Below are 113,684 nucleotides of genomic sequence, written 5' to 3'. Positions count from 1 at the left end.
GAAGGCGCGTCGCACATGGCCGAAGGCTTCACGCGTGCGGCCCCGGGCAACATCGGCGTGTGCATCGGCACGTCGGGCCCCGCCGGCACCGACATGATCACCGGCCTCTACTCCGCGTCGGCCGACTCGATTCCGATCCTCGCGATCACCGGCCAGGCGCCGCGCGCGCGTCTCTACAAGGAAGACTTCCAGGCCGTCGACATCGAATCGATCGCAAAGCCCGTCACCAAGTGGGCCGTCACCGTGCGCGAACCGGCGCTGGTGCCGCGCGTGTTCCAGCAGGCATTCCACCTGATGCGCTCGGGCCGCCCGGGCCCGGTACTGGTCGACCTGCCGATCGACGTGCAGCTCGCCGAAATCGAGTTCGACATCGACACCTATGAACCGCTGCCGGTCTACAAGCCCGCGGCCACCCGCGCGCAGATCGAGAAGGCGCTCGCAATGCTCAACGACGCGGACAAGCCGCTGATCGTGTCGGGCGGCGGCGTGCTCAATGCGGCGGCCGAAGACCTGCTCGTGCAGTTCGCGGAAACGGTCGGCGTGCCGGTGATCCCGACGCTGATGTCGTGGGGCGCGATTCCGGACGACCACCCGCTGATGGCCGGCATGGTCGGCCTGCAGACGTCGCACCGCTACGGCAACGCGACGCTGCTCGCGTCCGACTTCGTGCTCGGCATCGGCAACCGCTGGGCGAACCGTCACACGGGCAGCGTCGAGGTCTATACGAAGGGCCGCAAGTTCGTGCACGTCGACATCGAGCCGACGCAGATCGGCCGCGTGTTCGGCCCGGATCTCGGCATCGTGTCGGACGCGAAAGCCGCACTCGAACTGTTCGTCGCGGTCGCGCAGGAATGGAAGGCCGCCGGCAAGCTGAAGGACCGCAGCGCATGGGTCGCCGACTGCCAGGCACGCAAGCGCACGCTGCAGCGCAAGACGCACTTCGACAACGTGCCGGTCAAGCCGCAGCGCGTGTACGAAGAGATGAACAAGGTGTTCGGCCGCGATACCTGCTACGTCAGCACGATCGGCCTGTCGCAGATCGCCGCCGCGCAGTTCCTGCACGTGTTCAAGGCACGCAACTGGATCAACTGCGGCCAGGCGGGCCCGCTCGGCTGGACGATCCCCGCCGCGCTCGGCGTGCGTGCGGCCGACCCGAGCCGCCCGATCGTCGCGCTGTCCGGCGACTACGACTTCCAGTTCATGATCGAGGAACTCGCAGCCGGCGCGCAATTCAAGCTGCCGTACGTGCACGTCGTCGTGAACAACTCGTACCTCGGCCTGATCCGCCAGGCACAGCGTGCGTTCGACATGGACTACTGCGTGCAGCTCGCGTTCGACAACGTGAATGCGCCGGAGCTGAACGGCTATGGCGTCGACCACGTGGCCGTCGCGGAGGGCCTCGGCTGCAAGGCGCTGCGCGTGTTCAAGCCGGAGGAGATCGAGCCGGCGCTGCGCCAGGCGCAAACGCTCGCGGAAGAATTCAGCGTGCCGGTGGTCGTCGAAGTGATCCTCGAGCGCGTGACGAACATCTCGATGGGTACCGAAATCGACGCGATCAACGAATTCGAGGATCTCGCCGAAAAGGCCGAGCACGCACCGACCGCGATCTCGATGCTCGACTGAACCGCACGCCATTTTTGACTGACCGACCGAAGAGGCTTAGCTCATGCCGAAGTTTGCTGCAAACCTGACCATGCTGTTCAACGAAGTGCCGTTCCTCGACCGCTTCAAGGCGGCCGCCGATGCGGGCTTCGACGCCGTCGAGTTCCTGTTCCCGTACCCGTACGCGAAAGAGGAACTCGCCGAGCGGCTCGAGACGCATCGCCTGCGCCTCGTGCTGCACAACCTGCCCGCCGGCAACTGGGACCAGGGCGAGCGCGGCATCGCGTGCCTGCCCGATCGCGTCGGCGAGTTCCAGGAAGGTGTCGGCCGCGCGATCGAGTACGCGAAGGCGCTGAAGGTGCCGCAGCTGAACTGCCTCGTCGGGATTCCGTCGGCGAGCACGGCGCGCGACAAGACGTTCGTCACGATCGTCGACAACCTGCGCTTTGCCGCCGACGCGCTGAAGCGCGAAGGCATCCGCCTGCTCGTCGAGCCGTGCAACAGCTTCGACATCCCGGGTTTCGCGCTGAACCGCTCGTCGGAAGGGCTCGACGTGATCCGCGCGGTCGGCTCGGACAACCTGTTCCTGCAGTACGACATCTATCACATGCAGCGCATGGAAGGCGAACTGGCCGCGACGATCGAACGCAACCTCGCGTCGATCGGCCACGTCCAGCTCGCGGACAACCCGGGCCGCAACGAGCCGGGCACGGGCGAGATCAACTACGCATTCCTGTTCGCGCTGCTCGACCGGCTCGGCTATGCCGGCTACGTCGGCTGCGAATACAAGCCCCGCACCACCACGACGGAAGGCCTCAGCTGGCTGCACAGCGTCGCCGGCTGCGCACCGGGCTCGGCGCGTCGCGCCGCCTGAGATCCGCCCTTTCCGCATACGCCCCTATAGGAGACTTTCACATGGCAACCATCGGTTTCATCGGCCTCGGCATCATGGGCGCGCATATGGCGCGCAACCTGCTCAAGGGTGACCACCAGCTCGTCGTGAACGGCGCGTTCCCGATTCCCGACGACCTGCGCACGAGCGCGAAGGTCGTCGCGAACTCGACCGAAGTCGCACGGAACGCGGACATCATCATCTCGATGGTGCCGGATACGCCGGACGTGCGTAACGTGCTGTTCGCCGACGACGGCGTCGCGAAGGGCCTGACGGCCGGCAAGCTCGTGATCGACATGAGCTCGATCTCGCCGCTCGACACGCAGGAATTCGCGAAGCAGATCAACGCGCTCGGTTGCGACTACCTCGACGCGCCGGTGTCCGGCGGCGAAGTCGGCGCCCGCGAAGCGACGCTGACGATCATGGTCGGCGGCCCGGAGGCGGCATTCGAGCGCGCGAAGCCGCTGTTCGAGAAGATGGGCAAGAACATCACGCTCGTCGGCGACAACGGCGCGGGCCAGACCTGCAAGGTCGCGAACCAGATCATCGTCGCGCTGAACATCGAAGCCGTCGGCGAAGCGCTGTTGTTCGCCGCACGCTCGGGCGCGGATCCGGAGCGCGTGCGACAGGCGCTGATGGGCGGCTTCGCCGCGTCGCGCATCCTCGAAGTGCACGGCGCGCGGATGACGAAGCGCACGTTCGATCCGGGCTTCCGCATCGAGCTGCACCAGAAGGACCTGAACCTCGCGCTCGACGGCGCACGCAAGCTCGGCCTCGCCCTGCCGCATACGGCGAGCGCGCAGCAGTTGTTCAGCGTGTGCGCATCGCACGGCGGCAAGGCATGGGATCACTCGGCACTCGTGCGTGCGCTCGAGATCATGTCGAACTTCGAGATCGAGAAGACGGCGGGCTGACCGCATGCCGCCTGGCGCGGCTTCGTTCGGATGATGCAGTAACGCACGGTCCGTCGCGATGACGGACACGCGAATGACACACGCGACCGGCACGACCGGTCGCATCGATGCGCGAGACACGCGCGCATCACGGTGGGGCGCCCCGCCCTGCACTGCCGACGGCATGCGGGACGGGGCGAAAAACGCCGCTCTGGGCTGAGAGCGGCGTGGTGGGGTCCGCAGCGGCACCCGGCGACGCCGGGGAAGCCTTGGTCGGTCAGACGTCGTCGTCGGGTGTCCGCCTGTCGGATTTCGCGTATTACATTTCTTTACGTTCGAGCGTGCGATTTTTCATGCAATCGTCGCGCTGAACGCCTACACTTTCGCCACGCCTTTCGAGAAAACCGCCGCGCTTGTGGTCACTTCCGGTGACCGCGCCCAGCGCGGTGTTTTTTTCGCCACTTCACGGCGCGTTTTCTTTTCAACCACCCAAGGAGTGCAACGATGGGTCTTCTTTCGTTTATCAAAGAGGCGGGTGAAAAACTGCTGGGTCATGCCGACGCGCAAGCAGCGGAAGATCCGAATGCCGCAAACCAGACCGCGGCCGATGCCATCAAGAACTACATCAACACGCAGGGTCTCGATACGTCGAACCTGACCGTGGCGTTCGACGGCGCATCGCGCACCGTGACGCTGTCGGGCAGCGTCGCCGACCTCGACACGAAGGCGAAGGTCAAGGTCGCGGCCGGCAACGTGCAGGGCGTCGCGGGCGTCAACGACGACGATCTGCAACCGGACGATCCGGAAGTGCAGTACCACGACGTGAAGCCGGGCGACACGCTGTCGGCGATCGCCAAGGAAGTGTATGGCGACGCGAACAAGTACCCGGCGATCTTCGAGGCGAACAAGCCGATGCTGTCGAGCCCGGACCGGATCTACCCGGGCCAGAAGCTCGTGATTCCGCCGCAGTCCTGAGCATTCGTGCAGCACTGACGCAAAAAAGGCGGGCCACTCGGCCTGCCTTTTTCATGGGCGACGCGCGCCGTGCAATCGACGCGTATCGGTCATCCCGTCATCGAATCACAGCGTATCGAACGCGCGTTGCAATGCGTCGCGATCGTGAATGCCGTTCGCCAGCGCGAGCATCAGCAGCACGCGCGCCTTGAACGGGTGCAGCGAACCCGCGCTCACGAAACCGAGCGCATCGTCGCTCGCGGCGCCGTTGCGCATCACGTGCCCCGACCCGACGCGCGATGCACGCACCACCGCCACGCCCGCGTTCACCGCATCGGCCAGCGCCGCCTGCAGCGTCGCATGGATCGAGCCGTTGCCGGTGCCGGCGACGACGAGACCGCGCACGCCGGCCGCGACGAGCGCGTCGACGGCCGTGCGCGTCACACCCGCGTAGCTGGCGACCACTTCGACGGGCGGCCATGCTGCGGCGATCGCCAGCTGCGCATCGCGCGAACGCGTGACGCGGCGTGCGAATTCGACCCGGCCGTCCTGCACCCAGCCGAGCGCGCCGAGTTCCGGCGACTGGAACGCGTCGACCGCATAGGTGCTCGTCTTCACCACGTCGCGCGCGCCGTGGATCCGGTTGTTGAACGCGACCAGCACGCCCTGCCCGCGCGCGGACGGATGCGCGGCCACCGTCACCGCATTCAGCAGGTTCAGCGGGCCGTCGGACGACAGCGCGGTCGCCGGCCGCATCGCGGCCGTCAGCACGACCGGCTTGTCGCCCCTGACGACCAGGTGCAGCGCGTACGCGGTTTCCTCGAGCGTGTCGGTGCCGTGGGTGATCACGATACCGTCGACCGTCGGTTCGGCCATCAGTGCGTCGATCCGCGCGGCGAGCGTGTTCCACAGCGGCAGCGCGAGATCCTTGCTGTCGATGCTGGCGACTTGCTCGGCGTCGATGCGCGCGACGGACGCGAGCGCCGGCACCGCGTCGACCAGGAAATTGACGCCGAGCGCGCCGGCCTGATAGCCGGCCGTGCTGGCCGCGTCGGGCGCGGCACCGGCAATCGTGCCGCCGGTGGCGAGCACGGCGATGCGCGGCAGGGCCGCCGCGGACGAAGGGGATGCGGGATTCAGAGTATTCATGGCCGCGATTGTAAAGGCTTGCGGCCGGTATCCGGCAGGTTCCGGCACGGCGGCCGGGGCCGGCCGCCGCACATCATGGTTTGCCCCGATCGTCCGGCCGGGTGCGCCGTCAACGGACGTGGTATCTGCAACGTTATAGGAAGTGCCGTTTTGGTGTTTTCACATTGATTTGCCATAATCGGATCGCCCCGCGCGATGCGGCCCTATGCTCATCGTGCGGTGCGTCGTGACGGCGTCGATAAAACGCAATTCACCCCATGGGAGTGTCGAAATGAAAATCCAATCGCTCGTAGCCGCAGTGCTTCTCGGCGGCATGCTGGCTTCCCCCGCGTTCGCGGCGAACAGCCAGCAGGACAAGATGAAGGCCTGCAACACCCAGGCAGCCGGCAAGACGGGCGATGAACGCAAGGCGTTCATGAAGGACTGCCTGTCGGCGAAGCCCGCGAAGGCGATGACGCAGCAGGAAAAGATGAAGGCATGCAACACGCAGGCCACCGGCAAGAAGGGCGACGACCGCAAGGCGTTCATGAAGAGCTGCCTGAGCAATCAGCCGGCAGCCTGAGTTCCGGCGCTCCCGTATCGAATGCCGCGCACCGCTTCGGCGGGCGCGGCATTTTTGTTTTCGTTGCACGCGCATCGACGCGCCCGGCCCCGACCTCTCCCGCCCCGCTTTCCCGGCCCGCCGTGCCGGCGCCGCCACATGGTGCGGCAATTCGCCGCGATTTCTTCTATGATGGCTGCAACGCGGCCCATCCAAGTACAAGAAGCGCCATCGGGCCGCCCTCGAGACGGACGCGCACGCGCGTCAAACGGAGGCATGGATGGCATGGAGACAACACCGCTGGTTCCGCCGCTGGCTGATCGTGATCGTGTTCTGGGCCGTGCCCGTCGCGATCGTCGCCGTCCGCGAGATCCGCGAGGAAATGGCCTACAACAAGGCGGACCTGCAGCTCGCGCTGACCACCTGGCAGCTCACCGATGCGCAGCAGGCCGCCGGCGCCGCCGCGAAGTGCCACGGGGATCCTGACGAGGCGCGCGCGGCCGGCTGCCCGGCCGACGTGCTCGCCGCCAACGCGCCGCGCCAGCAGGCGGCCCGCGACGAATACGTGCTGCGCCGCAGTACGCTCGCGGGCTACCTGTGGCATGCATTCGTCGGCTACTGGGTCGTGCCGGCCGCGTTCCTGTTCGCGTGCGGCGTCGTGATCGCGCTGATCCGCCGCGTGCTGCGCCGCCCGCCGATCAAGCCGCCCGTTCCACCCGTCACGCACTGATGCGCGCCGCGGGCGCCACCCACCGCACGATCGACCGCGGCGCCCGCATGCCGCCCCGCCCCCGGCGCGCGGGCGCCGGATCGTCCGTTGGCACGCCGCGACACCCTCGCCCGATTTGACGCTTTTTGTTGCGCGGACGAAAAGGGGGTGTAATCCACTGTGATATAACTGCCGACGTGATCCGCTCCTTGAGCGAGACTCACTCCGAACGTCATCCGATGGAGAAGAACGATGCAAAAACGGAATCTCGTGCTGAAAGCCGCCGCTGCGCTCATCGTCGGTAGCCTCGCGCTCACCGGTTGCACCACCACCCCGGACAAGCCGGACAACGCCGCGACCAACGCGTCGAAGCGCCAGGCAATCGACTCGAGCGTCGACGCCACGCTGTCGCGCATGTACTCCACGGTCAAGGGTTCGCGCGAACTCGTCGCGAAGTCGCGCGGCGTGCTCGTCTTCCCGGACGTGATCCAGGCCGGCTTCATCGTCGGCGGCCAGTCCGGCAACGGCGCACTGCGCGTCGGCGGCAGCACGGTCGGCTACTACAACACGTCGTCGCTGTCGGTCGGCCTGCAGGCCGGTGCGCAGTCGAAGGCGATCGTGTTCCTGTTCATGACGCAGGAAGCGCTCGACGAATTCCGCGGCTCGGACGGCTGGGCCGCCGGTGCCGGCGCGTCGGTCGCGCTCGTGAAGATGGGCGCGAACGGCGCGGTCGACACGACCACGGCCACCGCACCGGTCCAGGTCGTCGTGCTGACGAACGCGGGCCTGATGGGCGACGTGTCGATCAACGGCACGAAGGTCTCGAAGCTGAAGATCTGACGCTGGCGGGCCGCCCGTGCGCACCGCGCGCGGGCCACGCACGAACGGCGATGTCCTCGCGGGCATCGCCGTTTTTTTATCCGTGCGCGACGCGCGTCAGGTCGTCGAGTCGATGACCTTGAAGCGCGAACGCTTCTGCGCGCGGATCACCGACTGGTAGACGTCGACATACTGCTGCGCCATGCGGCGCGACGTGAAGCGCGCCTCGAAGCGCTGCCGCACGCGCGCGCGCGGCAGCAGGTGCAGCCGGTTCACGGCGGCCACCGCGCTGATTTCATCCTCGACGATGAAACCCGACACGCCCTCGTCCACCACTTCGGGCACCGCGCCGCGATTGAACGCGATCACCGGCGTGCCGCACGACATCGCCTCGATCATCACGAGGCCGAACGGCTCCGGCCAGTCGATCGGAAACAGCAGCGCATGCGCGCCCGACAGGAACTCGGCCTTCTGGTGATCGGCGATCTCGCCGATGTATTCGACGTGCGGCAACGCGAAGAGCGGCTTGATCTCGCGCTCGAAGTATTCCTGGTCGGCCGCATCGACCTTCGCGGCGATCCTGATCGGCAACCCGCACTGACGGGCGATGCGGATCGCCGTGTCGACGCGCTTCTCCGGCGAGATGCGGCCGAGGAATGCGAGATAGCGCGGCTCGACGGGCTGCGGCATGTACAGCGTATCGGGCAGCCCGTGGTAGACGGTCGTCAGCCATTTCGCCTGCGGCAGCGGCTGGCGCTGCGAGTTCGAAATCGAGATCACCGGCGCCGTGTTGAACGTGTCGAACACCGGCTGCTGCTCGGGCAGGTCGAGCCGGCCGTGCAGCGTCGTCACGTAAGGCGTTTCCTGCCGGTTGAAGACCGAGAACGAGTAGTAATCCATGTGGAAATGGAGCACGTCGAAGTCCTTCGCGCGGCGCGCGACCGTCTCCATCAGCAGCATGTGCGGCGCGACCCGGTCGCGGATCGACGAGTCGAGCCGCAGTGCACGCGGCCAGACCGGCTCGAGCTTCGCCCGCGTCGTCGAATCGCCGCTGGCGAACAGCGTCACGTCATGACCGAGCTCGACGAGCGCCTCGGTGATGTAGGACACGACGCGCTCCGTGCCGCCGTACAGCTTCGGCGGCACCGATTCGGTCAGCGGCGCGATCTGGGCAATTCTCATGGTCCACGTCTCCTGTGTCCTGTCCGTTGCGGCACGGCCGGCGGGCCCTTGCGCTTTCGCGCGCGGCTCGCCCCGATGCAGCGCCCGCCGGATATCTCCTCATTATTCGCGATCCGGTTGCCCGGAACCGCCCGTCTTTCATTTTATGGGTGTTGTTACAGGCCGGATACATTCCGCCTGCCGGGCCGATATGGCCCCCGACACGACGATCGCACCCGAACGCACCCGAATGCGCGCCGCGCCGCCCGTCAGCGCGACGGCCACTTCCATGCCGGCAGGTCGCGCGTGTCCGCGTCAACGAGCCCCGTCGCGCCGAGCTGCTTGTCGAGCACCAGCGATTCGCAGCCGGCCTCGCGCTCGAGCGTCGCGATGAGCCGCGCCGCGTGCGACACGACCAGCACCTGCGAATGCTGCGCCGCCTGCGCGATCAGGCGGCCGAGCGCCGGCAGCAGATCGGGATGCAGGCTGGTTTCCGGTTCGTTCAGCACCATCAGCGCCGGCGGCCGCGGTGTCAGCAGCGCCGCCGCGAGCAGCAGGTAGCGCAGCGTGCCGTCCGACAGCTCGGCCGCTGCGAGCGGCCGCAGCAGCCCCGGCTGGCGCATCAGCACGTCGAAGCGGCCACGGCCGCCCGGATTGTCGATCTCGACCGACGCGCCCGGAAACGCGTCGTCGATCGCCGCATCGAGTGCCGCGCCGTCGCCGATTTCGCGAATCGTCTGCAGCGCGGCGGCCAGGTCGGCGCCGTCGTCCGCGAGCACCGGCGTGTGGGTGCCGACGTGCGACTGCCGCGCGGGTGCCTGCGCATCGGTGCGGAAATGGTCGTAAAAGCGCCACGAGCGGATCCGTTCACGCACCGCGATCATTTCCGGCGCACCGGTCGGATCGGCGAACTCGGTCATCATGCTGTCGAAGCTCGCCACCGGCTGCGGAATCGTCTGCCAGTCGCCGGTCGCGGTGCGCGCGCGGATCTGCGCGCCCTGCCGGTCGACCAGCAGCGTCGACGGGCGCAGCACCGCGCCGCCCCAGATGCACTCGCGCTTGACGACCGGATCGAGCGAGAACTGCGAGTGGCTCGGAATCGGCATGCCGAGATCGATCGAATAACCGAAATCGTCGCAGGCGAAACCGAGCTTCAGGCTCACGGGCCCCTTGCGCACCGTGCCGGTGACCGGCGCGTCGCCGTCCAGCATCGCCCGCGAGAAACGCTCGGGGCCGGCCCACAGCGTCGACGGCAACCCGCCTTCACGCGCGAGGGACGGGATCACGCGCCCCTGCGCGGTGTCGGCGAGCAGCCGCAGCGCGCGGTACACGCTCGACTTGCCGCTGCCGTTCGGCCCCGTGACGACATTGAGCGCCGCGAGCGGCACGATCAGCTCGCGCAGCGAGCGGTAATTGGCAATGGCAAGGGTTTTCAGCACGGTCATGACGATGGCGGGCGGGCCGCGTTCAGCGGCCTTCGACGGCCTGCGGGTCGGCCGCGGTGTTGGCCGCCGTACTGGCGGCAGGGGCGCGCGCGTGCGGCCGTTCGGGATTCGGCGCATCCGGTGCGGAATCGTGCGGATACAGTTCCATCCTGCTGCGCGGCAGGCATTGCGGATAGCGGTCCTGCAGATAGGCGATCAACCCTTCGCGCACGCGGCAGCGCAGGTCCCAGCACGACGACGAGTCGGCCGCGCTGACGAGCGCGCGCAACTGCATCGTGCGCTCCGTCGCGTCGGTCACCTGCAGCACCTGCACGCGGCCGTCCCACTCCGGCGCCGCATGGACGAGCCGCGCGAGCTCCTCGCGCAGCGGCGCGAGCGGCGTACGGTAATCGACCGACAGGTAAACCGTGCCGATGATCTCCGAGCTGCTGCGCGTCCAGTTCGTGAACGGGTTCTCGATGATCCATTGCAGCGGCACGACGAGGCGCCGCTGGTCCCACAGCCGCACCGATACGAACGAACCGGTGATTTCCTCGATGCGCCCCCACTCGCCCTGGATCACGACCACGTCGTCGAGCCGGATCGGCTGCGTGAGCGCGATCTGCAGCCCGGCGATCAGGTTGCCGAGCACCGGCCGCGCGGCGATACCGGCGACCAGGCCCGCGACGCCGGCCGACGCCAGCAGGCTCGCGCCCACCTGGCGCACGTTCGGGAACGTCATCAGCGCGGCGCCGGTGCCGATGATCACGATCAGCACCATCACGGTCCGCACGAGCACCTTGGCCTGCGTATGGATGCGCCGCGCCTGGAGGTTGTCGGCCGTATCGATCGGATGAGCCTGGATGATCGCGTCGCCGACGCCGGCCGCGAGCCGCACCAGCAGCCACGTGAGCGACACGATCGAGCCGACCGCGGCCGCGGTGCGCATGCCGCGCACGAACGACATGCCGTCGTCCGCCTGGAGCCACACGAACTCGAGCGCCAGCAGCGCCAGCACGACGAGCGACGGCTTGTCGATGTAGCGCAGGATCGCGCTCATCAGCGGATACGGCTGCGCGAGGCGCTTGACGATGCGTGCGCCGAGGCGGTGCACGACCGTGACGACCAGTATGACGATGACCGACACGGCCAGCGTGCCGAGCCACGAATGCAGCGGCGCATCGGCGATGCGCTGCAGTTCCTCGATTGAAATCATCGGCGCCCTTCGGTGATGAGGCGTGCATGCCTCGTCCTGGGATGCGTCGGCGACGTCCGGGCCACGCGCGTGCCCGGACACGGCGTCAGATCAGTTGCCGCTCCTGCAGGGAAACGCCTTGCCGAGACCGAGCGACACCGCGGTGCTCGCGTTGTAGTCGGCCAGCTTCGGATTTTCCGCGATGTACTTGCGCACCGCGTCGGTCATCTGCTGCGCCCGGATGTCGGGCGGCAGGCAGAAATACTGGCCGACCCGCGGCCCCGTCGTGCCGCCGATCGCATCGATGGTGTTGTAGACGCCGTCGGCGGCACCTTCGATGTAGGCCGCGCACGACGCCCGCGACTTGACGTCCGTCTTCGCGCACAGCCGGTCGAGATCCGCGCCCGTGAAAGCCGCCGCCGACAACGGCACGGCAAACGCCGCGGCACAAAACATTGCGCGCAACATGGTGTTCCTTATGTCAATGCGGCCCGAGGCCGCCTGCTGCCCTGGCCGGCGCGGCGCCGGGATGCCCTGCTCCGGCCGGCATCCGGCCGGGCGGGCACCGTCTGCCGCACCGAAAACCATCATTTTGCACTCTTTTGCGCGTCTGCCGGCGTCGATGCCCCGATGCGCGTCGTCCGCTTGCTCAGGATCTCGATCGCGTCCGGCGCGTTGTAGTGCTTCGCGAATTCGAGCGCGGTGATGCCGAGCTGGTTCTTCACCTGCGGATCGGCGCCCTGGTCGAGCAGCAGCGTCACCGTCGACGCATGGTTGCCGCGTGCGGCCATCATCAGCGGCGTCGTGCCGTTCGGCGACGCGGTATCGATATACGCGTCGTGGTCGAGCAGCAGCTTCACGACCGCGTCCTGGCCGTTGGTGGCCGCGTAGTGCAGCGGCGCCCAGCCCTTCTTGCTGACTTCCGCGCCCTTGTCGACCAGCAGCTTCGCCAGGCCGAGGTCGCCGTTCAGCGACGCGAGCATCAGCGCGGTTTCGCCGGCCTTGTCTTCCTTCTCGAGGTCGACGTTCGGCGTCGCGGCGAGCGCCGCCGCGACCTTGTCGGACTTCTCGCGCGCGGCGATCACGATCAGCGGGTCGCCATTCGGCGCGATCGTGTTCGGGTCGAGCTTGCCGCTCTTGAGCTGCTTGCCGATGTCGGCGATGTCGTCGAACTTGACGGCCTTGACGATCGCGTCGAGCGATTCGGCATGCGCGCCGGCTGCCGCGAACAGGCCGCTCGCGACGAGCGCGGCGGCAACGAGTGCACGTTTCGGCAGATGGTTGGTCGGCTTCGTCATTGTTGTGGGCTCCTTCCCTGGGTTGTCGGCTGCGCGCACGTCGTTAGCGGGCGATCTTGAACAGCCGGAAAAAGTTCTGCGTCGTCGCATCGGCGAGCGCCTCGACGGCGATCCCGCGCTCGGACGCGATAAAGCGTCCGACATGGCTGACGTACGCAGGTTCATTCGGCTTGCCGCGATACGGCACCGGCGCGAGGTACGGCGAGTCGGTCTCGATCAGCAGCCGGTCGAGCGGCACGCGCCGCGCGACGTCCTGCACGTCGGTCGCGTTCTTGAACGTGACGATGCCCGACAGCGAGATATGGAAGTTCTGCGCGAGCGCCTGCTCGGCCACCGGCCACGGCTCGGTGAAGCAGTGCATCACGCCGCCCGGCACGTCCGCGCGCTCCTCGGCCATGATCCGCAGCGTGTCCTCCGACGACGAGCGCGTGTGGATGATCAGCGGCTTCATCGTCGCGGTCGCCGCGCGGATGTGCGTGCGAAAGCGTTCGCGCTGCCATTCCATGTCGGCGATCGAGCGGCCTTCGAGGCGGTAGTAGTCGAGGCCCGTTTCGCCGATCGCGACGACCTTCGGGTGCGCGGCCAGCTCGACGAGCTCCGCGAGTGTCGGCTCGCGCATGTCCTCGTGATCGGGATGCACGCCGACCGATGCGTACACGTTGTCGTGCGCTTCGGCGATTGCGAGCACGTCGGGCAGCGTCTCGAGATCGACCGACACGCACAGCGCGTGCGTGACGTCGTGCTCGCGCATGTTCTCGAGCACGGCCGGCAGGCGGTCGGCCAGGCCCTTGAAATTGATGTGGCAGTGAGAGTCGACGAACATCGTGTTTCCTGAATTCGTAAGGCGCGCGCTCATGCGCGCGCCGGCATGCGGCAACGGGCGGCGTTCGCGGGCCGGCCGGCCACGGTCGCGTCGCGGCGTGAGCCGGTCATCGTTTCGCAACCCACGGGAAACAATGCCGGATCAACCAAATATTTCCCGATATCCGAGAAACAATTCCTCGAATACGAGCCGCGCGTTGAGCGGATGGTTCTCGACCGTCCGCTGTCGCGTAACGGCCTTCATGAAACGCGCGAACGCGTTCGCATCGACCGCTTCCGCGCAGCGCGCGAGCGCCGCCGCATGCATCGGGAAGTAGCGCGGCGCGCCCGCCATCCGCTGCGCGAGCAGGTCGTACAGCCAGCGCTGCAGCCAGCCGAGCACCAGCGGCACCGGCAGTTTCTGCAGCGTCTCGCCGCACGCGAACGGGTCGCATGCCGCACCGGCCGCGAGCTGCCCGAGCGTGTAGTCGCGCAGCGGGCGGTTCTCGTCGCTCGCGAGCGCCAACGCGGCGAGCGGCGCGCCGCCGGCCTCGGCGAGCAGCGCGTCCGCATGCTCGACGCCCTGCGCCGCGAGCCAGGCCGCGGCCGCGTCGGGCGCCGGCACGGTCATCGGCCACTGCCGGCAGCGGCTGATGATCGTCGGCAGCAGGCGGTCGATACGCGCCGACACGAGCAGGAACACGACGCCGGACGGCGGCTCCTCCAGCGTTTTCAGCAGCGCGTTCGACGCGGCGACGTTGAGCGCCTCGGCCGGATACAGCACGACGACGCGCGCGCCGCCGCGATGCGAACCGACCCCGCAGAAGTCGAGCAGCGCGCGCACCTGCTCGATCTTGATTTCCTTGCTCGGCGCGCGGGTCTTCTTGCCGCCTTCGTCCGCGTCGGCCGCTTTCGGGTCGTCCGCGGCGCCCGGCGCCTCGCCCGCCAGCGCCTCGGGCAGCACGATCCGGTAGTCCGGATGGTTGCCCTGCGAGAACCACGTGCAGGCCGCGCAGGCGCCGCACGGCTCACCGTTCGGCTGCGGCGATTCGCACAGGAAGCCCTGCGCGAGATGCTGCGCGAACTGCAGCTTGCCGATCCCGGCCTGGCCATGCAGCAGCAGCGCGTGCGGCCATTGCGCACGCAGTTGCTGCAAGCGGTTCCAGTCGTCGGTCTGCCACGGATAGATCATGTGGTGCGTTCCTTGCGAATTACAGCGCGGCGAGCACGCGCTCGAGCTGCTGGCGAATCTCGGGAATCGTCTGCGTCGCGTCGACGATCGCGAAGCGGTGCGGCGCCTCTTCCGCACGCCGCAGGTATTCGCCGCGCGTGCGCGCGAAGAACGCGTCGGATTCGCTTTCGAACTTGTCGGGCATGCGCGCGGCGCCGCGCCGCTCGCTCGCGACTTGCGGCGCGACGTCGAACAGCACCGTCAGGTCGGGCTGGAAGCCGCCCTGCACCCAGCGCTCGAGCGTCTCGAGCTTGTCGCGCGGCAGCCCGCGGCCGCCGCCCTGGTACGCGAACGTCGCATCGGTGAAGCGATCGGACACGACCCAGTCGCCGCGCGCGAGCGCCGGCTCGATCACGAGCGCGAGATGCTCGCGACGCGCGGCGAACATCAGCAGCGCTTCCGTCTCGAGATCCATCGGCTGGTTCAGCAGGATCTCGCGCAGTTTCTCGCCGAGCTGCGTGCCGCCCGGCTCGCGGGTGACGACGACCTGCCGGCCGGCCGAGGCCAGCTTGCCCTGGAGGCGTTCGCAGAACCATTGCAGGTGGGTGGTCTTCCCCGCCCCGTCGATGCCTTCGAACGTGATGAATTTACCGCTCGCCATTATTGACCTCGTATGTACTTGTCCACGGCCTTGTTGTGGTCGCCGAGCGTGTCCGAGAACACGCTCGTGCCATCGCCTTTCGCGACGAAATAGAGCGCGCTCGTCTGGGCCGGATTGATCGCCGCCTGCAACGCGGCGACGCCCGGCAACGCAATCGGCGTCGGCGGCAGCCCACGTCGGGTGTAGGTATTGTAAGGAGTGTCGGCCTGCAGGTCGCGCTTGCGCAGGCGGCCGTCGTACGCGTCGCCGAGCCCGTAGATCACCGACGGATCGGTCTGCAGCGGCATGCCGATGCGCAGCCGGTTCGCGAACACGGCCGCGACGAATGCGCGATCGGCCGCGTGGCCCGTTTCCTTCTCGACGATCGACGCGATCGTCAGCGCTTCGTAAGGCGTCTTGTACGGCAGGCCCGGCACGCGCGCGGCCCAGGCCTCGTCGAGACGCGTCTGCATCAGATGGTAGGCGCGCCGATAGATGTTCAGGTCGCTCGTGCCCTTGTCGAACAGGTAGGTATCGGGGAAGAACAGCCCCTCGCCGCTGCCGCGTTGCACCGCGTTGTCCGGCGCGCCGATCGCGCGCAGCAGCTCGGCGTCGCTCATGCCGGCCGTCGAGTGGGCAAGATCGGGGTTCGCATCGAGTTCCGCGCGCATCCGCTTGAAGGTCCAGCCTTCGATGACCGTCGCGACGTACTCGTTCACGTCGCCGCGCGCGATCTTCTGGAGTACCTCGTACGGCGTGATGCCGGTCTTGAATTCGTAGTTGCCGGACTTGAGCCGGCTCGACAGCCCGAGCACGCGCGTCATCGCGACGAAGCCGAGCGGCTCGACCGGCACGCCGCCGCGCCTGAGCTGCAGCGCGACGCTCTTCACGCTGCTGCGCGGCTTGATCGTGACGTCGAGCGATGCGGAACCCAGCAGCAGTGGCCGGGTCGCCCAGTAATACCCGCCGCCCGCGCCGGCAGCGGCCACAACGACGGCCAGCGCCACGATCGTCGCGGCGCATTTCTTCAGTAGGGACATGGAAACGTGACTCAGGTAAGACCCATATAATACTTGCTCGCCTTCGTCAAAGTCAGGGTTGACTGTTCCCTCATTCCATGAGCACACCGTTCGCTTCACCGGCTGCCCAGGCCGCATCTGCCTCGCTCCCCGTTTTCCCCCGCCCGTCCGCCGCCGATTTCGACGCGCCGGGCGCCTGCATGCCGCTGCCGCAGTTCGGCGTGATCGACGTGGCCGGCGATGACGCCGCGACGTTCCTGCACAGCCAGCTCACCAACGACATCGAGCATCTCGACGCCGCGAGCGCGCGGCTGTCCGGCTATTGCTCGCCGAAGGGGCGCCTCCTCGGGTCGTTCCTCGCGTGGCGCGCCGGCCACGGCGTGCGCCTGCTGGTGTCGAAGGACGTGCAGCCCGCCGTGCAGAAGCGGCTGTCGATGTTCGTGCTGCGCGCAAAGGCGAAACTGACGGACGCGAGCGACACGCTCGCGGTGGCCGGCTTCGCGGGCGACGTGCGCGACGCGCTGTCGGGCGTCTTCGACGCGCTGCCGGACGGCGTGCACGTGAAGGTCGACGGCCCGGCCGGCACGCTGATCCGCGTGCCCGATGCGGCCGGCCGCAAGCGCTATCTGTGGATCGGCCCGCGTGCGGAAGTCGATGCGCGCATCGCCGCGCTCGGCGGTACGCTGCCGGTCGTGTCGCCGGCCGTATGGGACTGGCTCGACATCCGCGCGGGCGAACCGCGCATCACGCAGGCTGCCGTCGAACAGTTCGTGCCGCAGATGGTCAACTTCGACGTGATCGGCGCCGTTAACTTCAGGAAAGGGTGCTACCCGGGCCAGGAAATCGTCGCGCGCAGCCAGTACCGCGGCACGATCAAGCGCCGCACGGCGCTCGCGCACGTCGCCGGCGAAACCGATACCGTGCATGCCGGCGTCGAGCTGTTCCACAGCGACGATCCCGGCCAGCCGTGCGGGATGATCGTCAACGCGGCGGCCGCGCCCGCGGGCGGCATCGACGCGCTCGTCGAGATCAAGCTCGCCGCGCTCGACAACGGCACGGTACACGTCGGTTCGGCCGACGGCCCGGCGCTCGCGTTCGACGCGCTGCCGTACGCATGGCCGACGGAAGCGTGACGCACTGACAACCCGTTCGCGCGCCGGCTCGCGAGTCGCAGCCGGCGCCCGATGTTTCCTGCGAGAGATTCGCCCGATGTGTCTGATTGCCTTCGACTGGCAGCCCGATGCCGCCGCCGGTCCCGTCTTTACCCTCATCGCCAACCGCGACGAGTTCTTTCGCCGGACGAGCGCGCCGCTTTCGTGGTGGGAGGATGTCCCGGGCGTACTGGCCGGCCGCGATCTCGAAGCGGGCGGCACGTGGCTCGGCGTGTCGCGCGACGGCCGGTTCGCCGCGCTGACGAACTACCGCGCGCCGTTCGACATTCGCGCCGGCGCGCCGACCCGCGGCAAGCTCGTGTCCGATTTCCTCGGCGGCCCGTCCGTTGCACCGCTCGACTATCTCGGGCGGCTGGCCGAGCATGCGGCCGTCTACAACGGCTTCAACCTGCTCGTCGGCGACTGGAGGCGGCGCGAACTCGCGTGGTTCTGCAATCGTGCGCCCGAAGGCGAAAGCGGTGTCGCCGCCCCCGTCGCGATCGCGCCCGGCGTGCATGCGCTGTCGAATGCGCGGCTCGATACGCCCTGGCCGAAAGTGGTGCGCAAACGCGCGGAACTCGGCACGCTGCTTACCGACAATCCGACCCCGTCGCTCGACGACCTGATCGCGTTGATGCGCGACCCGCACGTCGCGGACGACGACGCGCTGCCGCACACGGGCATTCCGATCGAGCGCGAACGTGCGCTGTCGGCCGCGTTCATCGAGACGCCCGAATACGGCACGCGCGGCACGACCGCACTGCGCGTCACGATGAAGGAAGGCGTGCGGCTCACGGTCGAGATCAAGGAGCGCTGCGACGACGACGGTTCGCACCGCACCGTGCGGCCGGGTGCGTTCGAGCGCGCATTCACGTTCGACCTCGACGCGACCCCGCCGCGCTGAGCGCGCGGGTGGGCGCCGTGCTACGGCGCGCGCGCCATCTCGACGTGCGGCACGCCCGCTTCGACGAACGGTTCGCCGACCGCCGTGAAGCCGTGCCGCAAGTAGAACGACACGGCCGAATCCTGCGCATAGAGCCGCACGACGATTTCGCCGCGGCGCCGCGCCGCGTCCAGCAGCGCGTCCAGTACGGCCGACCCGACGCCCTGGCCGCGTGCATCGGCCAGCACCGCGACGCGGCCGATCGTGCCCGACGGCAGCAGCCGCCCCGTCGCGACCGCGCGGCGCACGCCGGTCGCCGCATCGACCCGGTACGCCACCGCATGGAGCGACAGCGGATCGTCGTCGTCGAGTTCCCATTCCGGCGGAATCTGCTGCTCGCGCACGAACACCGCGTCGCGGATCCGCGCGGCGTCGCCGCCGAGCACCGCCCAGTCGCCCGTTTCCACCACGCCGTCCGTCATCGCAGCCCTCCACGCGGCGCGCGCGCCGTCAAATGCCTTCAAACATCGTCGAATGCGGCCTTCAGTGCCGCGACCGCGTCGGCATGCGCGGCCCGCACCTCGGGGATGTAGCCGCCCATCTTGAAGAATTCGTGGATCATCCCCGGATAGCAGACCAGCGTGACCGCATTGCCCGCCGCACGCAACTTCTCCGCATACGCGGCACCCTCGTCGCTCAACGGATCGTATTCGGCCGTCGCGATCCACGCCGGCGCGACGCCCGCGAACGACGGCGCATCGCGCGTGCCGTCGAGCGGTGCGAAACGCCAGTCGTCGCGGTCCGCCCGATCGCGCACGTATTGCGTGAAGAACCACTGGATCGTGTCCTGCGTCAGCAAGTAGCCGTTCGCGAGCCGTGCGTGCGATCCGGTGTCCTGGTAGCCCGTCACGCCCGGATAGATCAGCATCTGCAGCGCAAGGCGAATGCCCGCGTCGCGTGCGAGCACCGCGCAGACGGTCGCGAGCGTGCCGCCCGCGCTGTCGCCGCCGACGGCCAGCCGTTCGGCATCGATGCCGAACGTGGCGGCCTCGCGATGCAGCCATTGCAACGCGTCGTCGGCGTCGTTCACCGCGGTCGGGAACCGGTGCTCCGGCGCGAGCCGGTAGCCGACCGACAGCACCGCACACTGCGCGTCGTGCGCGAACATCCGGCACAACGCGTCGTGCGTATCGACGCTGCCGACCGTGAAACCGCCGCCGTGGTAGTACACGAGCGCAGGCAGCGGCTCCGCGAGACTCGGCGCGACCGGCAGGTACAGCCGCGCGCCGATCGTGCGGCCATCGCGCGTCGGGACGACGCACTCCTCGACCGAATGCATCGGCGCCGGTGCGACGTCGAGGATCGGCGCGCTCTTCTCGTACGCGGCGCGCGCCTGCTGCGGCGTCTGGTGATGGTAGGACGGACGTTTCGCGCGCTCGATCATGTCGAGCACCTGGGCGATCTTCGGATTCAGCGGCATCGATAAGGACGGCGCCGGTGCGACGCCGTGAACGGACAAGCGTCACATGATGCCACGCCCTCGTCGCGCGGGCGCGGTGCGCAATCCCGGCCCTCTCTCGGCCTGCCGCGAACGCGTTCGACGGCACACCTGCGACGTGCAAAACAAGACGGCCCTGCCGGCTAAGCGGCAGGGCCGTGCGTCCCGGCGCTTACGCGTCGCTCGGGCCGGGCTGGGCGTCCGGCGCCGTGCGCGAGCGTTGCCGCTTGATGTCGCGGCCCACCGCGAGCCGCCGCATGTACTTGAACGTGCCGAGCGCCTTCGCGACGAAATTGCCGTCGCTGTCGCGCACTTCGCCTTCGCAGTAGGCCATCGTCGTCGAGCGATGCATCACGCGCCCGTAAGCGCGCAACTCGCCGCGCCCCGGCTGCATGAAGTTCACCTTCATCTCGACCGTCACGACGCCGACACCGTCGTCGGTCAGGCTGCGCGCGGCCATCGCGAGGGCGATGTCCGCGAGCGTCATCGTCACGCCGCCGTGCGCGATGCTCCACGTGTTCATGTGCCGCTCTTCGAGCGGCAGCACGAGCTCGCTCGCCCCGTCCTTCGCGGACACGAGCTGCACGCCGAGCAGGTCGACGAACGGGCTTTCGATCGACGGGCCGTCCGTCGGGGTTGCCGCGTCGCTCATCGTGCGCTGTCGACGATGTAGTCGACGCATTCGCGCGACTCGGCCACCGCGACGACGAATTTCTTCACTTCCTGGTGAACCGGGTGCACCTGGTAGGCATCGAGCGCGGCCTTGTCCGCGAAATCGGACACGAGCACGATGTCGGCGGTCGCGTCGAGGCCGGGCGTTGCCACGCCGACGTCGATCTGCAGCGTGCCCGGCACGAGGTCGCGGCAGCCCTCGAGCTTTTCCTTCAGCTTCAGCGCGTTCTGCGCGCGCGTCGCGCCTTCGGCCGATTCTTTCAACTTCCACATGACGATATGTCGGATCACTTCGGTTGCTCCTGTTCGTTGGTGTTCACGATGCGGGCTCGGCCCGCCTCGTGGCCGGCCGGGTGATGCCCGGCCAGTCGTCTGCCCGCTTCGCTTGCACGCGGTCGGGGCAACGGGGAAAAAAACGCGTATCGAATCGGCTGTCGCCCGGCCTTTCCGGCGACGATACGCGCATTTTCACCGTGTCGCTCACCGACGGCGCGATCCGCGCAAGCGGCGGCAATCACCAAGCCTACCAAACTTGAAGGCTCCGATGGAACGATCGCGCAACCTTCCATTGAATCGCGGGAACGCGGCTTCGCGTGCGCCGCTTCGGCGCAGGCCTGCGCGCCTCGGCAATCGCCCGCGCAAACTGGACGATTCAATTCCGGCACGGCAGCAATCGGCAAAATGAAACGTCATTGCCGATTATTTATTCACCGAATATCCGGATTCCAATACCCGCCTTCATTAAATCGCATAATTTACCGACTCAACGAGTAATAGTTACGATCGCTTTTTTCGCAAAACAGCCTGAAATCAGAAAAACGCCATTGACTTCGATTCTTCTGAAAATTTAGAATTCCCTACAGCGGCTTACGATTGATTTTCTCCCGCCGCATATAAGGCGGCACGCGCCTGCACGAACGCCGCCCGCCTTGCCTTTTCTCGCTTCATGTCGGGGTGGCGTCCCTTGCCGTTTCAGCTTTCGGCATTTATCGCCTGTTTGCCAATTTCCTGCTCGATTCACTCACCGCAACAGCATCACATCCTGATTAACACCCGGCATTCACGCGAATGCCCGCGACACGGTACCAAACGGACAACAGATCCGTTCATTCGACCATCCCGATAAAAAATCGCCAGTCATCAGGAGGGACATCAACATGCATCGCCTTGTGAAGTCGCTGTGCCTCGGATTCATCTGCGCCGGCCTGCTCGCGGCCTGCAACGACGACGACGTCAAATCGAACAGCCCGCCGTCGAACAACGCCGCCCTATCGTTCCGCATGGACGCCGGCGGCCAGATCAACGCGTTCTACCGGCAGGACAAGGTCGCCGCGCACCTGCTGGTGCGTTCGTCGACGAAACCGCGCCTGCTCGTGGTCTTCCCCGCCGGCAACAGCGGCACGGGGCTGTGGTTCGACGACACCCCGCAGCCGGTGAACTGGAGCCTCGACACGCCGCCGTCCGCGCTGTCGGCACCCGACGCGCACGGCCGCCCGCTGTACGGCATCGGCGCCGACGTGTCGGTGGACACCGGCACGCTGACGATCCGCCAGGGCGTGCTCAGCAACGTGCGCTTCCTGCGCGACTTCAACGGCGGCGCAACGATTCCCCAACAGATTCTCACCGCGCCGACGGTCCAGGGCAGCGCCGCGCAATGGCAACGCGACCGGATCGACGGCGCGCCCGGCTATTCGCTGCGCATCACGTTGCGCGACGGCGGCAGCATCGTGCCGGCTGCGGGCGGCAAGCTCGTCCTGAGCGCACCCGCGGGCTCGCACACGCTGCGGCTGCATGTCGATGCGCTGTCGGGCGAGACGCCGTTGTCGCCGATCACGCGCGCCGATCTGCTCGCGCCGTCGGTGAACCCCGACCCCGTGAGCCAGAACGTGCTCGAATTCCTGAGCTTCCACGACAAGCTGCTGGCGGGCTCGTGGCAGTACGACACCTACTTCGGCCGCGACACGCTGATCTCGGTTCGCATGCTGATGCCCGTGCTCGAACCCGCGGCGATCGAGGCCGGCCTGTCGTCGGTGCTCAGCCGGCTGTCGGCCGACGGCAAGGTCGCGCACGAGGAAGGCATCGGCGAGTTCGCACTCGTCGACAACCAGAAGAACGGGAAACCGAACGATCCGACGCCGACCTACGACTACAAGATGATCGACAGCGATTACCTGCTCGCGCCGATCGCGGCCGCGTGGCTGATCGACGATACGCGCGGCCAGGCGCGTGCGGCTGCGTATCTGGCCCAGCGCGGCAGCGACGGGCAGACCAACGGCGCCCGCCTGGTCGTCAACCTGCTGCACGTTGCGACCACCGCGCAGCCGTTCGCGCAGCAGCCGTCGGTCGCGAACCTGATCCACCTGCGGCCCGGCGAGATCGTCGGCAACTGGCGCGACAGCACCGACGGGCTTGGCGGCGGCGTCTACCCGTACGACGTGAACGCGGTGCTCGTGCCGGCCGCGTTGCGCGCGGCGAACGCGTTCCTCACGCGCGGCCTGCTCGATCCGTACCTGGATGCCGGACAGCGCGCGACGCTCGCCAACACGGCGAACCAGGCAGCCACATGGGAAACGCAGGCGCCGCCGCTGTTCCAGGTGAGCGTGCCGGCCGCGCAGGCGACCGCCGACGTGTCGGCCTATGCGCCGTCCGCCGGCGTGCCGGCCGGTGCCACGCCAAGCGCACCGCTGGCCTTCTACGCGCTGTCGCTCGATCAGCAGGGCAATCCGATTCCGGTGATGAACTCCGATGGCGGCTTCGCGTTGCTGTTCGGCACACCGCCGGACGACCAGCTCCAGCGGATCGTCGCCGACGTCACGCGGCCGTTCCCGACCGGGCTCGTGACCGATGCCGGCATGCTGATCGCGAACCCTGCGTATGCGAGCCAGGGACTGTGGCCGAAGTTCACGAGTTCCGCCTATCACGGCACGGTGATCTGGTCGTGGCAGCAGGCGATGTGGGTGGCCGGGCTCGATCGCCAGCTCGCGCGCCAGGACCTGTCGGCCGCGACCCGCACGCTGCTCGCGCAGGCGCGGCAGACGATCTGGCAGGTGATCTCGAACGGGCGCGACATGCGGACGTCGGAAATGTGGACGTGGTCCTACGTGAACGGCAAGTACCAGACCGACGCGTTCGGCACGCGCAGCGCCGATGCGACCGAAGCCAACGCGGCACAGCTCTGGAGTACGACGTATCTCGCGATCCGCGATCCGCAGCAGCGCGCGGGCAAGTATTGGTGGCAGGCGTCGCGGCAGATGCAGGATGCGCAGCCGGAAAACGCGGCGGCCCTGGCATCACGCTAGCTGGGTATCACCCGTCGCATGCCGACCGGGCATGCTGAAGCCCCGGGTACGTTACCTCGCCCGGGGCTTGGGCGGAAATCGAAACGATCGACACGCCTTCGGCACGGCCGTGTTGCCGAACGTCCCGCGTGCCATGCCACCCCGCGTCACCGCGACACGACGCGGTTTCGCCCTTCCCGCTTCGCCTGGTACAACCGTTCGTCGACGACGCGCAGCAACGCGTCGACCGTGCTGCCGTCGACCCCGTATTGCGCGACGCCGACGCTGACCGTCACCTGCACGCGCTTGAAATCGAGCCCGAACGGCGAGCTCGCGATCGACGAGCGCACGCGCTCGGCCGTCATCCGCGCGCCTTCGAGCGGCATCTCGGGCAGCAGCGCCATGAACTCCTCGCCGCCGACCCGCGCGAGCCCGCCGGCCGGCCGGATCGCGTCGAGGCACTGACGCACGACGCCGCGCAGCACCTCGTCGCCGATCTGGTGCCCGTACGCATCGTTGATGTTCTTGAAATTGTCGAGATCGAGTGCGAGCAGGCAGAACGGCGTGCCGTCGCGCTCGGCCCGCACCATCTCGCGCTCGACCTGCGCGATGAACTGCCGGCGGTTCGACGCGCCCGTCATCGGATCGGTCGCGGCCATGTATTCGAGCTTCTGGTTCGTACGCCGCAGTTCCTGCAGCGCGCTCTCGGTGCGCGCCATCGATTCCGACAGCCGGCTCATCAGGTCTTCCTGGCTGTAGATCGCCGAGAACGAGCGCGTCGTCTGCAGCGCCTGCACGACGCCGTAGCTGAGCAGGAAGAAGCCGCCCGCGAAAATCGCGTGCGCGAGCCACCACATGTGATTCCACGGCTTGCCGAGAATGAACGCCAGCGACGACAGCGCAAACGCCATGATCGACACGCCATAGATCACCATCAGCGGCGAGCGGATCCGGCGCGCGAGCAGCATGGCGACGTTCAGCAGCGAGAACACGAGCGCGCCGCCTTCCATCGACAGCCGCGTGCCCGGCGCGCCCGCGACCGGCGAATACGCGATGTACGCCACGACGACGTTGACGATCACGAAGAACACGATCCACGGCAGCCACGTGCGCACGCTCGTGCGCTTGTCGAAGCGATCGGGCGGACGGGCATAGGACAGCAGGCCCGTGAGCAGCAGGATCGACATCACGAGCCGCGACGCGGGCCCGTACAGCAGGAACAGCCAGATATTGTGATGCGCCATCCCGGTGAACGCACCGTGCAGCGCGTAGATCATCGCGAAGCCGAGAAAGCCGAGTGTCAGCCAGCGCAGCAGCGGTTCGCCGGACGACCGGTAGCACACCCACGTCACGTAGGTAACGAACCCGCCCTCGAGGGTCGCGGCCGCGATCGCGATTTCATGGAACGCGTGGTTCTCGAACACCGCGTGCGGGTCGCTGAAGAACCACAGATAGGCGATCAGATAGGCGGGCAGCAACGCGAATCCGACCAGCAGGCATTTCGCGTAGAGCCTCGCGGCCGCGCTGACGACGCGCGGCGGTTCCCCGGCTGCATAGGTCGTACTCATTCGGTCCCCGGTCGGTCTGCTGCGTTGGTTCGAACCTTCGCGGCACGGATCGTGCGACGCACGATCCGGCCCATCGTGCCGAAAGGCAAATGTCAGAGCAAGTATAGGTGGGGCAAATTGTTTGACAAGTAAGGGGAAACGGCATTGCCCGGCGCACGCCTTTTGCTTCCCGATTGTTTCGAATGGCGGTTCAGTCGCGCCGATTCGCATCGCGGCCGCCTGCCTCGCCGAAGCGAAGCCGCGGCCGCCACCCGCCAAAGATCAGAGGATTTCGAACAGGCCGGCCGCACCCTGCCCGCCGCCGATGCACATCGTGACGACCACGTACTTCACGCCGCGTCGCTTGCCTTCGATCAGCGCGTGGCCCGTCAGGCGCGCGCCCGACACGCCGTACGGATGGCCGACCGCGATCGCGCCGCCGTTCACGTTCAGGCGATCCTCAGGAATCCCGAGTGTGTCGCGGCAGTACAGCACCTGCACCGCGAACGCTTCGTTCAGTTCCCACAGGCCGATATCGTCGACCTTCAGCCCCGCCTGCTTCAGCAGCTTGGGCACCGCGAACACGGGGCCGATGCCCATCTCGTCCGGCTCGCAGCCCGCCACCGCGAAACCGCGGAATACGCCGAGCGGCTGCAGCCCTTCGCGCTGCGCGGCGTCGGCGCTCATGACGACACAGGCCGACGCGCCGTCCGAGAACTGGCTGGCGTTGCCGGCGGTGATCACGCCGCCCGGCACGGCCGACCGGATCTTCGACACGCCTTCGAGCGTCGTGTCCGGGCGAATCCCTTCGTCGGCCGATACCGTCACTTCCTTCGTGAACAGACGGCCCGTGGCCTTGTCGGCGATGCCCGCGAGCACCGTGATCGGCACGATCTCGTCGCGAAAGCGTCCGGCTTCCTGCGCGGCCGCGGCACGCAGTTGCGACTGCACGCCGTACTCGTCCTGCCGCTCCTTCGAGATGCCGTAGCGCTTCGCGACGTTCTCGGCCGTCTGCAGCATGTTCCAGTAGATCTCGGGCTTGTGCTGCGCGAGCCAGCCTTCCTGGATCATGTGGTGATTCATCTCGTTCTGCACGCACGAGATCGATTCGACGCCGCCCGCGACGTACACCTCGCCTTCGCCCGCGATGATCCGCTGCGCGGCCAGCGCGATGGTCTGCAGCCCCGACGAGCAGAAGCGGTTCACCGTCATCCCCGGCACGCTCACGGGCAGCCCCGCGCGCAAGGCGATCTGCCGCGCGATGTTCGCGCCGGTCGCGCCTTCGGGGTTCGCGCACCCCATGATCACGTCCTCGACGCGCGCGGGGTCGAGCTTCGTGCGTTCGAGTGCGGCTGCGACCACGTGGCCGCCGAGCGTCGCGCCGTGCGTCATGTTGAAAGCACCGCGCCAGGATTTCGCCAGCGGCGTGCGGGCGGTCGATACGATTACGGCTTCGGTCATGCGAGTCTCCTTCGGTCCTGCTTCATGTCCTGCATCGAATGGGGAAATGCGCTACGCCGCCGGGCGCGCGCCCGCGGACGTCACATGCGCGACGCCCGCTGCCTGCATCTGCTGCCATGCGTGGGCGAGCGACCCGTTCAGGTCGATCGCGCGGCACGCATCGTTGATCACCGCGGCGTCGAAACCGGCCGCACGCGCGTCGAGCGCCGACCACGCGACGCAATAATCGGTCGCGAGCCCGCAGCACCACACGCGCTTCGCGCCGAGCTCGCGCAGATAGCCCGCGAGCCCCGTGCGCGTCGTGCGATCCGCTTCGACGAATGCGGAATAGCTGTCGACCTGCGCGTCGCCGCCCTTGCGGATGACGAGCCGCGCATGCGGGATGTCGAGGTCGCGATGCAGCGCCGCGCCGTCGGTGTCCTGCACGCAGTGCACGGGCCACAGCACCTGCTCGCCGTACGGCAGCGCGAGCGTGGAGAACGGTTCGCGGCCCGGATGGTTCGCCGCGAACGACACGTGCTCGCGCGGGTGCCAGTCCTGCGTCAGCACGACCTGGTCGAAGCGCCGCGCCAGCGCGTTGATCACCGGCACGACCGCGTCGCCGTCGGGCACTGCGAGCGCGCCGCCCGGCATGAAGTCGTATTGCACGTCGATCACGAGCAGTACGTCGTCGGTGTGTCTCATTGCGTTTCTCCGGGTGTGCGTCGCGCCGCGATCCGGCGCGTCAGCCGTTGAACCCGCGGCCGGCCTTCGCGAGCTCCGCGATCGACGGCGCGAGCTGCCATGCGTCGCCGTTCGGCGCGGCCGCGTAGCGGCGAATCGCGCGCTCGACGTTGTAGAGGCCGACCACGTCCGCGTACAGCATCGGGCCGCCGCGCCACAGCGGGAAGCCATAGCCGGTCAGGTAGACCATGTCGATGTCGGACGCCTTCGACGCGATCTTCTCCTCGAGGATCTTCGCGCCTTCGTTCACCAGCGCGAACACGAGCCGCTCGACGATCTCGTCGTCGCCGATCTTGCGCCGCTCGACGCCGCGCTCCTTCGAATACGCGACGACCATCTCGTCGACGAGCGACGACGGCTTTGCCTTGCGCTCGCCCGGCACGTAGTCGTACCAGCCGGCGCCCGTCTTCTGGCCGAAGCGGCCCTGCTCGCACAGGCGGTCGGCGATCTTCGAGTACTGCAGGCCGGGCTGCTCGACATAGCGGCGCTTGCGGATCGCCCAGCCGATATCGTTGCCGGCGAGGTCGCTCATCCGGAACGGCCCCATCGCGAAACCGAATTTCTCGATCGCGCGATCGACCTGCGCGGGCAGCGCGCCTTCCTCGAGCATGAAGAGCGCCTGGCGGATGTACTGCTCGATCATCCGGTTGCCGATGAAGCCGTCGCACACGCCCGACACGACCGCCGTCTTGCGGATCTTCTTCGCCACGGCCATCACGGTGGCGAGCACGTCCTTCGCGGTCTGCGCGCCACGCACGACCTCGAGCAGCTTCATCACGTTCGCCGGGCTGAAGAAGTGCATGCCGACGACGTCCTGCGGACGCTTCGTGAATGCCGCGATCTTGTCGACGTCGAGCGTCGACGTGTTCGATGCGAGAATCGCGCCCGGCTTCGCGACTTCGTCGAGCTTGCGGAACACCTGCTCCTTCACGCCGAGCTCCTCGAACACGGCCTCGACGATCAGGTCGGCATCCTTCAGGTCGTCGTAGGACAGCGTCGGCGTGATCAGCGCCATGCGCGCGTCGAGCTTCTCCTGCGTGAGCTTGCCCTTCTTCACCTGCGCGTCGTAGTTCTTGCGGATCGTCGCGACGCCGCGCTCGAGCGCTTCCTGTTTCGTTTCGAGCAGCGTGACGGGCAGCCCTGCGTTCACGAAGTTCATCGCGATGCCGCCGCCCATCGTGCCCGCGCCGATCACGCCGACACGGCGAATCTCGCGCAGCGGCGTATCGGACGGCACATCGGGAATCTTGCTCGCCGCGCGCTCACCGAAGAACGCGTGCCGCAGCGCGCGGCTTTCCGGCGTCATCATCAGCGCGACGAAACCCTCGCGCTCGGCGATGCTGCCCTTGTCGAAGCCGTGCAGCACGCCGGCCTCGATCGCGTCGATGCACTTGTGCGGCGCGGGAAAATTCGGGGCGGCGGCCCGGGCCGAATTGCGCGCGAACTGGATGAAGCCCGCGGCGTTCGCGTGGACGATCTTGCGATCGCGCACGCGCGGATGCGGCCCCTTCTGCGCACCGGCCTTGCGCGCGAACGCGACGGCCGCGTCGAGCAGGTCGCCGTCGGCCATCTCGTCGAACAGCCCGCTCTTCGCGAGTTGCTCCGACGGCACGGGCGCGCCCGACACGATCATGTTCAGCGCGGTTTCGAGCCCTACCGCGCGCGGCAGGCGCTGCGTGCCGCCCGCGCCCGGCAGCAGGCCGAGCTTCACCTCGGGCAGCGCGACCTGCGCGCCGGGTGCCGCGACACGGTAATGCGCGCCGAGCGCGAGTTCGAGGCCGCCGCCCATCACGACGCTGTGCAGCGCCGCGACGACGGGCTTCGCGCTCGCCTCCACCGCGCGGATCACGGTGTGCAGCGTCGGCTCCTGCAGCGCCTTCGGGGTATTGAACTCGGTGATGTCGGCGCCGCCCGAGAATGCGCGTCCCGCGCCGGTCAGCACGATGGCCGTGACCGACGGGTCCTGCGCGGCGCGATCGAGCGCGTCCATAACGCCCTGACGGGTCGACAGGCCGAGCCCGTTGACGGGCGGATTGTTGAGCGTAAGGACGGCCACGCCGTCGCGAGTCGAGTAATCCACTGCCATCTGCCTGCCTCCATGCATCGCGCGCCGGGGTGGCTGCGCTTCATTGTGCGCGGTCGAACAGCCGCATGTCCGGTTGAACGCAGGCAGCATACAACGAAAAAGCACGGTCGTTCAATTTGATTTTCGTTCCCGATCCGGGGACGGATCGGGCGACCGTTTCGCGAGCCGCTTGCGGCCCGGGCGCAGACGTTACGGCTCGCGTTACGACTCGCCGACCGCCGTCGGCAGCACGTAATCGCGGAATGTCTCGCGCAGCTTCAGCTTCTGCAGCTTGCCGGTCGCGGTGTGCGGCAGCGAGTCGACGAACACGACGTCGTCGGGAATCCACCACTTCGCGACCTTGCCTTCGTAGAACGCGAGCAGCGCGTCGCGGTTCAGGTTCGCCCCTTCGCGCGGCACCACGACGAGCAGCGGGCGCTCGGTCCATTTCGGGTGCGCACAGGCGATGCAGGCGGCCTCGGCCACGCCCGGGTGCGCGATCGCGACGTTCTCGATGTCGATCGAGCTGATCCACTCGCCGCCCGACTTGATCACGTCCTTGCTGCGGTCGGTGATCTGCAGGAAACCGTCGGGGTCGATCGTCGCGACGTCGCCGGTCGGGAACCAGCCGTCCGACAGCGGCGACGTATCGCCGCGAAAGTAGTGGTCGATCACCCACGGGCCGCGCACCTGCAGCTCGCCGAACGCGACGCCGTCCCACGGCAGCTCGTGGCCGTCCTCGCCGACGATGCGCATGTCGACGCCGCAGATCACGCGCCCCTGCTTCTCGAGCAGCTTGCGCTGCGCGTCGAGCGGCCGCTGCGACTGCGCCCAGTTGAGCTTCGCGAGCGTGCCGAGCGGCGACAGTTCGGTCATCCCCCACGCATGGATCACGCGCACGCCGTATTCGTCCTCGAAGGTGCGCAGCATCGCGGGCGGGCACGCGGAGCCGCCGATCACCGTGCGGTTCAGCGTCGAGAAGCGCACACCGGCCTCGCGCATGTAGTTCAGCAGGCCGAGCCACACGGTCGGCACGCCCGCGGAGAACGTCACGCGCTCGGCTTCCATCAGCTCGTACAGCGATTTCCCGTCGAGATCCTTGCCGGGCAGCACGAGCTTGCCGCCCGTGAGCGGCACCGCGTACGGCAGCCCCCACGCGTTGACGTGGAACATCGGCACGACAGGCAGCACCGCGTCCATCGCGGACAGGTTCATCGCGTCCGGCAACGCGGCGCCGTACGCGTGCAGCACGGTCGAGCGGTGCGAATACAGCACGCCCTTCGGGTTGCCGGTCGTGCCCGACGTGTAGCAGAGCCCCGACGCCTGCTGCTCGTCGAGGCGCGGCCAGTCGTAGCGGCCGTCCTCCGCTTCGACGAGCGTTTCGTAGCACAGGAACGGCGTCGTGCCGGACGGCAGGTGCGCGGCGTCCGTCATCGCGACCCAGCCCTTCACGTGCGGGCATTGCGGCGCGATCGCATCGACGAGCGGGGCGAAATTGAGGTCGAAGAAGACGTAGCGGTCTTCCGCGTGATTGACGATGTACGCGATCTGCTCGGGGAACAGGCGCGGGTTGATCGTGTGGCACACGGCACCCATGCCGCCGATCCCGTAATACGCTTCCAGATGCCGGTAGCCGTTCCACGCCAGCGTGCCGACGCGATCGCCGGTTTCGACGCCGAGCCGCGCGAGCGCCTGCGCCAGTTGCTTCGCGCGGCGTTCGCAATCGCGGTACGTGTAGCGATGCAGATCGCCTTCCACGCGCCTCGATACGATCTCCGTGTCGCCGGCATGTCGCGCGGCATGAGAAATCAGCGAGGACACCAGCAACGGCATGTCCATCATCTGGCCCAGCAACGGCTTACCCATCGTCTTGTTCTCCGTGAGGATGCGAATCGGTGACCAGCCTCTGCGGCGCGCCCGTCAGCGGCCCCGGACGGGCGTCGCGCATCGCGCGCGAGCCGCCATGCGGGCGGCGCGGCGCCGCCTTACAATATCGGCTTACCCAGAGGCGCTCAACATGTCGTTTTCCCGAAGCGCAGCCGATACGGCTGACACCCTCCCCGACCTCGCCGCCACGCTCGGCGCGCCCGCCGCCGGCGCGTTCGTCGCGCTCGGCGACGCGTTTCATACGCGGTTGCCGGCCGCGCCGCTTGCCGCGCCGTACGTCGTCGGCTTTTCCGGCGAAGTCGCGCACCTGCTCGACCTGCCGCCGTCGCTCGCCGCGCAGCCCGGCTTCGCCGAGCTGTTCGCCGGCAACCCGACACGCGACTGGCCCGCGCACGCGATGCCGTACGCAGCGGTGTATTCCGGCCACCAGTTCGGCGTGTGGGCGGGCCAGCTCGGCGACGGCCGCGCGCTGACGATCGGCGAGCGCACCGGCACCGACGGCCGCCGCTACGAATTGCAGCTGAAAGGCAGCGGCCGCACGCCGTATTCGCGCATGGGCGACGGCCGCGCGGTGCTGCGCTCGTCGATCCGCGAATTCCTGTGCTCGGAAGCGATGCATCACCTCGGCATCCCGACCACGCGCGCCCTGACGGTGATCGGTTCCGACCAGCCGGTGGTGCGCGAGGAAATCGAGACGTCGGCCGTCGTCACGCGCGTGTCGGAGAGCTTCGTGCGCTTCGGCCACTTCGAGCACTTCTTCTCGAACGATCGCCCCGACCTGCTGCGCCAGCTCGCCGATCACGTGATCGACCGCTTCTATCCGGATTGCCGCCACGCCGACGATCCCTACCTCGCGCTGCTCGAAGCCGCGACGCTGCGCACGGCGGACCTCGTCGCGCAGTGGCAGGCCGTCGGCTTCTGCCACGGCGTGATGAACACCGACAACATGTCGATCCTCGGCGTGACGATCGACTACGGCCCGTTCGGTTTCGTCGATGCGTTCGATGCGAACCACATCTGCAACCACTCGGATACGAACGGCCGTTATGCGTACCGGATGCAGCCGCGCATCGCGCACTGGAACTGCTACTGCCTCGCGCAGGCGTTGCTGCCGCTGATCGGGCTGCAGCACGGCATCGCCGACGACGATGCGCGCGCCGAGCGCGCGGTGGACGACGCGCAGGCCGTGCTCGCGAAATTCCCGGAACGTTTCGGCCCCGCGCTCGAGCGCGCGATGCGCGCGAAGCTCGGCCTCGAGCTCGAACGCGAGAACGATGCCGACCTCGCGAACAAGCTGCTCGAGACGATGCATGCGAGCCACGCGGATTTCACGCTGACGTTCCGCCGGCTCGCACAGGTCTCGAAGCACGACGCGAGCCGCGACGCCCCCGTGCGCGACCTGTTCATCGACCGCGACGCGTTCGATGCGTGGGCGAACCTCTACCGCGCACGGCTGTCCGAGGAAACGCGCGACGACGCGACACGCGCGGCCGCGATGAATCGCGCGAACCCGAAATACGTGTTGCGCAACCATCTGGCCGAAGTCGCGATCCGGCGCGCGAAGGAAAAGGATTTTTCGGAGGTCGAGCGGCTCGCGCAGATCCTGCGCCGGCCGTTCGACGAACAACCGGAGCATGAAGCGTACGCGGCGTTGCCGCCCGACTGGGCCGGGTCGCTCGAAGTGAGCTGCTCGTCCTGAGGCCCGCAACCCGCGCGTATCGACCGACCGATCAGGAGAACCCCATGTCCCACGATTCCGACGACAAGACCTTCCCGTACCAGAAGGACGACGCCGAGCTGCGCCGGCGGCTCACGCCGATGCAGTACGAAGTCACGCAGCACGCGGCAACCGAGCGTGCGTTCACCGGCGAATACACCGACACCGAGGATGCCGGCATCTACAAATGCGTCGTCTGCAGCACGCCGCTGTTCGAATCCGGCTCCAAGTTCCACTCCGGCTGCGGCTGGCCCAGCTACTTCAAGCCGCTCAACGGCGAGGTGATCGACGAGAAGGTCGACTACTCGCACGGGATGGTGCGCGTCGAGGTCCGCTGCAACCACTGCGGCGCGCATCTCGGCCACGTCTTCGAGGACGGCCCGCGCGACAAGACCGGTTTGCGCTACTGCATCAATTCGGCTGCGTTAAACTTCGAGTCCCGACCCGAAAACGAATGAGCGGCGCCGGGCGGATCGGCGGGGTACGCCGCGCCGCCGCCCCGATCCGCTCCGGCGGTGCCTGGCGGGTCCCTACAACGGTGAAAGGCCGCGCAAGCGGCCTTTCACGCAGCTGCGAGCGCCATGAAATTCCTGTTCGATCTGTTTCCGATCATCCTGTTTTTTGCCGCCTTCAAGGTCTGGGGCATCTTTACCGCCACCGCCGTCGCGATCGTCGCGACGCTGGCCCAGGTCGCGTGGGTCGCCTTCCGGCACCGGAAGGTCGACACGATGCTGTGGGTCAGCCTGGGCGTGATCGTCGTTTTCGGTGGTGCCACCCTCGTTCTGCATGACGAGAAATTCATTCAATGGAAACCGACTGTGCTGTACTGGCTGTTTGCGATCGGGCTGCTCGCCGCGCGCTATGCGTTCGGCAACAACCTGATCGAGAAGATGATGGGCAAGCAGCTCACGCTGCCGCACCCCGTGTGGGACAAGCTGAACGTCGCGTGGGCGCTGTTCTTCGCGGTGCTCGGCGTCGCGAACCTGTACGTGGTGCACAACTTCACCGAGTCGCAATGGGTGAACTTCAAGCTGTTCGGCACGACGGGCGCGATGGTCGTCTTCATCATCCTGCAGAGCCTGTGGCTCACGAAATACCTGAAGGACGAGTGACATGACGGACGCCTTTCTCCACGCGTCGCCCGACGAACGCATCGCGCTGATCGAAGCGCGCCTCACCGCAGCGCTCGCCCCGCTGTCGCTCACCGTGCGCGACGACAGCGCGCAGCACGCGGGCCACGCCGGCGCGTCCGCCGGCGGCCACTTCACGGTCACGATCGTGTCGGCCGCGTTCGCGGGCAAGCCGCGCGTCGCGCGGCACCGGCTGGTGTATGATGCGCTCGCTGATGCGATGCAGCGCGGCATTCACGCGCTCGCGATCGTGGCTTACACGCCCGAAGAATTCAACGAATCTTCAATCTAGTCTCATTAGGAATTCCCGATGATCCTGAAATCCCCCCGCCTGTGGGTCGCGGCGGCTGCTTTCGCAGCGGCACCGGCATTTGCCCAGAACATCGCCGTCGTCAACGGCACGCCGATTCCGAAGTCGCGCGCGGACGCGATGGTCGCCCAGCTCGTGCAGCAAGGCCAGACCGACAACGCGCAGCTGCAGCAGGCCGTGCGCCAGGAACTCGTGAACCGCGAAATCCTGATGCAGGAAGCAATCCGTGAAGGCATCCCGAACCGTCCGGACGTGAAGGCACAGGTCGCCGTCGCGCAGCAGACCGTCGTGCTGCGTTCGATGATCGAGAGTTTCCTGAAGAAGAACCAGCCGACCGACGCCGAAGTGAAGGCGCGCTACGACGACCTCGTCAAGGGCGCCGGCGGCAACCGCGAATACCACCTGCACCACATCCTCGTCAGCGACGAGCAGCAGGCGAAGGACCTGATCGCGAAGATCAAGGCCGGCGCGAAGTTCGAGGATCTCGCGAAGCAGTTCTCGAAGGACCCGGGCTCGGGCAAGAACGGCGGCGATCTCGACTGGTCCGACCCGAAGGCGTACGTGCCGGAATTCGCGGCGGCCGCGCAGAAGCTGCAGAAAGGCCAGATGACCGACACGCCGGTGAAGACGCAATTCGGCTGGCACATCATCCGCGTCGACGATATCCGCGACATCGCGCCGCCGCCGCTCGAGCAGGTGAAGGCGCAGATCGCGCAGCAGCTCGTGCAGCAGAAGCTGCAGGCGTTCGAGGAAGGTCTGCGCCAGCAGGCAAAGATCCAGTAACGCAGGCGCTCGCCGCTCGTGCATCGAAAAGCCGCTCCCTGGAGCGGCTTTTTTGTTGCCCGCAGGCTGACCGCAAGCGCATCACGATGTGCGGCGTTCCCACCAAAGAAAAGGCCGCTCCGAAGAGCGGCCTTTGCCGTGTGCCTGATCGGCTCGCGCCGCGGACTTACGCGGGATGGAACACGTCGTGATAACGAACGTCGCCGGACGGTCGCGGCGCCGAGTCGTCGAGCGACAGCGCAAGGAAATACTCGGGCGGTACGCCCGGGAACACGATGTCGCCGGACGGCGCAAAGCCGAAACGCGTGTAGTACGCGGGCTCCCCGAGCAGGACGCAGCCGCGCGCACCGAGGCGGCGCAACGCGTCGAGCCCCGCGCGCACCAGCCCCGTGCCGATGCTCTGCCGCTGGCAGTCGGGCAGCACCGCGAGCGGCGCGAGCCCGTACCAGCCCTGGCTGCCGGGCGCCTCGCCGCCGATCGACACCGGCGAGAACGCGACGTGCCCGATCAGCCGGCCGTCGCGTTCCGCGACGAGCGAGACGCTCAACGCACCGTCCGCGCGCAACGTGTCGACGATCCGCCGTTCGAACTGCCCGCCCTCCGGCTCGCCCGCGAACGCGGCGACGATCACGTGGCCGATCGCGTCGGCCTCGCTTGCGCGCTCGTCGCGCAGCGTGACGACCTCGACCGGCGCGTTCGGATCGAACATCATCCCGATCAGCCGATCCAGCGGCGCGCGTTGCGGAACACACGCATCCACGGGCTCGCTTCGCCCCAGCTTTCCGGGTGCCAGCTCATCGTGACCGTACGATGCACGCGCTCCATGTGCGGCATCAGCACCGAGAAGCGGCCGTCGGCCGTCGTGACCGACGTGATGCCGGCCGGCGAGCCGTTCGGGTTGAACGGATAACGCTCGGTTGCTTCGCCGCGGTGGTCGACGAAGCGCATCGCGACCGCGACGCGATCGATGTCGCCCTGTTGCGAGAAGTCCGCATAACCTTCGCCGTGCGCGACCGCGACCGGAATCCGCGAGCCTTCCATCCCTGCGAAGAAGATCGACGGCGATTTCTCGACTTCGACGAACGAGAAACGCGCCTCGAACTGCTCGGACTTGTTGCGCGTGAACTTCGGCCAGGCTTCCGCACCGGGGATCATCGACGAGATGCTCGACAGCATCTGGCAGCCGTTGCAGATGCCGAGCGCGAACGTGTCGGGACGCGCGAAGAACGCCGAGAACATGTCGGCGAGATTCGCGTTGAAGCGGATCGTCTTCGCCCAGCCTTCGCCCGCGCCCAGCACGTCGCCGTACGAGAAGCCGCCGCATGCGACCGCCCCCGCGAAATCGGCAAGATTCGCGCGGCCGGCCAGCAGGTCGCTCATGTGCACGTCGTGCGCATCGAAGCCGGCGCGGTCGAACGCGTAGGCCGTTTCGAGATGCGAGTTCACGCCCTGCTCGCGCAGGATCGCGACACGCGGCCGTGCGCCCGTCGCGATGAACGGCGCCGCGATGTCGTCGGCCGGATCGAAGCTCAGCACCGGCGAGATGCCCGGGTCGGCCACGTCCAGCAGCGCGTCGTATTCGGCATCCGCGCACGCGGGGTTGTCGCGCAGGCGCGCGATGCGCCAGCTCACTTCGCTCCACGCGCGATGGAGTTCGGCGCGCGGTGCGTCGAAAATCTTCTTCGCGTCGCGGTACACCTCGATCACGTCGCGATCGTTGACCGAGCCGATCACGTGCGAGCATGCCGACAGGCCGAATTCGCGCAGCGCGCCCAGCACCGCGTCACGGTCGGTCGCGCGCACCTGGACGACGGCGCCCAGTTCCTCGGAGAACAGCGCGCGCAGCGTGCGATCCTCGCGGCGGCCGCTCGTCTGCTTCGCCCAGTCCTTCGCGTCGCCGTAGTCGGATTCGTGATTCGGGTCGAGCGTCAGCATGTCGACGTTCAGCGACACGCCCGCGTGCCCCGCGAACGCCATTTCGCACACCGTCGCCCACAGGCCGCCATCCGAGCGGTCGTGGTACGCGAGCAGCTTGTCTTGCGCATTGAGCGACTGGATCGCGTTGAAGAAACGCTTCAGGTCTTCCGCATCGTCGACGTCCGGCGTCGTGTCGCCGACCTGCTGCGTGACCTGCGCGAAGATGCTGCCGCCCATCCGGTTCTTGCCGCGGCCGAGATCGATCGCGATCAGCACGCTGTCGCCCGCATCGGCGATGCGGCGTAGCTGCGGCGTCAGGTGACGGCGCACGTCCTCGACCGGCGCGAACGCGGAGATGATCAGCGACACCGGCGAAACCACTTCCTTCGCGACGCCCTGCTCGTCCCACTTCGTCTTCATCGACAGCGAGTCCTTGCCGACCGGGATGCCGATCCCGAGTGCCGGGCACAGCTCCATGCCGATCGCCCTGACCGTGTCGAACAGCGCAGCGTCCTCGCCGGCCGTGCCGCACGCGGCCATCCAGTTCGCCGACAGCTTCAGCTTGTCGAGCGACGCGATCGGCGCGCTCGCGATGTTCGTGATCGCCTCGCCGACCGCCATGCGGCCCGATGCAGGCGCGTCGATCACCGCGAGCGGCGTGCGCTCGGCCATCGTCATCGCCTCGCCCTTGAAACCCGCGTAGTCGAGCGCGGTGACCGCGCAGTCGGCCACCGGCACCTGCCACGGGCCGACCATCTGGTCGCGCACCGACGTGCCGCCGACCGAACGGTCGCCGATCGTGATCAGGAACGACTTGCTGCCGACCGTCGGGTGCTTCAGCACGTCGATCGCGACTTCCGACAGTGCGATGCCCGTCACGTCGACCGGCGCGCGCTCGGTCGTCACGCGCGTGACGTCGCGATGCATGCGCGGCGGCTTGCCGAGCAGCACTTCCATCGGCATGTCGACCGGGTATTCGTCGGCGCCCGTCGCTTCGTCGTCGACGAGCTTCAGCTGGCGTTCGTCGGTCGCGACACCGACCACCGCGAACGGGCAGCGCTCGCGCGCGCAGATCGCCTCGAAACGCGGCAGGTCGGCCGGCGCGATCGCCAGCACGTAGCGCTCCTGCGCTTCGTTCGACCAGATTTCGCGCGGCGACAGGCCCGATTCCTCGAGCGCGACCTTGCGCAGTTCGAAGCGCGCGCCCTTGCCCGCGCCGTCGACGATCTCGGGGAACGCATTCGACAGGCCGCCCGCGCCGACGTCGTGGATGCTCAGGATCGGGTTTTCCGCGCCGAGCTGCCAGCAGCCGTTGATCACTTCCTGCGCGCGCCGTTCGATTTCCGGGTTGCCGCGCTGCACCGAGTCGAAGTCGAGTTCGGCCGTGTTCGCGCCGGTCGCCATCGAGCTCGCGGCGCCGCCGCCCATCCCGATCCGCATGCCGGGGCCGCCGATCTGGATCAGCAGGGAGCCGGCCGGCACGTCGTGCTTGTGCGTATGCTGATCCGCGATGTTGCCGAGGCCGCCCGCGATCATGATCGGCTTGTGATAACCATGCACCTTCCCGCCGACATTCTGCTCGTACACGCGGAAGTAGCCGCCGAGGTTCGGGCGGCCGAATTCGTTGTTGAACGCGGCGCCGCCGAGCGGGCCGTCGATCATGATCTGCAGCGGCGACGCGATGCGATCCGGACGGCCGTACGGGCCGTACGCGTCGTTGGGGTTGCGCTCGCCGACCGGCTGCGCGGCGTCGCGCGCGTTTTCCCACGGCTGGCGGGCGTCCGGCAGGTCGAGGTTCGACACGGTGAAGCCCGTCAGGCCGGCCTTCGGACGCGCGCCGCGGCCCGTCGCGCCTTCGTCGCGGATCTCGCCGCCCGCGCCGGTCGCCGCACCCGGGAACGGCGAGATCGCCGTCGGGTGGTTGTGCGTCTCGACCTTCATCAGCGTGTGCGTGAGCTCGGTGTGGCGGCCATAGCGCTCGCCCGGCTCGCCGGCCTCGCCCGCGTTGCGCGGGAACCAGCGTTCGGCTTCGGCGCCGACCATGATCGACGAGTTGTCCGAATAGGCGACGATCGTGCCCTGCGGGCTCAGCTTCTCGGTGTTGCGGATCATCGCGAACAGCGACATGTCCTGCGCTTCGCCGTCGATCGTCCACTGCGCGTTGAAGATCTTGTGGCGGCAGTGTTCGCTGTTCGCCTGCGCGAACATCATCAGTTCCACGTCGGTCGGGTTGCGTTCGAGCTTGCGGAACGCGTCGACCAGGTAGTCGATCTCGTCGTCGGCGAGCGCGAGGCCCAGCTCGACGTTCGCGCGTTCGAGTGCGCCGCGGCCGATACCCAGCACGTCGACGGTCGACAGCGGCTTGGCCGGCAGTTCGTCGAACAGGTGCTGCGCGTCGTCGCGCGCCGCGACCACGCTTTCGGTCATCCGGTCATGCAGCGCGGCCGCGACGGCCGCGCGCGCGTCGTCCGACAGCGCCTTCTTGCCGCCGAGCAGTCCCGACTTCAGCGTGACCGTGAATTCGACGCCGCGCTCGATGCGGCGCACGTGCGTGAGGCCGCAGTGCCGGGCGATGTCGGTCGCCTTGCTCGCCCACGGCGAAACCGTGCCGAAACGCGGCAGCACGACGAAGGTCTCGGTCGTGCCCTTCTCGGCCGCCGCCTCGAACGGCGCGCCGTAGTGCATCAGCGCGTCGATGCGCGCGCTGTCGTCGGCCGACAGCGGCTCGGCCGCATTGACGAAGTGCAGGAACTGTCCGCGCACCGCGACGATGTTGGCGTCGATTTGCCTGAGCGTGTCGAGCAGACGGGTTTGACGGAAATCGGAGAGGGCCGAAGCGCCGGGAAAACACGAGAAGTGAGCCATGGGCTGGACTGACGTCGATGAGTCGCGCGAGGTGGCGACGTGGGGCGAAAGGAAGGCCGTAATTATACCCGGAAGTCGGTCGCCCAAGACCGGCCGATCGGCAACCCGCATGCACCGCATCGGTGCCGCGATGTCCACCGCGCACGGCCTGCCCGCCGGGCCGCCCCGCGCGGGCGCGGCAGCCGGCGGCCGCGGCCCGGCGGCACGGCCCGTGCCACCCCGGCGCCGGCTCCCGCGATTTTGGCGCTATCATTCCGGGTTCACCGGGCCCGGGCCCTCAGCGAATTCTCACCGGGCAGCGCCTGCGCGCCGCCCGTCATCGAAGCAATCCATGGATGTCATCGTCATCGGCGGCGGAATCAGCGGCGTCGCCACCGCCTACCAGTTGCGCGCGGCCGGCCATCGCGTATGCGTGGTCGAACGCCACGCGACCGTCGCGCAGGGTGCGACCTACGGCGACGGCGGCGCGCTGCTGCCGAGCCCGCTCGACGTCTGGTTCGGCCCGACCTTCATGCGCCAGCGCCAGCCGCGCGACAGCGGCATCGTCTACAAGCCCGGCTTCAACGGCGGTGTACGGCGCTTCGTCAAGCAGCTCGGCAGGCTGCGCGAGCCCGACGCGTTCGCCGCGCAGTACACGCGGCTGCGGCCGCTGATCGACGCGTCGCGCGACGCGCTCGCCGACATCGAGACGCGCCTCGAGCTCGAGTTCGAGCAGAAGCCCGGCATCCTGCACGTCGTGCGCGATCCGCGCGACTGGGAAGCGATGCAGCCCGCGCTCGACCTCCTTCGCACGCTCGACCAGCCGTACCGCCTGCTCTCCGCAGACGAATGCGCGGCACTCGAGCCGTCGGTGCCGGCCGAGCCCGGTTTCGCCGGCGGCGTGCTGCTCGAGACCGAGCGCACCGGGAATTGCCCGCTGTTCGCGAAACTGGTCAAGCAGACACTCGACGAGCACGGCGTGCAGTTCCGCTTCGGCGCGGAAGTCGCCGCGATCCGCGTCGACAACGGCCGCGTCGCGGTCGAGCTCGTCCCGCCCGGCGACCGCCACGCGTCGAACGCCCGCGACGTCGACGTGATTTCCGCCGATGCGATCGTGGTCGCCGCCGGCGCCGGCAGCCTGCCGCTGCTCGACCGCCTCGGCTGGCGCCTGCCGCTGCACCCGGTGCGGGTCCACGCGCTGACCGCGCCGGTCGCCTACGAAGAACATGCGCCGCACCTGAACGTCATCGATTCGATCAAGCGCATCTCGATCACGCGCACCCACCAGCGGCTGCGCGTCGGCGGCGGCGCCGTGCTGCAGAGCCTGCCCGACACCGCGAAGCCGCTCGCCGAGCCGCTGTCCGAGGCCGCGCTCGCGTTGCTCGGCCAGGCCGTCCACGACTGGGTGCCCGGTGCCGCGAGGATCTCGGCCGCGCTGTCCTGGCAAGGTACGCAACTGCTGTCGCCGGACGGCCTGCCGGTCGTCGGTCCGACCCCGCATCCGCGCGTATTCGTCAATTTCGGGCACGGCCCGGCCGGCTGGGGGCTCGCATGCGGGTCTGCTAAAGTGGTGGCCGACTACCTGGGCGGCGACGTGCAGCACTGGCGCGCCGACACGCTCGCCGCGCTAAGCGCCGGGCGCTTCACGACCTGACCGCCGCGGGCCCGTCCCCGGCGGCCGCCTTGCCAGCCGCCGCGACCCGGCGATGACCCCGCGATGACCGTTACCCTTCCGCTTCCCGATTCCGCCCCGATCGCGCTGCTGCGCGTCGCCGACCTGCGCGCGGCCGAAGCCGACGCAGCCGCGGCGCTGCCGCCGCATACGCTGATGGGTCGCGCAGGCGTCGCCGCCGCGCGCTGGCTGTCCGAACGCGCGGCCGGCGACGACCGCCCCGTCTGGTTCGCGGTCGGCCCGGGCAACAACGGCGGCGACGCGCTCGTAGCCGCCGCGCACCTCCAGCAGCTCGGCGTCGCGACCCAGGCGTGGATGCCGGTGCCGGTAAAGCCCGACGACGCGCAATGGGCGCTCGGCCTCGCGCGCGCCGCCGGCGTGCCGCTGTCGGCCACGCCGCCTGCTTCGCTGGACGGCTATGCGTGGGTGGTCGACGGACTCTTCGGCATCGGTCTCGGCCGCGCGCTCGACGGCGCGTTCGCCGAGCAGGCCGCGCGCATCGCCGCGCATGCGCGCAGCGGCGGCCGCGTGCTTGCACTGGATGTGCCGAGCGGCCTCGACAGCGATACGGGCCAGATCGTCGGCGCGGGCGTCGCCGTCGCCGCCACCCATACGCTCACTTTCATCGGCGCGAAGCCGGGCCTCTACACCGGCGAAGGCCGGGATCTCGCCGGCGCGATCGACGTCGAATCGCTCGACGTCGCGCCACCGGCCGCGCCGGCCATCGTACTGAACGCGCCCGCGCTATTCGCCGCCGCCCTGCCCGCGCGCGCATTCGCGTCCCACAAGGGCACATACGGCAGCCTCGCGGTACTCGGCGGCGACACCGGCATGTGCGGCGCGCCGATCCTGGCCGCGCGCGCCGCGCTGTTCGCCGGCGCCGGCAAGGTGCACGTCGGCTTCCTCGGCACCGGCGCGCCGCCGTACGATCCGCCGTTCCCCGAACTGATGCTGCACGCGGCCGACACCCTCGACCCCGGCGCGATGACCGCCATCGCCGCAGGCTGCGGGCTGGGCACGCGCGAGGCCGCGGCGACGCTGGTGCGCGACGTGCTTGCCCACGACGCCGCGACGCTGCTCGACGCCGACGCGCTGAACCTCGTCGCGACGCATGCGGATCTCGCGGCCGCCGTCGCGACGCGCGGTGCGCGCGGTTATCCGTGCGTGCTGACGCCGCATCCGCTCGAGGCCGCGCGGCTGCTCGGCTGCGACACGGCTGCGATTCAGCGCGACCGCCTCGCGGCCGCGCAGGCGCTCGCGTCACGTTATGCGGCCATCGTCGTGCTGAAAGGCTCGGGCACGGTGATTGCGGCGCCCGACGGCCGCATGACGATCAACCCGACCGGCAACGCGGCGCTCGCCACGGGCGGCACCGGCGACGTGCTCGGCGGCCTGATCGGCGCGCTGCTCGCGCAACGCGTCGCGCCGTACGAAGCGGCGCTGGCGGGCGTCTACCTGCACGGCCTCGCCGCCGACACGCTGACCGCGAACGGAACCGGCCCGGCCGGACTCACGGCAGGCGAACTCGCGCCGATGGTGCGCACGCTGGTCAATCGCCTTTTTTATGCGTCGCCGCGCGCCGGCACGTAACGCCGCTATACTGACTGCCCCGCCGCACGGCGGGCCCTCTCGTCCGCCGGCCTTCCGATCCCGATGAGCCGGCGCGGCATTCCTCCCGATTCACGCTTCACTCGAACCGCCATGACGCTGAATTCGCTCCCCGCCTGGACTGCCCTTCAATCCCACTTCGAACAGATCCGTCACGCCCGGCTGCGCGACTGGTTCGCGCCGGAACACGACCACGCGCCGACCCGCGCCGAACGCTTCACGATTCCGGGCGGCGGTCTCGCGGCCGATTTCTCGAAGAACCGCATCAACGACGAAACGCTGCGCCTGCTCGTCCAGCTCGCGCGCGACGCGGGTGTCGAGGCGCGCCGCGACGCGATGTTCGCGGGCGAAATCGTGAACCCGACCGAAGGCCGTGCCGCCCTGCACACCGCGCTGCGCGCGACCGATCCGCAAGCGCCGTTCCACGCGCAGGTGAGCGCCGAGCGCGCGAAGATGGCGACGTTCGCTCGCGCCGTGCGCAGCGGCACCTGGACCGGCTACACCGGCAAACGCATCCGCCATGTGATCAACATCGGCATCGGCGGCTCCGATCTCGGGCCGAAGATGGTCGTACACGCGCTGCACCACGTCGCGACGCCCGAAATTGCCACGCACTTCGTGTCGAACGTCGACGGCGCCGATCTCGCACGCGTGCTCGAACAGGTCGATCCCGAGGAAACGCTCGCGATCATCGTGTCGAAGACCTTCACGACGCTCGAGACGATGACGAACGCACGCTCGCTGCGCGACTGGTTCGTCGCGCGCGGCTGCCCCGAGGACGCGCTTGCAAAGCACTTCGTCGGCGTGTCGGCGAACCCGGCCGAAGTCGTGAAGTTCGGCATCGCCGCGGACAACGTGTTCGAAATGTGGGACTGGGTCGGCGGTCGTTATTCGCTGTGGTCGGCGGTCGGGCTGTCGATCATGATCGCGATCGGCCCCGACCAGTTCGACGAGCTGCTGGCCGGCGCGAACGACATGGACCGTCATTTCCGCGAGGCGCCGCTCGAGCGCAACCTGCCCGTGCTGCTGGGCCTGATCGGCATCTGGTACCGGAATTTCTTCGGTTCGCAGAGTTATCTCGTCGCGCCGTATTCGGAAGCGCTGCACTACCTGCCGTCGTACCTGCAGCAGCTCGAAATGGAAAGCAACGGCAAATCCGCGCGCCTGGACGGCACCTTCGTCGACTACCCGACGTCGGCCGTCACGTGGGGCGAGCCGGGCACCAACGGTCAGCATGCGTTCTTCCAGATGCTGCACCAGGGGCCGACGATCGTGCCGATCGACTTCATCGCGGTGCTGACGCCCGAGCATCCGCTCGCGAGCCACCACCCGAAGCTGCTCGCGAACTGCTTCGCGCAGAGCGAGGCGCTGATGCTCGGCCGCACGCTCGAGGAAGCGCGCAAGGTCGCGGGGCCGGGCAAGGAGGCGCTCGCGCCGCACCTGACGTTCCCGGGCAACCGCCCGACGACGACGCTGCTCGTCGATGCGCTGACGCCGCGCACGCTCGGCGCGCTGATCGCGCTGTACGAACACAAGGTGCTCGTGCAGGCAACGGTGTGGGACATCAACCCGTTCGACCAGTGGGGCGTCGAGCTCGGCAAGATACTCGGCAAGGTGGTGGAAGCCGACCTGTCGGCCGAGTCGGTCGATCCGGCGAAGCACGACTCGTCGACCACCGCGCTGATCGAGCGCGCCCGCGCGGCGTTGAAACGCTGAGGCGCTGAGGCACTGACGCAGCGGCGTCGTGCCCATGCCGGCCTCTCGGCGCACGCCGCGCGGCCGGCAAAAGCACTCAGCCGTTGCGCTGCGCCGCACGCGGCTCGACGATGCGCCCGGCGTCGAGCGTCACCGTCGTCGCGCAGCGGCGTGCCAGTTCGGCATCGTGCGTGACGAGCACGAGCGTTGCACCGTTCGTGCGGTTCAGTTCGAACATCAGGTCGATGACCGCATGGCCCGTGGCCGCATCGAGGCTGCCGGTCGGCTCGTCGGCGAAGAGGATCGCCGGGCGCGTGACGAATGCGCGCGCAAGTGCGACGCGCTGCTGCTCGCCGCCGGACAACAGCTTCGGATAATGCGCGGTGCGTTCGCCGAGGCCGACCTGCACGAGCAGCGCCCGGGCGCGATCGGCGGCATCGCGCGCACTGATGCCGCCCTGCAGTTCGAGCGGCAGCATCACGTTCTCGAGCGCCGTCAGGTGCGGCATCAACTGGAACGACTGGAATACGAACCCGACTGCGCCGTTGCGCAGCGCCGCGCGCGCGTCCTCGTCGAGCTGGTCGAGCGCGCGACCGAGCAGGCGAACCGTGCCGCTCGTCGCGCTGTCCAACCCCGCAAGCAGGCCGAGCAGCGTCGATTTACCCGACCCCGACGCGCCGACGATCGCGAGACTGCTGCCCAGCCGCACGGCGAGCGTGATGCCGTCGAGGATCGTCAGCTCGCCGGTGGCGTCGGCGACCCGCTTGCACACGTCATGGACTTCGATGATTGGATCGGTAATCTTGAACATGGACACGACATTTCGCTGGAAAAGACGCGCGGCGATCGCCGCGCTGCTGGGTACGCTGCTGGCCGCCGCCGCGCCCGCACGCGCCGCGACGACGCCGGCCGCGACATCGGGCCAGCCCGTGATCGTCGTGCTCGGCGACAGCCTGTCGGCCGAATACGGGCTGCCGCGCGACACCGGCTGGGTGGCATTGCTGCGGCAACGGCTCACGACCGAGCGAATCGATTATAGCGTCGCGAACGCCAGCGTCAGCGGCGACACCACCAGCGGCGGCCGCGCGCGGCTGCCTGCGGTGCTGCAGCGGCTCAAGCCGTCGATCGTCGTCGTCGAGCTCGGCTCGAACGATGCGCTGCGCGGCGTGCCGCTCGCGACGACCGAACAGAACCTGCGCGACATCATCGCCGGTGCGCGGCAAGCGCGGGCCAGGGTCGTGCTGGTCGGCATGTACGTGCCGCCCAACTACGGCCCGGACTACACGCAGAAGTTCCACGCCGTCTATACGCGGCTGTCGAAAGATCTCGGCGTGCCGCTCGTGCCGTTCCTGCTGGCCGGCATCGAGAACAAACCCGAGATGTTCCAGGCCGACCAGATGCATCCAACGCAGCAGGCCCAGGGCATTCTGCTCGACAATGTCTGGCCGGCGCTGAAACCGCTGCTCGGCAAGCCGCGCGGCTGACGCCGCCTCGCCCCGCCGGAAAACAAAAAGCCCCGCGTGAAGCGGGGCTTTTTGTTGCGGGCGAAACGATGCTCAGTTGTCGCCGTCCGGCGACTGGCTGGCCGTCGAGCCGTACAGCTTCACCTTCGAGCGATCGCGCAGCGCGGCGAGATACGCTTCGCCTTCGCTCTGCGCGTCGACCTGCGCCATCTGCTGCTGCGCGGCCGCCAGTTGCTGCGGATCGACCGCCGAACCCGGGATCACCGCGTTCACGCGATAGATCGCATAGCCGTCGGCGCCGAGATCGACACCGACGTAGGCCGGCAGCGTCTTCGCGTCGACCTTGTAGACGGCGCTCAGCGCAGCCGGCGTCAGGCCCTGCGACTGCGTACGCGATACCTTCTGCGCGGCCGCGAACCCGTCGGTCGACTTCGACTTCTGCAGTTCGGCCAGCTTCGCCGCGCCGTCCTTCTTCGCGAGTTCGGCAGCCTGCTCGGCGACCACCTTCTGGCGCACGACATCCTTGATCGCGTCGAGCGCGGGCACGGCAGCCGGTTTGTAGTCGGTCACACGCGCCGAGATCAGCGTGTTGTTGCCGACGTCGATCGCCTGCGTGTTGTTCTGGCTCTTCACCGAGTCGTTGGCGAACACGGCGGCCAGGAACTTCGGATTGTTCAGCGGGCTCGTCGGCGGCAACTGCGGATTCGGCGTCGGCGTGACGGTAGCCGTCTGGATCGTCAGCTTGTACTTGTCCGCGGCCGGCTGCAGCGTCTTCGCCTTTTCGTAGACGGTGGACGTGAAGCCTTCCGCGTTGTCCGTGAACGCCTTCGATGCGTACTGCTGCTTCAGGTCGGCTGCGATCTGGTCCTTCACTTCCGCGAACGGCTTGACGGCCGCCGGCTTCACTTCCGTTGCCTTCAGGATGTGGAAGCCCAGATCCGACTGCACGACACCGCTCACATCACCTTGCTTGAGCGCGAACGCGGCATCGTCGAACGCCTTGCCGCCAGCCGTCGAGCCGCGCGTGATGAAACCGAGGTCGCCGCCCTTCGCGGCCGACGGTGCATCCTGCGAGTCCTTCTGTGCGATCTGCGCGAACTGGTCCGGGTGCGCCTTCACGTCGGCGAGCAGTTGCTCGGCCTTCGTCTTCGCTGCAGTCTTGTCGGCCGCGCTTGCGCTGCCCGGTGCGGCGATGAAGATGTGGCTCACGCGCACCTGCGCTTCGGTGCGGAAGTGCGTCGGGTTGTCGTCGTAGAACTTCTTGATGTCCGCGTCGGTCGGCTGCGCGCTCGCGGCCGCTGCCGCCGGCGAATAGACGAGGTACTGGATCGTCGCGGTCTCGGGCGTCGCGAAGCTCTGCTTGTGCGCGTCGTAGTACGCGGTGAGCTGTGCGTCGGTCGGCTGGACCTTCGCGGCGAAGTCGCTCGTCCTCAGCACGAGCGCCTGCACTTCGCGCTGCTGCGCGGCGAGTTCGGACAGGCGTTGCGCGAGGCTCTTCGGCGTGAACGCGCTCGACACGATGCTGGCCGGAATCTGCTGCAGCGCGAGGCTGTAGCGCACGCGCTCCTGGTACTGCTCGGGCGTCATCCCCTGGAACGACAGCAGCTGCGCATAGCGCTCGACGTCGATCGACCCGTCGGGCTTCTTCAGCGACGCGATCATCGGGTCGCTCATCAGTGCATCGCGCACGGCGTTGTCCGATGCGGTCAGGTGCAGACGTTGGGTCTCGTCGGCCAGCACGCGTTGCTGGATCAGGCCGTCGAGCACCTGCTTGCGATGCTCGGGCGTATCGAACATCTTGATGTCGAACTGCCCGCCGAGTGCCTGGCGCGCCTGGTCGATCTGCTGGCGGAACGCGCCGTCGAATTCGACCCGCGTGATCTTGTGCCCGTTGACTGCCGCGACGTTCGCACTATCGTCGAAGAAGCCGCGGAAGCCTTGGATCCCGACGAAACCCAGCCCCGGCAACACGATCAGGAGCAGGAGCGCCATCATCAGGCGCTGGTGATTACGGAAGAAATCGAGCATGCGTGACGGGAAAATTGGACAAAACGCCCGATATTACAACATACGGGGTGGGTCGGGAGAAAAGCGGCGGCGCCCGCGGCGATCACCACCGGAAGTACAGGCAAAAATGCCCGTCTTTCAGAGCCGGGCATGCGCCGTCACCCGCCTCTCCTCGTGAAGTTCAGAAAGCAGTTCGCCCAATGATCGACTCCATCGCGGGCGCCCAGGCTCGCGGCAGCACACGATCATTCGTTCGCCGAGCGGCTTGCCCGATGCGGGACTGTCTCCATCCGCGCCGACGACCGCAAGCCACCACCGGGGCAGCGAATCGAGCCAACGGGAGGTGCTCGACACGGGAGCACGCGGTACAAGCCTGGCCTGTACGTCCCGGCATAGGCCGCGAGAAACGTGACGGCCAGAAAGACGACAGGGATCAACCGCACGATGCCGATCGGTCTCCACCGCCCTAACGAGTCGTCGGACTTTGCTTATCGAAAATGGATCGTTCGTGCCGCATCGCAAGCCGGATACGCTTTTCGCGCCGTGCAATCCGCGCCACGCTCGTCGACGGAACGATGAACGGGTGCGGCCCATTCGACCATTCAACCCTACCGCACCACTCGATGAGTTTTCTTCACCACGCGCGCCTCGTCGCATTCGCTGCCTCTGTCGGCCTTCTGGCGGGCTGCAATGGGGAAAGTGTCGATAGCTCGGGCGTTTCGCCCGTCGCGACGGAAAATGCCGCAAACAGTGCCACGCTGTTCACGATTGCGCTGTACCAGTTCTACGCGACCCGACAGAGCTACATCGCCCAGGGCCTTGCGCCGAATACGTTTCTGCACAATCGCCAGCTGTCCGATGCTTCGTCCACCTCGGTGACGAAGCCCAATCACGACACGCTGTATTCCATCGCCATGCTTCAACTGGACGCGGGCCCGATTCAGATCGACACGCCCGCCAGCGGCACCCGCTACTTCTCCCTCGCGCTGATGGACGCCTATACGAACAACTTCGCGATTCGCGGCACGAGCGCCGACAACGGTGTCGCGAAGGTCTTCTGGGTCGTCGGGCCGAACTGGCAGGGAACCGCTCCGGCAGGCGTCACCGTGCTCCGCTCGTCGACCAACGCGGTATGGGCGTTGGCGCGGACTTACGTGAGCGATGCGAACGATTATCCCGCCGCGTGGGCCGTTCAGAATCAACTGGTCGTGTCGCGCCCTGCTGGAACCGGTGTCGCTGCATGGGACAGCGTGGACACGCAAAAGCCGCCCGGTTATGCCAACTGGCCGTCGTACTTTCAGTACGTGAACCGGCTCTTGAAAAAGAGTCCGCCGACGCCGCAGGATACGGCCGAGGCGACGAACGCGCTCGACATAATAGGTATAGGCCCGGCGCAGACCTTCAACGCGTCGTCCGCCGACGTCGCATCGATCGACGCGGGCGCGGCCCGGGCGCTGGCGAGCCTGACGGGCGGCGGAACGCAGCAAGCCGCCGCCCAGGCGAGTACCGGCTCGAATGGCTGGACAGGCGGCCCGGCCAACGTCGGCAACTACGGAACCCAGTACACGCTACGGGCGCGCGTTGCGCTGAACGGCCTCGGTGCACTGCCCGGCAGCGAAGCGATCTACTACACCAGTACGGGAGCGGCGAACACGTCGGGGGCGAATTACGACGGCAACGGCGTCTATCAGATGACGTTCCCGGCGGGACAGCTTCCTCCGGCGCGCGCCTTCTGGTCATTGACGCTGTACGCCGGCACGAACCAGGCGCAGGCTTTCTTTTATCCGAATCCCGATGGAATCTATGCGCTGTCCTATCCGGCGTCGAACTTTCAGTTTGCGAGCGACGGCTCGCTCGTGCTCACCATCAGCCATGTGCGACCCGCGGGTGTACCCGCCAGCAACTGGCTGCCGGCCCCTGCCGGCGCGTTCAATCTGACGCTGCGCACCTACTTGCCGGACGCCCCGCTCCTGAACGCAACCTACAAGTTGCCGCCGGTAATACGCGTTCAGTAATACCGCTCCGCGCGAGCCGGAAAAACCGGCGCCTCCGCGGCGAGAAAGCATGAAAAACCCGCGACCGCGTTCGAGCCGTCGCGGGTTTTCCGTTCCGACGGCTGCGCACTCCGGGGCATTTCCTGTCGGATTGTCTGCTGCCATGCCGCTCGCCCGGCATCGTAAGGTCAAGCCCCGCCGGAAGCCGCGCGGGCGGCTTCCTCCGCTCCGCGGTCACGCGCCCGCCAGCGGGCGCAATCGACGATACAAATGAAAAAGCCCGCACAAGGCGGGCTTCTTCATTTTTTGGCGGAGCGGACGGGACTCGAACCCGCGACCCCCGGCGTGACAGGCCGGTATTCTAACCGACTGAACTACCGCTCCTTGGTCTGGCTGAATCAGGAAACTGGTGGGTGCTGAGGGGTTCGAACCCCCGACCTACGCCTTGTAAGGGCGCCGCTCTACCAGCTGAGCTAAGCACCCGTTTCCGATTCGTTCTGGCTGCGATCTGCGTTTCGGCATCAACAACCAGCGAGCCCGCAAGTTTAATTCATCCCCGATCATTTTGCAAAGCTCCGGCGCGAATATTTTTCACGCTCGCGCTTACGATTCCGGGACGCATAAAAAAACCCGCGGCCAGGCCGCGGGTTTCGTGAACAACCGTCAGAACGAACGGCGCTCCGATGCTCAGTGCTTGACGAATTCCGTCGAGCCGGCATCCTTCGCCGCATCGGCGACCGGTGCCGCCGCCTTCGCCTCTTCTTCCGGCGGCAGCGGGGTCGGCGAACGCTCGAGCGCGAGTTCAAGCACCTTGTCGATCCAGCGGACCGGCACGATCTCGATCGCGTTCTTCACGTTGTCCGGAATCTCGGCGAGATCCTTGACGTTCTCTTCCGGGATCAGCACGAGCTTGATGCCACCGCGATGCGCTGCGAGCAGCTTCTCCTTCAGGCCGCCGATCGGCAGGACTTCACCACGCAGCGTGATTTCGCCCGTCATCGCGACATCGGCACGCACCGGGATACCCGTCAGCACCGACACCAGCGCGGTCGTCATCGCACCGCCGGCGGACGGACCGTCCTTCGGCGTCGCGCCTTCCGGCACGTGGATGTGGATGTCCTGCTTCTCGAACGCTTCGTCCTTGATGCCCAGACGCCGCGAACGCGAGCGCACGACCGAACGCGCCGCCTCGACCGACTCCTTCATCACGTCGCCGAGCGAACCCGTGCGGATCACGTTGCCCTTGCCCGGCATCACCGCGGCTTCGATCGTCAGCAGATCGCCACCGACTTCCGTCCACGCGAGGCCCGTCACCTGACCGACCTGGTTTTCCTTCGCCGCGAGGCCGAAGTCGTACTTGCGCACGCCGAGGAAGGTATCGAGGTTCTCGCCGTCGACCTTGATCGCGCCCGATGCCTTCTTCAGCAGCAGCATCTTCACGACCTTGCGGCAGATCTTCGACACTTCCCGCTCGAGCGAACGCACACCGGCTTCGCGCGTGTAGTAGCGGATGATGTCGCGGATCGCCTGCTCGGTGACCTCGATCTCGCCTTCCTTCAGCCCGTTGTTCTTCTTCTGCTTCGGCAGCAGGTAACGCTGGGCAATGCTGACCTTCTCGTCTTCCGTGTAGCCCGACAGACGGATCACTTCCATCCGGTCGAGCAGCGGCGGCGGGATGTTCAGCGAGTTCGACGTCGCGACGAACATCACGTCCGACAGGTCGAAGTCGACTTCGATGTAGTGGTCGGCGAACGTGTGGTTCTGTTCCGGATCGAGCACCTCGAGCAGCGCCGACGACGGATCGCCGCGGAAATCCATGCCCATCTTGTCGACTTCGTCGAGCAGGAAGAGCGGATTGCGCACGCCGACCTTCGTGAGGCTCTGCAGGATCTTGCCCGGCATCGAACCGATATACGTGCGACGGTGGCCGCGGATCTCGGCTTCGTCACGCACGCCGCCGAGCGCCATCCGGACGAACTTGCGGTTCGTCGCACGGGCGATCGACTGGCCGAGCGAGGTCTTGCCGACGCCCGGGGGCCCGACGAGGCACAGGATCGGCGCCTTGACCTTGTCCACGCGCTGTTGCACCGCGAGATACTCGAGGATGCGTTCCTTCACCTTCTCGAGGCCGAAGTGATCTTCGTCGAGCACCTGCTCGGCGTTCGACAGGTCGTTGTTGACCTTGCTCTTCTTGCGCCACGGCAGGCCGATCAGCGTGTCGATGTAGTTGCGCACGACGGTGGCTTCCGCCGACATCGGCGACATCAGCTTCAGCTTCTTCAGCTCGGCGTCGGCCTTCTTCTTCGCTTCCTTCGGCATGCGCGCGGCGTTGATGCGCTTCTCGAGCTCCTCGAGATCCGCACCTTCTTCACCTTCGCCCAGTTCCTTCTGGATCGCCTTGACCTGCTCGTTCAGGTAGTACTCGCGCTGGCTCTTTTCCATCTGGCGCTTCACGCGCCCGCGGATGCGCTTTTCGACCTGCAGGATGTCGATCTCGGCTTCGAGCTGCGCGAGCAGGTGCTCGAGGCGCTCGATGACCGGGAACATCTCGAGGATGTGCTGCTTCTGGTCGAGCTTCAGCGGCAGGCGCTCGGCGATCATGTCGGCGAGGCGGCCCGCTTCGTCGATGCCCGACAGCGACGTGAGGATCTCCGGCGGGATCTTCTTGTTCAGCTTCACGTACTGGTCGAACTGCGACACGATCGCGCGGCGCAGCGCTTCCGTTTCAGCGCTGTCGGCGTGATCGGGCTCGAGCGGCATCACTTCGCAGGAGAATTGCGTTTCCTGCTCTTCGATCGACAACGCCTTCGCACGCTGCAGGCCCTCGACGAGCACCTTCACGGTGCCGTCCGGCAGCTTCAGCATCTGCAGGATGTTGGCGATACAACCGACCTCGTACATGTCCTTTTCGGTCGGTTCGTCCTTGGCCGCGGTTTTCTGGGCGACAAGCATGATGTGCTTGCCGCCTTCCATCGCTGCTTCGAGGGCCTTGATCGATTTCGGCCGGCCCACGAAGAGCGGAATGACCATGTGCGGGAAAACGACGACATCCCGCAGCGGCAGCAGCGGGAGCGTGATGCGTTCCGGCGGGAGAAGTTGGGTGCCTGACATTTCATTTCCCCATGAGTGGAATCAATTGTTCGGTAATTGAGGCCGCCACAACGAATTGCAAGCCTTCAAGTGCGGGAAATATTCGGTAAGAAAGTAACCACCGCGTTTCGAGTCAGAGTTACCCACAAGATAAACGAAAAAAAGCCGCCCACGGACTCATGAACGGCCTTTTTCGCAGAACATCGTCGGCAAGCCGGTCAGTTCGAACCCGCCACCTTCGGCGTGTCCTCGTAGATCAGCAAGGGCTTGCCGTCCCCATCGATCACGTTCTCATCGATGATGACCTTGCTGACCCCTTTCATCGTCGGCAGCTCGTACATCACGTCGAGCAATGCCTGTTCGATGATCGAACGCAAACCGCGCGCGCCGGTCTTGCGGCGGATCGCCTTGCGGGCGACTGCCTGCAGCGCGCCCGGCCGGATCTCCAGCTCGACGCGCTCCATCGCGAACAGCTTGTGATACTGCTTGACGAGCGCATTCTTCGGCTCGACCAGGATCTTCATCAGCGCCGCCTCATCGAGCTTGCCGAGCGTCGCGACCACCGGCAGGCGGCCGATCAATTCGGGGATCAGACCGAATTTGATCAGGTCTTCCGGCTCCGTTTCACGCAGCACTTCGCCCGCGTCCCGCTCCTGCTTGCTCTTGACCGTCGCACCGAAGCCGATACCGGTTTTCTCGGTACGATCGGTGATCACCTTTTCGAGGCCGTCGAACGCACCGCCGCAGATGAACAGGATGTTGGTCGTGTCGACCTGGATGAAATCCTGGTTCGGATGCTTGCGGCCGCCCTGCGGCGGCACCGACGCCATCGTGCCCTCAACGAGCTTCAGCAGGGCCTGCTGGACACCCTCGCCCGACACGTCGCGCGTGATCGACGGGTTGTCCGACTTGCGGCTGATCTTGTCGATTTCGTCGATGTAGACGATCCCGCGCTGGGCCTTGTCGACCTCGTAGTTGCAGTTCTGCAACAGCTTCTGGATGATGTTCTCGACGTCCTCGCCGACGTAGCCGGCTTCGGTCAGCGTCGTCGCATCGGCGATCACGAACGGCACGTTGAGCAACCGCGCGAGCGTCTGCGCGAGCAGCGTCTTGCCGGAGCCCGTCGGGCCGATCAGCAGGATGTTGCTCTTCGACAGCTCGACGTCGTCCTTCTTGTCGAGATGCTTCAGGCGCTTGTAGTGGTTGTACACGGCCACCGCGAGGATCTTCTTCGCGCGCTCCTGGCCGATCACGTACTGATCGAGGATGTCGCGAATTTCCTGCGGGCTCGGCAGATCCGACCGGGACAGGCTGGCCTCGACGCCGGCGGCAGCCGCCTCGTCGCGAATGATTTCGTTGCAGAGGTCGATACATTCATCGCAGATGAACACCGACGGGCCCGCGATGAGTTTTTTCACCTCATGCTGGCTTTTTCCGCAAAACGAGCAATACAACAGCTTCTCGCTGTTCGAACCTTTTTTGTCCGCCATGAATGTAGAGCCTCCGGACAGGTAAATGACATGATACGCCGAATGCTCCGGGCACCGCGCCTAGGGCGCGACCGGAGCCGACCGGATGCGCTTGCCGCAGATGCTCTGGGCGTTCGGGAAGTCGCAGGGGCGCCGCACGAATCGGGGCGGCACCCCACTTAATCTCACGGGCGCTTCAGCAGCACCTGGTCGATCAGCCCGTACGCCTTCGCATCCTCGCTCGACATGAAGTTATCACGGTCGGTGTCGCGCGCGATGCGCTCGACGTCCTGGCCCGTGTGCTGCGCGAGCAACTGGTTCAGCCGCTCCTTCAGGTAGAGGATTTCGCGCGCCTGGATCTCGATGTCCGATGCCTGGCCGCGTGCGCCGCCGAGCGGCTGGTGAATCATCACGCGCGAGTTCGGCAGCGCGAAACGCTTGCCCTTCGCGCCCGACGCGAGCAGGAACGCGCCCATGCTGGCCGCGAGGCCCATGCACAGCGTCGACACGTCCGGCTTGATGAACTGCATCGTGTCGTAGATCGCCATGCCGGCCGACACCGACCCGCCCGGGCTGTTGATGTACAGGCTGATGTCCTTGTCGGGATTCTCGCTCTCGAGGAACAGCAACTGCGCGACCACGAGGTTGGCGGTCTGGTCGTTCACTTCACCGACCATGAACACCAGGCGCTCCTTCAGGAGACGCGAATAGATATCGTACGAACGCTCGCCGCGGCCGCTCGTTTCGACGACGATCGGCACCAGCCCCAGCGCTTGCGCCTCGAAACCTTGCGGCGCGTTCGAAGCAAGCATGTCCAGCAATTCAGCGCGAGTGATCATTCAATGAACCTTGTTCGAATGGAAAATTGAACGGAAGGAAGCCGCCCGCTCAATCGCCATATTAATGGCAACCGTGCGCTTGACGTAAAAACGGCGTGCGGGCCGTCGCTCCGACAGCCGGCACGCCGCTAGAGCAACACTTACGCTTGCGCCGATGCGCTCGCGAGTGCTTCGAAGCTCACTTCCTTGTCCGTCACCTTCGCCTTGCCCAGCACGAAATCGACGACGTTGCTTTCAACGACGAACGCTTCCATCTCGGCGAGGCGCTGCTGGTTCGAATAATACCAGCGGACCACTTCCTTCGGGTCTTCGTAGCTCTTCGCGAACTCGTCGACTTCCGCGCGGATCTGTTCCGGCTTCGCTTCGAGGCCGTTCGACTTCACCAGCTCGGCCAGCACGAGGCCCAGCTTCACGCGGCGCTCTGCCTGCTCTGTGAACATCTCGGCCGGGATCGGTGCGTCCTTCGCGTTCGGCACGCCGCGCTGCGCCAGATCCTGGCGAGCCATTTCGACGAGGCGTTGCTGGTCCTGCTCGATCAGCGCCTTCGGCACGTCGAGTTCGGAGATCTTCAGCAGCGCGTCCATCACCTGGTTCTTGACGATCGACTGCGTGCGACGCTTCGCTTCGCGCTCGAGGTTTTCCTTGATCTCGGCGCGCATCTTCGCGAGGTCGCCGTCTTCGATGCCGAGCGACTTTGCGAATTCACCGTCGATTTCCGGCAGGTGCGGCCACTCGATCTTCTTCATCGTGACCGTGAACTGTGCCGTTTTGCCGGCGACGTCCTTGCCGTGGTAGTCATCCGGGAACTTGAGGTCGAACGTACGCTGTTCGCCGACCTTCAGGCCCAGCGCCGCGGTTTCGAATTCCGGCAGCATGCGGCCTTCGCCGAGCACGAACGGGAAATCTTCGGCCGTGCCGCCCTGGAACGCGACGTCGTCGATCTTGCCGACGAAGTCGACCGTCACGCGGTCGCCGTTCTTCGCTGCGGTGTCCGCGCCGCCGTCGCCGTGCTCGCCGGCTTCGCCGCGTGCGTGGAAGTGCACGCGCTGCTTGCGCAGGATGTCCAGCGTGCGGTCGATTTCGGCGTCGCCGATCGACGTCGTCGAGCGCTCGACTTCAGCCGTCGCCAGATCGCCGATCTTGACTTCCGGGTAGACCTCGAACGTCGCGTCGAACGCGTATGCATCCTCAGCCTGCTCCTGCTTCGGCTCGAAGCTCGGCTGGCCGGCGACGCGCAGGTTTTCCGCACGGCTGATCGTGAAGAATTCCTGGCCGATCTTGTCGCTCAGCACTTCCGCTTCGACCTGACCCGCGTACTGTTGTGCGACCATCTTCAGCGGCACCTTGCCCGGGCGGAAACCCGGCATGCGCACGTTCTTCGCGAGTTTCTGGATACGGGCGTCGATTTCCTTCTGCACGGTGTCTTTCGGCAGGGAAATCGTCACGCGGCGTTCAAGCTTGCCGAGGTTCTCAACAACGTTAGCCATGGCTTCAATCGTCCTAAAATTATTCGAGCGAATCGGGTTTTCCTTGCCGTGCCTGCCTGCGGCGTGATGTGCGTCACATACACTCGCCGCGCCGGAGCGCCACGCCATCCCTGCACGCGCCGGATGGCTAGCGCAAGCGGCTCGGAGCACGGCTTTGGCCGGAAGAATCGACTATTCTAGCAAACAATTTTCCTCACACCGCCAGATCGGCGCGACGCGCGTGCGTCCGCACCGCGCCGGCAGCCCTTCGCACGGCAATGCGCGCGGATCGCCGCTATGCCGCATGCCGTATCCACCACGGGCCCGCCATCCTGTAAGCTCCGAATGAGGGTGCACCGCCGTCGCGCCCCAATATTCTTCACACCAATCACGCCTTCCGGAGACACCATGCCGCAACACCCGTCCGCGCCTGTCGTCGTCATCGCGCCCGATTCGTTCAAAGGCTCGCTTTCCGCCGAGCAGGTCGCGGACGCGATCGCCACCGGCATCCGCCGCGCCCGGCCCGACGCCGTCGTGCGCTGCTGCCCGATGGCCGACGGTGGCGAAGGCACGCTCGACGCGATGCTGGCGGGCGGCGGCACGCGGCGCACGCTGCGGGTGGCCGGTGCGTCGCTCGCGGCACGCGATGCGGCGGTCGGCGTGATCGACGCGCGCACCGCGATCGTCGAAACGGCCGAGATCGTCGGCATCACGGATCCGGTCGGCATGAGCGTGCCGGTCGACGCGCGCAGCACGCGCGGGATGGGCGAGGCGATCCGCACGCTGCTCGACGAAGGCGTGCGCCGCTTCTTCGTCGCACTGGGCGGCAGCAGCACCAACGACGCGGGCGCCGGGCTGCTCGCAGGCCTCGGCCTGCAGTGCTTCGACGCGGACGGCCAGCCGGTCGAGCCCGTGCCGTCGCGACTCGCCGACATCGCGCGCATCGACGCGTCGGGGCTCGACCCGCGGCTGAAGGAAACCGAATTCATCGGCATGTCCGACGTCGACAACCCGCTGACGGGCGCGCACGGCGCAACCGCCGTGTTCGGCCCGCAAAAGGGCGTGACGCCCGGGCAGGTCGCCACCCTCGACGCCGCACTCGCCCGCTTCGCCGACCTGCTCGAAGCCGCGCTCGACCGTCGCGGCCGCGACCTGCCGGGCGCCGGTGCCGCGGGCGGCCTCGGATTCGCGCTGCACATGCTCGGCGCGCAATTCGAAGCGGGGGCCGAGGTGGTCGCGCGGCAGGTCGGGCTCGACGCGGCGCTCGCCGGCGCGGGCTGGCTGATCACCGGCGAAGGCCGCTCCGACGTACAGACGCTGCACGGCAAGGCGCCGTTCATCGCGTGCCGCCACGCGCAAGCCGCCGGCGTACCCGCGTCGCTGCTGTCCGGCGCGGTCGACCCGGCCGCGCTGCCCCGCCTGTCCGAACATTTTTCCGGCTGCTTCTCGCCGGCTCCCGGGCCGATCACGCTCGACGTCGCGATCCGCGACGCGGCCAATCTGCTCGCGAACGAAGCGGAGCAATTGACACGCCTGAAGTACGGCGCACACTGACCGTTGACCCGAGCGCGCGATACAGGAACAATCGGGCCCGCCCTTTTTCTTCAGGATTCGACATGAAAGGCCGTCAAGCCGGGCTCGATCAGTTTCTGACCTATCGCCTCCACGCGCTCACGAAGCGATCCGACCGCGGGATCGGCGAGGTGTACCGGCACAAGCTCGACATCTCGCTGCCCGAGGCGCGCGTGATCGCCGCCGTCGGCGCCTTCGGCCCGTTCTCGATCATGGATCTGGCGCGCCACACCAATCTCGACAAGAGCCAGGCAAGCCGGGCAGCCGAGGCGCTGCTGCGCCAGGGGCTGCTCGAACGCAGCGCAAGCGAGGAGGATGGCCGGATCGTGTTGATCGCGCTGACCGCCGACGGCCGCGCGCTGCATCGCAAGATCATGCCGATCGTGCGCAAGTGGAACGATGGCTTGCTCGCATGCCTGTCCGACAGCGAACGCCAGACATTCGAGCGGCTGCTCGACAAGGTCGTCGCGCACGCAATCGAGCGGGACGACTGACCGGCACGCGGGCACGATGCCCGCGGTATTGATCCGATGAATTCGACGGGCCGCCCCGGTCGCCACACCCGCGACGCGGGCGGCCCGCTTTGCGTGATGCGCTGCGCGCGGCAACCGGATTGCAGCGCGCGACCTCGCCGGCATCGCGCATGCAGCGGCCCCGCCCGCGCTTACAGCCCGCTGTTCGTCGCCCGCTGGCGCAGCAGCCCGAGCACCGCGTCGCAATACGGAGTCGGCACGTCGAGCTTGCGCCCGAGCTCGGGAAACACACCGAGGATCGGCCCGATCTCGAGCGCGCGGCCCGCTTCGAAATCCTGCAGCATCGACGTCTTGAACGCACCGAGCTTGCGCGTGACCGCGATCCGCTCGGGCCCGCTCATCCCCGTCGACAGGCCGAGCTTCGCGCCGATCGCGGCCGCCTCCTCCATCATCCGCAGCGCGAGACCCTGCGTGAACGGATCGTCGAGCAGCTGCTCGGCCGTCGACCCCGTCAGCGCGCTCAGCGGATTCATGTTCATGTTGCCCCACAGCTTGGTCCAGATCTCGGCCCGGATCGCCGGCGTCGACTCGACGTCGAAACCGCCCGCCGCGAGCGCCGCGGCGAACCGGGCAGTAGCCGTATCGAGCCGCGCATCGGGCGCCCCGACGATCAGCCGGTTGCCGCGCCCGCGGCGCACGACGCCCGGCGCATCGGTACTCGACGACAGGTGGACGACACACCCGATCGCCTGTGCGGGCGGCAACGCCGCCGACACCGCGCCGGCCGGGTCGACCGCATCGAGCGGCACGCCGTCGAGCGCGCCTTCGAGCCCGTGTGTGAACCACCAAGGCAGCCCGTTCATCGCCGCGACGATCACGGTGTCCGGCCCGACCAGCGGCGCGATGCGCGCGGCCAGTGCCGGCAGTACCTGCGCCTTCAGCGCGATCACCACGTAGTCCTGCACGCCGAGCGCGGCCGCATCGTCACTCGCTCGCACCGGAACCGACGACGTCGTGCCCGCCTCGTCGATCACGCGCACGCCGTGCGCGTTCAGCGCGTCGAGCGTCGCGCCGCGCGCGTACGCGCTCACGGTCATCCCGGCCCGCGACAACGCGGCCGCGAGCAATCCGCCGATCGCGCCGACCCCGACCACCGCCGCGCGCACCGACCCTGAATTCGTGTCGTTCATGATGGAATTCCGTCTCCTGGGAGCTGACGAGCATAACGCTCAATGGTTGCGGGCACAACCATTCACGCGCCGCCGTGCGACGCATGGCGTTCGCATGCGTCAGCGTGGCTCGCCACCGGCTTCCACCGGTTCGTCGTCGGTCGCGCCGCCCGTCGCGCCGAGCACGCCGGCGATCTGGCTCTTGTCGTGCATGCCGAGCTTGCGGTACGCGCAGCGCAGGTAATGGCGCACGGTCGTCGGCGAAATCGCCATCTGTTGCGCGACTTCCTTGTGCGAGCGCCCGGCGCCGTAATAGCGGATCGCCGCGAGCTCGCGCGGGCTCAGGCGGTCGAGCAGCGAGCGCGGCCGCGCCTCGATCTGGAACAGCCCCGCAACCGGCACGCACTGGATCCGCAATGCATCGCCGACGAACGGCTGGCCCGGCTGGCGCCGCAGGTGCGCAACGAGCGGCTCCGGCACGCGTGCACCGGCCCATGCCGGCCATTCGGTGCGCAGCACGTCGTCGAAACCATGATCGGCGTGATGCAGCACACCGAAGTTGTCGCACAGCGCGCGGGCGGCCGGCGCAACCGCATCGCCGCGCTCGCGCGTGAGCTGCGCGGCGCGATTGATGGTCAGCGCCGCCGCGAGATGCGGAATCACTTCCTCGAAACGGCGCGCATCGTCATCGCTGAACGGACGGTTCAGGCCCTGTCGGTAGATCGACATGAACGTCGTCAGGCCGAAACGGCGATCGAGCGTGCACACGCACATCAGTTGCGCGAGCCCGTACTTCACGCACCAGTCGCGAAACCGTGCATCGAGCCCCGGCTCGACGACCGACAGCCGCACCGCGTGGCCGTGCGCGCCGCGCAGCGTGCGGTGCGCGAGCGGGTCGCAATCGCGCACGCGCTTCCAGTCGCTGAAGAACGCGTGCGGCAGACGGTACAGGAAGCTGTTGTGCATCACCGGGCCGGTCGGCACATGCGTCGCGACGCCAGTCCACGCGGCGTCGAACGGAATGAGCGCCTGCAGCAGCGAAAAGAAGCGGTATTCGAATTCGCCGATGCCGGACCGCGCGGCAACCGCGTACAGGTCGAGCAGCATCAACCCGAGTTCGCGCTGCGCTGCGTCGCCGCGCGTGACGCCGTCGAAATCCGCGCGCCGGGACGGCAGCGGCGGCCAGGCGAAGTCGTCGAGCACGATGGCGGCCGGCACGTCACGCAGCGCTTCGAGATCCTGCCCGATATCCGTCGTGATCCTCACCTTCCGCTCCCCTGCCCGATCGGGCTGCTGACGTGCCCAACGACACCGGCCGATTATAGCGACCGGCTTTTTTGACGGGCCCCGGTGCCGGAACCGGCACCAGCCCCATCCATTTGAACGGTACGCGGCACGTTGCTGCTCCGCAGCACGCCGCGCGACGCCAGCGCGTCGCGACCATGCCGCGCACCTCGGGTTTTCCGCACCGTTCATCTGTACGACTGTTCGAAGGTTTTCCCGCTGCGGACACTGCGTCGCGACAACACCAACGACAAACCGATGCAGGACGGTATGGAGAACCCCACGTGACGAAACCCCGCTTCATCCGCACGGCCGCGGCCGTCGCGACGCTTGCCGCGTGCAGCGCCGCCGCGCATGCGCAGTCGACCCTCACGCTGTACGGCGCGCTCGATGCCGGCGTGCAATACCTGACGCATGCCGACGGGCGCCATTCGGCCGTGCAGTTGCAGAACTACGGCATCCTGCCTTCCCAGGTCGGCCTGAAGGGCAACGAGGATCTCGGCGGCGGCTGGCGTGCGCTGTTCAAGCTCGAACAGGGCCTCAACCTCAACGACGGCACCGCGACCGCGCCCGGCTACGCGTTCTTCCGCGGCGCGTACGTCGGCATCGCCGGGCCCGTGGGCACCGTCACGCTCGGCCGTCAGTTCAGCGTGCTGTTCGACAAGACGCTGTTCTACGACCCGCTCTGGTACGCGTCGTACAGCGGCCAGGGCGTCATCGTGCCGATGAACGCGAACTTCATCGACCACTCCGTCAAGTACCAGTCGCCGACCTTCGCCGGCTTCGACGTCGAGGCGCTTGCCGCGACGTCCGGCGTCGCCGGCAATACGCGCGCCGGACGCGTGCTCGAACTCGGCGGCCAGTACACGAGCAACGGCCTGTCGGTCAGCGCGGTGCTGCATCAGGCACACGGCGATGTATCGGCGGCCGGCGACACGTCGGCGCGCCGCCGCGAACTCGGCACGCTCGCCGCGCGCTATGCGTTCGCCGCACTGCCGCTCACCGTCTACGCAGGTGTCGAACGCCTGACCGGCGACCTCGACGCCGCGCGCACGATCGTCTGGGGCGGTGCGCGCTACCTGACACCGAACGGGATCGGCCTGAACGCCGGCGTCTACCACACCGACTCGCGCGCGCCGGCCATCGGCCACCCGACGCTGTTCATCGCGAGCACCACGTATGCGCTGTCGAAACGCACCGTCGCCTACGTGAACCTCGGCTATGCGCGCAACAGCGGCCAGAGTTCGCAGACTGTCTACGAATACGACCCGACGCCGCTCGCCGGCGCATCGCAGTTCGGCGCGATGGTCGGCATGTACCACCTGTTCTGATTCCCCACACGAGATCCCGCCATGAAAACCCTGTCCCCGGATGCCGCACTCCCGCCCGACGGCCGCGCATCGACCTTCGCGCGCTCGACGCTCGTCGCGCTCGTCGTGTTCGCGGCCATCACGCCGCTGCTGCTGCTCGTGGCGCCCGCCGTCGCCGGCCAGCTCGCGACGCAGCTCGGGCTGTCCGCCTCGCAGATCGGCACCTACTTCTTCGTCGAACTCGGCGCGTTCAGCCTCGCGACCGTGCCGTCGTACCTGTGGCTCGGTCGCATCGACGCACGCCGCGTCGCCGCGTTCGCCATCGCGCTGTTCGGCGCGGGCAACCTGCTGACCGCGCTGTGGATGCCGGGCTTCGTCGCGCTGCTCGCACTGCGCGCCGTGACCGCGCTCGGCGGCGGTTCGCTGATGGTGCTCTGCATGACGAGCGCCGCAACGAGCGAAAACAGCGACCGCGTGTACGGCCTGTGGGTCGTCGGCCAGTTGATCGCGGGCGCGATCGGCCTGTTCGTGCTGCCGCATGTGTTCGCGGCATTCGGGCTGCGCGCGCTGTACGTCGCGCTCGCCGGGCTCGCGCTGCTCGCGGCGCCGCTGTCGCGCGGCTTCCCGTCGTCGCTGGGCGCGCGAGCCGCGCCTGCGCAACACGCGCGCGGCGCGGCGGCACGGACGCCGCAAGGCTCGATCGTGCTCGCGATCGGCGCGGTGCTGACGTTCTATCTCGCGATCGGCAGCGTGTGGACGTTCGCAAGCCGTGCCGCGGCCGAAGCCGGGCTCGATCCGCAGTCGACCGGCAACGTACTCGCGATCGCGAGCGTGATGGGCATCGCCGGCGCGGCGCTCGCATCGTGCGCGGGCGGCCGGCTCGCGCGGCGCGCCATGCTGACGGCCGGTTACGCGCTGCTGGCGGCCTCGCTCGTCGCGCTCGCCGTGATGCGGCAAGCCGGCGGCTACAGCGCGGCGATCTTCGCGTTCAAGTTCGCGTGGACGTTCGTCCTGCCGTTCATCCTCGCGACCGTCGCGCAGATCGATACGTCGGGCCGCCTCGTGGCCACGCTCAATTTCGTGATCGGCGCCGGCCTCGCTGCCGGCCCGTTGCTCGCCGGGCTGATGCTCGACGCCGGCGGCACGATGCACGCGCTGTTCACGGCCGCGACGGCTGTCGCGATCGTGTCTTTCGCCGCGCTGCGCCACATCGATCGCCGCACGCACGCCTCCGTTTCCTCCCAACCGTGACAGGTCTCGCACATCCATGAATCGCACTGCCTTCTTCACCGACGAACGCACTTTCTGGCACACCGGCGGCACGCATGCGCTGTTCTTCCCGGTCGGCGGCTGGGTCCAGCCGCCGTCGAGCGCGGGCTACGCGGAATCGCCCGATTCGAAGCGCCGTTTCCTGTCGCTCGTGCAGGCCTCGGGCCTGGCCGCGCAGCTCGACCTGCGCGGCGCCGAACCGGCAACGACCGCCGACCTGCTGCGCATTCATCCCGCGCACTATCTCGATGCGTTCCGCGCACTCAGCGACGCGAACGGCGGCGACCTCGGCGATCTCGCGCCGTTCGGCAAAGGGAGCTACGAGATCGCCGCGCTGTCTGCCGGCCTCGCGATCGCGGCCGTCGATACGGTCGTCGGCGAGCGCGCGGCCAATGCCTTCTCGCTGTCGCGGCCGCCCGGTCACCACTGCCTGCGCGATCGCCCGATGGGCTTCTGCATGCTGGCGAACATCCCGATCGCGATCGAGGCCGCCCGCGCGAAACACGGCATCGAGCGCGTCGCGGTGATCGACTGGGACGTGCATCACGGCAACGGCACGCAGTCGATCTATTACGACGATCCGGACACGCTGACGATCTCGCTGCACCAGGACCGCTGTTTCCCGCCGGGCTATAGCGGCGCGGACGATCGCGGCGAAGGCGCGGGCGTCGGCGCGAACCTGAATGTGCCGCTGCTCGCGGGCAGCGGCGACGATGCCTATCGCTACGCGTTCGAGCGGATCGTGCTGCCGGCGCTGGCGCGTTTCCGGCCCGAGCTGATCGTCGTCGCCAGCGGCCTCGACGCGAGCGCGGTCGATCCGCTCGCGCGCATGCAGTTGCATACCGACAGCTACCGGTTCATGACGCGTGCGGTGAAGGATGCCGCGCAGCGCCATTGCGGCGGGCGGCTCGTGATCGTTCACGAAGGCGGCTATTCGGAGGCATACGTGCCGTTCTGCGGGCTCGCGATCGTCGAGGAACTGGCCGGCATTCGTACCGACGTCGCCGATCCGATGCTCGACCTCGCGATCGCGCAGCAGCCGGGCGAGCGGTTCATCGCGTTCCAGCGCGGGCTGCTCGACGAGCTGGCGGCGTCGTTCGGGTTGTAATGCGCGCTGACGAATGCGCCGGGGCCGGCGGGCGGCGGCCCTCTTGCGCGATCGGAGCGGATGGGGTCTCCTGTGCCTTTATCCCCGTTCCGGCCCGAAGCCGTACTCTTCCGATGAAATCGTCCCCGCGCGACAACAATGACGATGCCAAGACGCGCCGCCAGCCTTCGAAGCTGGCGCTGAACATCGCCGCCGTGACGGTCGGCCTCATCACGTTCGCGCTCGGCGCGGCGTGGGTGATCTATAGCTGGATCGTCGATCGCGAAGCGCAGTATTTCGCGATCCCGCTGGTTTTTTCGGTGCCGGTGATCGTGGCGGTCGCGATCCGGAGTTTCTGGGAATAGACGTGCCTGAAACGGCGAAGCGCCGCGAGTCGGGTGACGCGCGGCGCTTCGTCGGGCTTGTTCTGGATAACGCGGCGAGCCCCTCGACTCGCCTGCGCGCCGATCACAGGCCGGGACGCGGGCACGGATTGGAGACCGCGCCCTGATACCCACCGGTGACGGCGCCCAGCACGGCGCCGGCCAGCGACGTGCCGAGCGCTTTCAGCACGTTTTCGGTCGACGGCGACTCGCCGCCCGACATCACCCGCCCCGAGTACGCAGAGCACGCCGACGTCGATGCCGCCGCGTGCAGCGGCCTGGCGCTCCATGCGACGTTGTCGGCAGGTGTATTGGCAAATGCCGGCGCGGCCAGCATCAGCGCCAGAACGGAAATCGGGATGCGTACGGTGTTTTTCATCGGTGGCCCCTCGGTGTTGTCGTACTTGCTGTATTCGATCGCGCTGACGATGTTACACGCGGCCGAATTCGAGGGTGCGCTCCTCATACGGGCCGCACGTCCACGAACAAGACAGGCATCAACAAAAAAGCGCTGCGGTCAGCCGACCGGCAGCGCTTTTTCGGGAACAGCACCCTGACGAGTGCTTGTTCGACTTCTGGTGCGTGAGGCCGGACTCGAACCGGCACACCCTTGCGGGCGTCAGGACCTAAACCTGGTGCGTCTACCAATTTCGCCACTCACGCGCATTTTCCGTCGCCTGACTACGCGGCACGCAAGCTGCGTTGCCGCGCGCCCGGGACATCGCGCCGGCCTCGAGCCGGCACGCCCGATCAGGCGAGCGCGAGATTCTACCCGATCCGGGCGGCGTTGTCTCGCCCCGCCGGCACCCGTCGTGCGGCGGTGCTAGAATGCCGCGCTCGACGTTTCGGCACCGCGCCGCCGCGCGTCCCCCGAACCCGCCCCCACACGATTCCGCCCGTGAACTTCGACGACTACTGTCAGCAAAAGGCCGCCCCTGCGGGCTCCAGCGTCTACTACGCGCTGCGTCAGGCGCCGCTCGCCACGCAACCGCGCCTGACCGCGCTGTTCGCGCTGCGCCGCGAACTCGAGGAAACCGTCAAGGAAACCAGCGATCCGACCGTCGGACACACGAAGCTCGCGTGGTGGCACAAGGAACTCGCGGCGCTGGCCGACGGACAGCCGTCGCATCCGGTCACGAAGGCACTCGCGCAGCATCACCCCGCGATCGCCGCCGAAGCCGACGCGTTGCGCACGCTCGTCAACGGCTACGGGATGGATCTCGAACAGGCGCGCTACCTCGATTTCGCGAATCTGCAGCGCTACATCGCGCAGGTCGGCGGCACCTTCGCGTCGCTGGTCGCGCGCGCCAGTTCGGCCAACCCGGCCGACCCGCAGCCGTGGGCCGCGGACGCCGGCCGCGCGCTGATGCTCGCGCAGTTCGTGCAGGAACTCGGCAACGACGCGCGCCACGGCCGCATCTACCTGCCGATCGACGAACTCCAGCGCTACAACGTGACGGCGGCCGACCTGCTGAACCGTCGCTACAGCCCGGCGTTCACCGAGCTGCTGCAATTCCAGACGGCACGGGCGCGCGAAGCGCTTGCGGCCGCCGAAGCGGCGATCCCCGCATCCGGGCGCCGCGCACAGCGCACGCTGCGCGCGCAGATCGCACTGGCCGGCGCGCTGCTCGACGAAATCGAGCGCGACGATTACCAGGTGTTGCACCAGCGCATTGCGCTGACGCCGATCCGCAAGCTGTGGATCGCGTGGCGCGCCGCGCGCCGCCGCTGAACGTCACGACGCATCACGCCTTCAACAACGGCAGCGTGTCGAAGCGCTGCTGCAGCACGCGCGTCGCATCGAGCCCCCACCACGGCCCGAGCACGGTCGCATAAAGCTGGCGGAAATCGACCGCGACCGGCAGGTTGCCGTTGCCGTCGAGCCGCCCGAGCGCCGGCGGTGCGCCGTACAGCCCGCCGGCCACGCGACCGCCCATCACGAAATGCGGCGCGGCCGTGCCGTGATCGGTGCCGTTGCTCTGGTTCTCCCGCACGCGCCGCCCGAATTCCGCATACGTCATCACGAGCGTCTGGTTCCAGCGCCCGAGTTCGATCAATGCGCCGCGCATCGCGCTCATCCCTTCCGCGAACTGCTTGAGCAGCGCGGCCTGCTGCCCCGGCTGGTTCTGGTGCGTGTCGAAGCCGTTGAGCGTCAGGCGCAGCACCGCGACACCATCCTGCGCGCCGGGCCCGGACGCTTCGCACGCGGCCAGCACCTGCATCGCGGTCTTCACCGACGTGCCGAACGCGCCGGCCGGAAACGCCGTCCGGAATTCGCGCATCCCGCCGCGCGGGCGCAGCCGGTCGGCGGCCTTCACGATGTCGTTCTCGACGTCGATGATGTGTGCGAGCGCGGGGTTCTGCTCGCGCAGCGACGACGGCTCGGCGAGGCGGGCCGCACGGATGAACTGCGCGGGATTGACGAGCGCGATCGCGCGCGCGCCGTTCGCGAGCGGCCCCATCTCGGCGCTGCCGAGCACGACGCCGTCCGCCGCGAACCCGGGCGGCACCGGCGCCTGCGCGAACGTCCGCGTGAGCCAGCCTTCGTGCAGGTACTGGTCGGAGCGTGACGCGGTATCCCAGATCTCGATCGAGCGGAAATGCGACAGGTTCGGCTGCGGATAACCGACGCCCTGCACGACCGCGACCTGCCCGTCGCGCCACAGCGGCATCAGCGGCGCGAGCGACGGATGCAGCCCCGTGTGCGCGTCGAGTTGCAGCACCTGCTCGCGCTTGATGCCGATGCTGCGCCGGAACTGGTAATACAGCGGATCGGCATACGGCACCACCGTGTTGAGGCCATCGTTGCCGCCCTTCAGCTCGACGAGGATCAGCACGTTCGCATACCCTGCCTCCGGCTGCCGTCCGGTGGCAGCCATCGCGGGCGCCTGCCACAGCGACACGCCGGCTGCGGCCGCGGCGCCCGTCAGCGTCAGAAAATCACGTCGGTTCATCGCGCATCCTTTGGTTCGCCGCCCGGCACCTTTGCCGCACCGGCTCCCCGCTTCATCGTCGTTCGAATCATTTCAGTTGATAGGCCGGGTCCATCAGCAGCGCCTCGAGATACGCGCTGCCGGTCGAATCCGTGTCGATCGCCGCGACCGGCGAAAGCTGCAGCACCGCGTGCTGCAACTGAAGCTCGGTCGACAAGCCCGCGATCGCCTGCGGCCGCGCGCGATATTGCGCGAGCCAGCGCTCGAGGTCGAAACGCAGGCCGCCGCGCGCGGGCCTGGCAGGCGCCGCGCGCATGCCGGCGGCGGACGCCGCATCGACCACCGGCATCGCGTGCGCGCGGACATTCGGCGGCGGCACCGTCGCACGCGCCGGCGGGTGCATGCCGGCCGTCTCGGTCGCGCGGAACAGTTGCTCGACGAACTGCTTGCGCGCGAGCAGCGTGGTGCTGTTGATCCACAGCGCGCCGCCCGGCCAGCCCTTCACGTTCGGCGGATAAAACAGGTTCTGCCCGAGCGTGCGCACGGTGTTCGCAAGCATCTGCGGATCGCCGTACGCAACGTCGAACAGCCGTACCGAGCCGACGACGAATTCCGCCGGCGACTTGACGAGCACGCCGCGATTGCGCGGGTCCCAGAAGGCGTCGGTCGACCACAGCGCGGCGAGCGCCGCGCGAATGTCGTAGCCGCTCGAGCGAAACCGCTCGGCCACCGCATCGAGCGCGCCCGGGTCGGGCGTATCCGACACGAACTCGCGCCAAAGCTTGCCGGCGACGAAGCGGGCGGTACCGGGCCGCTTCAGCAGGATGTCGAGAAAGCCGTCGCCGTCGAACGGCCCGGTTTCGCCGAGGATCGTCTTGTCGCCCGCATCGTGCCATTCCGGCCGCACCTCGAAGCGCAGCGTGTCGGGATCGACCGTCCAGCCCGTCATCGCGCGCGCGGCTTCGGTCACGTCGAATTGCGTGTAATGCCCTTCGCCGAGCGTGAACAGCTCCATCACCTCGCGTGCGAAGTTCTCGTTCGGGCGGCCCTTGCGATTGCTCGCGCCGTCGAGATACTGAAGCATCGCCGGATCCTTCGCGACCGCGTGCAGCAGCACGCCGAAGTTGCCGAGCGCCTCGCGGCGAAACAGCGCGTTCTGCGCGGCCATCGTCTGCGGGTAAGGCACCTTGTCCTGCCCCGACGTGAAGTGCCCGTGCCAGAACAGCGTCATGCGCTCGGTCAGCGGCGACGGCGTGACGATCATCTCGTTGATCCAGGCCGCGCGCAGCGCATCGTAGCGGACATTGCGCTCGCGCTGCTCGTCGCGCCGCATGTCGGGGGTCAGCGCCTGGCGTTGCGCGCGCGTCGGCGGCAACTCGGCGATCCAGTCCGGCCACGTCGTGACGGGCTCGCGCCGAACACTGCCGAGCGTGTCGGCCACGACCTGCGCGCGCGTCATGCCGACGATGCGCGCGACATCGGCGGGCGCGGGAGAAAAACCGGTACGGCTCAGGAAAAACAATGCATCGTCGGCGTCGAGCGGCGACTGCATGGCGGGCGACGGCGCCGGTGCGGCAGCGTTCGCTTTCATCGTCATGGACTCCCGGTGCGCACCGGCGGTGCGGATGCCGGTACAACGGCAATCGGCAGGCGAAAGTTGACGGAAAAATTGCTACGAATCTTTTCCGCGGGGTGTATCGCGTTGTGATCCGCAGGGCGAAGACGGCGCGTCAGCGCTTGTACAGCTCGCGAACGGCGTCCTCGATGTGCTGGCGCAAAAGGTGGCGCTCCTCGGGCGTCATGTGCCCGTCGCGGCGGCGCTGTTCGAGATCGGGAGGCACGGCGGAACGAACCGTCATCTCGGCGGTACGATCGGACTGCGGCGCTTTGCCGCGCGGCAGCTTGCGCGACGATGCGCCCTGCTCGGGGCGCTGCGCATACGCGAAGTTCGACGCATACGGACCGGCGAGCGCGATCGTCAGCATCAGTGCAATCCGGGCAGATCGCATGACCGTCCTCGCTTCTTTGGTCGATTTGTTCCCTTCGTCACGCGGCAACCGGTTACCTCTGGTACTTGAAAAACCCTGCGGAATTCGGGTGTGCAAAGATGAATGATGGAGTGCAGGGGAGTATCTACCGAATTTCGGCTTCGAGTAAAGGAATCTCTATAGCCTGCCTTTACTCGGCGCGACACTACGGGTAAATTTTGTAACCGACTGTAACGCACGAAAATACGCGGCCGTGCGTCAATTCCCATTCGCGATAAGATGCCGATCATGGAAACGAAAAACCCCTCCAAGATTCTCGTCGTCGACGACGACCCGCGCCTGCGCGATCTGCTGCGCCGCTATCTCGGCGAGCAGGGTTTCAATGTCTACGTCGCCGAAAACGCGACCGCAATGAACAAGCTCTGGGTCCGCGAGCGTTTCGACCTGCTCGTGCTCGACCTGATGCTCCCGGGCGAAGACGGCCTGTCGATCTGTCGCCGCCTGCGCGGCAGCAACGACCGCACGCCGATCATCATGCTCACCGCGAAGGGCGAGGACGTCGATCGCATCGTCGGCCTCGAGATGGGCGCCGACGATTACCTGCCGAAGCCGTTCAACCCGCGCGAGCTCGTCGCGCGCATTCATGCGGTGCTGCGCCGCCAGGCGCCGGCCGAGCTGCCGGGCGCACCGTCGGAAACCACCGAGGTGTTCGAGTTCGGCGAGTTCTCGCTGAACCTCGCGACCCGTACATTGACGAAATCCGGCCAGGAAATTCCACTGACGACCGGCGAATTCTCGGTGCTGAAGGTATTCGCGCGCCATCCGCGCCAGCCGCTGTCGCGCGAGAAGCTGATGGAGCTCGCGCGCGGCCGTGAATACGAAGTGTTCGACCGCAGCCTCGACGTGCAGATCTCGCGCCTGCGCAAGCTGATCGAACCGGATCCGGGCAGCCCGCGTTTCATCCAGACCGTCTGGGGCCTCGGCTACGTGTTCATCCCGGACGGCGCCGCCTGATCTTTTTCCTTTCCGGTTTCGCCCGCCCACGGCCCGTCCCATGCGTATCGACCGGCGCCTCCTGCAGCTCGCGTTCGGCGGGCTGTTCTGGCGCACCTTCCTGCTGATCGCGCTGCTGATCTCGGTCAGTCTCGCCGCGTGGTTCCAGAGCTTTCGTGTGATCGAGCGCGAGCCGCGCGCGCAGCGCGTGGCGCTGCAGCTCGTCGCGGTCGTGAAGCTCACGCGCACCGCCCTGCTCTACTCCGATCCCGACCTGCGGCGCGCGCTGCTGCAGGATCTCGAGAGCAACGAGGGCGTGCGCGTGTACCCGCGCGAAAAAACCGACAAGTTCAAGCTGCAGCCCGACGAATCGCTGAACCGCCTGATCGAGCACGACATCCGCAGCCGCCTCGGCGACGATACCGTGATAGCACAGTCGGTCAACGACATTCCCGGCGTGTGGATCAGCTTCAAGATCGACGACGACGATTACTGGGTCGCGCTCGACCGCGACCAGCTCGACAACGTCACGGGCCTGCAGTGGGCCGGCTGGGGGTTGTTCGCGCTCGCGCTGTCGCTGTTCGGCTCCGCGTTCATCACCAGCCTCGTGAACCGGCCGTTCTCGCGGCTCGCGCTCGTCGCGCGCCAGGTCGGCTCGGGGCAGGCGCCCGACCCGCTGCCCGAGCGCGGGATGGGCGTCGCGGCCGACACCAACCGCAGCTTCAACCAGATGGTGCGCGACCTCGAGCAGCTCGAGGCCGATCGCGCGCTGATGCTCGCGGGCATCTCGCACGACCTGCGCACGCCGCTCGCGCGGCTGCGGCTCGAGACCGAGATGAGCCCGTCCGACCAGGCGACCAAGGACGCGATGGTCGACGACATCGAGCAAATGGATCGCATCATCGCGGCCTTCATCGACTACGCGCGTCCGACCCAGCGCAAGCCGGAGCCGGTCGACCTGTCGTCGATCGCGCACGAAGTCGCCGCGCGCGTGTCGGGCGAGGACGGCGTCCAGATCCGCACGCGGCTCGCGCCGAACGCCGTGATCGAAGCCGACGAGACCGACATGCGCCGCGTGATCGGCAACCTCGTCGAAAACGCGCGCAAATACGGCCAGAGCCGCGACGACGGCGTGTCGCGCATCACGCTCGAGACGCGCGTGACGCACGCGCGCGTCGAGTTGTCGGTGAGCGACGAGGGCCCCGGCATCCCCGAGGACCAGCTGCCGCTCGTGATGCGGCCGTTCTATCGCGTCGACACGGCGCGCACCAAGGCGGATGGCACGGGGCTCGGGATGGCGATCGTGCTGCGCCTCGTCGGCCGCTATCGCGGTGCGCTGCGCCTGCGCAACCGCAGCCCCGACGCGGGCCTCGAAGTCACGCTCGAATTCCCCGGCGCCGGCAAGGCACGTGCGACGGCGTGACGCGCTCGCGTACGCCTGCCGCCCTTCACACTATCGACCCGGTTGAAAAAAACTATGGATGACGTTAGTCAAAATCTATTGAAGCGCCTTACTAATAGTGTTACAGTCCCACCCATGCTGTCACACCATCGTTGCAGCACCGAGGTAGCTTGACTCAGTCTTCTTCCCAACTCATACAGGAGTATCCGCATGAAAACCGTTGGCGATAAACTCGAAGCTTTCACCGTCGTGGCCGCGAAGCCGGGCTTCAACAACCACGAAGAAAACGGCCAGTCGGCATTCGAGACCGTCACCGAAGCGTCGTTCCCGGGCAAGTGGAAGATCATCTACTTCTACCCGAAGGACTTCACGTTCGTGTGCCCGACGGAAATCGTCGAATTCGCAAAGCTCACGAAGCAGTTCGAAGAGCGCGACGCCGTGCTGCTGGGCGGCAGCTCGGACAACGAATTCGTCAAGCTCGCATGGCGCCGTGAGCACAAGGACCTCGACAAGCTGAACCACTACTCGTTCGGCGACGTCAAGGGCGAGCTGATCGACCAGCTCGGCGTGCGCGACAAGGAAGCCGGCGTGGCCCTGCGTGCAACGTTCATCGTCGATCCGGACAACACGATCCAGCACGTTTCGGTGAACAACCTGAACGTCGGCCGCAGCCCGGAAGAAGTCCTGCGGATTCTGGACGGCCTGCAAACGGACGAACTCTGCCCGTGCAACCGTGCAGTCGGCGGCGCAACGCTGTAAGCGCATCGATGCACGAAGCCCGCGGCGCACGTCCTGCCTGCGGGCTTTTTTAACGGCCAACCCATAGGAGATATCAATGGAATTCATCGATTCGATTAAGGCACGTATTCCCGACTACGCGAAGGACATTCGCCTGAACCTCGACGGCACGATCTCGCGCTCGTCGCTCGAAGGCACCGACGCGGTCGGCGTCGCGCTGGCGGCGGCGATCGCGGCGAAGAGCACGGTGCTCATCAAGACGATCCGCGAAGCCGGCGTCCTTTCGCCCGAAGAAACGAACGCCGTGCTGACGGCGGCCGCGCTGATGGGGATGAACAACACCTGGTATCCGTATGTCGAGATGGCCGACGACGCCGACCTGAAGACGCAACGCGCCGAACTGCGGATGGGCGCGTACGCGACGCACGGCGGCGTCGACAAGCGCAAGTTCGAGATGTACGCGCTCGCCGCGTCGATCGTCGGCAAGTGCCACTTCTGCGTGAAGTCGCACTATGCGCTGCTGAAGAACGAGCAAGGGATGACCGTCACGCAGCTGCGCGACGTCGGCCGTATCGCATCGGTGATCAACGCCGCCGCACAGGTGATCGCCGCCGAAGGCGAATAAGCGGTTGCGCCGCGCGCACCGGCGGCGATGCCGGGAGCGACGCCCGCTTCAAACGAAAATGCCACGCTGTTGCGTGGCATTTTCGTTTCCGCGGGACGGCGTGCGGCGCGAACCACGCGCCGCCACGGACAACCGTCAGCCGCCCTGCTTCACCAGCAGCGCGGCGGCCTGCGCCTCGATCCCTTCGCCGCGGCCGAGATAGCCGAGCTTTTCGTTGGTCTTCGCCTTCACGTTCACGCGATCGAGCGGCAGCCCGAGATCGGCCGCGATGTTCGCGCGCATCCCGTCGATATGCGGTGCCAGCTTCGGCGCCTGGGCGATCACGGTGCTGTCGACGTTCTGGATCGTGAAGCCGGCCGCCTTGATGCGGGCCGCGCACTCGCGCAGCAGCACGCGGCTGTCGGCGCCCTTGAATGCCGCGTCCGTGTCGGAGAAGTGGCGGCCGATGTCGCCGAGCGCCGCCGCGCCGAACAGCGCGTCGGTGATCGCGTGCAGCAGCACGTCCGCGTCCGAGTGGCCGAGCAGGCCGCGTTCGTACGGAATCGTCACGCCGCCGATGATGAGGGGGCGCCCTTCGACGAGCTGGTGCACGTCGTAGCCTTGTCCGATTCTGAAATCCATGCGTGTTCCGATTGAGATGGGGTGAAAGTCAGGAGGCGTTCGCGGGGCGCGCGAGGATCGCTTCCGCGAGCGCGAAATCTTCGGGGTACGTGACCTTGAAATTGCGCAGGCTGCCCTGCACGACGCGCGGCGTATGGCCGGCCCATTCGATCGCGCTCGCTTCGTCGGTCAGGTCGTGCCCTTCGCGCTGCGCGCGCAGGATCGCCTCGCGCAGCATGCCGATGCGGAACATCTGCGGCGTCTGCGCCTGCCACAGCGCGTCGCGCGACTCGGTGCGCGCGATCGCGTCGCCGCCGGCCGGCACGCGCTTGAGCGTATCGGCAACCGGCAGCGCGACGATGCCGCCGACCGGATCGTCCTTCAGCGCCGCGACGAGCGTGCGGATCAGCTCCGGCGTGATGCCCGGGCGCGCCGCGTCGTGCACCAGCACCCAGTCCTGGTCGGTCGCGCCGAATTCGGCCAGCTCGAGCAGCCCGTTCAGCACCGACGCCTGGCGCGAGCCGCCGCCGCAGCGGCGCACCGCGAAGCGCAGGCCCGCGAAGCGGCGCGCGTCGAAATGGGAATCGTCGGGCGCGAGGACGACGAGCGTCTGCGCGAATTCGCTGCACGCGTCGAACGCGGCAAGCGTGTAGTGCAGCAGCGCGCGGCCGGCCAGCGTGCGGTATTGCTTCGGCACGGCCGAACCGGAACGGCTGCCCGTGCCGGCACAGGGAATCAGGGCGAAAAGTCGGGGAGTCACGAAGGGAAACGCCGGAAAGATGAAATCGAGAAGCGGATTTTATAATAGGTCTTTCGTCTCGACCGGCGCACCGCGATGCGCCCGTGCACGCCACCCCTGTCGTCCCTATGCCAGATAACGCTTCCACCCCGTCCGCCTCGCCCATTGCCCGCGTCAAGTCCGGCCAGCGTTTCGCCTTCGACGGCGCGCATGGTTCCGCCGACGCGCTCGCCATCGCCCGTTATCTCGCCGACAACCGCCAGGACGTGCCGCTCCTCGCGGTGATCTGCGCGAACGCGGTCGACGCGCAGCGGCTTTCGCAGGAAATCCGCTACTTCTCGCCCGACGCCCGCGTGCGCCTGCTGCCGGACTGGGAAACGCTGCCGTACGACACGTTCTCGCCGCACCAGGACCTCGTATCGGAGCGTCTCGCGACGCTGCACGATCTCGGCGAGGGCCGCTGCGACATCCTGCTCGTGCCCGCGACCACCGCGCTGTACCGGATGCCGCCCGCGTCGTTCATGGCCGCGTATACGTTCGCATTCGCGCAGGGCGAGCGGCTCGACGAGGCGAAGCTGAAGGCGCAGCTCACGCTGGCCGGCTACGAGCACGTGAGCCAGGTCGTGCGGCCCGGCGAATACTGCGTACGCGGCTCGCTGATCGACCTGTACCCGATGGGCTCGCCGCTGCCGTACCGGATCGACCTGTTCGACGACCAGGTCGACTCGATCCGCGCGTTCGACCCCGACACGCAGCGCAGCCTCTACCCGGTGCGCGACGTGCGCCTGCTGCCCGGCCGCGAGTTTCCGTTCGACGAAGCCGCGCGCACGGCCTTCCGCAGCCGCTGGCGCGAGACGTTCGAAGGCGACCCGAGCCGCGCGCCGATCTACAAGGACATCGGTAACGGCGTGCCGTCGGCCGGCATCGAGTATTACCTGCCGCTGTTCTTCGACGAAACCGCCACGCTGTTCCACTACCTGCCGCAGGATGCGCACCTCGTGTTCGCCGGCGATCTCGACGCGTCGATCCGCCGCTTCACGGCCGATACGAAGCAGCGTCACGCGTTCCTCGCGCACGATCGCGAGCGGCCGATCCTCGAACCGCAGCGCCTGTTCCTGTCCGACGAGGATTTCTTCGCGTTCGCGAAGCCGTTCGCACGCGTCGTGCTGCCCGCGCAGCCGGCCGGCGGCTGGGCGACGGCGCTGCCCCAGCTCTCCGTCGATCGCCATGCCGACGATCCGCTCGCGTCGCTGCGCACGTTCGTCGAATCGTCGGGCAAGCGCGTCCTGCTGACCGTCGAATCGGCCGGCCGTCGCGAGACGATCCTGCAACTGCTCGCCGAACACCATCTGCGCCCCGCGTCGAACGACCACTTCGCGGGCTGGCTCGAGAGCGACGAACGTTTCGCGCTCGGCGTCGCGCCGCTCGCGAACGGCTTTGCGGTGCCGGGCGAAGGTTACGCGGTCGTCACCGAGACCGAGCTGTACGGCGCGCTCGGCCGCCGCGCGGGCCGCCGCCGGCAGGAACAGGCCAGCAACGTCGACGCGATGGTGCGCGACCTGTCGGAGCTGAAGGTCGGCGACCCGGTCGTCCACGCGCAGCATGGCATCGGCCGCTACATGGGCCTCGTGTCGATGGACCTCGGCGAAGGCGAGACCGAATTCCTGCACCTCGAATACTCGGGCGACAGCAAGCTCTACGTGCCGGTCGCGCAATTGCACGTGATCTCGCGCTACAGCGGCGCCGATCCGGACAGCGCGCCGCTGCACGCGCTCGGCTCCGGCCAGTGGGAGCGCGCGAAACGCAAGGCCGCGCAGCAGATCCGCGATACGGCCGCCGAGCTGCTGAACCTGTATGCGCGCCGCGCGGCCCGCGAAGGCCACGCGTTCTCGCTCGATCCGCGCGACTACGTGAAGTTCGCCGAAAGCTTCGGCTTCGAGGAAACGCCCGACCAGGCGGCAGCCATCGCGGCCGTGATCGGCGACATGACGAGCGGCAAGCCGATGGACCGCCTCGTGTGCGGCGACGTCGGCTTCGGCAAGACCGAGGTCGCGCTGCGCGCCGCGTTCATCGCGGTGCTGGGCGGCAAGCAGGTCGCGCTGCTGTCGCCGACCACGCTGCTCGCCGAGCAGCACACGCAGACCTTCGCCGACCGCTTCGCGGACTGGCCGGTGCGGATCGTCGAGCTGTCGCGCTTCAAGACGACGAAGGAAGTGAACGCGGCGATCGCGCAGATCAACGAAGGCAGCGTCGACATCGTGATCGGCACGCACAAGCTGCTGTCGTCGGACGTGCAGTTCAAGCGCCTCGGCCTCGTGATCATCGACGAGGAACACCGCTTCGGCGTGCGCCAGAAGGAAGCACTGAAGGCGCTGCGCGCGGAAGTCGACGTGCTGACGCTCACCGCGACGCCGATTCCGCGCACGCTCGGGATGGCGCTCGAGGGGCTGCGCGACTTCTCGGTCATCGCGACCGCGCCGCAGAAGCGCCTCGCGATCAAGACCTTCGTGCGCCGCGAGGAAGAAAGCGTGATTCGCGAGGCGATGCTGCGCGAACTGAAGCGCGGCGGCCAGGTGTACTTCCTGCACAACGAGGTCGAGACGATCGAGAACCGCAAGGCGATGCTCGAGGCGCTCGTGCCCGAGGCACGCATCGTGATCGCGCACGGCCAGATGCACGAACGCGAGCTCGAACGGGTGATGCGCGATTTCGTCGCGCAGCGCGCGAACGTGCTGCTGTGCACGACCATCATCGAGACCGGCATCGACGTGCCGAGCGCGAACACGATCATCATGCATCGCGCGGACAAGTTCGGCCTCGCGCAGCTCCACCAGTTGCGCGGCCGCGTCGGCCGCTCGCACCACCAGGCATACGCGTACCTGCTCGTGCACGATCCGCAGGCGCTGACCAAGCAGGCGCAGCGCCGGCTGGAAGCGATCCAGCAGATGGAGGAACTCGGTTCGGGCTTCTATCTCGCGATGCACGACCTCGAGATCCGCGGCACCGGCGAGGTGCTCGGCGACAAGCAGTCGGGCGAGATCCACGAGATCGGCTTCCAGCTCTATACGGACATGCTGAACGACGCGGTGAAGGCGCTGAAGAACGGCAAGGAGCCCGACCTCACCGCCCCGCTCGCCGCGACGACCGAAATCAACCTGCATGCGCCGGCGATCCTGCCGGCCGACTACTGCGCGGACGTGCAGGAGCGGCTGTCGCTGTACAAGCGGCTCGCGAACTGCGAGCACGGCGACGCGATCGACGGTATCCAGGAGGAACTGATCGACCGCTTCGGCAAGCTGCCGCCGCAGGCGCACGCGCTGGTCGAGACGCACCGGCTGCGGATCGCCGCGAAGCCGCTCGGCATCGTGAAGATCGATGCGAGCGAGGCCGCGATCGGGCTGCAGTTCGAGCCGAATCCGCCGATCGATCCGATGCGGATCATCGAGATGGTGCAGAAGCACCGGCACATCAAGCTGGCGGGACAGGACAAGCTGCGGATCGAGACGCGCTCGCCCGACCTCGCGATCCGCGTGTCGACGATCAAGGAAACGCTGCGCGCGCTCGCCCCAAGGCAGGGCGCGGTGGCCGCGGCGCGCTGACGGGTCGTGACGCGGTACTGACGGCCACGCCGATGCTGCACCGCACTGCGCGCGGCGCGGGCGGGCCGGCGCGTTTTTGAGTATGATTTTCGCATTCATCAGACGGAGTTTTGCCATGTCCACTCTCGACGCCACGGCGCCGTCCACCGACACCCAGGGCGACGCGTCGCTCGTCAGCCTGCCCTGGATCAAGCAACTGGTGTCGATGGACACGACGAGCCGCGTGCCGAACCTCGGCCTGATCGAAACGGTGCGCGACGCGCTCGCCGCGAAAGGCATCGCATCGACGATCACGCACGATCCACGCGAGGGCTGGGCGAACCTGTTCGCGACCGTGCCCGCGCACGACGGCTCGACGAACGGCGGCATCGTGCTGTCGGGGCATACCGACGTCGTGCCGGTCGACGGCCAGCAATGGGACAGCAACCCGTTCGCGCCGGAAATCCGCGACGGCCGCCTGTATGGCCGCGGCACCTGCGACATGAAGGGTTTCATCGGCGCCGCGCTCGCGCTGCTGCCCGAGATGCAGGCGACGAAGCTCGCGAAACCGATCCATTTCGCGCTGTCCTACGACGAGGAAATCGGCTGCGCCGGCGCGCCGCTGATGATCGCCGATCTAGTCAAGCGCGGCGTGCAACCGTCGGGCTGCATCGTCGGCGAGCCGACCAGCATGCGGCCGATCATCGCGCACAAGGGCATCAACGCATACCGCTGCTGCGTGCGCGGCCACGCGGCGCATTCGTCGCTGACGCCGAAGGGGCTGAACGCGATCGAGTATGCGGCGCGCCTCATCTGCCACATCCGCGACATCGCCGACCGCTTCCGCGCCGAAGGCCCGTTCGACGCGCTGTACGACGTGCCGTTCACGACCGCGCAGACGAGCACGATCCAGGGCGGCAACGCGATCAACACGGTGCCGGCCGAGTGCCGCTTCGACTTCGAATTCCGCAACCTGCCGACGCTCGATCCCGAGCAGATCTTCACGCGCATCGAAGCGTATGCACGGGAAACACTGCTGCCGCAGATGCTTCGCGAGCATCCGAATGCCGCGATCGAATTTTCGAAGATCGCCGCGGCGCCGGGCCTCGACGCAACCGAACAGGCCGCGATCACGCAACTCGTGCGCGCGCTGACGGCGGACCAGGACAAGCGCAAGGTCGCATACGGCACCGAGGCCGGCCTGTTCGAACGCGCGGGCATCCCGAGCGTCGTATGCGGGCCCGGCAACATCGAGCAGGCGCACAAGCCGAACGAATATGTCGAGCTCGCGCAGCTCGCCAGCTGCGAGCAGTTCCTGCGCAAGTTCATCCGCAGCATGTCGGTCGACGCGCACTGACTGCCTCCCGCCACGCCGGCCCGCGTGTGCGGGCCGGCCCACTCCGCCACCCGCCACGTCATGTCGACTGAACAACAGGGCACGGCCCATACGACGATCGACGGCGAGCCGATCCCGACGCTCGACGAAATCGCCGCGCAGCATTTCGCGCTGTCGCCCTGGGTCGCGCGCACGCCCGTGTTCGAACGCGCCGACCTGCCTTCCCTCGAGGGCACGCACGTCAACTTCAAGTTCGAACTGCTGCAGGTGAGCGGCAGCTTCAAGGCGCGCGGCGCATTCACGAACCTGCTTGCGCTCGACGAGGCCCGCAAGAACGCGGGCGTCACCTGCGTGTCGGCCGGCAATCACGCGGCGGCCGTCGCGTATGCGGCCATGCGGCTCGGCAGCAGCGCCAAGGTCGTGATGTTTCACACCGCGAGCCCGACGCGCATCGCGCAGTGCAAGCAGTACCGCGCGGAAGTCGTGCTGGCCGGCAGCGCGTCGCAGGCGTTCGATCTGGTGCGCCGGATCGAGGCCGAGGAAGGCCGCTTCTTCATCCATCCGTTCAACGGCTATCACACGATCCTCGGCACCGCGACGCTCGGCTACGAATGGGCGACGCAGACCCCCGACCTCGACGCGGTGATCGTACCGATCGGCGGCGGCGGGCTCGCGGCCGGCATGGCGACCGCGCTGCGGCTCGCGAATCCGCGCGTGCACGTGTACGGCGTCGAGCCGGAAGGCGCCGACGCGATGAGCCGCAGCTTCGCGGCCAATCACACGATCAAGATGAGCGCGATGCAGACGATCGCCGATTCGCTGATGGCGCCGCATACCGAGGAATACAGCTACCAGCTGTGCCGGCGCCACGTCGACCGCATCGTCACCGTGTCCGACGACGCGCTGCGTGCCGCGATGCTGTTCCTGTTCTCGCAACTGAAGCTGTCGGTCGAACCGGCATGCGCGGCCGCCCTCGCCGCGCTGCTCGGCCCGCTGCGCGAAACGCTGCAGGGCAAGCGCGTCGGCGTGCTGCTGTCGGGCACGAATACCGACCCGGGCACGCTCGGCATGCATCTCGCGCACGCGAAACCGCAGCACTGATCGCGCACCGGGCGTCAGCGAACCAACCTAGGGTTATCCCCAGATTATGTTGACAGCCCTGTTGATAACCCGCCGGACAAACACGCAAGTGGTTGAGCGCGCAGCGTTTTGCGCGCGCGGAGGTCGATCGACACGAATTGGGCAGATGCGGCCTTCAGCCGCCTGCCCCAAGACCTGGTGGCACCGCGCGGCGCCCATGATCGGCGGCGTCGCGATCGCACTGCTCGCCGGTTGCGCGGCACCGCCCCCGCCCGCCGCCGGCACGGCGCCGGCCTGCACCCAGCCGGGCGAGAGCCGCATGCTGCAGGCCGACCTGCTATTCGGGCGCGACATCGCGGGACACGGCTCCGTCACCGATGCGGAGCGCGCGGCGTTTCTCGCCGACACGGTCACGCCGCGTTTTCCCGACGGCCTGACCTACTGGGATACGCACGGCCAATGGCGCGACCGCACGACCGGCGGTATCACGCGCGAGGACAGCTTCGTGATCCGTATCATCGCCGACGATACGCCCGACACGCGCGTACGGCTCGCCGCGATCCGCAGGGCCTATATGGAGCGGTTTCATCAGGAATCGGTCGGCATGACGGTGGTGCCTGCCTGCGCGTCGTTCTGATTCAGCCGCTCCCGCTTGCGTCGACGCACAAAAAAACGGGCGCCCGAAGGCGCCCGTCGCATGCATGAACAGCGGTATCCCGCTTACTTGTTCTCGAACATGTCCATGATCTGCTGCTTCTCCTGCGGCGTGACGGGCGGCGGCGCGAGCCCTGCCGCACCGGCCGAACCCAGCGCGTCGTTCGCGCTGATCGCGTTCTCGGCCGGGTTGATGTCGACGTTCGCGACGAAGCCGTTGCCCGGCGTGCGATCGGCGTAGTACAGCTCGCCGTCGATCGAGGTCAGACCGTCCGGCATCGGCATCTGCTGCTCGGGCACGCCGTTCAGCGCGGTGCGCATGTAGTTCACCCAGATCGGCAGCGCGAGCTGCGCGCCGAACTCGCGGCTGCCGAGGCTCTTCGGCTGGTCGAAGCCCATCCATGCCACCGCGACGAGCGATTGCTGGTAGCCGGCGAACCAGCCGTCCTTCGCGTCGTTCGTCGTACCGGTCTTGCCTTGCAGGTCGCTGCGGCCCAGTGCGTTGGTGCCCGCGCCCGTGCCGGCCGTCGCGACCGAATGCAGCAGGCTGTTCATCACGTACGCGTTGCGGCCTTCGATCGTGCGCGGGGCCGTGCTGCCCGCCAGCACCGGCTGCGACTTCTGCAGCGGCTGGCCGCGCGCGTCGTCGACCTCGGCGATCAGGTACGGATCGACCTTGTAGCCGCCGTTCGCGAACACCGCATAACCCGTCGCGAGCTGCAGCGGCGTCACGAGGCCCGCGCCGAGCGCCATCGGCAGGTAAGGCGGCGTCTTCGCGGGATCGAAGCCGAAGCGCTGCGTCACGTACTGCTGCGCATACTGCGTGCCGATCGACGCGAGGATCCGGATCGACACGAGGTTCTTCGAACGCTGCAGGCCGGTACGCATCGTCATCGGGCCGTCCGGCTGGTCGTCGTCCTTCGGCTCCCAGGCGGTGCCGCCCGGCACGCTCGGCGGGAAGTACAGCGGCGCGTCGTTGATCATCGTCGCCGGCCCCATGCCCTTGTCGAGCGACGCCGAGTAGATGAACGGCTTGAACGACGAGCCCGGCTGCCGCCATGCCTGCGTCACGTGGTTGAACTTGCTCTTGTTGAAGTCGAAGCCGCCGACGAGCGAGCGGATCGCGCCATCCTGCGGCGCGATCGCGACGAGCGCGCCTTCGACCTGCGGCAGCTGCACGACCTGCCAGCCCGTCTTGCCGTCCTTCAGCACGCGCACGACCGAGCCCGGCTTGATGCGCAGCGTATCGTTCGCGCGCGGGCTCAATGCGGCCGACACGAAGCGCAGCCCGGCCGGCCCGATCGTCGTGGTCGCGCCGCCGACGAACTGCACCTCGACCGCGTTCGGCGACGCCGACAGCACGACCGCCGACTGCAGGTCGCCGTTGTCCGGGTGATCGGCGAGCGCGTCGTCGATCGCCTCGTCGCGGTCGTCGCCGGCCGCGGGCAGCTGGATCGACGCTTCCGGCCCGCGATAGCCGTGGCGGCGCTCGTAGTCGAGAATGCCGCGACGCACGGCCTGGTACGCGGCTTCCTGATCGGCCGAATTGATCGTCGTCGTGACGGTCAGCCCGCGCGTATAGGTTTCGTCCTTGTACTGCTGGTACATCATCTGCCGCACCATCTCGGCGACGTACTCGCCGTGCACCGCGTACTGGTTGCCCGGCGTGCGCACGTGGATCTCTTCCTTCACGGCCTCGTCGTACTGCGGCTGCGTGATGTAGCCGACCTCGAGCATGCGCTTCAGGATGTATTCCTGGCGCACCTTCGCGCGCTTCGGATTGACGACCGGGTTATAGGCGGACGGCGCCTTCGGCAGCCCCGCGAGCATCGCCGCTTCCGCGAGCGTGATGTCCTTCAGGTCCTTGCCGAAATACACGCGCGCGGCGGCCGCGAAGCCGTACGAGCGCTGGCCGAGATAGATCTGGTTCATGTACAGCTCGAGGATCTGGTCCTTCGTCAGGGCCTTCTCGATCTTGTACGCGAGCAGCATTTCGTAAATCTTGCGCGTGTAGGTCTTCTCGCTCGACAGGAAGAAGTTGCGCGCGACCTGCATCGTGATCGTGCTCGCGCCCTGGCGCGCGCCGCCGTGCATCAGGTCGGCGACGCCCGCGCGCAGGATGCCGACGAAGTCGACACCGCCATGTTCGTAGAAGCGGTAGTCCTCGATCGCGAGCACGGCCTTCTTCATCACGTCGGGAATGTCCTGGAACCGCACGAGGCTGCGGCGCTCCTCGCCGAACTCGCCGATCAGCACGTGATCGGCCGTGAACACGCGCAGCGGCACCTTCGGCTGATAGTTGGTCAGCGCATCGAGCGACGGCAGTTGCGGCGCCATCACGACCAGCGCGTAGCCGACGATCAGCGCGCCGACGATCGCCAGCGTCGCGAACAGGCCGGCGAACCACAGCGCGACGCGCGAGCCGAACGAGCGACGGCGCCCTCCGCCGCCGCTGCTGCTCTGGGTGCGGCGGTCGTCGTCGCGATCGTCGTCATCGGGGTAATAGGCTCCGGACGGCGAACGGCGCAGCGTGTAGTGGGGTTCGTTCCTGTCGGAAGAAGAAGGCGGTCGTTTGATAATTGGCATGTCGGAATGGCGGGCGTACGTGGCACCCTCGGACGCATGCGGAAATGCAAGCGGATGAATCAGAGCGGGTACAGCGTGATGCGGCTGTCACGTCGACAGACCCCGCCGCGCGGCGATCCGTTCCCGCGACGTGACAGCGCATTTTAATGAAATCGACCGGGTGCCTTCGCGATTTTTTGTAAAAATTCCCGCAATGCCGTGATTTGAGGAACGTATTGTCGGCATCCTCTGCCTATCATGGACACGCAATAGGGTGCGCACGGTCGATTTTCTTTCAACCGCGAAAGGTTCGACATCCTGATGCGCACGCCGCTTGAACTCGCGCGTTTAAGCCGTATTTAAGTGAACCGGTGGTGTAATATCCGCCGGCTCATGCGGGTCGGAACCGGCTCGCTACGGGCACTGCCGCGGTGACGCGGCGCCTTTCAATCACGGAGGATTTCATGTCGCTTTTCGACTCTGTTTCGCGCACGATCAAAGGCCTGCTGAACGATGCGGCCGATTCGGTACAGGATCCGTCGCGCGACGCACGGCAGATCGTGCGGGAGCTCGACGACAGCATCGGTCGTGCCGAGAATTCGCTGATCGAGATCGAGGCACAGGTCGCGACCCAGCGCAGCAAGCGCGATGCGGCCGACGACAAGGTGAAGAAGTACGAGGACGGCGCGAAACGCGCGCTGCAGGCCGGCGACGAGGCACTCGCACGCGAGGCGCTCGGTGCGCAGTCGAACGCGGAAGCCGAGCGTGACGCGCTCGCGGCCGAACTGTCGACGCTCGAGCCGTCGGTCGACAAGCTGAAGGGGCAGATCGCCGACATGCGTCAGCGCCGCAACGACCTGAATGCACGCTCGAACATCCTGCAGGCCAAGCAGGAAATCGCACAGGCGAAGGACGTCGCGGCCAGCGCGCTGGGCGGCATCGGCGGCAAGAACCTGTCCGAAGACTTCCAGAAGCTCGAGGACAAGGTCGCGCTGCAGAACGCCCGCTCGGACGCGCGCCTCAATTCCGCCGACACGTCGAGCGGCAAGGCACTCGACGACAAGCTCGCCGCGCTGAACAAGGGCCCGTCGGTCGAGGATCGCCTCGCCGCGCTGAAGAAGCAGCTCGACACGCCCGCGCAGTAACGGCAACTGCGGGCAACCGCGCCGCCGCCCGCCCCGGGCGCGCGGCGCGAACCGATCGTCAGGAGACGGGCGCCTGCGCCCGGTTCGACCATGAAGAAATCTCTCGCCGCACTCGGCCTCTCGCTGATGTTGCTGTCGTCCGCCGCGTTTGCGGTCCCGTCGCTGCAGCAGGTCGAGCAGTCGATCGCGCAACGCAACTGGCAGCAGGCCGACACGCAGCTGTCGCAAGTCATCGACGCCCATCCGAACAACGCGCACGCGCGCTACCTGTATGCACAGGTGCTGGACCGCGAGGGCCGCGCGTCCGATGCGCTCGCGCAGCTGCAGCGCGCGAAGTCGCTCGATCCGCAGCTGAAGTTCACCGATGCGTCGCGCTTTGCCCAGACGGAGTCGCGCATTCGCGCCGACGCCGCGCGCGTGAGCGGCAACGTGCCGTCGGCGACGCAGGCCGGTACGCTGCAATCGTCGCTCGCGCCCGCTGCCGCGCCGGCCGAAAAACACGGCCCGTCGACCGGCATGTGGATCGGCCTCGGGCTGATCGTCGCGGTGATCGCGCTGGTGCTCCGCTGGACGCTGCGGCGCGCGCGCACGGCCGACGACAGCCGCGCCGACGACGAGCGCCGCACGCAGCTCAAGCGTGCCACCGACGTGCTGAACGACATCCGCCCGCTGAAGCTCGACGCGAAGCTGTCGACGGCGCCGGGGGCCGCGGCGCTCACGGGCGAACTCGAAGCGATCGAGACCGACGCGCGCACGCTCGTCGAAACGCTGTCCAACGGCAAGAATCCGGTACCGCCCTATCGCGTCGATGAACTCGAACAGCGCCATGCGAGCGTCAAGGCACGCGTCGAAGGGCGTCCCGACCCGGCCGCGCAACCTGCTGCACCGGCGAACGGCAGCGGCTCCGTGTATGCGCAGGAAGCCGATCGCATGACGGGCGCGCAGGGCCAGCCGTATCCGCCGCCACCCTACCCGCAACAGCAACCGCCCGTCGTGATCCAGCAAGGCGGCGGCGGTTTCGGCGGCGGCATGGGCGGGCTGCTGACGGGCGTATTGCTCGGCGAGGCGATGTCGGGCGGCCGCGAGCGCGTGGTCGAACGCGACGTGATCGTCGACGGCGAACGCCGCCGGCAGGAGAACGACCCGGGCTTCGACCTGGGCCGCGGCGATGCGTCGAACTGGAGCGACGGCAACGGCGGCGGCGGCATGGACCTCGGCAGCAACGACGACGGCTGGACCGACGACAACACCTGACGCCGCGCAGCGCGTCGACACACCCGCGACGCGCTGCAACGCACGCCACGCTCCCCTTCATCGCCGGCCGCGCCGGCGTGCGGATTTGTCAATCATTTCAAGATGGACTACCGGCAATGGGGAGCGTTCGCTATCATGCGGCCATCGGCGTGCCACCGACCCTCATTCGACGCTCCGCATCCCCGCGCGTCGCGGCACGCCTCCCCTCGCCCCCAACAGGAGAAAGCCGCTCATGAGCATCATCAAGGAATTCAAGGAGTTCGCCGTCAAGGGCAACGTCATGGATCTCGCCGTCGGCGTGATCATCGGCGGCGCGTTCTCGAAGATCGTCGACTCGGTCGTGAAAGACCTCATCATGCCGGTGATCGGCGTGCTGACGGGCGGCCTGGATTTCTCGAACAAGTTCGTTCTGCTCGGCACCATCCCCCCGACGTTCAAGGGTAATCCCGATTCGTTCAAGGACCTGCAGGCCGCGGGTGTCGCCGCGTTCGGCTACGGCTCGTTCATCACCGTGGCGATCAATTTCGTCATCCTCGCGTTCATCATTTTCCTGATGGTGAAATTCATCAACAAGCTGCGCAAGCCGGAAGAAGCCGCACCGGCCGCGACGCCGGAAGACACGGTGCTGCTGCGCGAGATCCGCGATTCGCTGAAGCAGCGCTGATCGCCGAGCACCCCGCCTGCCAGGCCCGCCCCGTGCGGGCCTTTTTATTGCGCGCGCGATGCACCGCCGCATGCGGCCTGTCTCACTTTTTTGTGACGGGCGAATGCACGCGCGGGAAAAGCAGGTCTATGATGGAGACTAAACGACAGTACGGGCGCCAAGACGCTGGCTGTGTCGATCATGGCGAGCAGGTCGACGGGAGACATTGATCGTCGTACTGCACGAAGGCAGCATTTTCGTGTGCTATAAAGGATCGACATGCGGCGTACATAGCCGGGAGTGGGTCGCATGAAAATGCCGCATTTCTTGCAATTGTTTTTGAGGCGAGTGTTTATGTCCTTCCCGAAAAAACGTCGGCGTGCCCAGCAGGATGGCCAGGAGTCATTCCTCGCGGTATTGCGCCACTCGAAACCGTTTGCCCAGCTCGACACCAAGATTGCCCGCGCCCGCGCGCAGGACGAACCCGTCCTGTACGCCCACGTGCTGCCTGGTCTCGACGTGCTCCTGTGCAGCGTGCGCGGCGCCCAGCCGCCCTATCCCGCCATCGCCGAGCTGCGCAAGCGCTGCATCGAATCGATCGCCAACGCACTCGAGCAGCCGCTCGACGGCCTCGAGAACGGTGGTTACTGGTACGAAGCGAACGGCTTCGGTTTCCTCGTGTTCGCCAGCCGTGCGCGTGCGCGCATCCTGCCCGAGTTTGGTGCAGGCACGAAAGCGAGCCTGCGCGGCGGGCTCGGCCGCCAGAACGCCGGCGACACGACACCCCGCTCCCTCGGCTGATCCGCCTGCCATTCGATGGGCCGCCTCCGGGCGGCCCATCTGCCATTCACGCGCCCCGCTTGCCCGTCACGACGCCTGGCGACGCCCGTTGCCGGGCCGCACGATGTCGATGAACGCGGCGAAATCGGCGCCGGCGAGCCCTTGCGCGGCGCCCAGGCGCAGCACCTGCTGCACGGTGGCCGACACCGGCATCACCGCACCCGTGTCGCGCGCCGCGTCGGCGATCGCATCGACGTCCTTCTGGAACGTGCCGAGCGCGCCGATCGGTGCATGACCGCCCGACGTCATGCGCGGCACGAACGTCTGCAGCAGCACCGAATCGGCCCACCCGCCGGCCAGCGCCTCGGCCAGACGCGCGGCGTCGATGCCGCTCGCCTGCGCGAGGCCGACGGCCTCGGCAATCGCGGTCACCGTCGCGGTGACGATCGCCTGGTTGCACAGCTTCGCCGTCTGCCCCGCGCCCGCGTCGCCCATGTGCGTGATGCGCGACGCGTACGCGTCGATCAGCGGCCGCACCGTGTCGAGATCGGCCGCGCGGCCGCCGGCCATCACCGCGAGCGTGCCGGCCTGCGCGCCGGGCACGCCGCCCGATACGGGCGCATCGATCCAGCCGACGCCGAGTGCAGCCGCGCGCGCCGCGTAATCGCGCGTCGCGGCGGGCGGGATGCTCGAATGATCGACGATGCGTTGCAGGCGACGCGCGGCGGCATCGCCGGCCAGCAGCCCGTGCTCGCCGAACACGACGTCGCCCACCGCGCGGCCGTCGAGCACGCACACGAATACCGTATCGACGCGCTCCGCCAGTTCACGCGGCGTGCCGGCCACCTGCGCGCCGTCCTTCACGAGCGCCTCGGCCTTGTCGCGCGAACGATTCCACACGCTGACCCGATGCCCGGCCGCCAGCAAATGCCGAATCATCGGCGCGCCCATCAATCCCGGTCCGCAAAATCCGACTTCCACGATATTCCTCGTCTCCGATATGGGTTGCACTTGCCGCCCATCATACCTATCACTCAAGAAGCCGGGCACGCGCGGCGCCGCTTCGGGAACGCGACCTGCACCGGCGATATATGCCGATATCCCAGGGAGCGCATCATGAGCGACCACGTGTACAAGATGATCGAACTGACCGGTTCGTCACAGCAATCGAGCGACGACGCCATCCGCAACGCGATCTCGAAAGCCGGCAAGACGCTGCACAACCTGCACTGGTTCCAGGTGACCGAAACGCGCGGCCACATCGAAGGCGACCAGGTCGTTCACTGGCAGGTGACGCTGAAGGTCGGCATGCGCATCGACGACTGACGCGCCCGTCGCATCCCACGCCGCGCCGCGATCCGGAGTCGCGCTACACGTGCCTCCGCGCGGCGCGGCGCACCCGTTTGCAGCCCCGTTCAGGCCCCTTGTCGAGGCCCGGGCGGCGGGTGCCTGCGGGTATCCATCTCTTGACGCTGACTTTCGTTCATATTAAAAACGATATACCCACAGTACCCCTCGATCAGCCCAGACATATAACCCGGAGAAATCATGAGTCAGCAACGCGAGGCGATCGACACGTACCTCTTGCGCGTCTTGCACACCTTGTTGATGGAGCGCAGCGTCACGCGCGCGGCCGTCAAACTGAACCAGTCGCAACCGGCGATCAGCGCCGCGCTGCGGCGCCTGCGCGACATCACCGGCGATCCGCTGCTGGTGCGCGGCAAATCCGGCATGGTGCCGACCGAATACGGGCTGCGCCTGCTCGAGCCCGTGCAGAACGCGCTGCGTGAAATCGAGCGGATCAAGTTCCAGCAGCACAACTTCGACCCGGCCACGTCGATCCGCTGCTACCGGATCGGCTGCCCCGACTACCTGAACGTGCTGTTCGTGCCGACCGTCGTCGAGCGCTTTCGCCTGGCCGCGCCGAACGCGACGCTCGAGTTCCATTCGCTCGGCCCCGCATTCGACTACGAGCTCGCGCTGGAGGACGGCAAGCTCGACATCGTCGTCGGCAACTGGCCCGAACCGCCCGAGCAGCTGCATCTGTCGAACCTGTTCGTCGACGAAATCGTCTGCCTGATGAGCAACACGCACCCGTTCGCGAAGCGCGGCGGGCTCACGCTCGACCAGTACCTGAACGCGCCGCATCTCGCGCCGACGCCGTACTCGGTCGGCCAGCGCGGCGCGATCGACGTGCATCTCGCGCGCGAACGCCTGAAGCGCCACGTGGTCGTCACGCTGCCGTACTTCAACCTCGCGCCGTACGTGCTCGTAAAGTCCGACCTGATCTTCACGACGACGCGCCTGTTCGCCGATCACTACGCGAAGTTCCTGCCGCTGTCGGTCGTGCCGGCACCGCTCGACTTCCCGCCGATGCAGTACTACCAGCTGTGGCACGAGCGCTGCCACTACTCCGACGAAGTGCGCTGGCTGCGCAGCCTCGTCGCCGAAGCCACCCGCACGCTGATCGAAGCGTAAGCGCGCACGACGCGCGCACTGGCCACGCCGCTGCGGCGTGGCCCGACGTGGCCTCGTGCGGCCGCGCGTGACGGATCCCGGCCTCGGCCGCCACGCGCCCGACGTCCAGCGCGCGGCGCACTCTCCCGCTCACGGCATCAGCGCGACGCCTCCACGAGTGCCTGCGCCAGCGCGTTATGCCGCGCGATGACAGGCGGCAGGTCGAGCGTCGCCAGCCGCCCCTCCCGCACCACCACCTTCCCGTTCACCACCGTGTACGCCGTCTGCGACGGCGCGCAGAACACCAGCGCCGCGACCGGATCGTGCAGTGCGCCCGCGAACAGCGGCTGGCGCAGGTCGAATGCGGCGAAGTCGGCGGCCATGCCGGGCTTCAGCGCGCCGATATCGTCGCGGTTCAGCACCTTCGCGCCGCCGAGGGTCGCGATCTCGAGCGCTTCGCGCGCGGTCATCGCATCGGGCCCGAAACCGACCCGTTGCAGCAGCAGCGCCTGCCGCACTTCCGCGACCATCTGCGCGCCGTCGTTCGACGCGGAGCCGTCGACGCCAAGGCCGACAGGCACGCCCGCGAGACGCATCTTCTTCACCGGCGCGATGCCCGACGCGAGCCGCATGTTCGAGCACGGACAGTGCGCGACGCCGGTGCCGGTGCGAGCGAACAGGCCGATGCCCGCATCGTCGAGCTGCACGCAGTGCGCATGCCACACGTCGTGGCCGACCCAGCCGAGATCTTCCGCATATTCGGCCGGCGTCATCCCGAATTTCTCGCGGCTGTACGCGATATCGTTGACGTTCTCCGCGAGGTGCGTGTGCAGCGACACGCCGTATTCGCGCGCCAGCACGGCCGCGTCGCGCATCAGCTCGCGGCTCACCGAGAACGGCGAGCACGGCGCGACCACCACGCGCAGCATCGCGTAACGGCCTTCGTCGTGATAGGTCTCGATCAGGCGCTGCGTGTCGCGCAGGATCTCGGGCTCGCGCTCGACGACCGAATCGGGCGGCAGCCCGCCGTCGCGCTGGCCGACGCTCATCGCGCCGCGGCTCGCGTGAAAGCGCATGCCGATCCGCTGCGCGGCGCCGATGCTGTCGTCGAGGCGGCTGCCGTTCGGGTAGATGTACAGGTGGTCGCTCGACGTCGTGCAGCCCGACTGCAGCAGCTCGGCCATCGCGGTGAGCGTCGACACCTCGATCATCTCGGGCGTCAGGTGCGCCCAGATCCGGTACAGGTTCGTGAGCCAGCCGAACAGTTCGGCATTCTGCGCGGCCGGCACCGCGCGCGTCAGGCTCTGGTACATGTGGTGGTGCGTGTTCACGAGCCCCGGGATCACGAGGTGGCCGCGCAGGTCCAGCACTTCGTCGGCCGTGTCGGGCAGCTCGGCGCTCGGGCCGACCGCGACGATCCGGTTGTCTTCGATGTAGAGCCCGGCGTCGCGCAGCTCGCGGCGCGTGTCGTCCATGGTCACGAGCACGTCGGCGTGCTTGACCAGCAGGGTTTTCGGGCGGGATGAGGAAGGGTTCGGCGCGCGTGCGCCAGCGTGCTGCTCGAGGTTCATGCGTTCTCCGCGTCGGTCTGCCCCAGGCGCTGATCCTGGAGGCGGTCACACAGCCGTTCGAACGCTGAATCGCGGCACGCTCCGGTGCCTGCGTCCGTTCGAACGCCCTGGCCCGGTTACCCGGCGTGCTGCCGTCTTCGGGGTACGCGCGGGCCACAGGCCGACGCGCACGGCGGGAGGATCGCCCAAGCACGCGCTGCACACAATGCGCGATCCGGAATACCGCGCTTCACGGTTTCGATATGGTACGCCGCGCACCGCCCGGCGGAAGGCCGGAAACACCCGAAAAGCGCGCCGGAAGCGGTGTCCGCCGTACCGTCGACAGCCGCTCATGCGCGGCGCATTATCTTTGATATCGCGCCCGTATTTGCGCGGGGAACCTTTTTACAATGCCTGCACGGCGCTCGCTTCAATCTCGCCGACGGGTATGTAGCCACGTGACGTGGAGCCTCGATCCGCCGCACAGTCAATGGATCGAGTCGCCGCCGAACCTCGCATTCACACAAGGACTCAACGAATGGGAAAGCTCACTACCCACGTACTCGATACGGCGCACGGCCGCCCCGGCGCGGCCATCAAGGTGGACCTCTACACGCTGGACGGCGAATCGCGCCGCGCGATCAAGACCGTGCTGACCAATAGCGACGGCCGCTGCGACGAACCCCTGCTCGAAGGCGCCGCGCTCGCCGCCGGCGAATACGAACTCGTGTTCCATGCCGGCGACTACTTCGCGTCGCTCGGCGTGAAGGTGCCCGAACCCCGTTTCGTCGACCGCGTCGTGCTGCGCTTCGGCATCGCCGACACCGCTTCGCACTACCACGTGCCGCTGCTCGTGTCGCCGTGGTCGTACAGCACCTATCGCGGCAGCTGACATTCGAATCAGCGCCCGCATCAAACAAACGATTTGAGTCTGGAGGAGTTTCATGGAAGGCTTCATCACCGACTGGCTGAACCTCGCGCTGCGATGGCTGCACGTCATCGTCGCCATTGCGTGGATCGGCGAGTCGTTCTATTTCGTCGCGCTCGACAACAGCCTGAAACCGCCGACCGACCCGAACCAGCGCAAGCGCGGTGTGTTCGGCGAGCTGTGGCATGTCCACGGCGGCGGTTTCTACAACATGCAGAAGTACACGGTCGCCCCGCCGGAAATGCCGGATGACCTGCACTGGTCGAAGTGGCCGTCGTACACGACCTGGCTGTCGGGCTTCTCGCTGTTCTTCGTGCTGTACCTGCTCGCACCGAACACCTACCTGATCGACAAGAGCGTGCTCGACATGGGCCCGGTGGTCGCCGTCGCGTCCGCACTCGGCTTCCTCGCGGCCGGCTGGATCGTCTACGACTCGCTGTGCCGCATCCTCGGCACCAACGACCGCGTGCTCGGCATCTGCGTCGGCATCTACGTGGTCGCCGCCGCCTACCTCGCGTGCCATATCTTCGCGGGCCGTGCCGCCTACCTGATCGTCGGCGCGATGCTCGCGACGATCATGTCGGCGAACGTGTTCTTCGTGATCATCCCCGGCCAGCGCAAGATGGTCGACAAGATGCTCAAGGGCGAAGAGCCGAACCCGATCTACGGCAAGCGCGGCAAGCAGCGCTCGGTGCACAACACGTACTTCACGCTGCCGGTCGTGTTCGCGATGCTGTCGAACCACTACGCGATGACCTACACGAACAAGTTCAACTGGGTCGTGCTCGTGCTGATCATGCTGGCCGGCGCGCTGATCCGCCAGTTCTTCGTGATGCGTCACCGCGGCAAGCAGCTGTGGTACCTGCCGATCGGCGGCGTCGCGCTGCTGTCGGGCGCGCTGGTCTGGACGATGCCGAAGCCGGTCGCGCCGGAAGCGCAAGCGGCCAACGCACCGAAGATCGTGATCAACGACATCATGCCGATCCTGCAGCAACGCTGCGTCGAGTGCCACTCGTCGAAGCCGACGCTGATGGGCAGCGCGCCCGCGGGCGTGATGTTCGACACGCCGGACGAAGTGTCGAAGAACGCCCAGCGTATCTACGAACAGGCCGTGCGCCTGAAGGCGATGCCGATCGGCAACGTCACGCACATGACCGACGACGAGCGGACGAAGCTCGCCGCCTGGTTCGAGGGTGGCGCGAACAAGTAAGCCGCCGCGCGCCGGGTGTGAGTGCCCGGTGCAATCCTCTCCGTTCTCGGGCCCGGTGACGGGCCCGTTTTTTTTGGCGCGTCGCGAATGCCCTTCGCGCGTCAGCCGCGCGTCGCGCCGCGCTGGAGCGCGACGAGCGCATCGAGCGCGCGCGGGCCGTCGTCGAACGGCACGAAGATGTGATCGTGGTACGCGGCCGCCATCACGTTGCAGCTGATGCCGGCCGCGCCGAGTGCCCGCGCGAACGCCGCCGTGAGGCCGACGGCCGCCAGGTCGGAATGCACGGTCAGCGTGATCCAGGCCGAGCGGAACAGCACCGGCCAGCCGCGACGTGCAGCCGTTTCCTCGTCGACCACGACCGTCAGCCCTTCCGCTTCGCGGAACGTCGCAATGACTTCGGATAACGATAGGTCTGCATCGGCCGGCAGCGACACGAAGGCGAACGCACCCGGATGCAGTTCGGGCTGCATCGTGCTCAGCAGGATCGCGAGGTCGTTTTCAGGTTGGCTCATCGGAAGAACACGCCCGGAACCGGGCATCGTGCGGTGGAGGTGCGGGCACGATAGCATGCGCCGCCGCCACAGCTGCAACTACGCGCGCATCGTCGCGACTTCGTCCGCGAGCCAGCCGCGCAGTGCGACGATGCGCGGATCGTCCTGCGTGCGTTCGGGATACACGACGTGATACGCAAGGCCCGGCGCCACCCCGACGTTCACGTCGAACAGCTGCACGACGCGCCCTTCCGCGAGATCGCGCGCGATCATGTGCGGTTCCGCAAGACCGACCGCCGTGCCGTCCGTCACGGCCTGCACGACGTGGCTCGAATCCGGAAACGACACGCACCGGCTGTCGTCGAAACCGTCGACGCCGGCCGCGGCCATCCACGCCGACCAGCGCGGCCAGGTCACGCCGTCGACTTCGCAGTCGACATGGCAGAGCGTATGGCGCAGCAGATCGCGCGGCTTGCGCAACGGCGGCCCGGCCGACAGCAGTGCCGGGCCGCAGACCGCGACGACCGACGTATCGAACAGGCGCTGCGCGCACGCGTCGCGATAACGCCCGGTGCCGAAGCGGATCGCGACATCGACGTCGTCATCGTCGAAATCGCGCAACCGGTCGGTGATGTCGAACGTCAGCTCGAACGCCGGATGCGCGGCCCTGAAACGCGGCAGGCGCGGCAGCAGCCAGTGCGTCGCGAAACGCGCGCCGACCGACACGCGCAACTCCGTCTGCTCCCGCGCGATGCGCCGCGCCCGGGCCGTCGCGCGCTGCAGGCCCGCCAGCGCATCGGCGGCCGCGGCGGCCAACACGACACCGGCCGGCGTCAGCCGGATGCTGCGGCTCGTGCGGACGAACAGTACGACGTCGAGCTGAGCCTCGATTTCCTTGATCTGATGACTGACCGCCGCCGGCGTCAGCCCGACCTCGTCGGCCGCCCGCGAGAAATTCAGGTGCCGCGCCGCCGCATCGAACGTCCTCAGTGCGCGCGTACCGGGCCACATGCGTTCCATCGATCTTCAAACCGGATTTGATGACCGTTTCAAAACTACTCGTTTTTCAAGATGCCATCAATCCGCAAACAATAGACTTTCTTGACGATGCCGCGAGCCGCCCCGCGCTCGCGACCGAACCCGGAGATCCACCGATGACCGTTGCCCCGTTCCCGTCCGTCGTTCAGCTCAACGGCGGCGGCGCCACCCCGGACGCGCTCGCGCCGCTCGCATTCGCGGGCCACGCGCATTTCACCGCGATGCAGGTGCGCGACGGCCGCGTACGCGGCCTCGACCTGCATCTCGCGCGGCTGCGCGATGCGTCGAACGCACTGTTCGGCCAGGCACTGCCCAACGACCGGATTCGCGCGCTCCTGCGCGCTGCGCTCGAGCGCGCGCCCTCGGCGCTGTCGCTGACGGCGACCGTGCATGCGACGACGGGTGAATTCGTCGCACCGCGCGACGACGAAACGCTCGACGTGCTGGTGCGCACCGCCGCCCCGTCGTCGGGGCCGGCGGGCCCGCTCGATCTCGCGCTGTTCGAATACGAGCGCGTGCTGCCGGAGATCAAGCATGTCGGCGAAGTCGCCAAGACGCACTTCCTGCGCCGCGCGATCGCGCAGGGATTCGACGATGCGGCATTCGTCGATCGCCACGGGCGCATCAGCGAAGGCTCGATCTGGAATCTGGCGTTCTGGACCGGCGACACGGTTGTGTGGCCGGTGGCGGACATGCTCGGCGGCGTCACGATGCGCGTCGTGCGCCGGCAACTGGCACGCCTGGGCGTCGCACAGCGCGATCGCGAACTGACGCCGGCCGATCTGCCGTCGATGGCCGGCGCCGTCGTGATGAATTCGTGGACACCCGGTGTCGCCGTGCGACGGTTCGGCACGGCGACGCTGCCGGACTCGTCGTCGCTCGTCGCGCTGCTGCATCGTGCGTATGAACAGGAGATGCCCGTCGCGCCGTGACGCGCGGGCCCCGTGTCGGGCATGGCTCACCCGTCAACCGTCTCCGGCAGCCGCGCGATCGCCTTGATCTCGAACTGGAAGCCGTACAACCAGGTCACGCCGACGGCAGTCAGCGTCGGATAAGGCGCATCGCCCCAGTACTCGGGGACGATCTCCCAGATCCGCTCGAACGTCGCTTCGGGATCGACGAGGAACACCGTCACGTCGACGACGTCGTCGAACGTGCAGCCGGCCGCGCGCAGTACCGCGTTCAGGTTGTCGAACGCGCGGCGGACCTGCGCGCCCAGTTCCGGTTCGGGCGAGCCGTCCTCGCGGCTGCCCACCTGCCCGGACACGAACAGGAAGCCGTTCGAGCGCAGCGCCGGCGAATAGCGGTTGCGCTCGTACAGTGCCCGCCGACCGGGCGGAAAAACCACGCTACGCTTTACCATTCAGCACCTCCTTCGGTTGGTGGGGCGAAACCGCCCCGGCATCGACGATGAAGGCACTTTAAGGACGGTGGCACGGCGAATAAACCGGCAACCCTGTCCAACACTGTTTGCGCGCCCCAAACAATTCCCGACCGACGCGGAGCCCTGACCCGATGGACCGATTCGACGCAATGCAGGCGTTCGCCCGCGTGGTGGAAGCCGGCAGCTTCACGAAGGCCGCCGAGACACTGCACATGAGCCGCACCACCGTCACGCAACTCGTGCAGCAGCTCGAGGCTCGGCTGCGCGTGAAGCTGTTCAACCGCACGACGCGCAAGGTCGTCGTCACCGCGGACGGCGCCGCGTACTACGACCGCGTCGTGCGGCTGCTGGCCGACATGGACGATGCCGAAACCAGCCTGTCCGCGGCGTCCGCGACGCCCCGCGGGCGGCTGCGCGTGGACGTGCCGAGCCCGTTCGCGCGCCTGATCCTGATCCCCGCGCTGCCCGCGTTCCATGCGCGCTATCCGGACATCCAGCTCGACATGGGCGTGAGCGACCGCGTGGTGGACGTGATCGGCGAAAACGTCGACTGCGTCGTGCGCGGCGGCGAGCCGACCGACCGCTCGCTGGTCGCGCGGCATGTCGGCGACCTGCGGCTCGGCGTGTACGCGTCGCCGGCCTATCTCGCGCGTGCCGGCACGCCGGCCCATCCGGACGAACTGGAGGACTCGCATCATCGGATCGTCGGGTTCCTGTGGGCGCGCACCGGCAAGCCGTTGCCGTTTGCGATGGCATGCGACGGCGAGCGGATCACCGTGCGCGGACGCTACGTGCTCGCGGTCGACGACGGCAATGCGTACCTCGAGGCCGGCCTCGCCGGGCTGGGCATTCTGTGGCTGCCCGACTACATGGCCGGCGTGCATCGCGCCCGTGGCGAACTGGTGCCGCTGTTCGAGCGATGGCAGCTCGAACCGATGCCGATGTACGTCGCGTTCCCGCCGAACCGGCACGTCAGCGCGAAGCTGCGTGTCTTCATCGACTGGGCCGCCGGGCTGATCGCCGAGCATGCGCCGGTCACGAACCGGCGCCGCGGCGCCCATGGTTCGCGCGACGCGCGCACGACCGCGGCGACCTGAATCGCGTCGAAACGGCGGCACCATGAAAAAACCCGCGCAACGTGCGCGGGTTTTGGACCGGGAATGGCAGAACCGCCGGCGACGACTCAGGCCGTCAGCGCGTGCAGCGCCTCGTCGGTGAGCCACAGCGATTCCTGCAGGTCCTGCTCGTTCAGGTTCAGGCCGTCGCCGCCGCGATCGACGACGATGAAGTCGCTGACGCCGCCGAGCGCGATCAGCGGGTGATGCCACACGCCCTTCGCATAGTTGACGCCCTGCCACCCGCTCGTCACGAACGCGCGGATCTTCGCCGGATCGAGATCGCCCGCGGGCGCCACGACGACGAGATACGGCTGGTCGTTCAGCGGCACGAACGCCTGGCTGCCAAGCGGGTGCCGTTCGAGCATCTTCACTTCGAACGGCAGCGTGCGCGGCTGGCCGCGGAACAGGTTGACGAGCGTGCGGCCGTCTTCGTCGGTCACGTCGACTTTCGCGAGATCGTGGAAGCGGATCGTCGTGCCGAGGTTGATCGGGATCTGCTTTGCCCCTTCCGTTTCGATCACGTCGCCGAACGGCGCGAACGCTTCCTTTGTCAGCGGTTCGATGACAAGCGTCTTCATTTGTCGAGCGTCCCCCACAGACGCAGGCGCGACACGCCGCCGTCCGGAATGATGTTCAGGCGCACGTGCGTGACGGGGCCGAGCGACGCGATCTCCTGTTCGAAGTAGTGCTGCTTGTCCATCTGCAGCTTCTGTTCGCCGAGCAGCACCGGCCAGAACATCGACTGCGTGATCAGCGAGCTGTCCGTTCCGCCCGACACGTACGCGGCCTGGATCGAGCAGCGATCCGGATAGTTGCCCTTGAAGAACGCGGTATCGACTTCGATCTTGCGGATCACGCCCGGCTGCGCGAGCGCGACGATCGCCCAGTCGTTGCCCGGCTCGCGGCGGCGGCGGGTTTCCCAGCCGTCGCCCATGTTCACGCCGCGCCCCGGCAGCAGCAGGTTCGACGCGACGCCGAAGTGCTGGTTGTTCGCCGCCACCACGTAACCGCCGTTTTCCATCGCCGCGAGGTCGAACTGCTCGGTCGCGCTCGCGCCGGCCCAGTCGAGCTGCGGCTGGCCGTACACGCGCAGGCGTGCAATGCCGCCGTCCGGGTAGATGTTCACGCGCAGGTGCGTGAACGCACGCGCGTCGCTCGCGTCGACATAGTGATGGCTGTTGCCCTGCAGCGTCGTCGACGGCACGATCTCGACCCACTCGGTCGCATGCGTCGGCGCGCCGTCGGCCACGAACGCGGCCTCGATCGACGCGGCCGGCGGGAAGTTGCCGGTGAAATGGCTCGTGTCGATGTCGAAGCCCTTGATCACGCCCGGGCGCGCGAGCTTGACGATGCACCAGTCGTAGCCCGTCGTGCGCTTGCGGCGCGTTTCCCAGCCGTCCATCCACTTGCCGTGGTCGTCGTACTTGCCGGGAATGAAGACGGCCGGCTCGGGGTTCAGCATGCGGTCCTTCGGCGCGAAGAAATCGTCGCTGGCCTCGAGCGCCTGCGCACCGAGACGCGGGTCGGCAAGATTCACGTAGCGCCGCGTGAATTCGGGTGCGTTGGGATCGAGAAGCGGAACAGCCATGATGTTTCCTTGTTTCAGTGAGGCGATCCGGCCGCTGCGACGCAGCGGGCCGTACTGCGGTGTCAGGCGTCGATCAGGTCGTCGAGGCGAAAGCGCGCGATCCGGTAGATCTGGTCGAGGCTCGCGCGCAGTTCCTCGGTGCGCGAATGATTCACGCGCGACTCGAAGTTCGCGATGATGCCGTGCCGGTCATAACCGCGCACCGCGAGGATGAACGGGAAGCCGAACTTCTCGCGATACGTGCGGTTCAGCGTCAGCAGCTTATCGAACTCTTCCTGCGTGCACTGGTCGAGGCCCGCGCCGCTCTGCTCGCGCGTCGACTCGGCCGTCAGCTCGCCGCGCACGGCGGCCTTGCCGGCCAGTTCCGGGTGGGCGTTGATCAGCGCGAGCTGGCGCGCTTCGCCGGCCGATTCCACGGCACCCGACATCGTCTTGTGCAGCGCGTCGATGCTCGCGAACGGCCGCTCGCCGGCGGCGACTTCGGCCACCCAAGGCGAATGTTCGAAGATCCCCGACAGCGCCGCGACAAATGCGCTCGGCGCCATCGTGTTCAGTTGATCCAACGTGTAGCGCATCGCCTTCATGCTTTCCCTTCGTTTCGATGATTGGGCTGATACGGATGATGTTCACGCCAGTGACGCGCGATATCGACACGGCGCGTCACCCATACGCGATCGTGCTTTTCGATGTGATCGAGGAAACGCTGCAGCCCGCGGAAACGGCCCGGCCGGCCGAGCAGCCGGCAGTGCATGCCGATCGACAGCATCTTCGGCGCCTCGTCGCCCTCCGCGTACAGCACGTCGAACGCGTCGCGCAGGTAGTCGAAGAAGTGATCGCCGGTGTTGAAGCCCTGCGGCGTCGCGAAGCGCATGTCGTTCGTGTCGAGCGTGTACGGCACGATCAGCTGCGGCGACGTCTTGCCGCCCGACACTTCGACGTCCATCCAGAACGGCAGGTCGTCGCCGTAGTTGTCGGAGTCGTACAGGAAACCGCCGTATTCCGCGACGAGACGGTGCGTGTTGGGGCTGTCGCGGCCGGTGTACCAGCCGAGCGGGCGCTCGCCCGTCACGCGCTCGATCGCTTCCATCCCGAGGCGCATGTGTTCGGCCTCGAGCTCCGGCGTCATGCTCTGGTAGTGGATCCAGCGCCAGCCGTGGCACGCGATTTCATGGCCCAGCTCGACGAACGCGCGCGCGAGCTCCGGGTGGCGTTCGATCGCCATGCCGACGCCGAATACCGTCAGCGGCATCCCGCGCTTCTCGAATTCGCGCAGGATGCGCCACACGCCGGCCCGCGAACCGTATTCGTAGATCGACTCCATGCTCATGTGGCGGTCGGGATACGCGGCCGCCCCGACGATTTCGGACAGGAACTGCTCGGAGCCCGGATCGCCGTGCAGCACGCAGTTCTCGCCGCCCTCTTCGTAGTTCAGCACGAATTGCACGGCGACGCGGGCGCGCCCCGGCCAGTTCGCCTGCACGGGATGGCGGCCGTAGCCGATCAGGTCGCGAGGATAGTTGGGATCGAGTGACATGGTTCGAAGTGCGGCGAAAGCTCGCTGAAATAATGGGTTCGCATCGACCGCGCGGGTGCCGCAGGCCGGCCGCGCGGGCCGATGCGATGACGGCCCAGTGTAGCGAAAACGCCCATACGCGCCCATACAGCGGCGCAGATAGTGCGTGTCAGACGGTGTGTATGTGCGGTTGCGGCAAATTCGGGGCCGGCTCTGCCTCGTCCCCGTCCGGCGGGCTGAAGCGGGCGAACGCGCCGTCGTAGCGCTTGGGCAGCGGGCGCGCGTAATCGCCGCGCTTCGCCGTCGCGAGGCGCAGCGACACGAGCGCCTCGGCCCACTTGACCGCCGCGGTGACGCCCTCGACCACCGGCGCGCCGATCTGCTGCTCGATTTCGTGCGCGAACTCGGCCATCCCCGCGCAGCCGAGCACGATCGCGTCGGCACCGTCCTCGTCGAGCGCGCGCCGGCATTCGTCGACGATGATCCGCCGCGCGGCCGAGCCCGGCCGGTCGAGCTCGAGCACCGCGACGTCGGTCGCGCGCACGTTGCGGCAGAAGCGCTTCATTCCGTAGCGCTCCGCGAGGTGCCACGCCATCCCGCAGGTGCGCGCGAGCGTCGTGACGACCGAGAAGCCGGGCGCGAGCACGCTCGCCGCATGCATCGCGGCCTCGGCGATGCCGATCACCGGCCCGCGCGCGAGTTCGCGCGCCGCGTACAGGCCCGGATCGCCGAAGCACGCGATCACGTATGCGTCGCAGCCGTCGCGCTCGCCTTGCGCGATCTCGGCAAGCAGCCCCGGTGTCGCGAGCGCCTCGTCGTAATACCCTTCGATCGACGGCGGCCCCATCGGCGGGCTCACCGACACGATCTCCGTGCCGGCGGCCGCGACCTCGCGCGCGCAGCGGCCCATCGCGTCGGTCATCCGCTGCGTCGTATTCGGATTGATCAGCCGGATCTTCATCGCATGCTCCTCAGGCCTTCGCGTTCACGAGCAGCCGGTAGAACACGAAGCCGAGCCCCGCGCCGATGAACCACGAGAAGTTCGCGACGCCCTGCCAGCGCGGCACCATCACGCACACGATCGCGATCACCGCGGCCGGCAACAGCGCGGCGAGCGCGCGGCGGTTCACGCCGCCCGTGTACCAGTACGTCCCGCTTTCCGACATCGTGTACAGGTCGTCGCGCACGAGCCGGCCGCGCTTGACGAGGTAGAAGTCCGCAATCAGCACGCCGTACAGCGGGCCGATGAATGCGCCGAGCACGTCGAGCGTGTAGTGGATCACGGCCGGGTTGTTGAACAGGTTCCACGGCGTGATGAAGATCGACGCGACGGCCGCGAGCATCCCGCCCGCGCGCCAGCTGATCAGGCGCGGCGCGACGTTCGAGAAGTCGAACGCGGGCGACACGAAGTTCGCGACGATGTTGATGCCGATCGTCGCGATCGTGAACGTCAGCGCGCCGAGGATCACCGCGGTCGGATGGTCGATGCGGCCGACCGTCTCGACCGGGTCGGTGATGAGCTCGCCGAACACGGGCAAGGTCGCTGCCGTCGTGATCACCGTGACGAGCGAGAACGCGAGGAAGTTGACCGGCAGCCCCCAGAAATTGCCGCGCTTCACGTCGCCGAACGAGCGGCAGTAGCGCGAGAAATCGCCGAAGTTCAGCATCGGCCCGGAGAAGTACGACACGACCAGCGACACGGCCGTGATCATCACCGGAATCACTTCCGCGCCGTGATACTTGACGCCGCCGAGGTTGATGCCGATGTTGCGCCAGCCCGCGCGCCACACCATGTAGCCGGCGAGGATGAACATCACGACGTAGACGGCCGGGCCCGCGAAGTCGATGAACTTCTTGATCGTCTCCATCCCGTTCCAGAACACGAACGCCTGGAGTACCCACAGCAGCATGAAGCCGGCCCAGCCCACCGCCGACAGCCCGAGGAAGCCGTAGCGATGCACGTCCGCGTAAGGCAGCCATTGCGGGAAGAATTTCAGCACGACGATCACGAGCGCGCTCGACGCGAGATAGGTCTGGATGCCGTACCACGCGATCGCGATCAGCCCGCGAATCACGGCCGGCACGTTCGCGCCGAGCACGCCGAACGTCGCGCGGCACGCGACCGGATACGGCACGCCGATCTGCTGGCTCGGCCGTGCGATCAGGTTGCACAGCACGTTCACGAAGCTGATCCCGACGATCAGCGCGATCAGCACCTGCCAGCTCGTCAGCCCGAGCGCGAACAGGCTGCCCGCGAACACGTAGCCGCCCACACTGTGCACATCCGACATCCAGAACGCGAAGATATTGTACGAACCCCATGTCTGGTTTTTAAGGGGTGCCAAATCTTCGTTGTACAGACGTTCGCTGTAACCCTTCGGCAGCGTCGGGTCGCCGCCCTCGCCGCCTTCATCCGCCGGATAGGCGCTATCGTGCGCCACACTGAACTGAGCCATGACTTCTCCTTGACGCGACCGGATGGCCGCTCCACCGTCATCGATATCGCTCCGGATCGACGCCCGGAGTCGGACCAGCGGCCCGCGGCAAACGCCGCGGGCCTGCATTTCGCTCGTTCTGTGGCGCGCGGCCGGGTTCGCGTCGCCGCTCAGGCGCCGCCGAACACTTCGCGCAAATCGACCTGCCCTTGTGCGGGCCGGTCCAGCATCTTCAGTTCGACATGCTGCAGGTGGTGCGCCATCAGCGTCACCGCCCGCTTCGGATCGCCCGCCTCCAGCGCGGCGAGGATCTCGTCATGGTCGTCGCACGAGCACGGGCTGCGCCCGTGCGATTCGTACAGCGCCGACATCAGCGTCGAGCGTGCGACGAGCCCTTCGAGGCACTCGCTGAGCGTCGCATTGCCCATCAGCGTGGCGAGCGCCGTGTGGAATTCGCCCGACAGCCGGATCCACGCCGCGAAGTCGTGCCGCTCGAACGCCTTGCGTTCCTTGTCGATCAGCGCGGCGACGCCCTTCAGCCGCTTTGCGCCGGGCCCGGTCGCGAGCCGCTCGACCACGGCGAGCTCGATGATCCGGCGCATCTCGAACACCTCGTGCACGTCCTGCAGCGTCGGGCTCGCGACGAACGCACCGCGGTTCGGCTCGAGCTCGACGAGCTTGTCGGTCGCGAGCTGCGCAAGCGCCTGGCGGATCGCCCCGCGCTTCACGCCGAATACGTCGCAGAGCTGCGCCTCCGTCAGCTTCGAACCAGGCGCGAGCCGATGCTCGAGGATCGCCGTGCGGATCCGCTCGGCGATCGCTTCGGGGCTGGCTGCACCGGACAGGTGGGCTTCGGGCTCGTTCATGATCGGCATCGTGTGATGATCCTCATCCTAGGGCGGACATAAAGATTGTCAACAATTCTTTTCCGGCATTGCGCACAATCGGCGTGCATCGACGTGACCCCGTTCGGTGCATAATGCGTCGGATCCATGCACGACAAGGCTGAGACGTACGACAGAGGCCCTTCTCGTCGTATACCCTTCCGGCATTTTTGTTGACAAAACTGGTGCAAGATTCGGCGATCGCACTGCAGATGCCGACGAAAAAACTTGATCGTTAGTTGCGAATCCATATAAAGAAAAAGGCGGGGAACCCGCCTTTCGATCGATCGCGCCCACCTCAGCCGAGGTGCGGATAGTCCGACAGCGTGAGCCGGAAACCGTGCGCATTCGCGACCAGTTGCGCGTGCGCGCCGAACGGCAGCGTCAGCAGGTCGGGCACGTGGCCGAACTGGAGCCCCGTGACGACCGGAATCCCGACCACCGCGCGCACCTGCTCGATCATCGCCTGCATGTCGTAGCCGTTGTCGTACTCGAACGGCCGCGCCCCGGTGAACTGGCCGAGCACCAGCGCCTGCTGGCGCGCGAGCAGCCCCGACAGGTGCAGTTGATAGATCATCCGTTCGATCCGGAACGGCTGCTCGTTGACGTCCTCGATGAACAGGATGCCGCCTTCGATGTCGGGCATGTACGGCGTGCCGACGAGCGACGTGAGGATCGCGAGGTTGCCGCCCCACAGCGTGCCCGTCACGTTCACGCTCTGCACCTGCGGCGCGTCGGCGATGATCGTCGTGCTCGGCTGCGTCAGCGTCTGCCAGAAGTGCTGCATCGTGAAGTCGCTCGGCGTTTCCGCGCCGAAATCGGCGGACAGCATCGGGCCGCCGAACGTCTTGATGCGTGCCTTCGCATACAGCGCGAGCTGGAGTGCCGTGAAGTCGCTGTGGCCGACGAGCGCGACCGGCTGGTCGCGCAGCCTGCGTTCGAGCCCGCGATAGTCGAGCCCGTGCAGGATGCGCGCGGCGCCGTAGCCGCCGCGCACCGCCAGCGCGATGTCCGGCAGCGGCCGCTCGGGATCGGCAAGACGGTTCAGGTCGCCTGCCCGCTCGCCGTCGGTGCCGCCGAACCGCTGGAAGCGCCGCTGCGTCGCCTCGATGTTCTCGATGCGGTGCTGTGCGGTGCTGAGGCGCTCGAGCGCGCGGTTGATCGCGTCGGGGTCGTGCGGATAGCCGGACGGCGCAAGCAGCCGGATGGTGTAGGACGCGGCGGGCTGGAAGGACATGGCGAAAGGTGTCGGGTCGTCAAACCTGCTTAGAGGGTCTGAACCGTCTCCGGTTCACGAAGCCGTGCACGCCCGGCTCGGGCCGGGGCGGCGGGCGCGCCTATGACGCGCCGGATTCGGCGTCGCGGGCCAGCCGCGCTTCGCGCAGCGCGCGACGGCGCTCGGCGAAGAACGACTTCAGCGCGGCGCCGCACTCGTCGGCGAGCACGCCGCCGGTCACTTCGGTATGGTGGTTCAGCTGCGGATTCGCGAACGCGTCGATCACGCTGCCGCAGGCGCCCGTCTTCGGATCGGCGGCGCCGAAGACGACCCGCGCGATACGCGCATGCATGATCGCGCCCGCGCACATCAGGCACGGTTCGAGCGTCACGTACAGCTCGCAGCCGGGCATCCGGTAATTCTGCAGATGCTGCGCGGCCATGCGCAGCGCGGCCATTTCCGCATGGGCCGACGGGTCGTGCCCACCGATCGGATGGTTGAAGCCGCGCGCGATCACTTCGTCGCCGCGCACGAGCACCGCACCGACCGGCACTTCGCCGGCCGCGCGCGCCTCTTCGGCGGCGGCCTGCGCGAGACGCATGAAATGCAGGTCGCGCGCCGATACGGGCGCAGCTTCGGGAACGGGGGAATCGGCGGCGGGTTCGGCCGCCGGGGTGTCTGCCGGGCGGGCTGCGTCGTGCAGCGCGTCGGACGTCACATCGGCCCCGCTTCGGCGGACGCTTCGTCGAGCCCGCGCTCGCACAGGCGCTCCGCGATGCGCCGGCAGTAGTCGCGCGGCATCACCATCGGGCCGCCGCGCAGCGATTCGAGCGCCATGTCGAGCGCGAGGATCTTCGCCTGCAGCCGGCACCGCGCGGCACGGTCGCTGACCGCCTGCACTTCGTCGTGCAGGTTGCGCAGCGCGCGCAATTGCTCGACGGCCGGCGGCACGAAGCCTGCATTCTTCAGGATACGGTTGGCCACCCGCACCTCCTCGGGCACGAGCAGGTCGTCATCCAGCGCCTGCGGCGCGCCGGTACCCGGCAAATCGTCGAACTCGCCCCGCGCGGCGGCGGCGGCAATACGTTGTTCGACCAGGGCGTCAAGCAATCTCATCAGTCAATCGGAACAATGCGGCAGGCCGAATTCTAGCAGGGTGACGCGGGTATGACAGGCCCTTCGAATATATGCTCGATATTGCGTTTTTAGGGGCCGAATCGCGGCGCATGCGTGCCGATCGGCATCATTTGCCGCGCTGCTGCGCCGCAGCGGGCTGCAGGCTACCCAGACACCCGCGAACGGACACAATGCCGGCCCTGTTTTTTGTCAGTGGCAACGCGGGCCGCGCCGCGCCGATACGGTGAAATTCAGGCCGCCGCGTTTCCGCCGCCGGGTCACGCGGCCGCCGTGTCCGGCCGCGCTTTCACGAACGGGCGGAACATCATCGCCATCAGGAACGCGCCGACGCCGATCGCGAACGAACCGACGTACAACCAGCCATAGCTGCCGAACGTATCGACGATCAGGCCGCCGGCCACGGGGCCCGCGGCCATCCCGAGGCTGCCGGCCATCGCGCAGCCGCCGATCACGGTGCCCATCATCCGCAGCGGGAAATTCTCGCGCGCGAGCACCGCATACAGCGGCATCACGCCCGCATAGATGAAGCCGAACAAGGTCGCGACCGCGTAGAACCCGTCGAGCGTGCGCACGAAGTCGTACCCGAGCGCGCCGAGCGCCTGCGCAAACAGCCCGGCCACCAGCGTGCGCTTCGCGCCGATGCGGTCGCCCAGGATCCCGAACACGATCCGGCCGCCCATGCCGGCGAGCCCTTCGACGCTGTAGATCGACACCGCGACGATCAACGGAATCCCGCACGTCACCGCGTAGCTGACCGTATGGAAGATCGGGCCGGAATGCGTCGCGCAACAGAAGAAGTTGGTCAGCAGCAGCACGATGAACTGCGGCGAACGCAGCGCGTGCGCGACCGACATCGCCGCGGGGTCACCGGCCGGCGCGGGTGCCGCGGGGGCCGCCGGAGCCGCCGGGGCCGCATGCGCGCCGTCGAGCGCGGGTGCCCGGCGCACCAGCAGCGACACCGAAATCATCACGACGGCCGCCAGCGCCGCGATCAGCAGCATCGACGTGCGCCAGTCGCGCACCGACACGAGCCACGCGGCCAGCGGGGCCATCGTCATCGGCGCCATCCCCATCCCGGCCGACACGAGCGACACCGCCAGGCTGCGGTGCGTGTCGAACCAGCCCGTCACGCACGCCATCATCGGCGCGAATATCGCGGCCGTCGCACCGCCGACGGCGAGGCCGAACGTCAGCTGGAACGCGAGCAGCGACGGCGCGCGGCTCGCCAGCGCGAGGCTTGCCGACAGCAGGACGGCACCCGTCATGACGACCGGGCGCGTGCCGACGCGGTCCGACAGGCTGCCCCACCCCATGCTCGCGAAGGCCATCGCGATGAAGCCGAGCGTCATCGCGCCGGAAATGCCGGTCATCGACCAGCCGGTGTCGCGCGCGATCGCGCGCAGGAAAACGGGCAGCGAAAACATCGCGCCGATGGCGATGCAGCCCATCAAGCCACCCGCGGCGACGATGACCCAGCGGTATCGGGAATCCGGCATGGGATGTCTCCTTCTCGTTACGGCAATCCTCGGTACCCGGGCGCTACCCGCGTGGCGCAATGCCCGGTCGACATGGATACGACGGGCGACGCATCGCGAAATCGACACGCGCGACACATGCGCCTGCGAATTGCCTTGATTGTCCGCCGCTCCACTTCGCCCGTCATGGGCGCATCGGATCGACACCGCACGCCGGATCGTCCGTTCGGTCCGCCCCTGCCGCCGTGCTTTTCCGGAATCGGAAAGTCGAAATCAGAAATCGTTGGTTGGGACGCGCGATCGCGCTGACTACACTCGAGCAATCTTGTCATAACAAGTTGATCGATGACCTCACCCAACGTCGTGCCGCTGTCGGCGGCCCCGCTCTACGTGCAGATCAAGGACACGCTGCGCGCACGCATCCTCGACGGCACCTACGCGCCGCACAGCCGGATGCCTTCCGAGCACGAACTCTGCGCGGCGTTCGGCGTCAGCCGGATCACGGTGCGCCAGGCGCTCGGCGATCTGCAGAAGGAAGGACTGCTGTTCAAGCTGCACGGCAAGGGCACCTTCGTATCGAAGCCGAAGGCATTCCAGAACGTGACGTCGCTGCAGGGTTTCGCCGAGGCGATGTCGTCGATGGGCTACGAGATCGTCAACCAGGTGCGCAGTGTCCGCACCGTCAAGGCCGACCGCCATCTCGCAACGAAGCTGAACGTGCCGGAAGGCGCGCCGCTCGTCGAGATTCACCGCGTGCGGCTGCTGAATCGCGAGCCCGTGTCGCTCGAACAGACCTGGGTGCCAGAAGCACTCGGCAAGCGCCTCGCGGGTGCCGATCTCGCGACCCGCGACATCTTCCTCGTGCTGGAAAACGACTGCGGCATTCCGCTCGGCCATGCCGACGTGTCGATCGACGCGATCCTCGCCGACGACGAGATCGTCGATGCGCTGCAGGTCGAGGAAAGCAGCCCCGTGCTGCGCATCGAGCGCCTCACGCATGACGCGTCGGGTGCACCGATCGACTACGAATACCTGTACTTCCGCGGCGATGCCTTCCAGTACCGGCTGCGCATCGACCGGCAAAAACCGCGCAAACCTGCAAGGAAACAACGATGACTACCCATGTGCTCGAATACGACATCGTCGTGGTCGGCGGCGGCACGGCCGGCCCGATGGCGGCGATCAAGGCGAAGGAGCGCGACCCGTCCCTGCGCGTGCTGCTGCTCGAAAAAGCCAACGTGAAACGCAGCGGCGCGATCTCGATGGGAATGGACGGCCTGAACAACGCGGTGATTCCCGGGCATGCGACGCCCGAGCAATACACGCGCGAGATCACGATCGCCAACGACGGGATCGTCGACCAGGAAGCCGTGTACGCGTATGCGACACACAGCTTCGCGACGATCGAGCAGCTCGACCGCTGGGGCGTGAAGTTCGAGAAGGACGGCACCGGCGACTATGCGGTAAAGAAGGTCCATCACATGGGTTCGTACGTGCTGCCGATGCCGGAAGGACACGACATCAAGAAGGTGCTGTACCGGCAACTGAAGCGCGCACGCATCGCGATCACGAACCGGATCGTCGCGACGCGCGTGCTGACCGACGCACAGGGCCGCGCGAGCGGCGTACTCGGCTTCGACTGCCGCACGGCCGAGTTCCACGTGATCCGCGCGAAGGCCGTGATTCTCTGCTGCGGCGCGGCCGGCCGCCTCGGCCTGCCGGCCTCGGGCTACCTGATGGGCACGTACGAGAACCCCACCAACGCGGGCGACGGCTACGCAATGGCCTATCACGCCGGTGCCGCGCTCGCGAATCTCGAATGCTTCCAGATCAATCCGCTGATCAAGGACTACAACGGCCCCGCGTGCGCGTACGTGACCGGCCCGCTCGGCGGTTTCACCGCAAACGGCAAGGGCGAACGCTTCATCGAATGCGACTACTGGAGCGGCCAGATGATGTGGGAGTTCTATCAGGAATTGCAAAGCGGCAACGGCCCCGTGTTCCTCAAGCTCGACCATCTCGCGGAGGAAACGATCCAGACCATCGAGCAGATCCTGCATACGAACGAGCGGCCGAGCCGCGGCCGCTTCCATGCGGGGCGCGGCACCGACTACCGCAGCCAGATGGTCGAGATGCACATCTCCGAGATCGGTTTCTGCAGCGGCCACAGCGCGTCCGGTGTGTACGTGAACGCACGCGCGGAGACGACCGTGCCCGGCCTTTACGCGGCCGGCGACATGGCGGCCGTCCCGCACAACTACATGCTCGGCGCATTTACGTACGGCTGGTTTGCCGGGCAGAACGCGGCCGACTACGTGGCCGGCCGCGAGCATGCGCCGGTAAACGACGAACAGGTCGCCGCCGAACGCAAGCGCGTGCTTGCCCCGCTGCTGCGCGAGCGCGGCCTGGCACCGGCGCAGGTCGAATACAAGCTGCGCCGCATGGTGAACGACTATCTGCAACCGCCGAAGGTGACGCGCAAAATGGAAATCGGCCTCCAGCGCTTTGACGCCATTACTGAGGATATCGAAGAGATAAAGGCAAGCCATCCGCACGAACTGATGCGCGCCGCCGAGGTGCGCGCGATCCGGGACTGCGCGGAAATGGCCGCGCGCGCGTCGCTGTTCCGCACCGAGAGCCGCTGGGGGCTGTACCACCATCGCGTCGACTTTCCGCATCGCAACGACGCCGAATGGTTCTGCCACACCTGGCTGCGCAAGGACGCCGACGGTGCGATGCGCAGCGAGAAGCGCCCGGTCGAGCCGTACATCGTGCCGCTCGCCGACGACGATCGCGGCGCCTATACGAATCTGCGCATCCGCGAACCCGCCGCGCTCGCGGCCGCCCTCTGAGGAGCCCTACCGTGCCCCATACCCCGCACGACATCTTCCTGCGCAGCAGCGCGCCCGTGACGATCGACGAGGAACGCTGCATTGCCGACAAGGGCTGCACCGTCTGCGTCGACGTGTGCCCGCTCGACCTGCTCGCGATCGACGTGACCAAGGGCAAGGCCTACATGCAGTTCGACGAATGCTGGTACTGCATGCCGTGCGAGCGCGACTGCCCGACCGGCGCGGTCAAGGTCGACATCCCTTACCTGCTGCGCTGAGCGCGCGCGGCCGGTCGTCGTGCCGCCCGTGCAGGCCGTGCATCGACGACGTGACGGCCGGGCCGTCATTCGCCAGGTTCGCATCGCCATGCCGTGCCGCCCATGCATCGCGCTCCGCGAGCAGCGGCTTTTTCACCGAACCGATCCTTTGCCCATGACCGCTTTCTCTTCCACCGCCTCGCTGCCCGGCACGCACGATCCGGATCGTGCCGCACTCGCCGTCCGCCTCGCCGCGCCCGACGCATCCGTGCGCCGCATCGCACTGATCGAGCTTGCCGATCTCGAGGAATCCGATCTGGTGCCGTCATTCGTTGCGGCACTGTGCGACGATCCGTCGGCCGACGTGCGCAGCGAGGCCGCGCGCGTGCTCGGCGCTTGGGAGCAGCCCGACGTCGTCGACGCACTGTGCGGCGCATTGCTCGATCCGGACGAAGGTGTACGCGCCACCGCCGCGCAGAGCCTGTCCGAACTGAAGGACGCGGCATCGGGTACCGTGCTGTGCCGATGGGCCGACCGGCCCGAGTCGTTCGTGCGCCGCGCCGTGCTGCGCGGATTGCGCGAGTTGCGCGACCCCAGCGCGTTCGCGCCCGCGCTGCGCGCACTCGATGCCGAACACGCCGCCGTGCGCGCTGAAGCCGTCGCGGTGCTCGGCTGGCTCAGGGACCCACGTGCGCTGCCGCCGCTCGCGCGCATCGCGACCACCGATGCCGCAGCGGACGTGCGACGCGCCGCGGTCGGCGCGATCGGGTTCGCGGCACCCGACGATGCGGCCACCATCGACGCACTGCTCGCCGCGCTGCGCGACCACGAATGGCAGGTGCGCGAGGAAGCGGCCACGACGCTCGGCAAGTTGCGTGTCGCGGCCGCGCGCGACCCGCTCGCCGCCGCGCTCGACGACGACTACTGGCAGGTGCGCTTGCGTGCCGCGCGTGCGCTCGGGCAACTGCGCGATGCTGCTGCGGCGCCGGCCGTCGCAGCACTGCTGTCGCATGCGATCAGCAACCTGCGCAAGGAAGCCGCACTAGCGCTCGGTGAATTGCGCGACCGCGCGACGTTGGCCGCGCTCACTCACGCATTGGAGGATCACGATCCGGAAGTGCGCAAAGCCGTGCGA

General features: G+C 67.5%; 102 protein-coding genes, 3 tRNA genes and 2 pseudogenes (2 of these 107 cut by a window edge). 52 read left to right on the top strand and 55 right to left on the bottom strand.

Annotation, left to right across the window (positions count from 1 at the left end; genetic code table 11):
* From gcl to lysM, 4 genes are all read left to right on the top strand, one after another.
* Nucleotides 1-1,623 carry the 3' portion of a glyoxylate carboligase gene (gcl, locus tag FOZ70_RS14665; RefSeq protein ID WP_021162121.1) on the top strand. 153 nt of this gene lie to the left of the window's left edge, so the window shows 1,623 of its 1,776 coding nt (coding positions 154-1,776); its start codon lies off the left edge, out of view; the stop codon is at nt 1,621-1,623.
* Between the two features lie 43 nt (nt 1,624-1,666).
* Nucleotides 1,667-2,476 (top strand): hydroxypyruvate isomerase, encoded by an 810-nt coding sequence (hyi, locus tag FOZ70_RS14660; RefSeq protein ID WP_219706176.1) that lies wholly within the window; start codon nt 1,667-1,669, stop codon nt 2,474-2,476.
* Nucleotides 2,477-2,502: 26 nt separating this feature from the next.
* Entirely contained in the window at nt 2,503-3,408 is a 906-nt protein-coding gene (locus FOZ70_RS14655) for a 2-hydroxy-3-oxopropionate reductase (RefSeq protein ID WP_330744519.1), read from the top strand.
* 483 nt (nt 3,409-3,891) lie between these two features.
* The gene (lysM, locus tag FOZ70_RS14650) at nt 3,892-4,362 is read left to right on the top strand and encodes a peptidoglycan-binding protein LysM (RefSeq protein WP_021162125.1); all 471 of its coding nucleotides are present in this window, start codon (nt 3,892-3,894) and stop codon (nt 4,360-4,362) included.
* A gap of 105 nt (nt 4,363-4,467) precedes the next feature.
* On the opposite strand, the gene FOZ70_RS14645 is transcribed toward lysM, so the two are convergent.
* Complete coding sequence (locus tag FOZ70_RS14645) at nt 4,468-5,490, bottom strand: asparaginase (protein ID WP_219706175.1); 1,023 nt, start codon at nt 5,488-5,490, stop codon at nt 4,468-4,470.
* A 271-nt stretch (nt 5,491-5,761) separates the two neighbouring features.
* Between FOZ70_RS14645 and FOZ70_RS14640 the strand changes: the two genes are divergently transcribed.
* The 3 genes from FOZ70_RS14640 to FOZ70_RS14630 all read left to right on the top strand — a co-directional run bounded on the left by FOZ70_RS14640 (nt 5,762) and on the right by FOZ70_RS14630 (nt 7,580).
* Entirely contained in the window at nt 5,762-6,052 is a 291-nt protein-coding gene (locus tag FOZ70_RS14640) for a PsiF family protein (protein WP_011549641.1), read from the top strand.
* A 259-nt stretch (nt 6,053-6,311) separates the two neighbouring features.
* Entirely contained in the window at nt 6,312-6,761 is a 450-nt protein-coding gene (locus tag FOZ70_RS14635) for a membrane protein (RefSeq protein WP_048021032.1), read from the top strand.
* 231 nt (nt 6,762-6,992) lie between these two features.
* Entirely contained in the window at nt 6,993-7,580 is a 588-nt protein-coding gene (locus tag FOZ70_RS14630) for a YSC84-related protein (protein ID WP_011352325.1), read from the top strand.
* Between the two features lie 96 nt (nt 7,581-7,676).
* Here FOZ70_RS14630 and FOZ70_RS14625 read toward each other — a convergent pair whose 3' ends face one another.
* From FOZ70_RS14625 to mltG, 9 genes are all read right to left on the bottom strand, one after another.
* Nucleotides 7,677-8,741: a glycosyltransferase family 4 protein gene (locus FOZ70_RS14625; RefSeq protein WP_021162641.1), complete on the bottom strand. Its 1,065-nt coding sequence runs from the start codon at nt 8,739-8,741 to the stop codon at nt 7,677-7,679.
* A gap of 248 nt (nt 8,742-8,989) precedes the next feature.
* Nucleotides 8,990-10,165, bottom strand: coding sequence for an AAA family ATPase (locus FOZ70_RS14620; protein ID WP_021162642.1), 1,176 nt, complete (start codon nt 10,163-10,165; stop codon nt 8,990-8,992).
* A 22-nt stretch (nt 10,166-10,187) separates the two neighbouring features.
* Nucleotides 10,188-11,360, bottom strand: coding sequence for a mechanosensitive ion channel domain-containing protein (locus tag FOZ70_RS14615; protein ID WP_059494204.1), 1,173 nt, complete (start codon nt 11,358-11,360; stop codon nt 10,188-10,190).
* Between the two features lie 90 nt (nt 11,361-11,450).
* Nucleotides 11,451-11,807 carry a Rap1a/Tai family immunity protein gene (locus FOZ70_RS14610; RefSeq protein WP_006485939.1) on the bottom strand — a complete coding sequence of 119 codons (357 nt, stop codon included), beginning with the start codon at nt 11,805-11,807 and terminating at the stop codon, nt 11,451-11,453.
* 119 nt (nt 11,808-11,926) lie between these two features.
* Nucleotides 11,927-12,637, bottom strand: coding sequence for an ankyrin repeat domain-containing protein (locus tag FOZ70_RS14605; protein WP_021162644.1), 711 nt, complete (start codon nt 12,635-12,637; stop codon nt 11,927-11,929).
* A 43-nt stretch (nt 12,638-12,680) separates the two neighbouring features.
* Nucleotides 12,681-13,460: a TatD family hydrolase gene (locus FOZ70_RS14600; RefSeq protein ID WP_021162645.1), complete on the bottom strand. Its 780-nt coding sequence runs from the start codon at nt 13,458-13,460 to the stop codon at nt 12,681-12,683.
* A 141-nt stretch (nt 13,461-13,601) separates the two neighbouring features.
* A complete protein-coding gene (locus FOZ70_RS14595) occupies nt 13,602-14,630 on the bottom strand; it encodes a DNA polymerase III subunit delta' (RefSeq protein WP_059489971.1) in 1,029 nt (342 codons plus the stop codon).
* A gap of 19 nt (nt 14,631-14,649) precedes the next feature.
* On the bottom strand, nt 14,650-15,270 hold the full coding sequence (gene tmk, locus FOZ70_RS14590; protein WP_021162647.1) for a dTMP kinase: 621 nt from the start codon (nt 15,268-15,270) through the stop codon (nt 14,650-14,652).
* Nucleotides 15,270-16,289: an endolytic transglycosylase MltG gene (mltG, locus tag FOZ70_RS14585; protein WP_021162648.1), complete on the bottom strand. Its 1,020-nt coding sequence runs from the start codon at nt 16,287-16,289 to the stop codon at nt 15,270-15,272. Before mltG ends, tmk begins: the two co-directional genes overlap by 1 nt.
* A gap of 77 nt (nt 16,290-16,366) precedes the next feature.
* Here mltG and FOZ70_RS14580 point away from each other — a divergent pair, with 77 nt between their 5' ends.
* Together FOZ70_RS14580 and FOZ70_RS14575 are read left to right on the top strand one after the other, a co-directional pair.
* On the top strand, nt 16,367-17,401 hold the full coding sequence (locus FOZ70_RS14580; RefSeq protein ID WP_219706174.1) for a folate-binding protein: 1,035 nt from the start codon (nt 16,367-16,369) through the stop codon (nt 17,399-17,401).
* A 76-nt stretch (nt 17,402-17,477) separates the two neighbouring features.
* Nucleotides 17,478-18,323, top strand: a complete 846-nt coding sequence (locus tag FOZ70_RS14575; protein WP_219706173.1) for an NRDE family protein — start codon at nt 17,478-17,480, stop codon at nt 18,321-18,323.
* Between the two features lie 20 nt (nt 18,324-18,343).
* Here the strand turns inward: FOZ70_RS14575 and FOZ70_RS14570 are convergent, their stop codons facing one another.
* The 4 genes from FOZ70_RS14570 to FOZ70_RS14555 form a co-directional block, all read right to left on the bottom strand.
* Nucleotides 18,344-18,784 carry a GNAT family N-acetyltransferase gene (locus FOZ70_RS14570; RefSeq protein ID WP_021162651.1) on the bottom strand — a complete coding sequence of 147 codons (441 nt, stop codon included), beginning with the start codon at nt 18,782-18,784 and terminating at the stop codon, nt 18,344-18,346.
* Between the two features lie 38 nt (nt 18,785-18,822).
* Nucleotides 18,823-19,782, bottom strand: a complete 960-nt coding sequence (locus FOZ70_RS14565) for an alpha/beta hydrolase (protein ID WP_021162652.1) — start codon at nt 19,780-19,782, stop codon at nt 18,823-18,825.
* Between the two features lie 190 nt (nt 19,783-19,972).
* Nucleotides 19,973-20,452, bottom strand: a complete 480-nt coding sequence (locus tag FOZ70_RS14560) for a PaaI family thioesterase (RefSeq protein ID WP_011352338.1) — start codon at nt 20,450-20,452, stop codon at nt 19,973-19,975.
* Nucleotides 20,449-20,763 carry a Dabb family protein gene (locus tag FOZ70_RS14555; RefSeq protein ID WP_027787175.1) on the bottom strand — a complete coding sequence of 105 codons (315 nt, stop codon included), beginning with the start codon at nt 20,761-20,763 and terminating at the stop codon, nt 20,449-20,451. Before FOZ70_RS14555 ends, FOZ70_RS14560 begins: the two co-directional genes overlap by 4 nt.
* A gap of 5 nt (nt 20,764-20,768) precedes the next feature.
* On the opposite strand from FOZ70_RS14555, the gene FOZ70_RS14550 reads away from it, so the two are divergent.
* Nucleotides 20,769-21,008 (top strand): hypothetical protein, encoded by a 240-nt coding sequence (locus FOZ70_RS14550; RefSeq protein WP_219706172.1) that lies wholly within the window; start codon nt 20,769-20,771, stop codon nt 21,006-21,008.
* 621 nt (nt 21,009-21,629) lie between these two features.
* Nucleotides 21,630-23,771, top strand: coding sequence for a hypothetical protein (locus FOZ70_RS14545; RefSeq protein ID WP_219706171.1), 2,142 nt, complete (start codon nt 21,630-21,632; stop codon nt 23,769-23,771).
* Between the two features lie 146 nt (nt 23,772-23,917).
* On the opposite strand, the gene FOZ70_RS14540 is transcribed toward FOZ70_RS14545, so the two are convergent.
* The 5 genes from FOZ70_RS14540 to FOZ70_RS14520 all read right to left on the bottom strand — a co-directional run bounded on the left by FOZ70_RS14540 (nt 23,918) and on the right by FOZ70_RS14520 (nt 31,412).
* Entirely contained in the window at nt 23,918-25,318 is a 1,401-nt protein-coding gene (locus FOZ70_RS14540) for a GGDEF domain-containing protein (RefSeq protein WP_021163392.1), read from the bottom strand.
* Between the two features lie 261 nt (nt 25,319-25,579).
* Entirely contained in the window at nt 25,580-26,758 is a 1,179-nt protein-coding gene (locus FOZ70_RS14535; RefSeq protein ID WP_219706170.1) for an acetyl-CoA C-acyltransferase, read from the bottom strand.
* 51 nt (nt 26,759-26,809) lie between these two features.
* Entirely contained in the window at nt 26,810-27,442 is a 633-nt protein-coding gene (gene pncA / locus FOZ70_RS14530) for a bifunctional nicotinamidase/pyrazinamidase (RefSeq protein ID WP_027787171.1), read from the bottom strand.
* 40 nt (nt 27,443-27,482) lie between these two features.
* Nucleotides 27,483-29,567: a 3-hydroxyacyl-CoA dehydrogenase NAD-binding domain-containing protein gene (locus FOZ70_RS14525; RefSeq protein WP_021163393.1), complete on the bottom strand. Its 2,085-nt coding sequence runs from the start codon at nt 29,565-29,567 to the stop codon at nt 27,483-27,485.
* Between the two features lie 201 nt (nt 29,568-29,768).
* Nucleotides 29,769-31,412, bottom strand: a complete 1,644-nt coding sequence (locus FOZ70_RS14520; protein ID WP_059708046.1) for a 3-(methylthio)propionyl-CoA ligase — start codon at nt 31,410-31,412, stop codon at nt 29,769-29,771.
* Nucleotides 31,413-31,563: 151 nt separating this feature from the next.
* Between FOZ70_RS14520 and FOZ70_RS14515 the strand changes: the two genes are divergently transcribed.
* The 5 genes from FOZ70_RS14515 to FOZ70_RS14495 all read left to right on the top strand — a co-directional run bounded on the left by FOZ70_RS14515 (nt 31,564) and on the right by FOZ70_RS14495 (nt 35,373).
* Complete coding sequence (locus FOZ70_RS14515; RefSeq protein WP_059494190.1) at nt 31,564-33,132, top strand: protein adenylyltransferase SelO; 1,569 nt, start codon at nt 31,564-31,566, stop codon at nt 33,130-33,132.
* Nucleotides 33,133-33,176: 44 nt separating this feature from the next.
* Complete coding sequence (gene msrB, locus FOZ70_RS14510) at nt 33,177-33,608, top strand: peptide-methionine (R)-S-oxide reductase MsrB (RefSeq protein WP_021163396.1); 432 nt, start codon at nt 33,177-33,179, stop codon at nt 33,606-33,608.
* Nucleotides 33,609-33,731: 123 nt separating this feature from the next.
* Nucleotides 33,732-34,262, top strand: coding sequence for a septation protein A (locus FOZ70_RS14505; RefSeq protein ID WP_011352350.1), 531 nt, complete (start codon nt 33,732-33,734; stop codon nt 34,260-34,262).
* 1 nt (nt 34,263) lies between these two features.
* Nucleotides 34,264-34,572, top strand: a complete 309-nt coding sequence (locus FOZ70_RS14500; protein WP_021163397.1) for a BolA family protein — start codon at nt 34,264-34,266, stop codon at nt 34,570-34,572.
* Between the two features lie 18 nt (nt 34,573-34,590).
* On the top strand, nt 34,591-35,373 hold the full coding sequence (locus FOZ70_RS14495) for a peptidylprolyl isomerase (protein WP_048021011.1): 783 nt from the start codon (nt 34,591-34,593) through the stop codon (nt 35,371-35,373).
* 166 nt (nt 35,374-35,539) lie between these two features.
* Here FOZ70_RS14495 and FOZ70_RS14490 read toward each other — a convergent pair whose 3' ends face one another.
* A complete protein-coding gene (locus FOZ70_RS14490) occupies nt 35,540-36,085 on the bottom strand; it encodes an N-acetyltransferase (RefSeq protein ID WP_060320344.1) in 546 nt (181 codons plus the stop codon).
* A 5-nt stretch (nt 36,086-36,090) separates the two neighbouring features.
* The gene (gene purL / locus FOZ70_RS14485) at nt 36,091-40,155 is read right to left on the bottom strand and encodes a phosphoribosylformylglycinamidine synthase (protein WP_219706169.1); all 4,065 of its coding nucleotides are present in this window, start codon (nt 40,153-40,155) and stop codon (nt 36,091-36,093) included.
* Nucleotides 40,156-40,486: 331 nt separating this feature from the next.
* Between purL and FOZ70_RS14480 the strand changes: the two genes are divergently transcribed.
* The 3 genes from FOZ70_RS14480 to pgi all read left to right on the top strand — a co-directional run bounded on the left by FOZ70_RS14480 (nt 40,487) and on the right by pgi (nt 45,130).
* Nucleotides 40,487-41,788: an FAD-dependent oxidoreductase gene (locus FOZ70_RS14480; protein ID WP_048021007.1), complete on the top strand. Its 1,302-nt coding sequence runs from the start codon at nt 40,487-40,489 to the stop codon at nt 41,786-41,788.
* Between the two features lie 63 nt (nt 41,789-41,851).
* Entirely contained in the window at nt 41,852-43,396 is a 1,545-nt protein-coding gene (locus FOZ70_RS14475) for an NAD(P)H-hydrate dehydratase (RefSeq protein WP_219706168.1), read from the top strand.
* A gap of 111 nt (nt 43,397-43,507) precedes the next feature.
* A complete protein-coding gene (pgi, locus tag FOZ70_RS14470) occupies nt 43,508-45,130 on the top strand; it encodes a glucose-6-phosphate isomerase (protein ID WP_219706167.1) in 1,623 nt (540 codons plus the stop codon).
* A 76-nt stretch (nt 45,131-45,206) separates the two neighbouring features.
* Here pgi and FOZ70_RS14465 read toward each other — a convergent pair whose 3' ends face one another.
* Nucleotides 45,207-45,920 carry an ABC transporter ATP-binding protein gene (locus tag FOZ70_RS14465; protein ID WP_219706166.1) on the bottom strand — a complete coding sequence of 238 codons (714 nt, stop codon included), beginning with the start codon at nt 45,918-45,920 and terminating at the stop codon, nt 45,207-45,209.
* Between FOZ70_RS14465 and FOZ70_RS14460 the strand changes: the two genes are divergently transcribed.
* Nucleotides 45,919-46,593 (top strand): arylesterase, encoded by a 675-nt coding sequence (locus FOZ70_RS14460; protein WP_059651663.1) that lies wholly within the window; start codon nt 45,919-45,921, stop codon nt 46,591-46,593. The genes FOZ70_RS14465 and FOZ70_RS14460 overlap by 2 nt on opposite strands.
* Nucleotides 46,594-46,665: 72 nt before the next feature.
* Here FOZ70_RS14460 and FOZ70_RS14455 read toward each other — a convergent pair whose 3' ends face one another.
* A complete protein-coding gene (locus FOZ70_RS14455; RefSeq protein ID WP_219706165.1) occupies nt 46,666-48,600 on the bottom strand; it encodes a SurA N-terminal domain-containing protein in 1,935 nt (644 codons plus the stop codon).
* A gap of 602 nt (nt 48,601-49,202) precedes the next feature.
* Here FOZ70_RS14455 and FOZ70_RS14450 point away from each other — a divergent pair.
* On the top strand, nt 49,203-50,594 hold the full coding sequence (locus FOZ70_RS14450; RefSeq protein WP_165843491.1) for a DUF1254 domain-containing protein: 1,392 nt from the start codon (nt 49,203-49,205) through the stop codon (nt 50,592-50,594).
* Nucleotides 50,595-50,880: 286 nt separating this feature from the next.
* Here FOZ70_RS14450 and FOZ70_RS14445 read toward each other — a convergent pair.
* From FOZ70_RS14445 to tig, 6 genes are all read right to left on the bottom strand, one after another.
* Nucleotides 50,881-50,957: transfer RNA gene (locus tag FOZ70_RS14445), tRNA-Asp, on the bottom strand.
* Between the two features lie 23 nt (nt 50,958-50,980).
* A tRNA-Val gene (locus FOZ70_RS14440) sits at nt 50,981-51,056 on the bottom strand.
* A 204-nt stretch (nt 51,057-51,260) separates the two neighbouring features.
* The gene (gene lon / locus FOZ70_RS14435) at nt 51,261-53,684 is read right to left on the bottom strand and encodes an endopeptidase La (RefSeq protein WP_011352361.1); all 2,424 of its coding nucleotides are present in this window, start codon (nt 53,682-53,684) and stop codon (nt 51,261-51,263) included.
* Nucleotides 53,685-53,881: 197 nt separating this feature from the next.
* A complete protein-coding gene (gene clpX / locus FOZ70_RS14430) occupies nt 53,882-55,153 on the bottom strand; it encodes an ATP-dependent Clp protease ATP-binding subunit ClpX (RefSeq protein ID WP_006489345.1) in 1,272 nt (423 codons plus the stop codon).
* Between the two features lie 164 nt (nt 55,154-55,317).
* Nucleotides 55,318-55,971 carry an ATP-dependent Clp endopeptidase proteolytic subunit ClpP gene (gene clpP / locus FOZ70_RS14425; RefSeq protein WP_010092137.1) on the bottom strand — a complete coding sequence of 218 codons (654 nt, stop codon included), beginning with the start codon at nt 55,969-55,971 and terminating at the stop codon, nt 55,318-55,320.
* Nucleotides 55,972-56,111: 140 nt separating this feature from the next.
* Nucleotides 56,112-57,458 (bottom strand): trigger factor, encoded by a 1,347-nt coding sequence (gene tig, locus FOZ70_RS14420; RefSeq protein ID WP_042978235.1) that lies wholly within the window; start codon nt 57,456-57,458, stop codon nt 56,112-56,114.
* 387 nt (nt 57,459-57,845) lie between these two features.
* Between tig and FOZ70_RS14415 the strand changes: the two genes are divergently transcribed.
* Nucleotides 57,846-58,991: a glycerate kinase gene (locus FOZ70_RS14415; protein WP_059489998.1), complete on the top strand. Its 1,146-nt coding sequence runs from the start codon at nt 57,846-57,848 to the stop codon at nt 58,989-58,991.
* A gap of 62 nt (nt 58,992-59,053) precedes the next feature.
* A complete protein-coding gene (locus FOZ70_RS14410; protein ID WP_021160399.1) occupies nt 59,054-59,503 on the top strand; it encodes a MarR family transcriptional regulator in 450 nt (149 codons plus the stop codon).
* Nucleotides 59,504-59,673: 170 nt separating this feature from the next.
* Here the strand turns inward: FOZ70_RS14410 and FOZ70_RS14405 are convergent, their stop codons facing one another.
* Entirely contained in the window at nt 59,674-60,672 is a 999-nt protein-coding gene (locus FOZ70_RS14405; protein WP_059494173.1) for a 2-dehydropantoate 2-reductase, read from the bottom strand.
* Between the two features lie 99 nt (nt 60,673-60,771).
* Nucleotides 60,772-61,917 carry a helix-turn-helix transcriptional regulator gene (locus FOZ70_RS14400; protein ID WP_219706164.1) on the bottom strand — a complete coding sequence of 382 codons (1,146 nt, stop codon included), beginning with the start codon at nt 61,915-61,917 and terminating at the stop codon, nt 60,772-60,774.
* A gap of 302 nt (nt 61,918-62,219) precedes the next feature.
* Here FOZ70_RS14400 and FOZ70_RS14395 point away from each other — a divergent pair, with 302 nt between their 5' ends.
* The 4 genes from FOZ70_RS14395 to FOZ70_RS14380 all read left to right on the top strand — a co-directional run bounded on the left by FOZ70_RS14395 (nt 62,220) and on the right by FOZ70_RS14380 (nt 65,966).
* On the top strand, nt 62,220-63,266 hold the full coding sequence (locus tag FOZ70_RS14395; protein ID WP_104766736.1) for a porin: 1,047 nt from the start codon (nt 62,220-62,222) through the stop codon (nt 63,264-63,266).
* A gap of 21 nt (nt 63,267-63,287) precedes the next feature.
* Entirely contained in the window at nt 63,288-64,496 is a 1,209-nt protein-coding gene (locus FOZ70_RS14390; protein ID WP_059490007.1) for an MFS transporter, read from the top strand.
* Nucleotides 64,497-64,512: 16 nt separating this feature from the next.
* Nucleotides 64,513-65,622: a class II histone deacetylase gene (locus FOZ70_RS14385; RefSeq protein WP_021160393.1), complete on the top strand. Its 1,110-nt coding sequence runs from the start codon at nt 64,513-64,515 to the stop codon at nt 65,620-65,622.
* A gap of 113 nt (nt 65,623-65,735) precedes the next feature.
* On the top strand, nt 65,736-65,966 hold the full coding sequence (locus tag FOZ70_RS14380; RefSeq protein WP_021160392.1) for a hypothetical protein: 231 nt from the start codon (nt 65,736-65,738) through the stop codon (nt 65,964-65,966).
* A gap of 103 nt (nt 65,967-66,069) precedes the next feature.
* Here the strand turns inward: FOZ70_RS14380 and FOZ70_RS14375 are convergent, their stop codons facing one another.
* Both FOZ70_RS14375 and FOZ70_RS14370 read right to left on the bottom strand, forming a co-directional pair.
* On the bottom strand, nt 66,070-66,363 hold the full coding sequence (locus FOZ70_RS14375; protein WP_021160391.1) for a hypothetical protein: 294 nt from the start codon (nt 66,361-66,363) through the stop codon (nt 66,070-66,072).
* Nucleotides 66,364-66,560: 197 nt separating this feature from the next.
* Nucleotides 66,561-66,647 (bottom strand) — tRNA-Leu (locus FOZ70_RS14370).
* 235 nt (nt 66,648-66,882) lie between these two features.
* Between FOZ70_RS14370 and hpnD the strand changes: the two genes are divergently transcribed.
* Nucleotides 66,883-67,716: a presqualene diphosphate synthase HpnD gene (gene hpnD / locus FOZ70_RS14365; RefSeq protein ID WP_059490014.1), complete on the top strand. Its 834-nt coding sequence runs from the start codon at nt 66,883-66,885 to the stop codon at nt 67,714-67,716.
* A 13-nt stretch (nt 67,717-67,729) separates the two neighbouring features.
* On the opposite strand, the gene FOZ70_RS14360 is transcribed toward hpnD, so the two are convergent.
* The 3 genes from FOZ70_RS14360 to FOZ70_RS14350 all read right to left on the bottom strand — a co-directional run bounded on the left by FOZ70_RS14360 (nt 67,730) and on the right by FOZ70_RS14350 (nt 70,926).
* Complete coding sequence (locus FOZ70_RS14360; protein WP_021160389.1) at nt 67,730-68,938, bottom strand: DUF1501 domain-containing protein; 1,209 nt, start codon at nt 68,936-68,938, stop codon at nt 67,730-67,732.
* A 67-nt stretch (nt 68,939-69,005) separates the two neighbouring features.
* Complete coding sequence (locus FOZ70_RS14355; RefSeq protein ID WP_059587896.1) at nt 69,006-70,508, bottom strand: DUF1800 domain-containing protein; 1,503 nt, start codon at nt 70,506-70,508, stop codon at nt 69,006-69,008.
* Nucleotides 70,509-70,647: 139 nt separating this feature from the next.
* Nucleotides 70,648-70,926 (bottom strand): hypothetical protein, encoded by a 279-nt coding sequence (locus FOZ70_RS14350; protein ID WP_011352385.1) that lies wholly within the window; start codon nt 70,924-70,926, stop codon nt 70,648-70,650.
* A 267-nt stretch (nt 70,927-71,193) separates the two neighbouring features.
* Here FOZ70_RS14350 and ompR point away from each other — a divergent pair, with 267 nt between their 5' ends.
* From ompR to FOZ70_RS14330, 4 genes are all read left to right on the top strand, one after another.
* Nucleotides 71,194-71,919 carry a two-component system response regulator OmpR gene (ompR, locus tag FOZ70_RS14345; RefSeq protein ID WP_004199523.1) on the top strand — a complete coding sequence of 242 codons (726 nt, stop codon included), beginning with the start codon at nt 71,194-71,196 and terminating at the stop codon, nt 71,917-71,919.
* A gap of 40 nt (nt 71,920-71,959) precedes the next feature.
* On the top strand, nt 71,960-73,321 hold the full coding sequence (locus FOZ70_RS14340; protein WP_021160387.1) for an ATP-binding protein: 1,362 nt from the start codon (nt 71,960-71,962) through the stop codon (nt 73,319-73,321).
* A gap of 189 nt (nt 73,322-73,510) precedes the next feature.
* A complete protein-coding gene (locus FOZ70_RS14335; RefSeq protein ID WP_006478563.1) occupies nt 73,511-74,059 on the top strand; it encodes a peroxiredoxin in 549 nt (182 codons plus the stop codon).
* A gap of 76 nt (nt 74,060-74,135) precedes the next feature.
* Nucleotides 74,136-74,663 (top strand): carboxymuconolactone decarboxylase family protein, encoded by a 528-nt coding sequence (locus FOZ70_RS14330; RefSeq protein ID WP_011352388.1) that lies wholly within the window; start codon nt 74,136-74,138, stop codon nt 74,661-74,663.
* 135 nt (nt 74,664-74,798) lie between these two features.
* Here the strand turns inward: FOZ70_RS14330 and ispF are convergent, their stop codons facing one another.
* Both ispF and ispD read right to left on the bottom strand, forming a co-directional pair.
* Nucleotides 74,799-75,284 (bottom strand): 2-C-methyl-D-erythritol 2,4-cyclodiphosphate synthase, encoded by a 486-nt coding sequence (ispF, locus tag FOZ70_RS14325; RefSeq protein WP_021160386.1) that lies wholly within the window; start codon nt 75,282-75,284, stop codon nt 74,799-74,801.
* A 28-nt stretch (nt 75,285-75,312) separates the two neighbouring features.
* Nucleotides 75,313-76,023, bottom strand: coding sequence for a 2-C-methyl-D-erythritol 4-phosphate cytidylyltransferase (gene ispD, locus FOZ70_RS14320; protein WP_021160385.1), 711 nt, complete (start codon nt 76,021-76,023; stop codon nt 75,313-75,315).
* Nucleotides 76,024-76,130: 107 nt separating this feature from the next.
* Here ispD and mfd point away from each other — a divergent pair, with 107 nt between their 5' ends.
* The 4 genes from mfd (at nt 76,131) to FOZ70_RS14300 (ending at nt 82,633) form a co-directional block, all read left to right on the top strand.
* Nucleotides 76,131-79,601: a transcription-repair coupling factor gene (gene mfd, locus FOZ70_RS14315; protein WP_048020979.1), complete on the top strand. Its 3,471-nt coding sequence runs from the start codon at nt 76,131-76,133 to the stop codon at nt 79,599-79,601.
* Between the two features lie 115 nt (nt 79,602-79,716).
* Nucleotides 79,717-80,937 (top strand): acetylornithine deacetylase, encoded by a 1,221-nt coding sequence (argE, locus tag FOZ70_RS14310; RefSeq protein WP_219706163.1) that lies wholly within the window; start codon nt 79,717-79,719, stop codon nt 80,935-80,937.
* Between the two features lie 60 nt (nt 80,938-80,997).
* A complete protein-coding gene (locus tag FOZ70_RS14305; RefSeq protein ID WP_021160381.1) occupies nt 80,998-82,017 on the top strand; it encodes a threonine/serine dehydratase in 1,020 nt (339 codons plus the stop codon).
* A gap of 196 nt (nt 82,018-82,213) precedes the next feature.
* Nucleotides 82,214-82,633, top strand: a complete 420-nt coding sequence (locus FOZ70_RS14300; protein WP_021160380.1) for a DUF3574 domain-containing protein — start codon at nt 82,214-82,216, stop codon at nt 82,631-82,633.
* A gap of 83 nt (nt 82,634-82,716) precedes the next feature.
* On the opposite strand, the gene FOZ70_RS14295 is transcribed toward FOZ70_RS14300, so the two are convergent.
* Nucleotides 82,717-85,236 carry a penicillin-binding protein 1A gene (locus FOZ70_RS14295; protein ID WP_219706159.1) on the bottom strand — a complete coding sequence of 840 codons (2,520 nt, stop codon included), beginning with the start codon at nt 85,234-85,236 and terminating at the stop codon, nt 82,717-82,719.
* A gap of 443 nt (nt 85,237-85,679) precedes the next feature.
* Here FOZ70_RS14295 and FOZ70_RS14290 point away from each other — a divergent pair, with 443 nt between their 5' ends.
* The 4 genes from FOZ70_RS14290 (at nt 85,680) to FOZ70_RS14275 (ending at nt 89,058) form a co-directional block, all read left to right on the top strand.
* On the top strand, nt 85,680-86,360 hold the full coding sequence (locus tag FOZ70_RS14290; RefSeq protein WP_021160377.1) for a PspA/IM30 family protein: 681 nt from the start codon (nt 85,680-85,682) through the stop codon (nt 86,358-86,360).
* Between the two features lie 90 nt (nt 86,361-86,450).
* Nucleotides 86,451-87,614: a tetratricopeptide repeat protein gene (locus FOZ70_RS14285; protein ID WP_219706157.1), complete on the top strand. Its 1,164-nt coding sequence runs from the start codon at nt 86,451-86,453 to the stop codon at nt 87,612-87,614.
* A gap of 232 nt (nt 87,615-87,846) precedes the next feature.
* Entirely contained in the window at nt 87,847-88,278 is a 432-nt protein-coding gene (mscL, locus tag FOZ70_RS14280; protein ID WP_006487991.1) for a large conductance mechanosensitive channel protein MscL, read from the top strand.
* Between the two features lie 333 nt (nt 88,279-88,611).
* A complete protein-coding gene (locus FOZ70_RS14275; RefSeq protein ID WP_027784713.1) occupies nt 88,612-89,058 on the top strand; it encodes a hypothetical protein in 447 nt (148 codons plus the stop codon).
* Nucleotides 89,059-89,124: 66 nt separating this feature from the next.
* Here FOZ70_RS14275 and FOZ70_RS14270 read toward each other — a convergent pair whose 3' ends face one another.
* Entirely contained in the window at nt 89,125-90,018 is an 894-nt protein-coding gene (locus FOZ70_RS14270) for an NAD(P)-dependent oxidoreductase (protein ID WP_059624043.1), read from the bottom strand.
* Nucleotides 90,019-90,153: 135 nt separating this feature from the next.
* On the opposite strand from FOZ70_RS14270, the gene FOZ70_RS14265 reads away from it, so the two are divergent.
* Nucleotides 90,154-90,363, top strand: coding sequence for a dodecin (locus FOZ70_RS14265; RefSeq protein WP_021160372.1), 210 nt, complete (start codon nt 90,154-90,156; stop codon nt 90,361-90,363).
* A gap of 222 nt (nt 90,364-90,585) precedes the next feature.
* The gene (locus tag FOZ70_RS14260; protein WP_006478550.1) at nt 90,586-91,515 is read left to right on the top strand and encodes a LysR substrate-binding domain-containing protein; all 930 of its coding nucleotides are present in this window, start codon (nt 90,586-90,588) and stop codon (nt 91,513-91,515) included.
* Nucleotides 91,516-91,652: 137 nt separating this feature from the next.
* Here FOZ70_RS14260 and FOZ70_RS14255 read toward each other — a convergent pair whose 3' ends face one another.
* Entirely contained in the window at nt 91,653-93,065 is a 1,413-nt protein-coding gene (locus tag FOZ70_RS14255; RefSeq protein WP_069273093.1) for an 8-oxoguanine deaminase, read from the bottom strand.
* Between the two features lie 517 nt (nt 93,066-93,582).
* On the opposite strand from FOZ70_RS14255, the gene uraH reads away from it, so the two are divergent.
* Nucleotides 93,583-93,936 (top strand): hydroxyisourate hydrolase, encoded by a 354-nt coding sequence (gene uraH, locus FOZ70_RS14250; protein ID WP_192387568.1) that lies wholly within the window; start codon nt 93,583-93,585, stop codon nt 93,934-93,936.
* A gap of 52 nt (nt 93,937-93,988) precedes the next feature.
* Nucleotides 93,989-95,182 carry a urate hydroxylase PuuD gene (locus FOZ70_RS14245; RefSeq protein WP_021160368.1) on the top strand — a complete coding sequence of 398 codons (1,194 nt, stop codon included), beginning with the start codon at nt 93,989-93,991 and terminating at the stop codon, nt 95,180-95,182.
* A 101-nt stretch (nt 95,183-95,283) separates the two neighbouring features.
* Here FOZ70_RS14245 and FOZ70_RS14240 read toward each other — a convergent pair whose 3' ends face one another.
* The gene (locus FOZ70_RS14240; protein WP_060228296.1) at nt 95,284-95,694 is read right to left on the bottom strand and encodes an ACT domain-containing protein; all 411 of its coding nucleotides are present in this window, start codon (nt 95,692-95,694) and stop codon (nt 95,284-95,286) included.
* Nucleotides 95,695-95,772: 78 nt separating this feature from the next.
* Nucleotides 95,773-96,693 carry a LysR substrate-binding domain-containing protein gene (locus FOZ70_RS14235; RefSeq protein WP_021160366.1) on the bottom strand — a complete coding sequence of 307 codons (921 nt, stop codon included), beginning with the start codon at nt 96,691-96,693 and terminating at the stop codon, nt 95,773-95,775.
* 134 nt (nt 96,694-96,827) lie between these two features.
* On the opposite strand from FOZ70_RS14235, the gene FOZ70_RS14230 reads away from it, so the two are divergent.
* Complete coding sequence (locus FOZ70_RS14230; RefSeq protein WP_219706155.1) at nt 96,828-97,643, top strand: aminotransferase class IV family protein; 816 nt, start codon at nt 96,828-96,830, stop codon at nt 97,641-97,643.
* A gap of 26 nt (nt 97,644-97,669) precedes the next feature.
* Here the strand turns inward: FOZ70_RS14230 and FOZ70_RS14225 are convergent, their stop codons facing one another.
* Nucleotides 97,670-98,074 (bottom strand): RidA family protein, encoded by a 405-nt coding sequence (locus tag FOZ70_RS14225; RefSeq protein WP_042975609.1) that lies wholly within the window; start codon nt 98,072-98,074, stop codon nt 97,670-97,672.
* A gap of 152 nt (nt 98,075-98,226) precedes the next feature.
* On the opposite strand from FOZ70_RS14225, the gene FOZ70_RS14220 reads away from it, so the two are divergent.
* Nucleotides 98,227-99,192 (top strand): LysR family transcriptional regulator, encoded by a 966-nt coding sequence (locus FOZ70_RS14220; protein ID WP_219706153.1) that lies wholly within the window; start codon nt 98,227-98,229, stop codon nt 99,190-99,192.
* An 86-nt stretch (nt 99,193-99,278) separates the two neighbouring features.
* On the opposite strand, the gene FOZ70_RS14215 is transcribed toward FOZ70_RS14220, so the two are convergent.
* The 11 genes from FOZ70_RS14215 to FOZ70_RS14165 form a co-directional block, all read right to left on the bottom strand.
* Complete coding sequence (locus tag FOZ70_RS14215) at nt 99,279-99,791, bottom strand: ureidoglycolate lyase (protein WP_021160363.1); 513 nt, start codon at nt 99,789-99,791, stop codon at nt 99,279-99,281.
* Entirely contained in the window at nt 99,788-100,801 is a 1,014-nt protein-coding gene (alc, locus tag FOZ70_RS14210; protein WP_219706152.1) for an allantoicase, read from the bottom strand. Before alc ends, FOZ70_RS14215 begins: the two co-directional genes overlap by 4 nt.
* Before the next feature lie 62 nt (nt 100,802-100,863).
* Nucleotides 100,864-101,385, bottom strand: coding sequence for a 2-oxo-4-hydroxy-4-carboxy-5-ureidoimidazoline decarboxylase (gene uraD / locus FOZ70_RS14205; protein ID WP_021160361.1), 522 nt, complete (start codon nt 101,383-101,385; stop codon nt 100,864-100,866).
* Nucleotides 101,382-102,335 (bottom strand): allantoinase PuuE, encoded by a 954-nt coding sequence (gene puuE / locus FOZ70_RS14200; RefSeq protein ID WP_027787128.1) that lies wholly within the window; start codon nt 102,333-102,335, stop codon nt 101,382-101,384. The genes uraD and puuE overlap by 4 nt, the downstream gene beginning before the upstream one ends.
* 148 nt (nt 102,336-102,483) lie before the next feature.
* Entirely contained in the window at nt 102,484-103,275 is a 792-nt protein-coding gene (locus FOZ70_RS14195) for an aspartate/glutamate racemase family protein (RefSeq protein ID WP_219706150.1), read from the bottom strand.
* Nucleotides 103,276-103,285: 10 nt separating this feature from the next.
* Nucleotides 103,286-104,770, bottom strand: coding sequence for an NCS1 family nucleobase:cation symporter-1 (locus tag FOZ70_RS14190; RefSeq protein ID WP_219706148.1), 1,485 nt, complete (start codon nt 104,768-104,770; stop codon nt 103,286-103,288).
* 149 nt (nt 104,771-104,919) lie between these two features.
* Complete coding sequence (locus FOZ70_RS14185; RefSeq protein ID WP_048020953.1) at nt 104,920-105,624, bottom strand: GntR family transcriptional regulator; 705 nt, start codon at nt 105,622-105,624, stop codon at nt 104,920-104,922.
* A gap of 307 nt (nt 105,625-105,931) precedes the next feature.
* The gene (gene ldcA / locus FOZ70_RS14180; protein WP_021160356.1) at nt 105,932-106,870 is read right to left on the bottom strand and encodes a muramoyltetrapeptide carboxypeptidase; all 939 of its coding nucleotides are present in this window, start codon (nt 106,868-106,870) and stop codon (nt 105,932-105,934) included.
* A gap of 100 nt (nt 106,871-106,970) precedes the next feature.
* Nucleotides 106,971-107,567, bottom strand: coding sequence for a tRNA adenosine(34) deaminase TadA (gene tadA / locus FOZ70_RS14175; protein ID WP_059490038.1), 597 nt, complete (start codon nt 107,565-107,567; stop codon nt 106,971-106,973).
* Complete coding sequence (locus FOZ70_RS14170) at nt 107,564-107,965, bottom strand: DnaJ family domain-containing protein (RefSeq protein ID WP_006478536.1); 402 nt, start codon at nt 107,963-107,965, stop codon at nt 107,564-107,566. Before FOZ70_RS14170 ends, tadA begins: the two co-directional genes overlap by 4 nt.
* Before the next feature lie 278 nt (nt 107,966-108,243).
* Nucleotides 108,244-109,482: an MFS transporter gene (locus tag FOZ70_RS14165; protein WP_219706146.1), complete on the bottom strand. Its 1,239-nt coding sequence runs from the start codon at nt 109,480-109,482 to the stop codon at nt 108,244-108,246.
* A gap of 324 nt (nt 109,483-109,806) precedes the next feature.
* On the opposite strand from FOZ70_RS14165, the gene FOZ70_RS14160 reads away from it, so the two are divergent.
* The 6 genes and pseudogenes from FOZ70_RS14160 to FOZ70_RS38075 all read left to right on the top strand — a co-directional run.
* Nucleotides 109,807-110,577 carry a GntR family transcriptional regulator gene (locus FOZ70_RS14160; RefSeq protein WP_021160352.1) on the top strand — a complete coding sequence of 257 codons (771 nt, stop codon included), beginning with the start codon at nt 109,807-109,809 and terminating at the stop codon, nt 110,575-110,577.
* Entirely contained in the window at nt 110,574-112,313 is a 1,740-nt protein-coding gene (locus tag FOZ70_RS14155; protein WP_059859648.1) for a fumarate reductase/succinate dehydrogenase flavoprotein subunit, read from the top strand. Before FOZ70_RS14160 ends, FOZ70_RS14155 begins: the two co-directional genes overlap by 4 nt.
* Nucleotides 112,314-112,324: 11 nt before the next feature.
* Nucleotides 112,325-112,570 (top strand): ferredoxin family protein, encoded by a 246-nt coding sequence (locus FOZ70_RS14150; RefSeq protein ID WP_006764074.1) that lies wholly within the window; start codon nt 112,325-112,327, stop codon nt 112,568-112,570.
* A gap of 88 nt (nt 112,571-112,658) precedes the next feature.
* A pseudogene (locus tag FOZ70_RS14145) lies at nt 112,659-113,432 on the top strand (HEAT repeat domain-containing protein); the annotation flags it as partial.
* A complete protein-coding gene (locus FOZ70_RS38080; RefSeq protein ID WP_258025628.1) occupies nt 113,381-113,605 on the top strand; it encodes a hypothetical protein in 225 nt (74 codons plus the stop codon). The pseudogene FOZ70_RS14145 and the gene FOZ70_RS38080, both read left to right, overlap by 52 nt.
* A pseudogene (locus FOZ70_RS38075) lies at nt 113,505-113,684 on the top strand (HEAT repeat domain-containing protein); its annotated part runs 36 nt beyond the window's last position; the annotation flags it as partial. The gene FOZ70_RS38080 and the pseudogene FOZ70_RS38075, both read left to right, overlap by 101 nt.

It is taken from the genome of Burkholderia sp. COPS (assembly GCF_019425585.1).
GTDB classification, from domain to species: domain Bacteria; phylum Pseudomonadota; class Gammaproteobacteria; order Burkholderiales; family Burkholderiaceae; genus Burkholderia; species Burkholderia cepacia.
Note: the sequence above shows the minus strand (reverse complement) of the source record. Positions and strands in the feature narration are given on the sequence as shown.

Excerpts from the sequence above, each read along its gene's own strand:
- ispF (WP_021160386.1), bottom strand. The coding sequence starts at position 75,284 with ATGGATTTCAGAATCGGACAAGGCTACGACGTGCACCAGCTCGTCGAA.
- mfd (WP_048020979.1), top strand. The coding sequence starts at position 76,131 with ATGCCAGATAACGCTTCCACCCCGTCCGCCTCGCCCATTGCCCGCGTC.
- FOZ70_RS14305 (WP_021160381.1), top strand. The coding sequence starts at position 80,998 with ATGTCGACTGAACAACAGGGCACGGCCCATACGACGATCGACGGCGAG.
- FOZ70_RS14600 (WP_021162645.1), bottom strand. The coding sequence starts at position 13,460 with ATGTTCGTCGACTCTCACTGCCACATCAATTTCAAGGGCCTGGCCGAC.
- FOZ70_RS14595 (WP_059489971.1), bottom strand. The coding sequence starts at position 14,630 with ATGATCTATCCGTGGCAGACCGACGACTGGAACCGCTTGCAGCAACTG.
- FOZ70_RS14265 (WP_021160372.1), top strand. The coding sequence starts at position 90,154 with ATGAGCGACCACGTGTACAAGATGATCGAACTGACCGGTTCGTCACAG.
- msrB (WP_021163396.1), top strand. The coding sequence starts at position 33,177 with ATGTCCCACGATTCCGACGACAAGACCTTCCCGTACCAGAAGGACGAC.
- FOZ70_RS14500 (WP_021163397.1), top strand. The coding sequence starts at position 34,264 with ATGACGGACGCCTTTCTCCACGCGTCGCCCGACGAACGCATCGCGCTG.
- FOZ70_RS14565 (WP_021162652.1), bottom strand. The coding sequence starts at position 19,782 with ATGCCGCTGAATCCGAAGATCGCCCAGGTGCTCGACATGATCGAGCGC.
- FOZ70_RS14515 (WP_059494190.1), top strand. The coding sequence starts at position 31,564 with ATGTCGTTTTCCCGAAGCGCAGCCGATACGGCTGACACCCTCCCCGAC.
- FOZ70_RS14635 (WP_048021032.1), top strand. The coding sequence starts at position 6,312 with ATGGCATGGAGACAACACCGCTGGTTCCGCCGCTGGCTGATCGTGATC.
- tig (WP_042978235.1), bottom strand. The coding sequence starts at position 57,458 with ATGGCTAACGTTGTTGAGAACCTCGGCAAGCTTGAACGCCGCGTGACG.
- clpP (WP_010092137.1), bottom strand. The coding sequence starts at position 55,971 with ATGATCACTCGCGCTGAATTGCTGGACATGCTTGCTTCGAACGCGCCG.
- FOZ70_RS14355 (WP_059587896.1), bottom strand. The coding sequence starts at position 70,508 with ATGAAAGCGAACGCTGCCGCACCGGCGCCGTCGCCCGCCATGCAGTCG.
- FOZ70_RS14615 (WP_059494204.1), bottom strand. The coding sequence starts at position 11,360 with ATGATTTCAATCGAGGAACTGCAGCGCATCGCCGATGCGCCGCTGCAT.
- FOZ70_RS14570 (WP_021162651.1), bottom strand. The coding sequence starts at position 18,784 with ATGACGGACGGCGTGGTGGAAACGGGCGACTGGGCGGTGCTCGGCGGC.
- FOZ70_RS14605 (WP_021162644.1), bottom strand. The coding sequence starts at position 12,637 with ATGACGAAGCCGACCAACCATCTGCCGAAACGTGCACTCGTTGCCGCC.
- FOZ70_RS14610 (WP_006485939.1), bottom strand. The coding sequence starts at position 11,807 with ATGTTGCGCGCAATGTTTTGTGCCGCGGCGTTTGCCGTGCCGTTGTCG.
- puuE (WP_027787128.1), bottom strand. The coding sequence starts at position 102,335 with ATGTCACTCGATCCCAACTATCCTCGCGACCTGATCGGCTACGGCCGC.
- FOZ70_RS14495 (WP_048021011.1), top strand. The coding sequence starts at position 34,591 with ATGATCCTGAAATCCCCCCGCCTGTGGGTCGCGGCGGCTGCTTTCGCA.
- FOZ70_RS14640 (WP_011549641.1), top strand. The coding sequence starts at position 5,762 with ATGAAAATCCAATCGCTCGTAGCCGCAGTGCTTCTCGGCGGCATGCTG.
- FOZ70_RS14245 (WP_021160368.1), top strand. The coding sequence starts at position 93,989 with ATGGAAGGCTTCATCACCGACTGGCTGAACCTCGCGCTGCGATGGCTG.
- FOZ70_RS14375 (WP_021160391.1), bottom strand. The coding sequence starts at position 66,363 with ATGAAAAACACCGTACGCATCCCGATTTCCGTTCTGGCGCTGATGCTG.
- argE (WP_219706163.1), top strand. The coding sequence starts at position 79,717 with ATGTCCACTCTCGACGCCACGGCGCCGTCCACCGACACCCAGGGCGAC.
- FOZ70_RS14525 (WP_021163393.1), bottom strand. The coding sequence starts at position 29,567 with ATGGCAGTGGATTACTCGACTCGCGACGGCGTGGCCGTCCTTACGCTC.
- FOZ70_RS14630 (WP_011352325.1), top strand. The coding sequence starts at position 6,993 with ATGCAAAAACGGAATCTCGTGCTGAAAGCCGCCGCTGCGCTCATCGTC.
- FOZ70_RS14195 (WP_219706150.1), bottom strand. The coding sequence starts at position 103,275 with ATGAAGATCCGGCTGATCAATCCGAATACGACGCAGCGGATGACCGAC.
- FOZ70_RS14645 (WP_219706175.1), bottom strand. The coding sequence starts at position 5,490 with ATGAATACTCTGAATCCCGCATCCCCTTCGTCCGCGGCGGCCCTGCCG.
- ompR (WP_004199523.1), top strand. The coding sequence starts at position 71,194 with ATGGAAACGAAAAACCCCTCCAAGATTCTCGTCGTCGACGACGACCCG.
- FOZ70_RS14330 (WP_011352388.1), top strand. The coding sequence starts at position 74,136 with ATGGAATTCATCGATTCGATTAAGGCACGTATTCCCGACTACGCGAAG.
- FOZ70_RS14475 (WP_219706168.1), top strand. The coding sequence starts at position 41,852 with ATGACCGTTACCCTTCCGCTTCCCGATTCCGCCCCGATCGCGCTGCTG.
- ldcA (WP_021160356.1), bottom strand. The coding sequence starts at position 106,870 with ATGTCCTTCCAGCCCGCCGCGTCCTACACCATCCGGCTGCTTGCGCCG.
- FOZ70_RS14480 (WP_048021007.1), top strand. The coding sequence starts at position 40,487 with ATGGATGTCATCGTCATCGGCGGCGGAATCAGCGGCGTCGCCACCGCC.
- pncA (WP_027787171.1), bottom strand. The coding sequence starts at position 27,442 with ATGAGACACACCGACGACGTACTGCTCGTGATCGACGTGCAATACGAC.
- FOZ70_RS14460 (WP_059651663.1), top strand. The coding sequence starts at position 45,919 with ATGGACACGACATTTCGCTGGAAAAGACGCGCGGCGATCGCCGCGCTG.
- FOZ70_RS14285 (WP_219706157.1), top strand. The coding sequence starts at position 86,451 with ATGAAGAAATCTCTCGCCGCACTCGGCCTCTCGCTGATGTTGCTGTCG.
- alc (WP_219706152.1), bottom strand. The coding sequence starts at position 100,801 with ATGGCTGTTCCGCTTCTCGATCCCAACGCACCCGAATTCACGCGGCGC.
- FOZ70_RS14335 (WP_006478563.1), top strand. The coding sequence starts at position 73,511 with ATGAAAACCGTTGGCGATAAACTCGAAGCTTTCACCGTCGTGGCCGCG.
- FOZ70_RS14295 (WP_219706159.1), bottom strand. The coding sequence starts at position 85,236 with ATGCCAATTATCAAACGACCGCCTTCTTCTTCCGACAGGAACGAACCC.
- FOZ70_RS14540 (WP_021163392.1), bottom strand. The coding sequence starts at position 25,318 with ATGAGTACGACCTATGCAGCCGGGGAACCGCCGCGCGTCGTCAGCGCG.
- FOZ70_RS14170 (WP_006478536.1), bottom strand. The coding sequence starts at position 107,965 with ATGAGATTGCTTGACGCCCTGGTCGAACAACGTATTGCCGCCGCCGCC.
- FOZ70_RS14275 (WP_027784713.1), top strand. The coding sequence starts at position 88,612 with ATGTCCTTCCCGAAAAAACGTCGGCGTGCCCAGCAGGATGGCCAGGAG.
- FOZ70_RS14410 (WP_021160399.1), top strand. The coding sequence starts at position 59,054 with ATGAAAGGCCGTCAAGCCGGGCTCGATCAGTTTCTGACCTATCGCCTC.
- FOZ70_RS14230 (WP_219706155.1), top strand. The coding sequence starts at position 96,828 with ATGACCGTTGCCCCGTTCCCGTCCGTCGTTCAGCTCAACGGCGGCGGC.
- hyi (WP_219706176.1), top strand. The coding sequence starts at position 1,667 with ATGCCGAAGTTTGCTGCAAACCTGACCATGCTGTTCAACGAAGTGCCG.
- FOZ70_RS14360 (WP_021160389.1), bottom strand. The coding sequence starts at position 68,938 with ATGAACCGACGTGATTTTCTGACGCTGACGGGCGCCGCGGCCGCAGCC.
- FOZ70_RS14465 (WP_219706166.1), bottom strand. The coding sequence starts at position 45,920 with ATGTTCAAGATTACCGATCCAATCATCGAAGTCCATGACGTGTGCAAG.
- FOZ70_RS14300 (WP_021160380.1), top strand. The coding sequence starts at position 82,214 with ATGATCGGCGGCGTCGCGATCGCACTGCTCGCCGGTTGCGCGGCACCG.
- lon (WP_011352361.1), bottom strand. The coding sequence starts at position 53,684 with ATGTCAGGCACCCAACTTCTCCCGCCGGAACGCATCACGCTCCCGCTG.
- FOZ70_RS14580 (WP_219706174.1), top strand. The coding sequence starts at position 16,367 with ATGAGCACACCGTTCGCTTCACCGGCTGCCCAGGCCGCATCTGCCTCG.
- FOZ70_RS14340 (WP_021160387.1), top strand. The coding sequence starts at position 71,960 with ATGCGTATCGACCGGCGCCTCCTGCAGCTCGCGTTCGGCGGGCTGTTC.
- FOZ70_RS14455 (WP_219706165.1), bottom strand. The coding sequence starts at position 48,600 with ATGCTCGATTTCTTCCGTAATCACCAGCGCCTGATGATGGCGCTCCTG.
- FOZ70_RS14235 (WP_021160366.1), bottom strand. The coding sequence starts at position 96,693 with ATGGAACGCATGTGGCCCGGTACGCGCGCACTGAGGACGTTCGATGCG.
- FOZ70_RS14215 (WP_021160363.1), bottom strand. The coding sequence starts at position 99,791 with ATGAAGACGCTTGTCATCGAACCGCTGACAAAGGAAGCGTTCGCGCCG.
- FOZ70_RS14255 (WP_069273093.1), bottom strand. The coding sequence starts at position 93,065 with ATGAACCTCGAGCAGCACGCTGGCGCACGCGCGCCGAACCCTTCCTCA.
- lysM (WP_021162125.1), top strand. The coding sequence starts at position 3,892 with ATGGGTCTTCTTTCGTTTATCAAAGAGGCGGGTGAAAAACTGCTGGGT.
- FOZ70_RS14380 (WP_021160392.1), top strand. The coding sequence starts at position 65,736 with ATGAAATCGTCCCCGCGCGACAACAATGACGATGCCAAGACGCGCCGC.
- FOZ70_RS14545 (WP_219706171.1), top strand. The coding sequence starts at position 21,630 with ATGCATCGCCTTGTGAAGTCGCTGTGCCTCGGATTCATCTGCGCCGGC.
- FOZ70_RS14260 (WP_006478550.1), top strand. The coding sequence starts at position 90,586 with ATGAGTCAGCAACGCGAGGCGATCGACACGTACCTCTTGCGCGTCTTG.
- FOZ70_RS14220 (WP_219706153.1), top strand. The coding sequence starts at position 98,227 with ATGGACCGATTCGACGCAATGCAGGCGTTCGCCCGCGTGGTGGAAGCC.
- FOZ70_RS14165 (WP_219706146.1), bottom strand. The coding sequence starts at position 109,482 with ATGCCGGATTCCCGATACCGCTGGGTCATCGTCGCCGCGGGTGGCTTG.
- FOZ70_RS14390 (WP_059490007.1), top strand. The coding sequence starts at position 63,288 with ATGAAAACCCTGTCCCCGGATGCCGCACTCCCGCCCGACGGCCGCGCA.
- FOZ70_RS14625 (WP_021162641.1), bottom strand. The coding sequence starts at position 8,741 with ATGAGAATTGCCCAGATCGCGCCGCTGACCGAATCGGTGCCGCCGAAG.
- FOZ70_RS14620 (WP_021162642.1), bottom strand. The coding sequence starts at position 10,165 with ATGACCGTGCTGAAAACCCTTGCCATTGCCAATTACCGCTCGCTGCGC.
- FOZ70_RS14185 (WP_048020953.1), bottom strand. The coding sequence starts at position 105,624 with ATGCCGATCATGAACGAGCCCGAAGCCCACCTGTCCGGTGCAGCCAGC.
- FOZ70_RS14560 (WP_011352338.1), bottom strand. The coding sequence starts at position 20,452 with ATGAGCGACGCGGCAACCCCGACGGACGGCCCGTCGATCGAAAGCCCG.
- FOZ70_RS14405 (WP_059494173.1), bottom strand. The coding sequence starts at position 60,672 with ATGAACGACACGAATTCAGGGTCGGTGCGCGCGGCGGTGGTCGGGGTC.
- FOZ70_RS14415 (WP_059489998.1), top strand. The coding sequence starts at position 57,846 with ATGCCGCAACACCCGTCCGCGCCTGTCGTCGTCATCGCGCCCGATTCG.
- purL (WP_219706169.1), bottom strand. The coding sequence starts at position 40,155 with ATGGCTCACTTCTCGTGTTTTCCCGGCGCTTCGGCCCTCTCCGATTTC.
- FOZ70_RS14155 (WP_059859648.1), top strand. The coding sequence starts at position 110,574 with ATGACTACCCATGTGCTCGAATACGACATCGTCGTGGTCGGCGGCGGC.
- FOZ70_RS14450 (WP_165843491.1), top strand. The coding sequence starts at position 49,203 with ATGAGTTTTCTTCACCACGCGCGCCTCGTCGCATTCGCTGCCTCTGTC.
- mscL (WP_006487991.1), top strand. The coding sequence starts at position 87,847 with ATGAGCATCATCAAGGAATTCAAGGAGTTCGCCGTCAAGGGCAACGTC.
- FOZ70_RS14240 (WP_060228296.1), bottom strand. The coding sequence starts at position 95,694 with ATGAGCCAACCTGAAAACGACCTCGCGATCCTGCTGAGCACGATGCAG.
- FOZ70_RS14575 (WP_219706173.1), top strand. The coding sequence starts at position 17,478 with ATGTGTCTGATTGCCTTCGACTGGCAGCCCGATGCCGCCGCCGGTCCC.
- FOZ70_RS14505 (WP_011352350.1), top strand. The coding sequence starts at position 33,732 with ATGAAATTCCTGTTCGATCTGTTTCCGATCATCCTGTTTTTTGCCGCC.
- FOZ70_RS14225 (WP_042975609.1), bottom strand. The coding sequence starts at position 98,074 with ATGGTAAAGCGTAGCGTGGTTTTTCCGCCCGGTCGGCGGGCACTGTAC.
- uraD (WP_021160361.1), bottom strand. The coding sequence starts at position 101,385 with ATGAAGGCGATGCGCTACACGTTGGATCAACTGAACACGATGGCGCCG.
- FOZ70_RS14190 (WP_219706148.1), bottom strand. The coding sequence starts at position 104,770 with ATGGCTCAGTTCAGTGTGGCGCACGATAGCGCCTATCCGGCGGATGAA.
- pgi (WP_219706167.1), top strand. The coding sequence starts at position 43,508 with ATGACGCTGAATTCGCTCCCCGCCTGGACTGCCCTTCAATCCCACTTC.
- FOZ70_RS14385 (WP_021160393.1), top strand. The coding sequence starts at position 64,513 with ATGAATCGCACTGCCTTCTTCACCGACGAACGCACTTTCTGGCACACC.
- clpX (WP_006489345.1), bottom strand. The coding sequence starts at position 55,153 with ATGGCGGACAAAAAAGGTTCGAACAGCGAGAAGCTGTTGTATTGCTCG.
- FOZ70_RS14160 (WP_021160352.1), top strand. The coding sequence starts at position 109,807 with ATGACCTCACCCAACGTCGTGCCGCTGTCGGCGGCCCCGCTCTACGTG.
- FOZ70_RS14290 (WP_021160377.1), top strand. The coding sequence starts at position 85,680 with ATGTCGCTTTTCGACTCTGTTTCGCGCACGATCAAAGGCCTGCTGAAC.
- FOZ70_RS14490 (WP_060320344.1), bottom strand. The coding sequence starts at position 36,085 with ATGATGTTCGATCCGAACGCGCCGGTCGAGGTCGTCACGCTGCGCGAC.
- FOZ70_RS14520 (WP_059708046.1), bottom strand. The coding sequence starts at position 31,412 with ATGGGTAAGCCGTTGCTGGGCCAGATGATGGACATGCCGTTGCTGGTG.
- uraH (WP_192387568.1), top strand. The coding sequence starts at position 93,583 with ATGGGAAAGCTCACTACCCACGTACTCGATACGGCGCACGGCCGCCCC.
- FOZ70_RS14535 (WP_219706170.1), bottom strand. The coding sequence starts at position 26,758 with ATGACCGAAGCCGTAATCGTATCGACCGCCCGCACGCCGCTGGCGAAA.
- FOZ70_RS14350 (WP_011352385.1), bottom strand. The coding sequence starts at position 70,926 with ATGCGATCTGCCCGGATTGCACTGATGCTGACGATCGCGCTCGCCGGT.
- tmk (WP_021162647.1), bottom strand. The coding sequence starts at position 15,270 with ATGGCGAGCGGTAAATTCATCACGTTCGAAGGCATCGACGGGGCGGGG.
- mltG (WP_021162648.1), bottom strand. The coding sequence starts at position 16,289 with ATGTCCCTACTGAAGAAATGCGCCGCGACGATCGTGGCGCTGGCCGTC.
- FOZ70_RS38080 (WP_258025628.1), top strand. The coding sequence starts at position 113,381 with ATGGCAGGTGCGCGAGGAAGCGGCCACGACGCTCGGCAAGTTGCGTGT.